The sequence below is a fragment of the Novipirellula caenicola genome, from assembly GCF_039545035.1.
GTDB lineage: Bacteria > Planctomycetota > Planctomycetia > Pirellulales > Pirellulaceae > Novipirellula > Novipirellula caenicola.
In genome coordinates this window covers 1-115,343 of record NZ_BAABRO010000011.1, presented here as the reverse complement: position 1 = coordinate 115,343, position 115,343 = coordinate 1, and the positions used below count along the sequence as shown (strand labels likewise).

Here is a 115,343-nt window from a genome sequence, read left to right as displayed (position 1 = left end):
GAACGTGTTCCACCGCGAACGCGACGGCAGCTACATCAAAATCGAAAATGCTCTAGTGGTCTGTGACAGCTAAAAATTAGAGTTGGCTGTAGTGGACGAGGCAACGAGTCCCGTGCTGCAGGACTCGTAGCCTCGTCCACTACCCCAAAAGTAAGCTGCGACGCAGCACTAGACCAAGTTTTTTCCATCGCAAGCTTCTCAAAATGGGAAGGACTAAATTCAATGGCGTCCTCGATTCGCGTCTTCGCGTTGATCTGCGGTGTAATTGCCGTTGTGATCGCAACGAATTCGATCGCGATGGCGCAGCCCACGCCACCGTCAACCGACGATCAGGTGAACCTGTTTCATCTGCCCGACGGGTTTGAAATTCAACTCGTTGTAAGTGATCCCGACATCGGGCAGCCGATGAACTTGAATTTCGATGCGCGAGGACGACTGTGGTTGACGCATTCGATCGAATATCCCTATCCCGCGCAAAGCGAAGGAGTCGAGGCGGACCGCGGGAAATTTGCTGGCGGCGGCGACAACCCGCCACGTGATCGCTTGACGGTCGTTGAGATTGGACCTCGAGGATCCGCCCAGCAGATCACTCATTTTGCCAGTGGGTTAAACATTCCAATCGGAAATGTCCCGTTCGGCGATGGCAGCGAGGCACTGGTCTACGCGATCCCTTCGATCTTTCACGTCGTCGACCATGATCACGACGGACAATCCGATGCGATCACGACTCGTTACACGCGATTTGGAAACATCGATGTCCATGGCAATGCAAGCTCCTTCACCCGAGGCGTTGACGGTTGGATTTATGGTTGCCATGGATTTTCAAACCACAGTGAAATCAGCGACGCCAGCGGAAATGTGGTGAAGCTGCATTCAGGAAACACGTACCGGTTTCGCGAGGATGGATCGCGTTTTGAACGGTGGACCGCAGGCCAAGTCAATCCGTTTGGAATGACGTTTGATCCACGGGGCAACCTGTTCAATTCGGACTGCCATTCCAAGCCGGTTTATCAACTGCTGCGTGGTGCCACCTATCCGCAATTTGGTGGCAATCCCCCGCCGATCGGATATGGCCCCACGATGATTGATCACCAACATGGGTCCACCGGAATTTGCGGCCCCGCGTACTACGCAGCCGAGCATTTCCCCGAGGAATATCGCGACAATCTGTTTATCTGTAACCCCGTCACCGGACGGGTTCATCGCGATCAATTAACGCGGGTAGGATCGACACTGCAGTGTCAAACGCAGCCTGATTTCATTACCAGTGACGATCCCTGGTTTCGTCCCGTCGATGCGATTGTGGGACCCGACGGAGCACTTTACATCGCTGACTTTTGCAACTTGGTGATTGGACATTATGAAGCTCCGCTGGATCATCCCGATCGCGACCGGACGCACGGACGCGTTTGGCGAGTCGTCTATCAAGGCGATGCGAAGTCGCCGATCGAATTGAGGCCGACGGATCTGACGCAACTGCCTGCAAAAGAACTTGTCGATCGACTGTCCGACCCGAACTTGCAAGTACGAACGCTGGCGACAAATTTCTTGGTCGATCGGGCCAACGAAGAATCGCTCTGCTTGGTCCGGGCCGCGGTCGAGTCGAGCAACACGGCCACCGCTCGGGCTCATAGTTTGTGGGTACTCGAGCGAACCAAAACCCTTGACGACGAAACGCTCGAACGGCTTGCTCATGATCCCGATGCGATCGTTCGGACTCACTTGATAAAAATGCTGGCCGAGCGAATCGACTGGACCGCCACCGAGTCGTCGCTGGCTCGAAACGCATTGCACGACAGCGACGCGTTTGTGCAACGCGCGGCGGCCGATGCATTGGGACGACATCCCGCTAGCGACAACGTCGAACCGATGCTGCAGACGTGGGCAACCACGCCGGTCGACGACACGCACTTGATCCACACGCTTCGGTTGTCGCTTCGTGATCACCTTCTCAGCGACCAGGTCATCATGGGGTTACCGCTGGAAGCGATCGAGGGTGATCTTCGCGAACGATTGATCGAGGTGTCATCGGTAACCGACCGGGATCACGCCGCAGGTCTGAGTCTAACGTTGTTAGAAACGTCGACGAATCCCGCAGCGTGGGCCGATCGTATCGCCACCCAAATCGGCAACCATGGAACCGACGACCAGGTTGCCAAATTGATCTCGATCACAAAGCAGCGAATCGCCAGCGAGCCGCGCTCCCAATTTCAAATTTTGGGGGCGGTTGCCAATGGAATGCAGCAACGCGGCAAGTCACTCGATCAATCCGAACCGCTCCGCGGTTGGTGGTCCGAGATCGCTGCCGAATTGCTTGGTCAAATCGCATCGAGTCCCGCGCACTGGGCCAATCATCAAGTTCCTGAGATCACAGCGTCGGAATCGCCGTGGGGAATTCGTCAGCGGAATTCGGCCGACGGAGATTCGCATGCGTTGTTTTGGGACAGCATCGCTGGTGGCGAAAGCTTGACTGGGATTTTGCGAAGTCCAGCGTTCACTGTTCCGACGCAAATTCAGTTTTGGATGTGTGGGCACAACGGTTTCCCTGGTTCGCCCGACGCCCAAAAGAACTTGGTCCGGCTAGTTGATCTCGAATCGGGCCAGACGATTGCGAAACAATCGCCACCGCGAAGTGATGTTGCGATGCAGTACACGTGGGACTTGACGGAACACGCCGGCCGCACCGCTGTCATTGAAATTGTCGACGCAGACCAAGCGGATGCTTACGCCTGGGTCGCCGTCGGACGAATCGAACCCGCGGTCGTGACCATCAGCGAAGACAGATTCGGTGACCGGATCGTTGAACTGGCGGGTCAGTTTGGATTGACCGAACATGCTGCCGTGGTCGCGTCGCTGGTGTACGACGCAAATCAATCGCCAAAGATTCGCAAACAAGCCATGACAAGTTCGCTGCGTTTGAGCGAGGAAGCCTCGATCGTTCCGATCTTGGATGGCGTTTTGTCGGATAGTGACGAAACGAACGAACTTCGCGTTGCTGCGGCCGATGCTCTCGCGAATCTTGGCAGCGAGACAGCACAACACGCACTGGCGCGGCGTCTGGAAACGTCTTCGTATGGCCTTCAGCAGGCGATCTCTGCGGGACTCGCTCGAAAATCGTTCGGCATTGAGTTGTTGCTTTCCCATATTTCGCTGGGCCACGCGTCGCCTCAATTACTGACGGAGAATCGCATTGCCGAATTGATCCAGCGGAATGCAACTTCCGAGCAAAAAACGCAGATCGCCGAGCTCGCTGGTGACTTGCCGCCCAAGGATGAAAAATCGAATCAGCGGATGATCCAGCTGCGAGAAAACATGCGGCATGATTTTTCGACCGCCCGAGCCGCCGAAGGCGAAGTCCTCTTCAAACAGCATTGTGCCACGTGTCATCAGATCGCAGGGCAGGGGGGTGTCGTCGGTCCGCAGCTCGATGGCGTCGGCAATCGAGGAGTCGAGCGATTGCTCGAAGACGTCGTCGATCCCAATCGGAACGTTGATGTGTCGTTCCGAATGACGCAAATCCTGACAATTGATGGCAACATCGTGACCGGATTGCTGCGGCGAGAAGAGGGCGGTCGGGTGGTGTTGGCGGACCAAACCGGCAAGGAGTTTTCGCTGGCGATCGACGAGATCGAACAGCGTCAAGCCTCGACGGAGTCGCTGATGCCTGGCAATTTTGCCGAAACGATGACCGCTCAGCAGATCCAGGATGTCGTGGCCTACTTGCTGACTCAGCAATCCGCGGTCGCAGCCGCGAGTGAATGAGCAAAACGGGCGAATGAGCGAAACGGGCAAAAGTGCCGATATTTGGGGCAAAACGAGGCCTGCGTTGGTGGGGTGCGGTTGCCAATTGGTGCCGGGACAATAGGCTAGGCCGTAGTTTTCGTCGGTCCGCTCAATTGACCGAAAGTCTTGGCGACATTTGCTACGAAATCAGCCCATGTCGCTCTGTCACCCAACCGCACTTGATCCCCATGTCTCATTCGCTTGATCCGCTCGTCCGTTTGATGCAAACGCTCCAAGAACGTGCCGAAAATCGGCCCGCAGGCTCGTACACCACGAAACTGCTCGATGGGGGGCCGGAGAAGATTGGCAAAAAAATTCGCGAAGAAGCCGAGGAAATGATCGAAGCGGCCAGCGAAGAGGGCGATGCCGGACGCGAGCATTTTGTCTACGAAGCAGGCGATTTGATCTACCACGCAATGGTGTTGCTGGCCTGGAAAGGGGTCGATTTGAGCGAAGTGGCCAACGAATTGGGCCGTCGCGAAGGAACATCGGGGCTTGTCGAAAAAGCCAGCCGCGGCAAAAACAGTGGCTCAAACGCCGAGTAATTAGTAACAAGATTGCACAAGAAAGCAGAATCTTTTGGACACCGAAAACAATCTCCGAATCGGATTGCCTAGCAAGGGACGGCTCAGCGAAATCGCAGGCGATCTGCTCAATCAAGCCGGGCTGCGATTTCGTCGCCAATCCCGCGGGCTGTTTGCTCGCGTCGGCGGTTTGCCGATCGATTTGATCTTCCTGCGGACCGATGATATCCCGACGCTGTGCGCCGAAGGTGCCATCGACATGGGAATCACCGGCAGCGACCTAGTCGAAGAAGCGGGTGCGGATGTCCAATTGCGAATGAAATTGGGGGTGGGCCGTTGTCGCTTGGCCGTTTGCGTCCCCGAAGACGCACCGATCACCTCCGCCGCCGAACTCAATGGCAAGCGGATTGCCACCAGCTTTCCTGCGGTCACCCAGCGTTACTTGGCCGGCTTTGACGCCAAAGCGCACCTCGTCTCGCTGACCGGCAGCGTCGAAGTGATGATCCAGCTCGGTGTCGCCGACGCCATCGTCGATCTCGTCGAAACCGGCAGCACGCTGGCGGCCAACCGGCTTCGCATCCTTGATGAAATCGACTCGTACGAAACGGTCCTGATCCAAAACGATCAATGCCGCGACAAAGCGACTGCCGACCGCGTCGTCCGACGACTCGAAGGGGTCGTGATCGCAAGAGACTATTCGCTGCTGGAATACAACATTCTGCGAGCAAAGTTAGCCGACGCAGAACAAATCACTCCAGGATTCAACTCGCCCACCGTCAATGCACTCGAAGACAAAGATTGGTGCAGCGTCCGCGTGATGGTACAGCGAAAACAAGTAATCGACGCGATGGAACAGCTCGAAAAACTCGGAGCGTCGGCCATCTTTGAAACCACGCTGTCGAATTGCCGGCTGTAGTGGCCAATCGCCACCGCTTCCTTGCAAACTCCTCACTTTTCACTCCTCATTCTGCGGTCCCCACTCCTGATGTCCCAATCCAGCGAACTGCCGATCCAAATCGACGTCCAAACCGTTTCCGAAATGTTGAAACAAGGCGACGACTTTCTGTTGCTGGATGTCCGTGAACCCAACGAGTACGCGATCGCCAAGATCACCGGCAGCACGCTACTGCCGCTCAGCGAGATCGGAGCCCGCGTGCATGAACTCGAAGAACACAAGGATCGCCGGATTGTTGTTCATTGCCATCATGGCGGACGCAGCCTGCAAGTGACCGAAGCGCTGCGTAGTCGCGGTTTTGACAAAGTCCAGAACATGGACGGCGGCATCGATGTTTGGAGCCAAAAAATCGATCCCTCGGTCAATCGCTACTAAAGGCTTGTCGGCGAGGCGACGATTCTCACGAAACTCGCATGTCAGTTTCGATTTGCAATTGCTATCAATTCCAAGCGACGCAGTCAGCACTCTTCCTATTCCGCCCTGTTTACCAGGCCCCTCAAATACCGCGTGAATTGCCCACTAAATGTCTCTTTACCGACAAGGGCTCAGGGGGTTATCATCGCCAGCATTAGTCGCGCAAAAGTGGCCTTGACCAAGATGATTTGAACCTTCTTTGAATCGTTGACGGTGTAAACGCAAGGCTCTTGGCGGTCGTTTTTTTGCACTTGTTCAAGGATTGAAGCAATGGGCGGAGTCCCCGTGCTACTGCTATTCGCCGCGATCGGAGTCACCTATGGTTGGCAACCCGATGGTGGTGGAGGTGTCGAGTACATCATCCAAGTCCCAGCCGATCAGATCGATCGACTGCAGGAATCGGGTGAAGTGACCAGCGTCATCGACCCTCAGGTTCAAGGGCATGTCAGTCGCGTCGTGATTCGCGTGGGCAACCAGCGTTTGCCGCGAGAAACTCCGGCAGCAATCTCACAACTCCGCCACGAAGTTCCGGTGCCCAACAGCGGGGGGACCAATTCTGCGATCGTGGAAACCCAGACGCGGCGTGATCGCAACGTCAACGCCTTTGACGCCAACGACGAACAACCGATTCCGATTCCGCAAATGACAGCGGATTCACCGGTGCAGCCGATTCCTGGTTTCCACGGTGCGCAAAACAAATTGGCTGGGATCCCGGCCGGCAGCACCGCTCAAGCGGAAGCGATGATGAAGCCCGACGCCAGCTCGCCCGGCGCAGGTTCGGGATTCTCTTTCCCTGCCTCCGCGATCCCCCAATCACTACAAGAGGCAGCCGGAAACACCGCTGCCAATGTCCGTGATGGCTTAAGCGACGCCGCCCAAGACCTTGGAAATCGCACCCGCGGAGAACTTGATGCTGCGATGAACCGTGCCGCGCAAAAGGCCGAAGAAACCGCGGCGGGGATGGCTGACCGTGCCGCCAACGCGCTTCGCAATGGCTTTGATTTCACCGCCACCAATGGATCAAACAACGCCGCTGCGAACGCGTCGGGAACGCCCGACGCGAATCGATCAGAGATTCCTTCGTTCACCGGATCCGATCCATCGACCGCTAACAATCGTTCGTTGGCGTCCGGCCCTTCGACGGATCCGACGAACACTCGTGAAATGGTGCGTGATCGCGACAAAGATTGGCAAGACTTGAACCAGATGAACTTGCGTTCCCAAACGAACATGGCAGGTGGTCCGTCAACAGACCCAGTCGGCAGTCCAGCAAGCGACAACCGAACGGGCAACTCGCCACTGACCCCAATGCCGACGACCAACACATCCACCTCAGGACTAGGCACGACGGCGACGTTTGGGCGAGTCCCCGACGCGCTGAACACCACACGGCGTACCGCCGACGACACCGCCGCTCAGCAGCGGGCCGCTCAAGAACGTGCCGCGCAGGAAAGGGCCGCACAGGAAAAACTGGCTCAAGAGCAGCAAGCTGCCTATCAGCGACAGCTTTACGAACGCGAGCAGTACGAACGAGCACAGGCGGCCCGAGCACAATCCAATCCGCCCCCGTCCTCGAACACGCAAACACCCCCTGCCTATCCCTACGGTCAATCGACGCCATTGTCGGCGCCAGGGCAGAGCAGCAATTTTGCCAATACCGGTGCCGGTGACCCGAGCGGCCGCACGTATGGGCAATCGTTTTCAAATGATGGCACCGCCGCTTCGGCGATCGGCAATACCTATACCGACCCTCGTCTATCGAGTAGCGACGCAGCCAAGCTGCCACCGAACGGATGGAGCTATGACGCGTATGGACGCCCCATCGACCGCGACGGCAATCTGCTGGACAGCTATGGCCGCATCATTCCCAACCAATACACCAACACGACTCGGCTAGCCGACCAATCCGCTGGCAACCCAGCGCCGCCTCCGCGCGGGCCCGCTGGTTACGACACGAATGCAAATACTGCGGGTGGAAACGCTGCACCGCGAAACTCGAGTGCCCCTGGTGGATCCACATCGGGTCAAACGTACACGTCACAAGATCGCAATAACGCCGAAAACGTCCGTTCGCCATCGGACCTCGAGCGCCGCTACAGCGAAGCGGACGCTCGTGAGGCCGCGTTGGCAGCCGAGCGAGACGCGTACTCACGCGGCCCGGCGCCCGCCAAAACAGTCGCGGCTCAACCTCTGTTCAACGGCTTGCTACTGATTTCGATTGTTGGCAACGTGTACCTTGCTTTCTGGTTGAAAAACCTGCGTCATCAGTTTCACGACTTGGTGGCGGCGAAGCGAATGAGTCAAAACTCGGGTGCTCCGGTGGCGTAATCCTCCGCGTTTTTTCGGTTTTGCTCTTCCGCTAGCCTTCATAAATTTGCTAACGATAGGTTAGAGGCCAAAAGATTTGGCTAGTTTTCTCGCGAAGGATTGCGACCCATGAAACCATTTGGCGTACGACTTGCCGCTGGTGCGATTACGATTTTGCTCGGAGCTCTAGCAGCAGCGCAAGCCCAAAAAGACCGTAGCGATCGCCACGAATCCGACTGGAACTTGGCCGCCGCAGCAGCCCCCGGCCAATTGCCCGCTCCGATCGTGGGTGTCGATGCCGAAACCAGCGTCGACAGCGAAACGACCGACCCCGCCGCCGGCCCCACCCCGCTACTCGCAGGCATGCCCGAAGGCCCTCTAGGCAAAGTCGATGGCTCCTTCGACGAAGCCGCTCCCATCCGCCAACCCGCAGCGTCCGATATCGCTGCGAACTACGGCGGGGTGGCGCAAGTCCAATACACCGAACCGACCAACGGCCCCGCCAACTCGATGCCACTGCCTGATTCGCTAGGTGCGAGTGCTGACGCTGGCCCCGCTTTCGATGCTCCCGCGTTTGATGCGTCATCGCTTGACGCCCCTTCGTTCGATGCTGCGGCACTGCAGACACCGGAAGCTGGTGCGGCGGACGAGCCGATGGCCACGCCGAACAACCAAGGCTGGGGATTGCCCGCTGCGGTGATGGGGATCAACGAATCGGCTCCCGCAGACACCGCCATGCCCAACGACGCCGTGATGTCGATGGATGTCCCAACCCCTGACGCTGACACTCGCGGTCCCGAAGCAAGTGGCGACGCAGCCGCAACGATGGGGTTGCCGACTTCCGCATCGATGATGGCATCTGCCGAGGAATCACCAAGCTTTGCCAATCCATCCTCAGCCTCCGAAGAACCAAGCAACATGCTCCGCGGTGACAATTCGCTACGCGGCGACGCATCGGCAATGGCCTACGACGGCGGCGCAGCGATGCCAGCCCAATCGGGTGCCGAAGACAAACAAGCTGCGAGTGCTGAGCTCGGCCCACAAGACGATTACGGGCAGCCTGGTTTTGCTGCACAAACGATGTCACCCGCTGCAGCCTCGACCCCGCAGCCGTCTGGTTCGTTTGACGCTGCCGCTCAAGCCAACGCAGGCCCCGCTGGTTCGCTTACCGGCAATGAACCCTCGGTCGCCAGTGCCCCATCCGCCTCTAACGGTGCGGCTGCCCCCTACGGTGCGGCCGGATCGTACGGACCGACCGACACGTATGGTGCCGCGGACAACTACGGCTCCTCGATGAACAACGTTCCTGCGGGGAACAACGAGCCTGCGGGGAATTACGAACCTGCTGCCAACGATGGTCCCGCTGCCAATTACGGGCCTGCGGATAACTACGGACCTGCCCCCAACGATACTGCGGCTGGCAATTACGGGCCGGCTGGCAACAGTGCTGCGGCCGACGCGATGCCGGCTCCGCAATCGTATCCCTCTGCAACGCCCTCCTACAACAACGACGGCAACCTCGGCAACGAGCGAATCGCCTCGCGAACGCTGCAGCCAGGGATGGTGAACCAAGCGGCTCCCGCACCGGCCCCTCAACAATTTGACGCCCCGATCGCGGCCCAACCCGTCCGTGTCAATCCAGCGGAAACGCTTGCCTCGCCCGGCGACCGTCGACTCGAAGGCATTCAGTCCCCGAGCATCGTGATCCAAAAACGAGCTCCGAGTGAAGTCAAAGTCGGCAAGCCGGCATCGTTTGTCATTCACGTCCAGAACGTCGGCTCGGTCGAAGCACTCGACGTTCAAGTTCATGATCGCGTCCCGCAAGGCATGCGAATGATTGATGCATCGCCCGCTCCGCAGCAACAAGGCGAAATCCTCGTCTGGGAACTCGGTGCGATGCCAGCTGGCGACGAACGCACCGTAACGATGCAATTGGTCCCCGAACAAGAAGGCGAACTCGGCAGTGTCGCTCGCGTCACGTTCGAAGCGGCTGCTTCGGTGCGAACGATGAGCACTCGCCCCGAACTAAAAGTCGTCCAACATGCCCCTGAGCAGGTGCTGATCGGCCAACAACTTGAAATCGAAGTCGAAGTATCCAACCCGGGAACCGGAGCGGCCACCGGCGTCGTCGTTCAAGAAGACGTTCCCGATGGATTGGAACACCCCAAAGGCAAACAACTCGACAACTTACTGGGCGAATTGGCGCCGGGCGAAACGCGTCACCAAGTGTTGCGAATGCGAGCGGTTGCCCCTGGGATGATCCAAAACACGATTCGCTTGGTTGCCGATGACGGCTTGACCACCGAACACACTGTGGATGTTGAGGTCATTGCTCCGGAGATTCAAGTCGCGCTTGCCGGTCCGGCTCGCCGTTTCTTGGAACGCCCCGCGACCTATCAACTCGAAATCGTCAACAACGGCACGGCCGATGCGACTCACGTCGAAATCAAAGCTCAGCTTGATCGTGGGTTCACGTTCGTCAGCACCGACTTCGAAGGCCAATACGATCCTTCACAACACGCGGTGTCTTGGTACTTGGAAAGTTTGCCCAAGGGCGGACGAGGCAAGGTTCCATTGACGTTGTTACCCGTCGAAGAGGGCAATCGCAAAATCGTTCTGGATGCCCGAGCCGATCTGGGCGTGATCGCCAAGAGCGAAAGCTCGGTGGTCGTCGAATCGCTTGCTGAGATGACATTCCAGATCACGGATTCAGCGGACCCAATCGAAGTGGGCGGTGAATCGATTTACGAAATTCGAGTTAAAAACAGTGGCTCACGTGACGACAGCAACGTCCGAGTCCAGCTGCAACTGCCTCCTGGCATCGAACGAATCGCGTCGGACGGCGAAGCCCAAGAGGATGGCCGTGGCGGAATCTTCTTTGCTCCCAAACCGCTGCTCGCCGCCAACAGCGAATTGGTTTATCGCGTCCGCGTCCGCGGTGCCGCCGAAGGCACTCACATCGTCAAAGCGATCGTGACCAGCGACCAATCCGCGGTGCCTGTGACCAAGGAAGAGAGCACGATGGTCTACTCGGACCGCTAACGCCGGCACCTCTCCCTAAACTGCATTTTGGCAGAGGCAACACGCAGCAAGTCACCTCTCCTGAGCGAAGCTAGGGAGAGGCCGGACGGGAATTCAAGGCCTCGTCCGGGTGAGGGCCGGCCGAGCAAGCGATGCCGCAAGTGAATGACCAGCAAGATAGCAACGTGCGAGTGAGCCCGAGACAAGCCCTCACCCGAGCATCGCTGAAGGCTCTGCTCGACCTCTCCCAAACTGCGTTCGGGAGAGGTAACACGCAGCAAACCACCTCTCCCGAGCGAAGCTAGGGAGAGGCCGGACGGGCCACAAAAGGCCTCGTCCGGGTGAGGGCCGACCGAGCAAGCGATGCTGCAACCGAATGTCCAGCGAGATAGCAACGTGCGAGTGAGCCTGAGACAAGCCCTCACCCGAGCATCGCTGAAGGCTCTGCTCGACCTCTCCCAAACTGCGTTTGGGAGAGGTAACACGCAGCAAGCCACCTCTCCCGAGCGAAGCTGGGGAGAGGTCGGGCGGGCCTCAAAAGGCCTCGTCCGGGTGAGGGCCGACCAAGCAAGCGATGCCGCAAGTGAATGACCAGCAAGATAGCAACGTGCGAGTGAGCCCGAGACAAGCCCTCCCCTGAGCGTCGCTGAAGGCTCGGCTCGACCTCTCCCAAACTGCGTTTTGGGAGAAGTGGCAGCGGACGCGAGTGACCTCGCCGCTAGACTTGCAGGCAGTGGCGATTGGCCATGCTGATGCCGCTGACGATCGCGCCGACGATGCCGACAAAGCCTTGATCGGTGCCGCACAAAAAGACGTTGGGTAGATGAGTCGTGCCGTCAAGTTGCTTGTCGGGAGCGCCGTAAACAGCGCCGTTGTCGTGCCACGTGAAGCGGCGAATCGTCTTGGGGGTGAAGACGTCGGTATCGACAACGTGACGACGGAAATCAGGCATGAAACGGACCGCCGATTCGATCGCGGCATCATACTGAATCACCTTCTCGGCTCGGTACTTCGCCTCGGGCAATGCACACCAATGATCATGGTTGGCCAGTGTCGTGATGCGAATCACCCCTTCAGGCAGTTCGCCTTCCTCCGCATCGTAGACGTAATTATTCGGCGAACAAATCACGCCGGTGCGAACGTCACACAAACGATCTTCGGGGCGTTCCCAGTGGAATCGATCGCTGTCGTTGTAGAACACGATCGTGCGATCAAAACCAATCTCTTTGGGAAGTTTGTCCAATACTGAAATCGATTCGATGAACGATAATTTACCAGCACGTGCGACATCGACTTCGCTGATATCATCGCACATCCGCAACGTTTCAATGTTGCCTGCGGATGACAAAATTCGCTTGCCTTCGATGACCGTGCCGTCATCGAGTACAACGCCGACCGCGCGACCGTTGTCGACGTGAATTTTCGACACACCGCTGCGCAGTTTTAGTTCCCCGCCAAGTCCGCGAAACTTGCGGACCAGATTCTTCAGGATCAAACGCACCCCTTTGTAGGGACGCCCAAAGCCTTCCAAATAGCAGGCCCTGAACATGATACAGAACTGACCAAAATCCATATCGTTTTCGCGAGCGTTGCCGTACCACATCAACGGACAGAGCAACATTTCGATCAGCAGGGGATCGGACAAATGGGTTGCCATCACCTCGCGAGCGGACCGCATGAAACTAGGGTCGTCGCCGTCCATGTCGCTGTAATCCAACAACGCGGCACAGAGCGATCGGAAGCCATCGATTTGGCCTGGGAATTTTTCGGCAATCTCGTTTTCGAGCTGAGCGATGTCGTTATCAAAATCAAGCGACATGTCGGGGAAGCGGATCGAGGATCCGTTCTGCTCGGCCAGCTTGAAATCTTCCCAACGAAATCGAAGCTGGCGGATCAACTTAGCCAGCGGCCCTTTTTTGTCGCCTTTGCGTGCGAAATTGGTCATCGCATGCAAGCCGACATCGTAATCGCGACCGCCCATGCGGTAGAACGAATTGAGTCCACCGATGGTGTAATGCCGCTCGAGAATGCAGACGCGTTGATCGAAGTGGGCCAAGCGGATGCCGGCGGCAAGCCCACTCATTCCCGCGCCGATGATGATCGTATCGTACAAAGGGTGAACTTAACTGCTGGCGAATAACGTTGGCGTAAGAGTGCGATACAAAACGCACCGCGTGAAATACCGCGATCGACCGCGAAGCCCTAACGAACTAAGACTTGACGATGTCTTTCATCTTCGGTTCGAGATAGCTGACGGTCGAATTCATGCTGGCGAGGTTCCCGTAGTCTTCCTCAGGAATCTGGACGCGATGACGCTTACGAAGCTCCATCACAATGTCCAAGAAATCCATGCTGTCCAATTCCAACTGCTCGCGGAATGGTTTTGCATCATCAAGATTTTCCAAATCATCATCGGGCGAGATGTCTTCAAGAATATCGAGGATCTCGTCACGGATTTCAGCAGGGGTCATTTGTTTTTGGAATTGGAGGAATAGGAAACAGAGTTTTTTGCAAAGAAGCTACGCGAACTAAACTCGACCGATGATCACGACCGAGTTGATCCCCAGCATGCCAAAGGAATTGTTCAGCACGTAGTCGACCTGAGGCACCTCTTGAGGCTCGTTGATCACGAGGCCATTGAGATCACAGTCCGGGTCCAGTTTATCGACATTGATCGTGGGATGAACCACGCGATCACGGAAGGATGATAAGTTGCCGGCAAGTTCCAGGGCACCGGCAGCTCCCATCGCATGCCCAATATAACTTTTTGTGTTGTTGAATCGAACCGTGCTGCAATTCCCGAAAATGCTGCGAAGCGCTTTGCATTCTTGGGCATCGCCACTGCTCGTTCCGGTGGCATGGGTGCTGACGATATCGATCTGCTCGGCGTCCAACCCGGCTCGTTTCAGCGCCATCTCGACGCATTGAGCTTGTCGCTCGGGGTTGGGCAAGACAAAGTCGGTCGCGTCGGTGTTGATCGCGTACCCCACCAACTCGCCATAAATCTCGGCTCCGCGGGCCTTGGCATCACTGAGCCGCTCAAGCGTGTACAAACAGCCGCCTTCGGCAACCACGATTCCGTTGCGATCCATGTCGAACGGGCGAGATGCCTTGGTGGGGTCCTCGTGGGTAGCCAATGCATTTTGGCTATTGAAGCTGGCGAAGATGCCAAATGTATGGATGCTTTCGCTGGTCCCGCCCGCAATCGCCACGTCGCACTCATTGAGCCGCAACATCTGAGCGCCTTGGATCAGACCCGCATTTCCTGCGGCACAGGCGGCCCCGATGGTGTAATGGGGTCCCGTCACCCCAAGATTCAGCGAGATCTCGCCCGCCGGGTTATTGGCGACCGTTCGAGGGTTGTGGTGGTGCGACCAGCAACTGGTGTCGTAATCAAAGCCTTTGATGACGTAGATTTCGTTTTCGGTTTCGACGTTGCCGTGTTCCGTCACGCCGACGTAGATCCCGACTCGCGACTTGTCGACGTTTTCCCAATCCAAACCGCTATGGGCGATCGCCTCGTTGGCGACATAGACCCCAACGCTGCCGGCGCGGGTACCGCGGCGAACGTCCTTCTTCGATTGGTACCGCTTGGTGTCGAAATCGCAAATTCCGGCAAGCGTTTTGCCAAAATAGCGAATTTCATAGGGCTGAACGCCGCTGCGTTTTTCCAGCAGCGATTGGCGGAACGACGTCCAATCGTTCCCATTGGGAGCGGTTAGACCGATACCGGTAATGACGATGCGCTGGTCGTCAGGAAGCTGAGATGCACGATTCGGGGCAATCACGTAGGCAGCTGCCGAAGGGGGTGACTGAAATGGGGGAAGCTGAACTGCTTCTGAAAACCGTACGAAAACAGGCAACGTAACAGCGGAATTGGTTGGTTCAGCAAGTGTCGCAGGCTAACAATTCCAATAAAAATTGGCAACGCCCTCTCTGACGCTTGCGACTCGGAATCGCCGCCAGACGGCAAATTTGCGGGCAATTCCGGCGAGCTTCTTGCCGTCCGCGTTGGGGGACAATGGCGATTGCTCGAGGCGTTGATCTCCGAAGCCGAACTGCACAACGGTGGCTAGGCTTTCAGCGTGCCGAGGTGGAACGGGCTTTTCCTCGTAGCGAGACTCGCAAGCGTTTCGAGCGTGGACGTCATCGAAACGAAGGCTTTGACGACTTCCGCTTCGCGAACGTTCCGAGGAAGCACAAAAAAACCGACGCCCCCCTTTTTAGGGTGACATCGGTTTTCAAAGTCATCGGATCGTGTTGTCAAAACGGCAATCGCCGCATTTTTGACCGCATGCGGATCGCGTTAGAAACCGGAAGGCGATGCGACCGAGCCTGGGGCATCATCGTCATCCGTTGCTAGAGGGATCGCGATCGCCGCTCCAATTCCCCCGAGCAGTCCGAGGCCGCCAAGTCCTCCACCGCCGCTGCCAGCAACTCCGCCACCGCCGCCGCCGGCGAATCCGCCGCCACCGCCGCCCTGGACAGCACCGCCGTGAAATCCACCGCCGTGGTGGCCAAATCCGGTCAACTCACTGCCGTTGACCGAGGGGATCGGTTCGCTCATCACGCTGGCGCCAAACGGATCGATCACGCCGGGGATCATGGCCGGCGGAACCATCACGACGGGCAGCAGACTCGAGGTTTCGCGGTTCATCACGGAAACAAAGTGATGTCCAGGCTCGCGTTTGCTGACCAAGTCGTTCTGTCCAACGGCCTCAAAGGCAAGTGTTGCGTAACCGGAAGGTCCGGCAGCGACGATTCCGTGAGGGCCGCTGCGGACCCCTTTGAATTGGAACGCTCCGCTCGCTTCCGCGTACGTTTTTCCGACCGCCACGCCGCGGTGCATCAAGACGACTTCGGTTCCCTCGAGCGAAACTTCGCGGCCATCTTGGGTGAGTACCGAAACGAGTTGTCCGTTGAGCACTCCGCCGTCGGCAAGTTCAATGCGATTGCCGGTCGTGCTGGTCTCGGTTGGGATGTCGACCGCCACCTCCCCCAGCTGACTGGCATGTTTGTTCGAGAATTGCTTGGTGTAGCGGTCGATCCACGGCATCAGCTTGCTCGAGTTGACTTGAGCGAGCGTCATCCGCGCCGGATTCGGATTGGCGGCTGCAACGTCCTCGGGACGCACGACCATCAATGTCGAACCATACGCGTTTCCGTTGGCCGCAACGACAGCATATGGCTGTGCCGAAATACCGGTCAGCCGCACAATGCCTTGCTGGTCCGCTTGAAATTTGCGAGCTACGCCGTTGCGATCGACGACCGTCACGGTGGCATACGACAAAGATTGCCGACTTTCACCGCTGGGCACCTCGAGCTGCAGCAGCACGTCGCCACCTTGCTGCATGTGGACGGAATTGTTGGCTGGCAAGCGCACCGACGATTCCGCGTTTGCGGCTTGAACCCCGACCGATGTCGCAATGGCTGCCAGTGCGATCAGCATTTTTGATTTGATTTTAGTCACTTTATTTGGCTCCCCGTAATGGACGCGGCCTAGGGGGCCGCATCTTGGATTTTTTTGATTTGCTCATCCCTGAACGAGATAAGTCGCCAGGAAAACCTACGACATGGCCTAAAACAAGCAAGAAAAAACCAAGCAAACCCGGGGGGACTACTGACACCCAAGCATGAAAACCGCGCTAGGCTGGGAATCGTTCGGCGGAGCGACAAAACCGCAGTTTTTAGCCGTGTTTGACTCAAGTTCTGTGGGTCGCCACGGAAACCGCAAGGACGAGGGTTTCGGTAGCAGTGCGGGGCCCAACGCCATCTGCTTTCGCCCCAACCGGGTGATATTTATAGCGGAGCGTTACCCAAGGGAGATGTCATCGGCCCACCGCATCCTCAATCGACTTTCCGGAGTGATTTCCAAAAGGGGGTGTCGATTGCAGTGGCGTCAAAGTCTCCCCAACTTGTACTTTCGGCTTAAGTGGCAGGATGGTTACTGCCGATACCAACTCCAGCTGAGCGCATTTTGCTCCGCCTTTTATACCCACGCTTTCACGACGGCAGGACAGGTTTGATGCGTACGGTAACCCTCTCAATGCTTTTTTCCGCAGTCATTGCGGTGACCGCATCTTCATTTGCGACCGCCGACATTGCTTGGAATGAAAATCTTCGCTCGGCACACGCAAAAGCGCAGACAGAAAACAAACTGCTGTTGCTGCACTTCTACAGCGACAACTGCGTTTGGTGCGATCGACTCGAAGCAGGTGCGTTCAAAGCGCCCATTGTCGACGCCGCGGTAAGCGAAAACTACATCCCCGTCAAAATTCATGCGGGCAAGAACCCACAGCTGGTGGAGATGTTCAAAGTCAAAGCATTTCCGACCGACGTGATCGTGACCACCAACGGCAAGACAATTTCGCATACGGTCAGCCCGCAAGCGGCAGATCGCTATGTGGCAATGTTGCAATCCGCCGTGCCACTGGGAATTCAAGCGAGTGCTTCGCCATCGGAGCAACACGTTGCCGCAGAATCGCCCGCAGCCCCACCCGCTCCAACAACTCCGCACGCTTCCACGACTCCACACGCTCCTGCACCTCAGGTCACCGCCGCTCCGGCGTCGGCTAACATGTCGGGTGAATTCGCAGGCGGTGCGAAAGGGATCTTGGCGGGTTCTCGCACCGACGCCATGACGTTGGGCATGCCAAGCCAAGTGAACGAAGAATCGCTGCCGGAAGCGGAAGTCGAACCGCTGGCCGCTGCCGAGCCCGCCGCCAAGACGACCGGCAAACCGGATCAACCAGGACTTGCGATGGAAGGCTTCTGTGCCGTGACCGTCATCAAAGAAGACCGCTGGGTGGAAGGACGGCCTGACTTTGGTGTGATTCACCTCGGCAAGCTGTACTTGTTTGCCAGTGCCGAAGCGATGGAAACGTTCCTAGCCGATCCTGTGACCTACACGCCCGTGCTGAACGAAATCGACGTCGTGCGATTCTTTGAAGAACGTCGTATCGTGCCAGGCAAACGGGAATGGGGTCTGAAAGACCCAACTCACAACCGCATGTTCTTCTTTGCCGACGAAGCTGCGATGAACCATTTCTGGAACGAACACCATCGCTACACCGACGCAGCGATCAAAGTGATGGACAAAGCTGTCAAAGACGCCAACCCCGGAACCTAGGGTCGGCTGAGGTCCGCAGGTCGTGGATGAGTCGACGAATCCGTGCGGATGAATGAAAGCTGTGGACTTGGGACTCGTTGCCTCGTCCACGACGTGAAGAGGGGCGGCTAATGCTCGATCGCGTGCACGCCGCCGGGTTCGGCGTACGAAGGTCGAGTTCCGCTGAGGATCGCCATGCCTGCGGCAAACGCTGCAATCGCAACGGCCAACCAGACGCAGCGGGCTGCGGGTTTACCGAACCGACCTCGCACCGCTGCGATGCTTCGCAACTGATAGGGGCTACTCCAAGGACCGACGGCAATCACGCTGGAGACCACCGCGAACGCAATGGCAAGCGATCCGACAAGTGGCTCGTCGTAACTCATCTCGTTTCCTCTATCTGCTAAATCACTGCGGAGTTGGCGTTGCAAACGCGTGCCGGCTACAGGGTGTGCGGTTTCTAATTGCTAGGCAAGCTAGGATCGGGCAACACGCTCAACCGATCACTCTCCCTCGACCATGATACCCTGCATCAAAGGGTCAGGCATCGGTTTGACGCAACCGCCGCTCCAACACCCGAATCTGCACGCGAGCATTTTCGATGTCGGGACAGATCTCGACACAGCGACGAAGCGCCGCGATCGCGCCTTCATAATCGCGAGCAAGCATCCGGCAACGAGCCAGCCCTTGCCACGCGGGGTAGTGATAGCGGCAGTGCCACAAACAAGTCCGAAACGCGGTCTCGGCTTGCGGAGAATTGTCCAGCCCTTGCCAACAGATTGCCAACTGATGAAACGCTTCGCTGTAGCGTGGAGCTTGATCGACGAGGATCATTGTCGGCGCAAGCGCCGCAGCGTACTCGGCTCCGTCATTCAGATGCATCACTTGCAACAGTTGTTGGTGATGACGCGGCGCGGCATCGCGCACCAGCAGCGCTCGAAACGAATCATCCGCCGCCAAACGCACTCCGCGATCTGGATCCGATAGTGCTTGGCCGAGCGATTCAATCGAACGATGATCCCCTAGCATGCCCAATGCAAGGGCCGACGCCCGTCGCATCTCGACGTCACTGCGACGCAGCAGACTGGTCAACGTCGAAGCGGAGTAGTACTCATCGACTTCCGCCGCAAATTGAGGCGAATTGGCTGACGTGAGGTACCGCCGATAGGCGATCGTCAATCGAGTCGTCCGCACGAGGGGAGTTGTCACAAGGAAGTCCATCAGGATGAGGAAAATAACGAATGTCAGTCGCGTGCATGTTACGCAATCGACTTGGAGCGGCAAGCGATCCCGTCATGGGCCTCGGCCTTAGCGACCTTGATCATTTGGCGACCACTGCTCGGTCAACCCTCCCTGATCTTCCGCACAATCGAATCGCGAAACATCGTAATTTCGCGTACAATCATGTTAAGTTCGTGCGAGTCTAGTTGCCGCCAACGTCCTCGGCAACCAACCAAACGCCAACTTATCACACTGATTTGCTTTTCGGGCGGACACTCGTGATTGACCCTGCGGCGTGATCGACCACGATGGGATCTCCGCCCTGACATCCGCGCAGCCACCTTGATTCCCAGCCCTTGTCCGACGCCGCTGCGATGGACTCGGCGGCACGCTTTTTACCTATCCCCACCGTCATGAAAATCTTCGCCATCTTAACACTGTCGATCCTGTGGGGATCGCTTGTACATTGCGACTTTGCTGTGGGTCAGGATCCTTCCATCGCGGCGGAATCCGTTTCGCTAGCCAACCCATTTTTCGCTCGACTCACTGCGACAAGCCGAGCCATTGTCGACGGCAAACCGTTTCGCAGCGTCATCTCGGAGCTCGCCGATCGCGTGGAAATCCCGATCGTATTGGATCGGCACGTCGACCCTTCGGTGAACGTCCATGTAGGTCAAATTGGCCCGACCGTTTTTGCTGGAATTCAGCAGGTAGCCGAGTCCCGTGGCTGTGTTGTGATGCCCGTCGGGGGCGTTCTGCTCGTTGGGCGTCCCGAGTGGGTGGACGGTACAAGCGAATCGATCCTGTCGCTTTCGACAGCCCCTGGCAAAGCGGCGTCCACAAAAATTGACGTCCAATGGCCCGTAGCAACGACACCTAGCGAAGCGATCCGACGAATCGCCACCGCCAGCGGCCAGGCAACACCGCTGCGCGAGCTGCCTCATGATTTGTGGCCCGCAGCCAATTGGAAATCGATTGATTCGGACGTGGCAACGACACTGGTCACCGCCCAGTTCGATCATCCACCGTTGCCGAACGGATCGCCATCGCAGGCTGGAGCGGTGTCAAAAACGGCAGCTTCGGCTGCGAAACGCTTTACGATTCCCTATCGGTTAGACGCCAACCGAACGGCCGTGATTGCGGCGATTCGCGGCGTCGACCGGCAGAGCAAACTGAGTCACTCCGGCAACGAAATCGAGATCACCGCAACGGCCGCCGCTCATCGTGCCGGGATCCAAGCGTTCTTGGCCAGCCAAGCGGCAAGGCAAGCAGCAAGCGTTAGCCTGGATAAAGAGAACTTGACGCTGACACTGCAGAACACATCCGCGCGAGAGGTGCTAGAGAAACTTGCCGCCGCAGCGGGTCGAGCCTGCCGCATCGATCCGGCGGCAGAGGGTTCGTGTAGCCAATTGATCACGATGAGCATGCAGAACGCATCGCTACGTCAATTGGTCCAAGAGATCGCTAAACAAGCGGGCGTCGATGTCACATGGACCGACGACACGCTAGTGGTTTCACCGCGGCAATGATCGGCTTAGATGTCGGCCGGATCGAAGAACCGGCATCGTAGCGGTTACGATGCTTTGGTTTTGATTTCGGCTTGTCGCAGTGCTTCGACCAAACGCTGGATCTCGGCCACCGGCAATTCTTCGGTGCGTGCATTCTCGCTATAACCGAGCGAACCGAGCACCTCGTCGACTTGACGTTTGTCCAGACGACCTTTCATGCCGCTCACCACGACGCTGCGCAAGAACTTGCGTCGGTGAAAGAAGAGTGCCCGAACGGTTTCGTGAAAGTAGCGCAGATCCGGAATCTTTTCTCGCCATTCGGGCCGTGCATCCAAACGCACGATGGCCGAATCGACATTGGGTCGCGGCCAGAAGACTTTGGGCGACAACACTCGCACAATGCTGCACTCGCACAACGATTGTAGCCACACGCTCAGTGCGCCGTAATCCTTGCTGCCGGGCTGGGCAACGATGCGATCGCCGACTTCCTTTTGGATCGTCGCGACGACCACATCGGGCGAAGGCGTTTCGAGCATCAAGTTGCTGATAATCGGCGTGGCCACATTGTAGGGCAAGTTTGCGACCAGCAAGAAACGTGCGTTCTCACCAATTCGGTTCATCGCATCACGAATCTGTTCCATCATATCAGGACGCAGCGTGTTTTTATTATGAAGTGCATCGCCTTGTAACAATCGCACGTTCGGTCGCCACCCCAATTCTTCTTTTGCCAAGCGATGTAAGTTTTCGTCGATTTCAATCGACAACACCGCCCCGGCGGCGTCGGACAATCGTGACGTCAACGAACCGACGCCGGTGCCCACTTCCAAGACGACATCGTCTTTGCGCATCCCTGCGGAATTGGCGATCAGGTCAACGAGGTTCAGATCGATAAGAAAGTTTTGGCCGTATCGCGATACCGGTTGCAGTCCCGCGGCAGCAAGTCGTTTGGAAAGATACGATGCGGTTTGTCGTGGTTGGTTCACGGGGATTTCATTCTTTGAGGTTCTAGACATCGAACAAGTTAGCAAGACAGGCTTCCTCGAAAAATCGGGGAACTCTGCGGCCAGTTTGACCGATCATTGATTTTGTTGCGTTCGTGAAAAGTAGCTGGTCAATTCGTCGCTTCGGGTGGTAACGATTCGGGACGCAAAGATTCCATCGAACGTTGGACGTACTTTGCCAGCACATCAGTTTCCAAATTCACGTGGTCTCCGACAGCCAAGTTTCCCAGCGTCGTTTGATCCAAGGTATGCGGAATCAACGCGACGCTGAAAAAATCCTTACCTGCATCGACCACCGTTAAGCTTACCCCGTCAACCGCGACGCTGCCTTTGGAAGCGATTTGCGAGGCCAAATTCTCGGGCACGGAAAAAAATAAATGAGCCCAAGGCGGATCCTCACGACGCTCTCTTAACGTCGCTAGCGAGTCGACATGTCCGGTCACATAGTGCCCGCCCAATCGATCGCCGACCGCGAGCGAGCGTTCGAGATTGACCGGGCTGTCTTGCTTCAGTTGGCCCAAATTGGTGCGAGAGAGCGTTTCGGATCCCGCTTCGAAGCCCAAGATGCTGCCGTCAATCTCAATAACGGTCAAGCAACAGCCATTAATCGCGATGCTGTCGCCGATCTGAACACCTTCGCAGATCGAGGAGGCTTCGATCTGAAAGCGTCGTCCGGGAGGTTCGTTTCGGATCTCGGCAATTCGGCCGACCGTTTCGACAAGTCCAGTGAACATCGTTTCGGTTCGTTGTAAGGGGTTTCGGTTAGTTATAAGGGTCAGGAAAGTTTAGAAGCGGAGTGAAAGATTGCCGCTGCGGGTCGCATCGCTGTAATCGAATTCGTTTTTGAGAATCAGTGACGGGTAGCCACAGCGTGCCGCATTGGACAAAATGCCGGCAGTTTGCACAACGCAGTTGGCGTCGCACGCCCCCCATTTACCCAACTAACTTACAAAACTTTTCGCAACAATCCTTCTTTAGCAATATCTTACGAGGCCCTCTGATGACTCTGATCGAAGCAATTCACGCGCGCCAAATCCTGGATAGCCGCGGAAACCCCACGGTGGAATGTGAAGTCCTGCTCAGCGACGGCGCCCATGGTCGTGCGGCGGTTCCTAGCGGAGCGAGCACCGGTGCTCACGAAGCATGGGAACTTCGCGATGGCGACAAATCGGTGTTTATGGGCAAAGGGGTCCAAACCGCCGTCGATAACGTCAACAACGTGATCTGCGAAGCACTCGAAGGTCTCGATGCGACCGACCAAGCCGCAGTCGACGCCACCATGTTGGAACTTGACGGTACCCCCAACAAGAAAAAACTTGGTGCCAATGCGATCCTTGGCGTTTCGTTGGCGGTTGCCCACGCTGCGGCCTCGTCCACAGGCCAACCGCTGTACCGCTACCTCGGCGGTGCGGGTGCGCGTCTATTGCCAGCCCCGATGATGAACATCATCAACGGGGGCGAGCACGCCGACAATGGCGTCGATATCCAAGAATTCATGGTCATGCCACTTGGTTTCGAGCGATTCAGCGACGCACTTCGCTGCGGTACCGAAGTCTTCCACAACCTGAAGAAAGTGTTGTCCGACAAGGGCTACAGCACCGCAGTGGGTGACGAAGGTGGTTTTGCACCGGACTTGAAGAGCAATCAAGAAGCACTCGACGTGATCATGACCGCGATCGACAAAGCGGGCTACAAAGCGGGCGAGCAAGTCTTCATCGCGTTGGACGCGGCGTCGACCGAGTTCTACGACAGCTCGACCAAGAAGTACACGATCGACAAACAAGAATTGTCGGGCGACGAAATGGTCGACTTCTTGGCCGATTGGTGCAGCAAGTACCCGATCTGCAGCATCGAAGATGGCTGCGACGAAGACGATTGGGAAACTTGGAAGAAGCTGACGCTGAAATTGGGCGACAAAGTCCAACTCGTTGGCGACGACTTGTTCGTCACCAATGTCGAACGTTTGCAACGCGGTATCGACGAAGGCATTGGCAACAGCATCCTGATCAAGGTCAACCAAATTGGAACGCTGACCGAAACGATCGACGCGATCCAATTGGCCAATCGCAATGGCTACACCGCCATTGCAAGTCACCGCAGCGGTGAAACCGAAGACTCGACGATCGCGGATCTCGCAGTGGCACTGTCGACCGGACAAATCAAGACGGGTTCAGCAAGCCGTAGCGACCGAATGGCCAAGTACAACCAATTGCTCCGCATCGAAGAAATGCTGGGCGATGCGGCTCAATACGGCGGACCGTTGTTCCCCAAACGAGCTTAATCCTGGTTAGCGGGCCTCCGCAAACGATGGTACCCTGAAAGCGGCACACGCTTTGTCAAAGGGCGGTGTTTGAAAGAACACCGCCCTTTTTTCATGGCTACACCGCTTCCAACTTGCCGCCCCTACTGCTTGCTCCTCTACTGCGAAAAGGCTCGATCCCGATGCAAGTCCTTGCTGAACAACCGCTGTTGATTTCGTTGATGTTGGGTCTGATCGGAGGATCGCTACTTTATGGTTGGACCCAAACGGGCAAACGAGCGGCGGCAGTCGTGGGAATCGTCTTTCTACTGCTGATCCCTGCGGTGTGGATCGCTTCATCCATGATGGTCACCGATCGCGAACAAATCGAAGCGATCATCTACGAAGCAGCGGCTGCGGTCGAAGCCAATGACCACGACGCGGCGCTGAATTACATCGGCGATCCAGAGACCAAGGCCAAGGCAGCACTCGAGCTACCGAACTACATTTTCAGTTTGGCACAAGTCAACCGGATTCGCAGCATCGTGATGATCGAAGGCAGCTATCCGCCGCAAGCCGATGTCGACATGAGCGTGAAGGTGGACGTCAGCAGTAAACGAGGCGGGATCCGAGATGTGCGAGTACCGCGTCGGCTGCTGCTGCATTTCGAAAAAGACTCGGCCGGCCAATGGAAAATCGTCAAGTACGACCACATGCCAATCGCAGGCGGCCCGGATCAATTCAGCCCCGGGATGTAGGCGTGTTTGACGCTGTGCCCAAGGTAGGCTGGACCGCGGAGGCGGCGTTGTGAGGAGTGAGGAGTGAGGAGTGAGGAGTTGGGAGCTGGCACGAAAGCAAATTCACCCTCCCTTCAGGGAGGGTCGGCCGCAGGAAGCGGCCGGGGAGGGCTGGTGAACCTGCCCTTGCACCGCCTACTTCAAACCCATAAAGGCCCCACACGACGATCGAGCCGAGCAGGGAAAAACACCGCAAAAACGCGGTGTTTTTTCCCTGCTTTTTTTTCTTTTGAGTTTCTGCGGTGGCTTTGACCAGACGTGTCCGGCCGCCCGCGATGATAGACGTGTCACCCAAACGTTCGATGTGAAAAACATCACCTCCCACGCTATCACGGAAGAAAATCAAATGGCAAAGTTCTACGTTCAATGTGGCTCGATCGAAACCATCCTTGTCGCTGAATCGCCAGAATCGGCGGCGATGAACGCACTGGACCAAATGCTGCAATCCCATTTGTGGATCTACGATGACAACGGCTTAAGCGAACAAGATTGCCGAGACCACTTGATGATCGAAGCACTACTGCACCTCGCTCCCACGGTCCGCGTCAGCGAACAAGGATTCAGCCGCGAGGACGCGATCGAAATTGGCACCCCGGAAACGATTGAGATGTGGCACCGATTGATGATCGGGATGAAACGCTTGTTTGCCTCGGCCGGCATGCCGACTCGGTCCATGACCTCGATCGGCTGCGTCCCCACCGTCACCTTTACCGCACCACGAGTGCCTCGCTAAGGCCGCGATGCCCCATGGCCATCGAATTCGGTGCAGCGGCGCGAGCAATAAAACCACCTGCTTCGCATCAATGCAGATGGCCGTTAGGAGATTCGCGTTTTAAGATCGATCCGCTGCCCGTTTCGACAGCTTTCTCGGGCAGCTGCCAGAATACTGCCGGCACAATACACGTCATTCAGGTCGCTCATGTTTCGCACCAGACTGGTGACGCTGCGATAGAACTGGGTTAGCAATTGCTGGCCCACAGGCAGTTCGGTTTCGAGTGATTCGAGATGTCGACCGGCATCGTCAAACCATACCAACGTGGATGGCAAATCGATAAAGGCGACGCCGCGTTCGCAGCAGATCTGCATCGCCGAAGGGGGACGGAAACTGACCGCTTCGTGCCAAGCCGAGCGAATGTAGCTGCCGCAGCTGATCTGCGCCGTCACGGGCGGCTTGGGGTCGGCGCCGGCGAACTGCAAACTCATGCATTCGTAATCGGCGGGTGTGGTATGGCTAAGCCCTGTCGAAACCACGCTCTGAGGCTCACGACCGACGACGTATCGGCACCAATCAATCAACTCGATCAATTCTTGCTGCAGCGGGTTCGCCACCACGGTGTTGGGCTTGGGGGCCGCAGGATCGACTTGCACGCGTCGATGGCAAAACACCAAACGCGGAGGCCCGAGGTGGGTTGCGATCAATTCTTTGAGCCGCAGCGTGGCGGGAGCAAACCGCTTTGGAAACTCGGTCATAAATGCCACGCCGCTGCGGTCAATGACCTCGCGAATCCGGCCCGCTTCGACAGGGTCGAAATCGAGATCCCCAGCCCAATAGATTGCTTTGCCTGCGTCGCACGCCGCCAACATCGGCAACCAACCGAGCCAGCTACGCTGAAGCACTAAGACGGCATCAATGTCACAGCGTGAGACAAGGGCTTGGTAGCCGTCGACGGGATCCGCTTGAAATTCGGCGGCAGCATTTTCCGCCAATTTTGAAACCGTGCTGAAGATCGCACGCACATCAAATCGTTCCTGCAGCATTTGCAACGCAGGCCGATGACGGGTTTGCCATGCATCCCCTAGACCGATCAAACCGATGCGAAGCTTCATACATAACCAATCGAACGAAAGACGTGTTAAACCGATGAATTGATTGCAAAGCAGTCAGGTTGGCCGCAAAAGCGACAATCCGAACTCAAAACCGTATTAAAAATCCGTATTCCCGAAAAATTTCCTGTCGCTGAGCACCCCACCTTCAGCCGGGTGCGGCAACTTGGCACACCTTTTTGGCACGCCCGAAACCGTTTGCGAACAATAGTTTAGCGTTGAGCATACCAAAATATAGAGTTGTACCAATCAAAAACGCCGATCTCGCCCAAGGTCCATTTCGAAAAAATGGCAACGTTGACCCTTGTGGCCATCCGACTCATCCATAGAATCCTCCCAACTCGCCAAAAACACCTAACCGGCAAGCCCTTGAGACTTGCGGATTAGGGGTGATTGCGAGCAGGCTTTCCGCGGGAAGAATGCCCCTCATTGACGTTAAATTGAGGGTCGCAATTCTCCCTAGAAAAGCTCCTCCTTAGCAATCAATCGTTTTTCAACGCAGGAATGCGGAACTTTCTCGTCACGCCATCAACGCGAGGCAGTGAAAGATCAGCAAAAACGGTTGACTTCATGGAAGTCGCTAAGGCGTTTCGGATAGGAATCTTGTCTCAACATCCTTGTGGTCTCCAAATATTTCGTTTGATCAAGCTTTCATTGCGATGAGGGCTCGATCGGTTGGCAGAGTGCCGCCGCCCACATTGATGTACCCCGAAAACCTAGGGAGTCTGGAATGGTTTCGTTGCTTTTAGCTTTGGTCTTGTCGAGTGTGACAAGCGAACAACAGATGCAGCAGAACTACGCTTCGGTTTACAAGCAATCGATTGAAGAAAACAAGCCTTTGATGGTCGTCGTTGGCGCCGAGTGGTGCCCCGCATGTCACGTCCTGAAAGATTCGACCATCAAGCAAATGGCAGAAACGGGCGAATTGGACGAAGTTTGTGTCGCAGTTATTGATAAAGATCGGGACCCTGAGTTGGCCAAACAACTCACCCAAGGCGAAAACATGTTGCCTCAGATCATTATGTTCACGAAGACCGAATCCGGTCAGTGGAATCGTCGTCGTTTGATGGGTTTTCAACCTAAGCAACCGGTCCGCACGCTCATCCGAAGAGCCATCTTGGATCGACAGGGCTAAACCGAACCTCCGGTTTGGCCGATAGGAAAACAGTAAGATCGAAGCGTCAGTTGTGCCCCCTGAATCACAGCTGACGCTTTTTTTTGGGATATCGGTTATTCTGTGTGTTCATTGACCCAAAATGGAACTGGAAAGGCAGACACAAAGCATGAGCTTCTCTGAGGATTTGGACCATCTGATTCGCACCGACGAACCTCTTTCACCATTGGTATGGCTTGGAATTGGTGGCCCCGCTCGTTTTTTCGCTGAACCGGTCGACGAAGCCGAATTGCAACGCGTTTACCGTGAAGCCACCGAAGCCGGGTTAGCGATCCGCATCCTGGGCGGCGGCAGCAACGTGTTGGTACGAGAATCGGGCTTTGACGGCTTGGTCATCTCGCTCGCCGCGGCGGCCACCAGCGAACTCAAAATCCAAGACAACCGGCTCATCGCCGGGGCCGGGGCAAAACTGTCTCACGCGGTGATCAAGTCGGTCGGCGCCGGTTTGGGCGGACTCGAACATCTCGTCGGTATCCCCGGTTCGGTCGGCGGAGCCGTGGTGGGCAACGTTTCCAACGGAGGCCGAGACATTGGATCGGTCGTCGAAACGATCACGGTGATCGAAAACGATGGCACGACGCGGGAATTGAATCAGCACGAAGCGGGTTTTTCGCACCGTAAAACGGCGCTGAACGGGCTCGGCGTGCTGAAGGTCACCTTTGCACTCGAACCACGCGATGTTTCTGCATTGACCAAACGGATGCAGAAGTTGTGGATCAGCCGAAATGCGGATCGCCCAAGTGAACAGCGGCGAATCGCGACGCCCTTTGTCGATCCCGATGGAATGCCAGCAAACACGCTGATCCAAAACTGCGGGCTGGCAGGGGTGCGTGAGGGAGATGTTTCACTTGATGCCAACCATCCTCAATACTTGATCGCGCACACGGGCGCCACCAGCGAACAATGCTTGCGTTTGATCGAGCGAGTACGTGAACAGGTGTTGCTGCAAACCGGGATCGACTTGCAATTGAATCTGCAGATTTGGTAGAGACCCAGCTTAGCGGGTCGCGTCGTGATGGACATGACCGCGTCCGCACGGTGACGACGCTGGCGACCGCCAGGCATTCCGTAACGAATCACAATGGATTGTAAGAGGCAAGCACGGTGGCGATGAAATCAGATCGCGACGACCGCCCCCGCCCGATTCGCGATATGATTCGGCGGCTGATCGTCGCTCCCGCATCGCTGTCCTTTATTTGGCCTGTCATGCTAATCGTAGGCGGCTATGTTACCTGGGATCGCTGGGGGGCTGAACACGTTGCCAGCAAATTCTACGGGGTGCAGCTCGATCACATCCAAGTCACCGAGCCGCCGGGGTACATCCGCACCGATATCCCGGCAACGGTCTTTCGCGACACCGCACTTGACCAGCTGTCTCTGCTGGATGTCCAAGCCACGGCGAAGATTGCCTCGGCATTTGCCACCCATCCATGGGTCAGCCGGGTGATCAGCGTTCGCAAATTGCCGGGTGGCACGGTCGATGTGCACTTGGAATACCGACGCCCAGTGGCGATGGTGCATGTCTTTAAACCCAACGAAGCCGATTCAAAGAGCTACTTTTTCCCGATCGATGGCACCGGCACCTTGTTGCCGACCACCGAGTTCGCTCAATCTGAAACGCTTGACTACATCCATATCGAAGTCCCCGACGTCTACCCGACCGGCGTGGTGGGTGGTCCCTTTGGCGATCTTCGGGTCGAAGCCGCAGCTCGCTTGGCAGGCGTTTTGTCGCCCGTGCGAGAACAGACCAAGGTGCGAGCGATCGGGGTGTACGGCGATGCTCGGCAAAACGCGGTGCCACAGCTAGAGATCACCACCACCGACAACCGTCGTCTGCTGTGGGGCAGCCCTCCAGGACTCGAAGAGGGCGGCGAACGCACCGTCGAGATGAAACTGCACGCGTTGATGAGCGGCCAAGAGATTACCAATGGCGACCTAAGGTTGGCCAAGCGAGCGCGGTTGGAATAAACCAGACGTGCGACCGCCCCAGACGATGCGACCACGAACGAGGCCGCCATCACGGGTCGATTTTATTACTGCCGCCTGGATGACCTCACGTAGCCTAGGCTACGTTGAATTCAAATTCGCTTCGTCCCCGTTGTCGCCGAAAATCTTGACGGCTTTCGTGACGACCTCGGTGTTTAGCGTTAGCGTGGCGCCACACTCGTGACCGATGCATCATGCGGTCGCGATTTTGCCACCCCCATTTGCTGCAGATGTTGACTGACCAAGATCCACTCGTTTGGGGTCAGCTGCGGCTTGGTCAACGACCAAAACTCGAGATCGTTGATCATCAACATTGCCAACGAACGAGGCGTATCCTCGACTCGCGGACGCAGCATCCGAATCGTTTCGCTCAGACACGCACGCTGTTCGAGTTCGAGATCGGTGGCCAATTGCTGCTGCAGCATCGGAATGATGGGTGTCCCCCAGCGAAGCAGTTCTTGTTGCGCCGAGATCCGCACACTTTGGCGTGGCGAACGCAGTTGCTCGACACAGCGAACGACTTCGGGCAACGGAATCGCGGGAAGCCTGTCATAGTGCCCAAGCACCGCCACGTGAATCTGGTCCGACAACTCGGCAATCGATTTGCCACGCAACACACGCGAGGTCAGGTCGGCGTAATGCAGATCAAAGACTTCGGGATTTTGCAGACGGACATGAAACAGGGTCGATCCGGTGTAGGTATCGACCTGATCGCCCCGCTGGATCACCCAGCGGATCGGCCCGAACTCGGGCTGATTCAATACACTCCGCTCACCGGTGTGCATCAGTTCGGATTCAATCTCGACATCCGTTGCATCATCAACACTTAGCGTGATGTGCTGAAACGGCGACCTTGATAAGTGCGATTCGGATAAGTGCGAATCAGGCAGGTCGGCATGAGACAAAGAGGACTGCGACGATAGCGAATAAGAACGCAGGTGCCGAACCATCGGCTGCTGAAGCACATAGTGCAGTGAAGGAATTCCGCGTTGAGCGGTGACGGTAATACTTTCGAAAACCTCGTCGTCCTGACGCTGCTGGGCCCCGTTGCGATGCAACATGGGATTGAGCCCGAGCCGTCCCTGAATCAGCTGAAAGCGGACCACGCCGCTGGAAGAAAAGAATACGTCGCGTTCTGGCGACGCTCGACTCGTAGAAAGACGCTCAGCGTCGAGCGGCCTTTGAGCAAAAGTCGCAACGTGAGAAACGGACAGGCCGAGTACAACGGCTAGCAGCGATCGCCACTTCATCCCTGAACCCTCAACTTTCCTCGGGGTCTTTCCCGAGACTCGTGGTGTTAGCCACAAGTGGTGCAGGTAAGTCGAGTTGATTTGCACAGCCAGCCACGATGCCAGCTGCGAAATCCAACCTAACCTGACCCGCTCTATGGGTGCATTTGGTATCAGTGAACGCGCATGGGCCGAACCTGGTCGGGCGCGGCCCGACGAGTCCATCAGCTATTATCGTCATAAATTCATTTTTAGTTAAAGAGATCTTTTTTTAAGCGAGGATACGACACCGTAATTCCGCGATAATGGAAAAATGGGTCGATACCCCCCTTAGAAAAATCTCGCTATTAGCCTCGTCCCCCCACAAAACAAGCGAATAGCAAAAGGTTCAACCGGAGACGAAAAAGTTCGTTGCCTGCGAACTGGACAACGTCTATCTTTCTCGTGGAAGCCACGACGACATGTTGGTCGTCTCTTGTGCAGTGGAGGCACAGCGGTAGGAAACAGGCGTGAAACACGCTTGTGCGGTCATACTCTCTGAAAAGTTGACCGGAAGTATCGGAACATTTGCATCGACCCATTCGCCACTTTTCCATTTGGTGGGGTTGTCACGAATTACCCGATTTTCCACCGCACCGTTTTTTTGACCGGGCACCCTTTGTGTCCTATATTCCCGTAGCTGTGTGGTCTGAGCGTCTTTGCACAGCTTCATCTAAACATCACCTCCCTTGATGTTTAGGGGACCCTCCCGAACGATGCTCCACTGGATTTTGCTCGTATGAATCGGATCCCACAGGTCTATCGTCGCCAATCCGCTGGAACTTTTTTCAGCCTGTTTGCTGCGGCATTGCTGCTCGGCTACGTCGCTCCCGTATCAGCCCAAGTTGTCACCGAAGCGGAACAGTTTTCTGTAACGCCGGAACAACAAGCGGTTCAGCAGGGGCTTGAACTCGAGCAAGCTCGATTGTGGGCCGATGCCGTTCGTCATTACGAGACCGCTTCGAAGAAGCACCCTACCAGCAAGTCGCTGTATCAACGATTGACCATCGCAAAGCTGCATTACGATGTCAATCGTCGCTACCAAGACACCAGCTACCTGCAGTCGGTCGACCGATTGTCGCAAGAGCAAGCTCTTGATTTGTATGCTGAGATCTTGGCAAATCTACAAACCCATTACGTCGAACAGATCGATTGGGCTCGCGTGATGCTGCATGGCACCGCGGCTCTAGAAGTCGCGTTGACTGAAGAAAAGTTTGTCAGCCGCATGTTGGCCACGGCCGATCCCGCGGCAGTCGAGCACTTTCGCCAAAATGTACATCATCAATTGGCCAATCGTAGCACGGCGACTCGCTTTGATTTGCGAGCGAACGTTGCTTACGTTGCGTCATTGGCAAAATCGGAAATCGGATTGTCACCGACCGCGACCGCGCTTGAATTCATGAGCGGTGCCGTTTCGACGCTCGACCCGTACACACGATTGTTGTCGGGAAACCAACTCGATGAGATGTTCTCGAACATCGAAGGCAACTTTGTCGGTTTGGGTATCGAGCTGAAAGCAGAAAGCAATGCACTGCACATCTTATCGGTCATTCCGGGCGGCCCAGCCGAAGAGGCGGGTTTGATCGGCGGCGACCGAATCATCCGTGTTGAAAACACCGAAACCAAAACGTCCGACCCAGGCTACGCTGCCGACCTGCTTCGCGGCCCCGAAAAGTCGTACGTTTCGATCGGAGTATTGGGAGCCGATGGCAACGTCCGTGATTTGAAAGTGCAACGTCGCCGTGTCGAAGTGCCTTGTGTGGAAAACGTGCATATCGTCGACGCCGCCAACCACGTCGGTTACCTGCGTCTGACGAACTTTCAAAAAACAACCACGCGTGACGTCGAGCAGGCTTTGTGGGATTTGCATCGCCAAGGAATGAAATCGTTAATCCTTGACGTGCGTGGCAACCCCGGTGGACTGCTTTCGGCTGCAGTCGAAGTGGCCGACCGTTTTCTCGGCGATGGCCGCATTGTCACCACTCGAGGTCGCAACGCTCGTGAAAATTACGACTACACCGCGCATCGTCCCAACACATGGAACATTCCTTTGGCGGTGCTGATTGACCGTGACAGTGCGAGTGCAAGTGAAATTTTTGCCGGAGCGATCGCCGACAGCGGACGTGGCGACGTGATTGGAGAAACCAGTTACGGCAAAGGCAGTGTACAAGGAATCTTTCGGATGCAATCGGCCAAGTTCGGGCTCTGTCTGACCACCGCCAAGTTCTACTCGCCAAGCGGCCGAGCGATCAGCCAAAACGGGGTCACCCCGAGCGTGCCCGTCGAACCGACCTACATCGCGGCTCGTCCGAATTCCGACGGTGAAATGACGACCGACCGCGAAGACGCTGTCTTGCAACGAGCGATCTCGCGGTTGTCCGAAAACAACTGGATCAGCCGCCGACCGCAATAACCAGATTCGTTCGCAAACGATCACAACCTGAGACGAAAAAAAATCCCGCTCCATTGGAGCGGGATTTTTTTTATTGCAGGAGAGGCTCTTCAGGATCTTTAGCAAGATCCACTCCCTCCGCTTTTACTTTACGACTGAGTCTTCACGCCAACGGTTCGCAGGTGCAGCTCGGTGAGCTGGCCTGAATCGACCTCGCCCGGCGCTTCGGTCATCAAGTCGGCTGCTTTTTGCGTCTTCGGAAACGCGATCACTTCGCGAATGTTCTCGAGCCCTGCCAATAACATCACCCAGCGATCCACGCCTAGTGCGATCCCGCCATGCGGCGGGGCACCGAAACGCAGTGCGTTCAGCAGGAATCCGAAACGATCTTCGGCGGTTGCCTCGTCGATCCCCAACAAGTCAAAGACCTTGCTTTGCGTTTTGGAATCGTGGATCCGGATCGTTCCACCCCCGGCTTCGCTGCCGTTGATGACAAGGTCATACGCCTGAGCCCGACATGCCTTGGGGTCGCTGTCAAGTTTCTCGAGATCGCGGGCAAGCGGTGCGGTAAACGGATGATGCATCGCCGTCCAATTGCCGCTTTCTTCGTCACGCTCGAACATCGGGAACTCGGTGATCCAACTGCAATTGAGTTGATCGGGGCTGTATAGCTTCAGCTCGGCGCCCAAACGCTTGCGAAGTGCGTACAACCCTTTGCAAGTGACTTCCCAAGTATCGGCCAAGAACATCAACAAATCGCCGGGCTCGCCCTTCATCAATTCCTTGATCTCGGCAAGATGAGCTTCATCGAGGTTCTTGCTGATCGGGCTCCACAACGTGCCATCGTCTTCGACGCGGAACCAAGCCAGACCTTTCGCGCCAAACTCTTTGACGTACTCGGTCATCTCATCGATATTGCGACGCGAAAATTTCGTCGCCGCCTCTTTGACGTTCATCCCACGGACAAAGTTGCCGGCATCGGCGGTGCCGCGGAAAACACGAAATTCGGTTTTCTTGGCGACCGAGGTGACATCCACAATTTCCATATCGAAACGCAAATCGGGAGCGTCATGACCGTAGCGCCGCATCGCTTCGTCATAGGTCATTCGTGGCAGCGGAGTTTTGACTTCTTTGCCAAGCACCTCTTTGGCCGTCCGCGCGACCAAGCCGTCGATCAACGCCATGATGTCGTCGGCATCGACGAACGACATCTCGAGGTCCAATTGGGTGAATTCAGGTTGACGGTCGGCACGCAAATCTTCGTCGCGGAAACACTTTGCCACTTGGACATAGCGGTCGAAACCGGCCACCATCAAAATTTGCTTGTACAGCTGGGGTGACTGCGGCAACGCGTAAAATTTTCCAGCGTGCACGCGGCTGGGGACCAAATAATCGCGAGCGCCTTCGGGCGTGCTGCGACCAAGGATCGGCGTTTCCACGTCGATGAAGTCATGCTCGGCAAAGTAGTCACGCATCACCTTGATGATGCGGCTGCGTTGGACGAGCGCGTTTTGCATTTCTTTGCGACGCAGGTCCAAGAAACGGTACTTCAGCCGCAGGTCCTCACCCGGCAAATCGCTTTGCCCGGGGGTGAAGGGAGGGTTGGCACAAACGTTGAGGATTTCAACGTGGTCGCAACGAACTTCGATCGCTCCGGTCGGCAATTTGTCGTTGGTCTTGCCTTCCAATCGATCGGCGACTTTGCCTTTGATCAGAATCACGCTCTCGGCCGGAATTCGGCCCGCTTCGTCGATCAATTTCGCGTCGGCCTCGGGAGGCCCAATCACGACTTGGGTCAATCCGTAGCGATCGCGAAGGTCGATAAAGACGGCGCCGCCATGGTCACGTTTGCTGTCGACCCATCCGCATAGGGTCACTTCGGTTCCAATATCGGTCTTGCGGAGTTGTCCGCAGGTATGGGTGCGTAGCACAGAATCGGTCGGGGGCTAGGGAAACGGAATGGGTCAACGAGCAGGATTCTAGCTGCCCAAGTTGCTTTTGCTGAGTGGGGGCAACGGCCAGTTATGGCAAAAGTAAAACGGTTCAGGCAAAAGAAAAGCCGGCATCGGAAAAGATGCCGGCTTTTGCTAGTTTTGAATCCGAGCAAAGTGGCGAAGCAACCAACGCAAATCGGTTCTTTCGCCACCCTCAGAGGCTGGCAGATTACAGCTCAGTCCCCGGAGCTTCTTCGGCCAACGAGGCATCGCCCTTCTGCTTGGGGGCTTTGAAGGCGAAAATCAAAATCAGATACAAAATTGCCATCGTCGCCGGAACCAACGCGGTGGCTCGAATTGCCATCCGGCTGCCGTAAAGAGCCGCTTCGCTGGTCGGAGCCGCATCGACCGAAGCGTACTCTTTGTTGGTTTGCCACCAATTGTATTGATTGCGAAGTCCCTCGAATTTCTCGCTGCTCCACTCATCGCCGGCGATTGTCTTTTCGTTTTCGATCGTCTCGCCGTTATCCGAAAGCATCCCCGCCTTCGCTCCGTCGATACCGACAATCGGAGGGAAGAACAGGAATTGGTTCTCGTTAGGTGCCTTCACACGCTCGAACGTGTCCGGAGCATTTGCTTGGATGTACTGCGACGAGAAATAGTCCTGTTTGTATCCAATCCCAGGACCGCCCAACAATCCAGCCGACGTCATTCCGGCAAATCCCATCAAAGCCATCGCCACGGTGGCACTTTGGGGATAACGTTCGCCGACCACACCCAACATCGTTGGCCACAAGAACGTTTTCCCTAACGCGTAGACGGTCGCAGCAAAGAACATGAAGTAGACGTTCGTTCCAATGCTGATCAAATACAGCCCGGTGGCACCGATACAAGCACTGAAGAACAGCAGCCCCAGCGACGAAATTTTATGCACGATCGGGCCGGCAAAAAATCGCAGTGCGGTCATCAATAGCGAAGTGTAAATGAACAACGCGGTTCCCAACGTCGCACTCTTGAGAATGCTGCTGGTGATCTTGTTGATCCAGCTGTCCGTTCCCAGTTCGACGTAACCTACCAAGGCGTGGGTCAGCAACAGGATGACAAAGAAGGGCGCGATCAGCTTGGCAATCATTCCGCCATACGAAACCGTACCGGATTGAGCGTGGGTTTGCGGAAATCGTTCTTTAACCGCGATAAAGCCATACATCGCGGTCGGAACCAGGTAGGTCGCCAGCAATAATTCCCAACCGATGCTGCCTTTCAAAAATACGATCAAACCACCAATCACCAATCCGGCGGGCCAGCCCGCGTGCAGGATATTTAGATAGTGAGTCTTTTGTTCCGGATAAATCGCGGCGGTCAACGGGTTGATCACCCCTTCGCAAATCCCGTTTCCGACCGCGAAAATGAACGCGGACCAAAACAAAATCATATAAACCGCATCCTTACCCGCGGCGTTGAAGACCGGCGTGGCCGAGAACAACAGCACTGCGGAAATCACGTGGCATACCAGGGCCGCCAACATCAGTGGCTTGTACCCGATCCAGTCGGTCAGAAACCCTGCCAACAAAATGACGATCCCGAAACCGAGCAATCCACCACCCGTGATCTGGCCCAACTCGGTCATGGTGAACCCGTACTGGGTTGACCAAACATCCAGAAGTCCTGCACGGACGGCGAAACCGATACCGGCAGCGATCAAGGCTAGAAAGCCTGCAGAAAGAAGAAGTTTACGGTTTTCCATAGTATGCCGGTTCGGTCCGTTGGAGGGGGAGAATTGCTGATTGACCACAAAATGCTGGCAATCGAAAGTGGTTTCGTCAAGTAAGTCTGCCGTTATTTCGCCAGCAATGAGAGATTAATTCACCTCCACGCTCGTTGCTACTTACTCGCTCGCTATACTCTGCCTAAACAATCAAATTTGCTGCTCATCGCAGCTTCCCCCCTGCTATCGGAGTCCTCTCGATGCGTTTTCTGCTTGCCACCGCCCTTGTTCTCGGAGCTTTTACGACCATGGCGACCGCTCACGACGATCACGAATGTGCACTCGACTTCAAAGTCAAAAACATTGATGGCGAAACCGTGGACCTCGAAGATTACGAGGGCAAAGTGGTGTTAATCGTCAACACGGCCAGCAAGTGTGGGCTGACGCCTCAGTACGCCGGACTGCAATCGCTGTACAAAAAGTACGAAGACAAAGGCTTTGTCGTGCTCGGTTTTCCCTGCAACCAATTCAATTCGCAGGAACCAGGTAGCGAGGCAGACATCAAATCGTTCTGCTCGACGAAGTACAACGTCAGCTTCCCGATGTTCAGCAAAGTCGATGTCAACGGTGACGACGCAACGCCGCTGTACAAGTACTTGACCAGCAAGGACGTCAAACCGGCTGGCAAAGGCAAGGTCAGCTGGAACTTTGAAAAATTCCTGATCGACCGCGATGGCACCTTGGTGCACCGATTCGCGCCGCGGACCACTCCCGATGACGCCGAATTGGTCAAAGCCATCGAAGCGGAACTGTAAAATACCGTCGGTATTGCGAAAACCAACCTCCCCGTAATCCACCGGGTAACGCGTTTGATCCGGCCGCTCGCTCGACCCCATCGCTGGCAACCGAAAGCAACTAAACGCTTTCTGCGTCAAGAGTTACAATGCATGCGGACCGTGGCCGGGGGTGGTTAAGGGTTGGTGGCACTTGCCATACCGCCCAAAAATCTTGCGCCGTTTTGCTAGCCTATCAATTAAGCTGCGGCGCAGCATCCGCGACATCGAATGATCGCCCAAGACCGGCTTGGGCGTTTTTCTGTGTTAGCATCTTTCTGCGTTTGCATCACGTAACTAACCACCGACACACCCTCGCATCCCTTTCTTGATATGCGTTCACTCTCTTGCTTTGCCACAATCGTCACCGGCATTTCGCTTGCTTTTGCCAGTATGCTTCCTCAATGGGCGTCGGCGGAAACCGCAACCCCGTTGCTAAAGCCTCATGATCGGTTGGCGATTGTCGGGGGAACGTTTGTCGAGCGGATGCAGAGCAGCGGTCAACTCGAGGGCCAATTGCAATCCCGACGACCGGATTGGAAATTGACCGTCCGAAATTTGGGTTGGTCGGGCGATGACGTGCACGGTTACGCCCGAAAACGTTTTGACTCGCCTCACCAAGGCTATTCGCGGTTGCTTGCCGATATCGAGGTAGCCAAGCCAACGGTCGTTCTGTTGGCCTACGGTTTTGCCGAAGCGAGCGATGGCGACCAGGCGATTGGAAGGTTTACGGATGGGTTGCAGCGACTGATTCATGACATCAAGCAATCAAATCGCCGCGTGATCCTGATGACGCCGTTTCCATTGCCCGGCTACAAAACCGAAAACTACCAAGCCTCGATTGCTCAAACACGAAAAATCGTGCAAACGGTCGGCAACAAAACCGATTCAGCGGTCGTTTCGATCACTTGGCAACCCAATCAGGACGAAACCACATCCGATGGCTTGGTTCCCAATGACCGCGGCTACGCACGTTTGGCCAACGAATTGGCAGATGCCTTGGTGGGGGGGCAACCCCAACAGGTCGAAGAGCAGCTTTCGCAGCAAATCGTACGCAAGAATGAGCTTTTCTTTCACCAATACCGTCCTCAGAACGAAACCTACCTGCTGCTGTTTCGTAAACACGAACAAGGAAACAATGCGGTGGAAATTGGTGAGTTCCCGCCGCTGATCGAAGCCGCGGACAAAAAAATCTGGGCCGCCGCCGCTCGATAGGTTCGTGATCGATTGGGAAGTTTTGTCCCACGTTACTCTCCGCCTGCTTGCCAGCATCCGCGCTGGGGTTTAGGCTTTTCCGTTTGCGCCGTGGGGATTTCCCCCCCGGGAATTTCCCCCCCCAAAGTTCTTGGGAGTTCGTTTGGTGTCGGGTACTTGTGTCATTGGTCTGCAGTGGGGCGACGAGGCAAAAGGCAAGCTGGTCGATCTGCTTGCACCTCAGTTCGATATCGTGGTTCGTTACCAAGGAGGTGCCAACGCTGGGCACACCGTGGTTGCGGGCGATCAAACCTACAAATTGCATCACATTCCTAGCGGGATTTTGCATCCCCAGGTTCAAAACCTCATTACGCCCGGGGTGGTAATCAATCCGTCGACGATGCTCGACGAAATTGATGCATTGGCGCCGCGTGGAGTGGACTGTGCCAAGAACCTGATGATTAGCGAGCGGGCTCACTTGGTGATGCCTTGGCATATCGCCGAAGATCGTCAGATCAACGCGACCGAAGTTCGCGGTGAATCCATCGGCACGACCAACCGAGGCATCGGACCGTGTTATCGCGACAAAGTGGGACGCACCCATGCGATTCGCATGACCGATTTGATCCAACCGCAACGTGACGAACGCATTCGCACGGTTGCTGAGCAGAAAATCCAACTGCTGAAAAACCTTGGCGCGTCCGAAGAAGAACTGCAAAAAGTTGCACCCGAAGTGGTTGTACCGATGGCAGCCAGCTGGGCAGAACGTCTGAAAGACATGATCGGTGACACGACCGACCTGCTGCTCGATGCGACCGAAGCGGACAAACGCATCTTGTTCGAAGGCGCACAAGGCGCGTTGTTGGACATCGACCACGGCACGTATCCGTTCGTCACCAGCAGCAACAGCAGCGGCGTCGGCGTTTGTGCCGGTGCTGGAGTGCCGCCGAAGTGGATCAACACGGTCCTAGGTGTTTGCAAGGCCTACAGCACTCGTGTCGGCGGCGGTCCCTTCGTTACCGAATTGGACGACGCGACTGGCGATCGCATCCGTGATTTGGGCAACGAATATGGAACCACCACGGGGCGTCCGCGCCGCTGCGGTTGGTTCGATGCAGTCGCTGTTCGCTACACGGCACGGCTGAGTGGAGTGACACGTTTGGCACTGATGATGATGGACGTGTTGGCTCACCTTGACGAATTGAAGGTTTGTGTTGCCTACGAATTGGATGGCAAACGAATCGAGCGATTCCCGAGTCACGCGGACGAATTGCGTCGCTGCAAACCGATCTACGAAACGATCCCTGGTTGGAAAGAACCGGTGGACGACGTTCGCCGCATGGACCAGTTCCCCGCCGGTGCAATGGACTATGTTCGCCGTATCGAAGAATTGGTCGGTGTTCCCGTGGGCGTTCTTTCGGTCGGACCGGATCGAGCCCAAACGATCTTTACCGATGCCGCATCGGAACTTGCACTGCAACCGCTAAGCTAGTCAGGAAGCATCGCAAGTAAGGCGAACTGCACGATGAAGGATCCAGCAAACGCGTGTGACGATCAAGCCAGCGATGATGCCGAGCGCAAACGCCCTCGGCACATCGCGATCATCATGGATGGCAACGGTCGATGGGCCCAGGCACGTGATTTACCGCGAATCGAAGGGCATCGCCGTGGCGTTGAAACGGTTCGCATGGTCAGCGAAACCGCGACCGAGCTGAAGATTGACGCAATCACCCTGTATTGTCTTTCCAGCGAAAATTGGAAGCGTCCCAAGGCCGAGCTCGATTTCCTGATGCACTTGCTCGAGCAATACCTGGTCGAGGAACGACGCACCATCATGGACCAGGGTTTGCGATTGAAGGTGATCGGTCGACGCGATCGATTGCCCGAAAACGTGATCAAAGAAATGGACAAAACGCTGACGATGTCCAAAACCAATCCCGGCACCGAATTGGTGTTGGCGATTGATTACGGCGGACGTGACGAGATCACCAAAGTCGCTCGGGAATTGGCTCGCGAAGTCGCCTCAGGAAGCTTGCGTGAAGACGAGATTAGCGAAGAACTGATCACCGCGAGACTTTATACCGCGGGATTACCCGATGTTGATTTGATGATTCGCACCGGTGGTGACATGCGAGTGAGCAACTTTTTGCTATGGCAACTGAGTTACTCTGAGCTGTGGATCACCGACACCTGTTGGCCCGAATTCACACGTGAAAACTTTCTCACTGCGATTGACGACTTTGCGCTACGTCAACGACGTTTCGGCGGGCTGAACGTGAATGAGTGACCGCACGCATTGCAGTTCCAAATCAACGCATCGTCCCGCGAATCCGCCATCGTCTCGGCTCCCAACGCTTTAGGAAAAACGCGTGCTTATTGACCGTCTAAAAACTTCGGCCGTCTTGATATCCATCGTCGTTTTGCTGATCTACCTGGATGCAAATCACGCGATCGTCGGCGCCGAAGGACTTTGGTTGATTCCGCTACTGTTGTTCTTTGCACTGGGAACGGCATCGGATCTATCGCAGTTGTTGTCGGCGAGTGGCCGAAACGTTTCACGATCCATTGCCTTGTTCAATACATCGATGGTTACCTTGTCGGCATGCGTGCCGATGCTGTGGCCGCTGTTCCATTCGACCTATCCGCTCGATTGCCCGCTTGGACGATTGGGCTGGATCGTGGTCGCCGCGGTCGCCGCGGTCATGGTCACATTGGCTGCGGAGATGTGGACGTACGGCCGGCCCGAAATTCAACGTGAAAAAGGTTACGCAATTGACCGCACCTTGTCCGGTGTTTTTGTGTCGATGTACGTCGGGTTGCCAATGGCACTGCTGGTTTCACTGCGTTCACTCGGCTCGATCGATCCCGATCAACCGAGCAGCGGAAATTGGGGGCTGGCGGCACTGATCACGATGATTGCGGTGACGAAATCGACCGACGCGGGCGCGTACTTCGTTGGCCGTGCGATCGGCCGACACAAATTGATCCCACGGTTAAGCCCCGGCAAGACGTGGGAGGGGGCTGTGGGGGGAATGCTAACCAGCACGATCGTTGCATTCGCTTGCCTGCATTGGCTTTTTCCGGCAATGTCGCCAACCACAAATGCCATCACTTTGATACAGTGCATTGTTGGAGCCATCGTGTTGGGCCCCGTGTTGGCGATCGCAGGCATGATGGGCGACTTAGCCGAATCCCTGGTAAAACGCGATGCGGGCGTCAAAGACAGTGGCTCCTGGCTGCCTGGTTTGGGCGGCGTTTGGGACGTGACGGATTCGCTGATCGCAGCGGTGATGCCAGCATTTCTATGTTTTGCTGCCGGAGTGGCAGGCCCACCTGGGTGAGGATAACGCTTGTACACCCAGAGATTTTCATTGTGATACAAGCACTCGCTCACGCTAGAATCGAGCGAAGTAGGAGACTAAACCTTTCAGGCACTTGAATGACCGAAGCGACATTATCGATTGCGAATCCTGCGGAAATCCTGACGCTATTTGGGCCGCGTGACCAGCATTTGCGAAAACTGCGTCGAGCGTTTGACGTCAGCATCACGCTGCGAGACGGACGCATCCGAATTGCCGGCGAAGAAGACAACGTCAATCGTGCCACCCGCACGCTTGAAAAAATGCGTCATATCTCTCGTAAAAAGGGAGACTTGGCGAGCGAGGATGTCGACGCTGCGGCGACCGAAGAGGGCGCCACGATCGAAGGTGCCGTGCCGACGATTTCAGGCGACGACATCGACATCCAACATGCCGGCCGCCGTGTGAAACCACGAACACCGGGTCAAGGACGCTATGTCGAAGCGATTCGCCGCTTCGATTTGGCCTTTGCCACTGGGCCTGCGGGCTGCGGAAAAACATACTTGGCCGTCGCGACGGCGGTCGAAGCCCTACGCGCCGGTCAGGTGCGAAAGATCGTTTTGGTCCGCCCTGCGGTCGAAGCGGGGGAAAGTTTGGGGTTCCTACCGGGGGATTTACGGGCCAAACTGAACCCGTACTTGCGTCCGTTGATGGATGCCCTTGGTGAAATGATCGATTTCGATCAAGCTCGGACGTTGATGGAACAAGATGTGATCGAGATCATTCCGCTCGCTTACATGCGTGGACGGACCCTCAACGATGCCTTTATCATATTGGACGAAGCACAAAACACGACCGTCGCACAAATGAAGATGTTTCTGACGCGGATGGGCGAACGCAGCAAAATGGTGGTCAGCGGCGATATCTCTCAGCAGGATTTGCCGCGTGGGATCACCAGCGGATTGCGGGATGCCATTCAGCGGCTCAGCGACATCGAAGGCATTGGCATCGTGCGATTGCGACGAAGCGATATCGTGCGACACCGCTTGGTGCAAAAAATTGTAGAAGCTTATGACGACGATCAACATCATGAGAGCGAAAGCTTGCATGATGAATCCCATCACCCGCGTCATCCTAGCGAGGGCCCTAAAAACCGCGAGTAGTTCCGACGCAACGTGACCGATACCGATCGGGCCACGTGCGATCAGACATTCCCCGCCTAATTCGCGGGGCTCTAGGTTTATTGTGATGAGTGGCACAAGCAAACAACGGACACGCCAAGAACGGATCGATTCGCTCGGGATTCCCAAGCCTCGATTGATCCAGTGGTGGCAGCGTAGCGACAAAGCCGACTTTTCGATCCGCGTCGGCATGGCGATCCTTGCCGCAGTATTGATGTTGGTCCTGTGTCACGCTTGGCGACCTTCGTTTGCCTACCGCAAAAACGCGATTCCCGCCCGCGACATCATCACCCGCGTCACGTTCCAGGTCAAAGACGAATTGGAAACCGACGCCGTTCGTCGGCAGAAACGTCGTGAAGCCCCGGTGCTGTATCGAAATCGCACCAAACCGCTCGATCAATTACGAGCGGTGCTGAAGGACCAATTGTTTTTGGCCTTGGGGGCTCAGTCGTTTGACCAAATGAACGAAGACGAACGCAAGGCGTTCGCACAGTTCTATGAAGGCGACGAGACTGCGGAACCCGGCGACACCTCGGCCGAACGCTTTGCGACGCTAAAATCGGTGTTAGCCGACGACCCCGAATTGATCAAAGTCGATGCGGCCGTCGGCACGGCGATGGAGCCGATGTACAAACTAGGGCTGCTCAAAGCGATGCAGCATACGCCCGACCAGGGCAACCAGCGGATGATCATGGTCTATCCGGCAGGCCAACCCGACGAAGCCGTTCCGGTCGAAGTCAGCCAAGTGCGAATCGCGCAGGCGAGCAGCAATCTGCAATCGCTGCTGCAAGAGTACTTTCGCCCCAGCTTTGGCAGCGAACGCGGCCAAGTGGTCGCGGGAATGATCAGCGATTGGATCGTCCAGCGGTTGCCTCAATACGAGACCCTGCAATACGACGACGAATTGAGCGAACGCGCACGACTGGAGGCCGCTCAGAACGTGGAACCGGTCATGACGTCGTACTACTCGGGCGATTCGAAGTTGGCCGAAGCGGGTAAACCGCTTGGGTTAAAAGAACTCGCGTTGCTGCGTGTCGAATGGAAAGAGTTCGTCAGCCGCATGGGTTGGCGAGACAAGATAGCCCGTTTCGCCGCGTTTTCCGGAATGATCGCAGCACTGTATTTACTGTGCGGCGCCTACATTTTCTTTGTCGAAGACCGCAGACTGCTACAAGACCAAAAGAAGTTAGCCAAGTTGTTGGCGTTGATTGTGACCGCCGTCGCGCTTAGTTTTTACGCATCACGCGACGAGTGGCGGAGCGAATTGATCCCGCTGGTCCTGGCGTCGATCATCGCAGCGGTGGTCTATGGACGCGAACTCGCATTGTTGTTGATGGCGGCCGCGTGCCTAAGCGTGACATTGTTCCTCAGTGCCGAGTTGTCGGAATTGGTGATGATGTTGGCGGCGTGCACCAGCTGCACACTGCTGCTCGGACGCATTCGCAGCCGTACTCACTTGTTGTATGTCGGTACGATCTCGGCCGTGATTACCGCCGCGACCGTGATCGGCGTTGGCATCGTTACTTCGCAAACGCTATCGGTGGTCGATGCGACCGGCGACATCGTTGGCGAGGTGGAATCACTCTACCGCGGCCCTCAATTTGATGTGGTGCTGTGGGGACTCGGTCGCGAAGCGATGTGGGCCGGTTTTTGCATCGTGGTTTCCTCGGCTGCAATGACAGGACTTTTACCGCTCGTCGAAAAAGCGTTCCGAGTCCAAACGGACCTCAGTCTGTTGGAACTTGGCGACGCCAGCCATCCGCTGCTGCGTCGACTCGCTCAACGCGCACCGGGGACGTACAACCACAGCATCAACGTGGCGTCGATTGCGGAATCAGCCGCCGATGCGATCGGTGCCAATGGGTTGCTGGTCCGCGTGGGTGCGTACTTCCATGACATCGGCAAGATGTTCAAACCCGAGTACTTTATCGAAAACCAAATCGCTGGGGTGAACCAACACGATTCACTGCAACCGGCGATGAGCACCCTGGTGATCATTGCGCATGTCAAAGACGGCGCCGATTTAGCACGCAGCCATCACTTACCTGAATCGATTATCGACTTCATTTTGCAGCATCACGGCACGACGTTGGTCGAGTATTTCTACCGCGAAGCGGCTCGTCGCAGCGAGGAAGATCCCAACGGCGAATCGGTCAGCGACAAAGATTTCCGCTATCCCGGGCCGAAACCACAAACGCTCGAAGCCGCCGTGATGATGCTGGCCGATACGGTTGAAAGCGCAAGCCGTACTCTGGTCGATCCAACGCCATCGCGAATTCAAGGACTTGTCGACGCCATTGCACAGAAGAAAATGGCAGATGGGCAGTTCGATGAATGCGGATTGACGTTCCGCCAACTCGATCGCATTCGCACCAGTCTTGTCAAATCATTAACCGCCATTTATCACGCACGTGTCAAATATCCTGGACAACAATCAGCCTAACGAGAGCGGCGGCCAATCGGCCCCGACACTCTCGATCGAAATCGTGACGGACGACCCGCTGCCTGACCCCACTTGGTACGACCGCATTCGTTCCGCCGTCACCGAAGCATCCACGCTACGTGGCTATTCCTGCGGCGAGATCGGGGTCCGCGTGACCAACGACGCCGAAATCCGCCAAATCAACGCGCGGCATCTCGACCACGATTATGAAACCGATGTCATCAGTTTCGCTTACAGCGACGAACCGCCGACGCTCGAAGGCGAACTTGTCGTCAGCCTGGAAACCGCCCGCCGCGTTGCCGATCGCGTGGGCTGGTCGGTGGAAAACGAATTGCTGCTGTATGTGGTCCACGGCACGTTGCATATCGCCGGCATGGACGATCTCGAAGACGATGTGCGGCAAGCCATGCGGGACGCGGAATGCCAAGTCATGCAGTCGCTAGGGATCGACGATATCGTTCATTACGGTCCCGACCGTGTGGAAGTCAACCTACAGCCGGACCCATCGCGGTCGGAGGCGAGTTCATGACCGATTCGGTAGCGTGGGGTCTTCTATCGAGCCTGGGTTTTGTGCTCAGCAGCATCGGCGGTCTCGGCGGTGAATTGCTGGACCGATTCGCCGGTCGTCCCTTGGAAGCCTATTGCCGGTTAAACAAAAACCGAGAGCGTTTTGGCGCTGTCATCGATCATCAGGACGCAGCGATTCGCGGCAGCGAGTACTTGCGGATGATCGGCACCGTGCTGTTTTTGATCTCCGGCACGACGGCCCTATTCGTTGCCGAAGAGAATCCAATTGGCCGCGACCTGCTGATTTGGTTTTTCGCCGCCGGTTTATCAATCATGTTGGTTCACGCTTGGGTGCCCGCCGCGGTGACGCGTTTTGCATCAACCCAAGTGCTGTATCACACGTGGCCGTTTTGGCGGTCGTTGTCGATTTTGATGCACCCGTTATCAGCACCGGGAGAATTGGTCGAAGTCATCACCCGCCGCTTGGCCGGCAAACAAGAGCATGAGGATGAAGACGAAGAGCAACTCGAAGACGAAATCCGAACGATCGTCACCGCGGGTGAACGCGAAGGCTACTTTGGGCCAGGCGTTCGCGAGATGATCCATGGCGTGATGACGCTGCACGAAGACCCGGTCGGTCACATCATGACGCCACGAAGCGATGTTGATGCGATTGACGTGACTTGGGAATGGGATCAAATCCTGAGGACAATCGTCGAGGCGGGCCGCACCCGTTTGCCCGTTTACAACGGCACACTCGATAATGTCGTCGGCGTGCTGTATGTGAAAGACTTGCTGCCGTTTCTCGAAGCCCACCATCAACCCCAAGAACCGGTGACCGAGATCATGCGACGCCCGTGGTTCGTCCCGGTCGATCGATCCGTCGAGTTCTTGCTGCGTGAATTTCTTCACAGCCGAAGCCACATGGCTATCGTGCTGGATGAATTTCAACAAACCGCCGGAGTGGTCACGATCGAAGATGCGTTGGAAGAGATTGTTGGCGAAATTGTCGACGAATCTGATGAAGACGAAGAAATCGGATTGCAGATCATTGACGATGACACGGTCGAAGTGGACGGCCGCTTGATGATTGATGATTTGAACGAGCTGCTCGGTTGGGATTTGCCCGAAAGTGACGACTACGAAACCGTGGCTGGGTTTGTGCTGTCGCATGTCGGATCGATCCCCGAGACCGGAACACGTTTAACGCTGGGCGATTCAGAGATCGAAATTTTAAAGGCGAGTAATCGCAAGATTGACTCGATGCGAATCCGGCGACAAAACGTCACCGACCAGAAAGTGGGGTAACTATCCCACTCAAATTCGATGGTAAGGGCGAGTACGATGACGTTTGACCAGCGAATCTTAGGCAAACGCGACTCGCATGCAGTTCGGATCGACATTTTTGCTCGTCATTGCCCTGCGTTGCGACGACACTGAAAGCCGATTGACACCGTTCCCGTGATTGTGGTTCGCTTCTCACAGGACTACACTATCCCGAGATCAAGTACATGCAATTAGCCCTCTCTCTACGCGGATTCGCAGATGAGCACCCCTCCCAAATTGGATACTAAAGAAGCCGGAGTCGCTAAGCTGTCGATCGAAGGCAGTGAAATCGATTTCCCCATCGTCGAAGGCTCTGAAGGGGAACGTGGAATCGACATCAGTCAGCTGCGAGCCAAAACCGGACTGATCACGCTCGACGACGGTTTTGTGAACACCGGCAGCACCAAAAGTGCGATCACGTTCCTGGACGGGGAAAAAGGAATCTTACGGTATCGCGGTTACCCAATCGAAGAACTTGCCAAACACTGCGACTTTGTCGAAACCGCGTTTTTGCTGATTTACGGCGAATTGCCCAACGCATCGCAAGCCGAAATATTCCGTGCCGGCATCCGCGACCATACTATGATCCACGAGGACATGCGGTCGTTCTACAACGGGTTCCCACGTGACGCGCACCCGATGGCGATCCTCAGCAGTGTCGTCGGCGCCCTTGCCACCTTCTATCAAGATTCGCTCAACCCGAACGATCCCGGCCAAGTCGAGATCTCGCTCTATAGACTGCTTGCTAAACTGCCAACGATCGCAGCTTACAGCTACAAGAAGTCGATGGGTCAACCGTTCATGTATCCGAACAACGACCTCAACTATTGCGAGAACTTTTTGCATATGATGTTCGCGACGCCGGCTCGCGAATACATGGTCGATCCCGATTTCGCCGAAGCGTTGAATTTGCTGTTCATCGTCCACGCGGACCACGAACAAAACTGCAGCACCTCGACCGTCCGCATGGTCGGCAGCAGCAACGCGAACCTGTTCGCTTCGATCTCTGCTGGCATCGGAGCGTTGTGGGGACCGCTGCACGGTGGAGCCAACGAAGCGTGTGTGAACATGCTCGAAACGATCGCCAAAGATGGCGGCAACGTGCAAAAGTATGTCGACATGGCCAAGGACAAAGAGAACGGTTTCCGATTGATGGGATTCGGTCACCGCGTCTACAAGAACTTTGACCCACGGGCAAAAATCATCCGTGCCAGCTGCGATAAATTGCTCGCCAAATTGCAATTGGATGACCCGTTGTTTGAAGTGGCGCAAAAATTGGAAGAAGTGGCGCTGCGAGATGAATACTTCATCGAGCGAAAGCTGTATCCGAACGTCGACTTCTACTCGGGCGTGATCTACCGTGCTCTGGGAATTCCAATCCAAATGTTCACGGTGTTGTTCGCGATTGGCCGCTTGCCAGGTTGGATTGCTCACTGGGAAGAAATGCACAACAACCCATCGACGCGGATCAATCGGCCTCGCCAGATCTACACCGGTGCCACCGAACGTAGCTTTGTCCCGATCGAGCAACGCTAGGCACCGATCGAGCAACGCTAGGCCCGTTTTACCGCCGATCAATCCGCAGTAGCGAAAGTCGCGAAGACTTTCGGCTGATGTGACTTCACCTCCCTAAAAGCTTTGCTTTTGGGAGCAGGTCAGAACGAGCGGAGCAAGTTCCGGGTGGGAACACTTCTCAAACGTCACTAATGGCCGGTACTCAGCCAAATCGCTAACCCGAGATAACTGAGCGCGACCCAATCGCGAACCGTCCAGTGGTCACTGCGAGCGTTGAATCGCAAGTAGTCAAGCAAGCGTCCGGTGGGGCATCCGAATCGGCAGTAGGCCATCGGAATGAACAGCGACGCGACAACGCCGACCACGAAAACCGCAATCGTGGCCCAGCCTGCGATGCGAAACACGTAGGCATCAAACGGCTCGATGTCGACCAAACTCATTGGCAACGCAGCCATGCTGACCACCAGACACCACAACAGCAGCAACCCCGGCAGCAGCATCAATAGCTTTGATACCGAATGCCCCAATTTGATTTGGTATCGGATCCGGCCTTTAATCAACTGCTGAACCGCGCCGTGCGGACACAGGTGCGAACAGTAGATATTACGCTTGCTCAATAGCGGACACGCAAACGCGGCGATCGCCAGCATCGTCAATCCCGGTGCCATCTGCAGCGGCACCCCGTGCTTGGCCCAACCTGCGATCATCGCTTGCGATAGCAAATTTCCAGCGATCAGTCCGAGATAGACAATCAAGGTCAGCTGAAACGCAATCCGAATTCGCTTGTTGGCTCGCAGCGATGTCGATCCAATCACGATGGCCGCAATGATCACGATTCCGGTACCAATATCATGCACCGAAATTTGGAATTCCGAGCGACGCTTTGGGCGTGATGCTTCTCGTTCGATCTGCGCAAGATGCTTCTCGGCGGCTGCGACCACACCATCGGCTACAGCCATGCTAGTCATCGTTGCCCCGGACACCCCTTCGACTCGCATTTCGTAAAGATCCGCTTTGGCGATTTCCGGCAGCTTCATCTCATCAAAGGTCGAGCGAAAATATGAGTCCTCGCGAACGTATCCGACATAGGGCTCGTTGTCGTACGATTTGCCGATCGCGATTCCCACCACAGCACCGTCACGGTCCAAGCCAATCAAAACATCGGTCGGACCTTGATAACCGACGATGTTGTCGGCAGCCGGCGAACTGCGAAGCACTTGTCCTACGGGATCGCCGGCGGATTGGACCGACCACAGCGACGCGTGTACCGGATCGGGCTCGATGTGGTCCGCATTGGGAAACAACCGCTTCACATCGTCGAGGGTTAGCGGTGCCGGAAAACGCAGCGAACCAACCTCGCCGCCCAACCGGTGAATGATCGACTCCTGGATCGCCAAACTTGTTAGTGTTGCCCCCGAGACCGCGTCGACCACGGCACCGTGACCGATTTCGTCTCTCGATTTTCCATCAAGCGATGACATGAAACGCTCGCTCTGCTGGACCTCTAACAAATGGTCCCGCGTGTCTTCGCTCGAAAGGATCGTGAATCCAACCACGCGATCCTGATCGTCAAATCCGATCAACACATTGGTCGGCCCCGAGAATCCGATGATGTGATCGCTTTGGGGCGAGGTCTGGACGACGTAGCCGAGCGATTGGCCATCCGCGTCACGAACGGCCATCCGTCCATCGTCACTGGCAACACCCACCAGCGTTGCCGCGGCGGGAAACAACGCGTCAACCTGATCGACCGAAAGATCGGCGATCGGGGTAACGCGAGCCGAGGACTTGGCGTATTGAAGATGAATCAGAACGATGATCGAAACAAACACCGCCAAGCGTGCAAGGTGCACGACGAGGCGGCGAATTTGAAATCGATCCGCATTGACGGTCCCCAACGCCATTACTTGGCTGGAACCACACGAATCGCGTCGGCGTGAACATTGCCGCTGCCGTCGGCCGAAAGCGTTACGGCGCAATCTTCACCACGTTTCAGATCAAACGTGCCAAGCGAAATGAACAAGTCATCGACCGGAGGTGCCACTTTCATGTTGACGGACTTGGTAATCACGTCGTCGCCCGTTTTGACTTCGACGCTGACCTTGTCGCTACGGTTTTCGTGCGACTGATAGGCAATCATGATCTGATGTTTCCCATGGGCCGGCGCGGCGAACTCGAAGCGAATCGATGCATTCTTTCCGCTTCCGTACAGGTAGTGCGAGCCAACAAATTTTGGCAATCCCGCGCCTTCGCTCCAACTTCCCGTCTTTTTCGCCTGAGTGTCATCGATCACCAAGCCGCTAATTTTTGCAGGATCGATACTTTTCCCCGACCCTTTACCGCTTGTCGGCAATCCTGTGGGTGGTGCGAGTGGCAACGCGTCGTCGGGTACAACAATCTCGGCATTGACGGTATCGCGACGAGCCTTGCCCGGCAGTTTCAACAGTTCATCCATCTCTGACCAATACTTGCCGTAGACATCGCGAGGCGTGCAGTCGTGGCGTACACAAACGCTGGCCGCTTTGCCCACAACTTCGCCCATCATTCCGCAAGTCCGCATCACTCGCACGGTCCCCAAGGCTTCGTGCGTCACACTGATGCAGCGTCCCGCCATAAACAGATTCGAGATATTTCGCGAATAGAACGTACGATAGGGAACCGGATAACCATAGTTGCGATCGATCCGTCGATCGTGAACCGCGACCGAAATGAACGGGTTGTCAGGGAATTTTTCAGCGTATTGCTGTTTCGGATAGTGCAGGTCGATCGACCATGTACTTGGCACGCAGCCGTCGGGATAGGCGACTTTGTTGACGACATCGTCTTGGGTCAACACGATGTCGCCGAGCAAACGACGTGACTCACGCGGGCCACCGATGTAGGCGACCCAAGTCAGATAAGCGTTTTTGTGCTTGTCCGCCCCATCGCCATTTTTCATCGCGTTAAACGCCCCGTAGACCGCTCGCAAATTCCAGTCGCGAATCGCTTCAGCGTGTTTGATCGGATCCTTATCAAATCCACTTTCCCAAAACCATTGGCCGTGGTGGTCACGAGGATAGGGGAAATCGTCCATGCTCAGTTGCAATGCCCAGGGCGTTTCCGGAAATTCGGTAGGGCTGTCGGCTTCGTCCCAAGCCCACATGTTGCTCATGCCCATGCGTCCCTCGGGTGTCATTTCGCTGTCCGCACCGGCCAGGTATCCGATCGTGGCGTGCCCGGTACAATCGGCAAACAGCGTTCCCGCGAAGCGAATTTGATCGCCCGTGCGAGTATCAAACGCCATCACGCTTTCGATTTGGTTGTCCTTGGTTTCGACGTCATACGCGTGATGATTCAAGAACAAATCGATATTGGGCTCAGCCCGCACGATCGCTTCTTTTTTGGCGTCCTCGAATTCTTCGTAGGTTCCCGGTGATTTCGTGGCGTTATCGGAAAACTCGGTGACGATTTCGCCCACACGCGGATAATTTCCACGGCGCACGTGTCCCATAGCCCAAACACGAATCTCACTCGAACCGTTTCCGCCCAACACGCCACGGTTCTGTACCAACGCCACTTTGCATCCCATCCGGGCCGCCGAAATCGCGGTCCCCATGCCTGAGTAGCCACCACCGATGACAACGATGTCATAGCCGGTCTTTTCGGTGGGCGTGTCGCCCAAACCAAGTTGCTTGCGTCGCCATGGGCCAAGCACCGTCGATTTATTTGGCGGCTCGGCGCCCGATTTCGAAAAATAAATCGCGTCGCAGCGACCGTCGAATCCAGTTAAATCCTGCAATGCCACGGTCGCTTTGGTGTCGTCGATTTCAATCGTCCCACCGGCCTCCCAAAACCATTCCGCGTTTTTGGTTCCAAACGTGTGGTCAAGCGTTTTACCGTTCACCGCAATTTGAAATTTACCAGGAGCACCAGGGGCGTCCCAACGAGCAACCCAATCCTTGGTGCGAGCGAATACGTGGTACGTCCCCGTACTTGGGAACTCGACGGTCGTCGTCGCATCCTCGACCGGTTTCCCCAGCCCATGGGCGATCATGTAGGGCGATCCCATCGTCATGATCGATTGGGTATCGAGCTTCCAACCACCGGGCTGAGCGAAGCTTTCCGCTTCGACGAACACCGAATCTTCAGCACAAATCGGCTGAAGCGTGAACGCGGTGAGGGTGAGGGTGAGAGCCGTAAAGAATTGTCGCGCAAGCGTCATTATTGGCCTTGAGAATTTCGGGGGGACGACGGGTGGGGAGATAACATCCTCATTGTAGTTATCCGCGGGAGAAGTCACCACCATTGACCACGAATAAGTCCCGCAAGCTTCCCGATCGCAGATACTAGCCAAGCAGAATGCGGCCGACATTGATGTAGATCACGATCCCCATGATGTCGACGATTCCCGCGACAAACGGATTGCTCATCAACGCCGGGTCCAACCCGGCTCGTTTGAAAACAATCGGCAGCGTCGCGCCACACAAACAGCCACAAACGATGACCGCCAACAAGGTGATCGGAATGACCAGTGCATCGTGAAACGAAGGAGCCACAAAGATTGCGACCGCAAAACCGATCAGTGCCAAGAAACTTCCCAGCAACAGCGACACGACGCTTTCGCGAATCAAGACGCGGTGCCAATCACGGAATTTGACTTGGCCGCTTGTCATCGCGGTGATGACCAAGGTCGCAGATTGGCTGCCCGAATTACCACCTGCACTGATGATCAGCGGGATGAACCAAACCAACCAAACGAATTGCTGCAACTCTTCCTCGTAGTGACGCAGCGCAAACGCGGTCAACAACGCCGCGAAAAACAGAATCGTCAACCAGATTCCTCGCTTCCACGACAACGTCAGCAAGCCGATGCGAAGAAAGTCGTCCTCTAATGGGGCGACGGCGGCAATTCGCTGGGCGTCCTCGGTCAATTCCTCACGAACCACATCGATCACATCATCATGCGTGATGATTCCGAGCAATCGGCGATTGGCATCGACCACGGGAATGGCCAGTAAATTGAACCGCTCGACCTTGTGAGCGACCGACTCTTGATCCTCGGTCACGTTGGCGACAACGACGTCGGTTTCCATCATGTCACCAAGCGTGATTTCAGGATGGGCCAACGACGAAACCAATTGCCGTGTCGAGACGATCCCGCGAAGCAGATCATCGTCATCGACCACATACAAGTAGTAAATCGTTTCGAGTTGGCTGGCCTGACGTCCTAGCTCATCGAGCGCCTCGCGGACATTCAATTTTTCGCCAAGCTTGGCCACCTCGGTCGTCATCAAACCGCCCGCCGTCTCGCCTTGGTACGAGCGAAGACGCTGGATATTGCGGCGATCTTGGACCGGCAGCAGCGGCAGAATTTCTTGGACGCGTTCGTCCGACAATTCTTGGATCAAGTCAACGCGATCGTCCGCCGGGATTTCTTCGACCAGCGCGGCGACTTGCGACGGATCATGATCGCGAAGCATCTCCAATTGGCGTTCTTCGCTGAAGTAGCCAAAGATCTCTGAGCGACGAGAGGGCTCGGCAAATTGCAGAACTTCCCACGCCTCTTCGTTGGAAAGCCCCTCCATGAACTCTGCCGTTCGCCCCGGGTTCAGCGTCGTGCAGAACTCTTCGAGTTCCGCCCGATTTTGCTCGGCCAACATTTCTCGTAATTCAGGAAGGAAGAGCGTGTTGACCATGGCAGTTATCCGAAAAAACGCAGCGATGCGTTCAATTCATAGGCAATAAAATGGAGAGTTTTTTAAGCGGGAGCGACCCAAAGAAAGGACCAGCAAGAGTCGCGGCGGCAATCCCTCGGGGCACCACCGCAATCCCTCCACTGAAATAAGCTCGATCGACGAGCTATTGAAGGCAAAATCGACAGGATCGAGGCACGCCGCGACCGCTGCCGAAAGTCTTGGCGACTTTCGCTACACCACGATCGTGAACTTCAAGCCGAATGGCAAACTTAGTTGCTGACTCGTTCGATATATTCGCCCGAGCGTGTATCGATCTTGATCACGTTGCCTTCTTTGATAAACCCAGGCACGTTGAACTCGGCCCCGGTTTCCACCTTGGCGGGCTTGGTCACGTTGGTAGCGGTGTCGCCTTTAGCCCCCGGGACACACTCGATCACCGACAATTCAACGTGATTCGGCGGTTCGACGATGATGGCGTTGCCGTTGTACAGCGTCATTGTGCAAGTCATGCCGTCTTTCAAGTACTTCCAAATGTCACCGGCAACATCGCTGGTCACTTCGAACTGCTCGAACGACTCGTTATGCATGAAAACGTAGTCTTCGCCGCTACGATACAGGAACTGTACCTCGGTCGTTTCCACGTCGGCCGACTCGAGCGAATCGCCCCCCTTGTAGGTGCGATCAAGCGAGGTTCCGCGGATCAGATTTTTCAGTTTGCATTTGTAAAGTGCATTGCCTTTGCCTGGTTTGACAAACATCATTTCCGTCATGATGTAAGGTTCACCATCAATTTGGACCTTAAGTCCTTTGCGGAAGTCACTTGTGTTATAAGTAGCCATAGACGATGGTCCCGTCTTTACGAGTCAATGTTTTCGAGGGATGGGGATTTTGATTATTTGATTGGTTGCAGCCACTAGAAACTGAATGATCCAGGACACTTCCCCCGGCAAATCGGACAAGTTCAATCCCGTGCCGGCTGAACCGCAGCACGGCTCAGCCCCCCAGTCTCAGGAGCAACCGGACCAGATTCTAACGCGATCTCGGGTTCTTGTCCCGCCCCGTCCTGAGCAGCTTTTCGCCGCCTCGGTCTCGCCCCCCGATCACGCGGCAGTCGATTGGCAAACCGCGATTCGCAACGCGATTCGCAGCGGAAAACAGCTGCTTGAGCGACTTGAGCTGCCCGCCGACACCTTTGCTGAGCATCTCGAGACGTTTCCGACCTTCGTCCCGCTGGAATTTTTGAGCCGAATGGCCGTCGGCGACCCCGCCGACCCGCTGCTTCGGCAGGTGCTGCCACGCGGCGACGAATTGGTTGCGGATCCCCATTTCGTCTCTGATCCGGTCGGAGACCTCGACTCACTAGCCGCCGGAGGGGTGATTCACAAGTATGACGGCCGTGTCCTGCTGATCGCTTCGGGCGTCTGTGCGGTTCACTGCCGTTACTGTTTTCGCCGCGAATTTCCCTACCAACAAGCGGGCTCGCGGCGCGAAAATTGGGCTCCGGCGATTCAATACATCCAAGCTCACTCGGATGTCGAAGAGGTCATCCTCAGCGGTGGCGACCCGTTGACGTTAACCGACGCAAAACTGTTTGATCTGATCGACCGCATCGATGCGATCCCGCATGTTCGTCGCATTCGGATTCACACGCGATTGCCGATCGTGATCCCACAACGCGTCACCGCCGCGCTATGCAGCAAACTGAAGAAAACTCGCTCGGCGGTTTGGTTCGTCGTGCACTGTAACCATGCCAATGAGTTAGACTCGTCGGTGATCGCTCGGATGGAAATGCTTGTCGACGCGGGAATCCCGGTGTTGAATCAAGCGGTCCTGCTGCGTGGCGTGAACGATGACGAACAATCGCTGGTGGATCTGTGTATGAAATTGGTCAATCACCGTGTCCAGCCCTATTACTTGCACCAACTCGATCGCGTACGGGGAACCAAGCACTTTGAAGTACCGGTTGAGCAGGGATTGGAACTCATCAACCGTATCCGCAGCCGTTTGCCGGGCTACGCAGTTCCAACCTATGTCCGCGAACAAGCAGGCGAACCGTCCAAGACGCCACTGTAATTCCATATCGCTCGAATCAACCGACCATGTACGTTTTTGAAAATCCGGTTCTGCAACGTGAATTGCTGGGAAACCTGCGTACCAATCGTGCATTCTTGCTGCTCGGACTCTACCAGCTGCTACTCGCGGCGGTTGTGTTGATGGCATGGCCGAGTGAACAACGGTTGGATCTGACAATTAGCCCGCCATCGGCCACGAAGCTGGTCAATCTGTTTTTTCTCGGTCAATACGTGATCGCATCACTGATGGCGCCAAGCTTTGCAGCCGGAACCATCACGGGCGAAAAAGAACGCCATACCTACGAGATGCTGTTGGCCAGCCCACTGCGTCCCGGCGCGATCGTGTTTGGCAAGATGGTGGCGAGTTTGACGCACCTAGGCATGCTGATCCTAGCCTCGCTGCCGATCATCGTGCTCTGCCTTCCGCTGGGCGGCGTCAGTGTTTACGAAGTCTTGGCGGCCTATTTGGGGCTGATCGTTTCGGTGATTCTGTTCGGCGCGATCGGGGTCTTTTGCAGCAGCTATTTCTCGCGTACCAGCAGCTCGTTGGTCGTCAGCTACCTGTTCATTTTGCCGTTGGTGATCGGAGCGATTCTGTTTTGGGCGTCGCTCGAAGGACAAGGCGAATTGCGGTTAAAACTTGCGCTGCTGGTGATCCCCGCGTTCGCGTTGTCCGCGGTGATTTTGATGTGCGCGGCTGCCGCTGGACGAATGCTTTACCCACCGGACGTGGGTAGCGAAGGCAAGGAAGTGATCGATTTAGAGCGTGAGGCCGAAGAAGCAGTGGGGCTAGTGATCCAGCCCGACCAGTTTCCCGATCGACTGTTCGCGCCCCCCAAGAAATCCGAGCTGATGGCCGATGGAGCGAATCCGGTCTACGACAAAGAAATCCATAGCGAAATCTTTGCCCAAGGAACCTTGATGCTGCGGCTGGTGATCCAAATCAGCATGCTGTTGGCGATCCCGATGATGGGGGTGTTCCTGTTCTACATGGACGAAAAGATTGCATGGTTTTCGGTGTATGTGATCGTTTTCAACATGCTGGTCGGCCCCGTCTTTTTAGCAGGCTCGATGACCAGTGAACGAGAACGGCAAACACTCGATTTGCTGTTAACGACCACCTTGACTCCCAGTCAAATCTTGTGGGGCAAATTTATCGTTGGCTTCCGCATCTCCGCTGTCCTAACCTGTTTTCTGCTTTGGCCACTGCTGCTTGGCGGCGTGCTGAATTACAGTTATTGGACCAATTGGGCGAGCGTGTTAGGCATGTTTGCGATTGTCTTGATGGTTTGCCTGGTCAACGCCACCATCGCGCAATTGTGTTCGCTGTTCCAGCGAAAAACGTCGATCGCACTGATGTCGACTTACATTGTGCTGCTATCGCTGTATGTCGGTCCGCCCGCAATTGTCTCGCTGATGACGATCCTGGAATTCCCCGTCGAATTGGTCGCACGGGCCCAGTGGCTTGGCGTGACCAGTCCCTTCTCGGCAGCCTTTTCGCTGCCGCTTGACGGCAACCTGATCGACAATGATGAGGAGGTCGCCAACGCCGGAAACCTATTGGTCGTGATTGGGTACTTTGTCTTTAGCACGCTCTTGCTTGCAGCGTCCGCCATCGCGATGATCGCCCGGCTTCGCTCTCGCCAAGGCTTGTCCGAATAGCGTTCGCGCAAACAAACTGACGCGAAAAACTGGCGTTACAAATTAAAGGCACCGACGCGTTCCGGCTGAAACGTGATCTTTTCGATCCGTTTTCGATTGACGCGTCCCGGCACACGACATGTCACATCTTCGCCTACACGACATCCGAAAATCATTGTCCCCAAGGGAGAAAGAATCGAGAGTTTCCCTTCAGAGATACAGGCTTCTTCGGGATAAACAAGCGTGTAAGTTTCGGACTCGTTCAGATCCAAGTCCAGCATCCGCACGGTCGAATTCATCGTGATCACGTCCGACATGATGTCTTGCGATTCCAGCACCATGGCTCGTTCTAGCCGGTCCTTAAATTCGCTCAGATGCGTGCGTTCGCCCCCAATTGCGATCACAAATTCGCTATTGAGCAGCGTTTTCAACCTCAGTGCATCGGAACGAGTCACAGCAAGAGTCGGAGGGTTCATCATCGTTTAGTAGGGCTTGGTTTCAGTGAAATGTGCGATTCGCGTGTGAATCGCATTCGCGGTCGCGAAGAGCGATTTGCAAGTCGGGTGATAGTCCTATTCATCACCCACCGCAAACACCAAAGCAAGCGATGTGCCACATCAATCTTTCGATCAACTTTGTAGCCGCAATAACTTTAAATGGACGTATTTACGGCCTCATGTTCAACTCCACTGAACATTTCGCTCCCTGGAGTGATTCGCTCACGACTCGTGTGATCTCGCTGTTTGGTGTCGCTGTTTGGTGTCGAAGGCAACCGGCGTTGACGCGCCGAGGCTCGTATCATTCGCGATGCCAAACGCCCACTTGATCCACATCCATTCGCACTGGAACCTTTTTTCGAGTACCCATACAATGGCAGGGGTAGAATCCCTCGATTCAAACAGATGCTCGCAGCATGAGTCTCTATTTTTCCATACGTCGTGGAAGTAGTTGATGTCAGCAAAAGAACAAGAACGTTACGTCCCTCTGTCAGAACGTCTTAATCAAGACGTGTGGCACGATAATTTTGTTCCAAAATACAGCGCGTTGGCATCCGCGAAACCTTCGCTGCTGATCTTGACGGGCGTATGGCTGATCTTTGCCCCCATGGCACTGATGTCCGCAGCGACATTGATCGGCACCGTGTTTGCTTTCCTTAGTGGCGAAGCAGCGAATCAAGCTGCCCCGGGGTTGGTGTTGCTTGGATCGTTGCTGTGGCTGTTGTTGGTGATTGCAGTTTTGACAAAGCAAACACGTCGGTATTGGTTGGCAAAACGGCCGCTCGAAACCGAGACGACCGAGACCGAATGAAATCGGCAACTTTCAATGGGCTGTAGTCCCGCATGAACCGTTTTATCCATATCCGCTCGAACAAATTTCCGATCCTTCCGGGTGAACAAGAAGAACTCGCTAACGAAGGGATGTATGGCAAAGCGTTAGCGGAATACTTACAACACAAATTGGCCGATCGCGATTACCAGACCCCCTTTGTGTGCTGCGAAGATTGGGGGTGGTGGGTCGAAATCAAATCGGGGCCCAACCAACCCGTCCCTTTCAAATTTGGCGTCTGCATCTATTCAGCGAATCTCGCAGAAAACGAAAGCAAAGATCATCAGCCTACCGATTTTGCTTGTACCGAAGGAACCAGCGGGCTGCGTAATTGGAGTTGGAAGAAGATGCGTTTTATCGACACCGCGCCGTGGACTCATCAACTGCACGAAGATTTGCTCGAAATCTTCGTGGCCGACAAGGATATCGAAATCGTTGGGACCTCGGAAGAGTTTCCACTTTGATCTAGGCAAAGCTTCCCACCTATTCCGAATCAATGGGGCGATTACGGTTCGCAGGGAAATCGACTTTGGCCAACGTCCCATCGTTTGACATTCTAACGTTTTGCCCGTCGTTCTTGGCTGCGGCCGAGCCGCCATGCAATCATCAACCACACCGCGGTCAACGGCACAGCATACCAATTCATCGCCACTAGACTGGCTCCGAGCTTTTGCAGCGATCCAAACAATTGACTCGACAATGCGTCACCGCCACGCAGCACGACCGTATCAATAAAACTTTTTGATTTGTACTTCTGTTCGCGGCTCACCACGGTAAACAAAACCTCTCGAGACGGTACGGTGATGCCATAGGCTCCGGCGCGTGTGCAAACCATGACCACCATCAGCACCCCAAGCGTTGGCATGCTTGCCAAAGCAGCAAAACCGCACATGTAGATCAGTGGCAGCACCGACAGCGCCACGCTGATACCGAGACGCCTGAGAATCGCTCCGGCCACGGTAGTTTGCAACAACAACGTCAATAGCTGAGTCCCCAAGTCGATTTTGGCAAAGAAGGCGGTTCGCGCCTCGCGTGATTCGATCGCGTGATTCACGATATCGGCCTGCTGCAGATACAACTGCGTTGCAAACGCTTGGATCAAAAACAGAAACAAGCAGATCGACGCCAAGTAGCCGGAACTCAACACCTCGGTGATTCCGGTCCACAGTCCGCCACCGGTTGGATTCATGGCTGTCGTTCGAGTCGTCTGTGACGTCCCCACTTCGTCGGTGTCCACCAATCGATACGAGCTCAGCTCGAGACGCCACGCACACGCCAATCCCAGCTCGAGCAGCACCGCGGGGATCAGCAACAGCGAATCGGTCGAAAGCCGGGTTGCCAACATCGAAGTTAAAAACGATCCCGTGATCGCCCCCAACGTGCCTCCGGCGGCAATAAGTCCAAACAACCGCTTCGCTTGGTCGCTGCGAAACAGATCGGCCAACACACTCCAAAATACGCTTGTCGCAAATAATGCGAAGACGTTGATATAGATAAAGATGACACGTGCTGTCCAAATGCGAACGATTTCGGATTCGACTTGCAACAGGCTCCAAAACAGCAACAGACAGCCCGCAAAGAAGTGATACACCACGCGCACTAACCAGCGTCGAGGCAAGCGGGCGACCACGGCGGAGTAGACCGGAACGGCAACCAGCATGGCCAGAAACGTGATCAGAAACAGATGGGGCAGTTTTCCGGTTCCCCCTTCGATTCCCATCGTCTCGCGTATGGGACGAATCGTGAAATAGCTAAGCAGAATAAAAAAGAACCACGTAAACGCCCACACGACACATTTGATTTCATGTGCTTCCACGCGTGTCCACCATCGTCCGATCGAATCAGCTTTCTCGTGCGAGGTGTTCGAGGGACGATTCACAGATCGATAGGGTCCGAGGCGAAAGGATTCTCAGCGGACATCTCGGACGTCCGTTGTTTCAACCAGGCTAATTACCGACGCTTGCAGCATCAGGCGACGTCACGTCCATCGCTGGGGGTTCAAGCGACTTGATCAACCAACTCACTCGTGCATCCTGCTGCGTTTGGATTAGATAGTCCAACAGTGCGTTGGCGGCATCACGTCGCACCGGTGCGACATCACTTAAATCGCTGAATTTGATTGGTTTTTCCTCGAATTGGTGCACCAACACGACATGCATCCCCAAGGGACTGAGCACCGGATCACTGACCTCGTTCGGTTTCGTCGACCGCACCGCCTGCATGACCTTGGTCGGCAAATCACCATCCTTTTCCACCCACCCCATCGATCCGCCATCGCCCGCGGAAACCGAATCGCTGTGGTCACGTGCGGCTGCGGCGAACGCTTGGTTGACGTCGTCAGCAGCACGAATTTCGCTAACGAGTTCACTCAGGCTGTTGTGGACGCTTTGCACCGCCTCGGAATCCGCGGGGTCGACCGAAACGAAAATTTGCGATACTTCCCAACGTCCACCACCGTAAGTTGCTTTGCGACTTTCAAAGAAGCGTTCCAAGTTGGCCTCGGTCAAGCGGCTTTTTAGATATTGGCGCCACGAGATATTGAAATCTAAATCATCACGCACTGCTTTCTCCGTAGATAGTCGTTCCTTTGCATACTGCGAAAGATCGCTGCCGCGTCGCTTCAATTCATTCTCTAACGCGTCCATTTGGCGATCCACGATTGCCGCTAGCGCCTCGCCACCTTGTTGATGCAGTGCACGAAGCGCGAGATGACGACGCACCAATAACGCGGCAGCCGCTTGTTTGACACGCATGTCCAACCGATTGAACTTATCCACGCCGACCCGCTGGACGAGCACCAAATTGAGCTCGCCAAGAAAAATCGGTTCTCCATTGATCGCGGCGAATGGATCCTCCGGCTTCCATGGGTCTTCGGCAAACGTCGCGGGGCAAACCACGACGAGTGCAACGAGAAACGGGTAAGCAATTTTGGGAAAACTGATCATGGCAGCATGATGTCCTGCAAAACAAATGAAACTTCGTTAGACACCACCGCGGTGGGCGATTCGTAAATGAGCAACGATTCGCCTACCGAATCGCCAAGATCAAACAGGTATCCGATCCCGACTCCGTTGGCGGTTTGCCGGTAGACCTCGTAACCAAGATGGTCGGCCCGAGAACCGTCGGCGCGTTTGACATAAGCGCTGTTTTCAAAGATCCATTGCCGATGACTTTCCAGTGAGCGTCCGGCATCGTCCAGCGTGACGCCGACTCGGACTTCATGAATCGGTCCATTCTTTCGCACCTGTTCGAGCGTCACCTGCATGGCATCAAGCTTGACGTCCTTGCCCGGTTCAGCCAAAGGCAACTCGAACGTTTGACGTTTACCAGGCAGGATGGCTTTGATGACGCCCGAGAGAGATTCAATTTTCTGTGGCTGGCCCGCAGGCAACTGCATCGGCAAATAGAATTCGCTGAAGGCAATTTCACTATTGGTGGCAACGTCGATGGTCTCGCCGGACTCTTGAGGTTTCAGCATTGCACCGTCATCGAGTTTGCCTCGCAATTGAGCGATCGGGATGGTCAATCCGATCGGTGTCGTTTTGGGTTCCCAGCTAATTTCCATACTGATATTCAGTGCGCTGAGCTTAGGACGATTCAACACGCGACGAGAATTCACCGAGGTCGGTTCGATCCGATAAACGCCAGCGTAGGCGGCCGAATCGACGCGTGAAGGCCGCTCAGGCTCACGCCGGACGATTTGCAGTGTCTCGCGGTCTCCGCCGTAGAAATTAATGTCCAAATCAGCTTGATCAAGAACCAAGTCGACGGCATGCCAAAAGGGAAGGGGGGTGGCGACCGCTTGGATCGGCGTCGATTCATCCCCGTCGAATTCAAACTCAATTCCGCTGTCGCGGCTGATCGCTTCAAACGCTTCGCCAACGGTTTCAGCATCCCCTAGGCGGATGGAAACTCCCAGTGATTTCACCTCGCTTTGCGTACGCAGCGAAAACAACGCCTTGCGAACTCGCGTCAACCGCTCGGACGCTTCGATCGACATCCCTACCTTGTTCTCAGGCAGATACTGCAGCACGTCGGGTCCCGCTTTGATCAACGCATTCTCAGCGGCTTTGCGTTTGGCCAAACTCGAAGCATCGAGCTCGTCGACCCACTGCAGAACATCCGACTTCAGATCGTTAGTCGTGTCTTGGCACTGCCCCTGCAACGAGATCGACAAGGCCAAAACGATCCCCAGACCGCCACGCTGAAGAACCATCACGATTGTTTTGATCATCATTATCGTTACCGTTGAATGAACGAAGCTCCTGCATCCCCCAAGACGATTGTGGGCATCGTCTCGATTCTAACCTACCTTTGCACTGCTCGCTTACCCTCAGTGTACTGACAGGATCGAATTGATGGCTTGCTCGCCAACACGCGTTGTAACCCTTGCGTTTCTCTCGCTGATGCCGGCGTTTGTCTGTGATTCGGCAACCGCCCAAGTCAGTGGATTGATCGAATTTTCGGAATCGGGACGGCTGCAGCGAGGCATTCCGCTTGTTTCACTCGCAAGCGAAATTGTCGTCATGGGCCGCGACGGATGGCTGCATTCGATCGACCCGCTGCAACCCGAGACAAAATTCAAATCGCTCGAAGGGCAATACGAACCGCTTTCCGCACCCGAGCTACGCAATCAACTCCGCGCCGAATTTGGCAAGGATTTTGAAGTCGTTGCGACCCAGAATTTCTTAGTGGTCCAGCCACTCGGGCGAGGCGACCGCTGGGCAAAATTATTCGAGCAATCGCACCGCGGTTTTGTTTCCTACATGAGCAAACGGGGGGTCAATGTTCGCCAAGGCCGATTCCCGATGGTCGCCATCGTGTTTCCTGATCGCGGCGCAATGTACGACGAATTCAAAAAACAGAAGATTGATGTCTCTCGAGTTGCCGGCATCTATTCCAACAACAGCAACCGCGTGATGACGCATGACGGTGGGCATCTGACCTCGATCATCGCTACGGTGCGTCACGAAGCGGCCCATCAATCGGCGTTCAACACCGGGGTGCACAGTCGTTTGAACGACACTCCGAAATGGATCACCGAAGGGATTGGACAACTGTTCGAACCAGCGGCGGTAACCACATCAACAACCGCGTCGCTGCGTCGCCAGCGAGCCAACGAAGACAGTTTGCAAGTCTTGAAAAAATCGTATCCGGGCAAGAACAACCCCGAATTCGCTCAAGCCGTCATGAATCTCGTCAGCGGCGACGAAATGTTCGCCGACGAAGACCACGTCATGGATGCCTACTCAGTCGCGTGGGCGATGATGTTCTATCTAGCCGAACGACAACCACGCGAATTCGCCGCCATCTTGAAGCACACCGCGATGCGGCGTCCCTTTGTCACCTATCAACGCGACGAACGGCGAGCCGATTTCGAAGAGGTAATTGGCATGAATCCCTACGAATTCAGCAGACGCGTCAGTTGGTTCTTGGAATCGCTGTAGTTCAAACTCGGTCGTGCCATTTTCTTTGGTAGCGCCCGCGGCGCGAGCCGTCCGGTTGCGGCGAGTAAAATCGTTCGATCTCAACCGGGCGGCTTGCGCCGCACCGTTCTAAAGAACACCCGATTAGGGCGACTGTAGATGGCATCGCGCGGTGGCAACCGGCAGTTAGCTACCGATTTATCGCCGCAACCATCCGCGTCGATAGAACACCCACAACATCCCCATCGCCATCCCAACCATAAGCGTCAGCGCCATCGGATAGCCCCATTCCCAACGTGTTTCGGGCATGTTCCAGCGTGACCGACTGCTGTCAAAATTCATCCCGTAAACCCCGGCGACAAACGACATCGGAATGAAGATCGTCGAGATCAACGTCAACAAACGCATCACGTCGTTGGTGCGTTGGCTGAGACTGGTGAAATACAGATCTCGCAGATCGGTGACGACTTCGCGAAACGATTCGGTCACGTCCAACAAGTGGTTGGCGTGATCCAAACAATCGCGTAGAAACAACCGCGTGTCCTCGCTGAAATTCCCGCCCGATTCCTGGATCAAACGCTGCAACGTCTCGCGATGACCATACGCCGTTTTTCGCAAGAAGGCGAGTTCGCGTTTTGCATCACGAATCTGCATCTGCTCGTGCGGTCCTGGAGAATCGGTCACATCATCTTCCAATTTTTCCAACATCCGCCCGTATTGTTCGAGCAGCGGGAAATAGGCGTCTAACAGCGCATCGATCAAGCAATACATCAAATAGTCAGCTGGTTGACCGCGAACCCGCCCGAGTGATTGTCGAATCCGTCTTCGCACCGGTTCAAACGAATCGCCCGGACGTTCTTGGAATGAGATCAACGTGTTACCGCTGAGCACCAGCGAGACCTGTTCCAAGTACAGTGGAATCTCCTGGTCGGTCATCCTTAATATGACCACAAGGCGGTTATTGATCGTATCGACCTTGGGTCGCTGGTGCGTGTGAATGATGTCTTCGAGCAGCAGCGAGTGAATCCCAAAGCACTCGCCAATCGCTTCGATGGCCTTGTGATCCGCCAACCCGACCACATTGATCCACTGAGTCCCGGTGGTGACGTCGCCAAGCGATGAAGCCTCGACGGACTCATCCTCTTGCACCGTGGTTTGATCAAAAAAGATCCGCTCCACATTGGTCGGTGCCGCGTTCTTGCTCGATCGCAGTTTGCCTGGTACCGAGCCAACCTTGGTCCGCCGCTGAAACGGATGAAAGAACCGCTTGCGAAAATGGACTCGCCGCGGGGCGGGTTGCTGAATTTCATCCACAGAAAAGGTCTCCGACGCGCCGCACGGTTTTCACCTATCGTATCCGTTTCACCGACACGATGCGAACTAACGTTGTTTCTTGACCAGTTGGCTAATCGCCTTGAACTGTGGATGCAGCGAGGTTCCGACCCATTCAAACAGCACCGATTCGACGGTGGTGATCGTCGCACCGGCCATCTGCATTCGCTCGATCGCGATTTCATGATCGCGACCATGGCGTGCGGCTACCGCCTCGGCCACCACATACGGACGGAACCCTTCGGCGATCAAATCCAACACGGTTTGCAACACGCACACGTGCGTCTCGATCCCCGTGATCACTATTTGATCGCGAGACTGCTTCGCCCACGCGTCGAGTGCGTCACGGCAAACCGTAGCGCTAAAGGCTCGTTTGGATTCGGGCGAAGCAAACACTTTGTCCAGTGGAGGAACCAAACCGCCGAGCCGCTCGGGGTACTGAACCGTGGCGGCGTGCGGCACGTCCAACAACTTCGCCGCTTCGACCAATCGCATCGTTTGCTCGACCACGGCGTCTCCGGAGGGGACGACGGGCACGAGTTTTTCTTGCAGATCAATGACCCACAATGCGCTGCGGTCCGCAGACAATCGTAGCGGCGAATGGACGTGCGGCATCGTTAGGAATCGCTCTTGGGCTTCGCGGGCTTGCTCGCCTTGGACTCGCTTTTCGAAGCTTTCGATTCGCTTTTGCTCGAACTGCTTGTCGACGATTTATCCGCTTTGGCGGCCTTTTTGTATCCTTCGCTGCGGTAATCGGTTTGGTAGAACCCGCTGCCTTTGAACACAATGGCTGCCCCCGCACCGAACAAACGCTTTAGCTTGTTCTTTTTGCACTCAGGACATTTCTTTTCAACCGGATCATTGATCCCTTGAAAGAGCTCCATGGTGTGGCCGCAGGCGTCGCACTCATAATCGTAAGTTGGCATAGAAAGTTGCCTTGAAAGATGGACCAGGTTAGGAACGTTCAAACGCAAGGGAGCGAAAATCGTTTCCGCGATTCTTAGTTCGCGGGCGTATCACTCGCAGGTCCCGTGCTGACAATGACTTGGCTAGGGCGAATCACGCGATCGTGCATTTGGAATCCCGTGACGGCAACATGAGCCACCGTCCCTGCGGGGTGTTCATCACTCGGGATCTGCGAGATGGCTTCGTGGTAGTTCGGATCGAACAATTCACCTGCAGCAGGGATTTCGCGAATCTGGTATTTCGCGAGCGTATCGTCGAGCTGCTTGGCGACCATCGCGACCCCTTCACGCAACCCATCGGATTCGCTTGTGCTTCCGGATGCTTCGATCGCTCGATGCAAATTGTCGCGAACCTGTAGCAAATCGTTTACAAGCGGGACTGCGGCGTAACGCAATTGGTCCTCGAAATCGCGACGCATTCGTTTGCGAAAGTTCTCGGCTTCGGCTTGCGCCTGCAGGACTCGTTTTTCGGCCGATTCCGACGACGCTCGCAATCGCTCGATTTCGGCATCGCGACTTTCGACGCCGGCGTTATCCTCCTGCATCGCTTCGTCTTGCGACCCTTCGTCTTCGTGCACGGCGTCCATTGCGTCCATCTCTTCCTGGGATTTGTTTTCTTCTTGTTTCATATTTCGACTCAAGTTTCTTGAGGTTGTGCATCGGGGTCAAAAAACGTTCGGAGCTTTTCCAAAAACGATTTGCGATGAGGCAAAACCGTTTCATGTTCAAGTTCCGCTAGTTCGCGAAGCAATCGTTCTTGCTCGCTCGAGAGTTTTTTCGGTACTTCGATCATCACTTGGATCAATAGGTCACCGGCACGGCCGCCACGAGGATCCAAGATCCCTTTGCCGCGAAGCGTAAAGACGTCACCGTTTTGCGTGCCTGCATCCACGCGAAGCGACTCTGGACCATCCAGCGTGGGAACTTCGATCTCGGCGCCTAAAGCGGCTTGCGTGTACGAGATCGGCAACTGCAGGATCAGGTGAACCCCATCGCGTTTGAACAACGCATGAGGCAACACGGAAATAAAACAGTAGCAGTCACCCGGAGGTCCGCCATCGGGACTCGCTTCGCCTTCGCCTTGCAAGCGAACACGCATGCCATCGTCGACTCCCGCAGGAATTTCGACCGTCAATTCAGCTTTTTCGTTCTGCAGTCCAGCACCGCGGCAATCAGCACAAGGTTGGCTGATCTGTTGTCCCGTACCATGACAATGCGGACACGCGGTTTGCACTCGCAAGATGCCCGCGGATTGAATCACTTGGCCGCGACCACCACACGTCGCACAGGCTTCGGGTTTGCTGCCGGGCGCGGCTCCGCTGCCCTCGCAAGTCACACAGCGAACGCGTCGCCGAAACGAGATATCTTTGCTAACGCCGCGAGCGGCCTCTTCGAGCGTCAGGGTTACGTTACAGCGAATATCGGCACCGCGACGCGATCGCCGCCGACCTCCGCCGCCACCACGCGACCCGAACAAATCGCCAAACATCCCGCCGCCAAACAGGTCACCGAACGCTTCGAAGATGTCTTCGACGTCGTGCGATTGATGGGCCATGCCGTCCACGCCGGCGTGCCCATAACGATCGTAGCGTTCGCGTTTGGTTTGATCGCTTAGAATTTCGTAAGCCTCGGATGCCTCTTTGAACATCTCGACGGCATTCTCGTCGTTTTTATTGCTGTCGGGATGGTATTTGATCGCCAACTTTCGATAGGCACGATCAAGTTCCTGTTTGGTCGCAGTGCGAGCCACCCCGAGGACGGCGTAATAATCGCGTTTTTCAGCCATAACAACGGCAACATTATCCAGAGCAAAAAATCAGACGAGCCAACACAGCGACTCCCGCTGCATCCGGGACCAGATTCCATCCGGTCCTGATATCAAATCAGGCCGCCCGCCCATTGGCGACGACCCGATTCGATTCTTATCTATCCTTGTGCATCGACAACCCGTGCGGTGACCTCATTGGCCTAAGGCCTGCCGCACATCGCAATCGAATCACACATTAGTCGCAATTCGAGGGAATCCCCCTCGCGTTACGACACGACGCCTTCGACTTGACGCTTGTCCTTGTCTTCGGCTTCGAAATTGGTGACCAAGGCTTCGGTCGTCAACATCAAACCTGCGATGCTGCCGGCGTTTGCCAATGCGGTGCGAGCAACCTTGACGGGGTCGATCACGCCAGCCTTGAGCATGTCGCAGTACTGGCCGGTGTTGGCGTCGTAACCAATCGTGTCACCCTTTTGGCGAACTTCGTCAACGACAACGCTGCCGTCGATTCCGCCGTTGTCAGCGATTTGACGCATTGGAGCGTCCAACGCGTTCAAGACGATACCGACACCGATCTTTTCATCGCCTCGGGCTTTTTTCTGAGCCGCTTCGACAGCTTCGTAGCAACGCACCAGCGCCACACCACCGCCGGGCAGGATGCCTTCTTCGACCGCTGCACGGGTCGCATGCAGGGCGTCTTCCAAGCGGGCCTTGGTTTGCTTCATTTCCGCTTCGGTTTCGGCACCAACGCTGATCACGGCAACGCCACCAGCCAACTTCGCCAAACGCTCTTGGAATTTTTCTTTGTCGTACTCGCTATCGGTTTGTTCGATTTGAGCACGGATTTGAGAAACGCGTTTGTCGATGTCTTCGCGGTTTCCGCTGCCTTCGACAATGGTCGTGTTGCTCTTGTCGACGGTGACCTTCTTGGCACGACCGAGTTGCTCGAGCGTGACGTTTTCGAGTTGGATACCCAAGTCTTCGCTGATCAGCGTACCGCCGGTCAAGGTTGCGATATCGCCAAGCATCGCTTTACGACGATCGCCAAAACCAGGCGCCTTGACCGCACACACGTTCAGCGTGCCACGCAGCTTGTTGACCACCAACAACGTCAAAGCTTCCGCGTCGACGTCTTCGGCGATGATCAACAACGGTTGACCGGTTTGAGCCGCTTTTTCCAACAACGGAACAAGATCGCGAATGTTGCTGATCTTCTTCTCGTAAAGCAGGATCAAAGCGTTCTCGAGGCTCGCTTCCATCGTGCTTGGGTCGTTGATGAAGTAAGGCGAGATGTAGCCCTTGTCGAACTGCATTCCGTCGACGTAGTTCACTTCGGTCGCTCGGCTCTTGCCTTCTTCGACCGTGATCACGCCGTCCTTACCAACACGCTCCAACGCATCGGCCAACAAGTTTCCGATAACCTTGTCATTGTTCGCACTGATCGCACCAACGTTCGCGATTTGCTCTTTGTTCTTGACGGGTTGTCCCATCTCGATCAATTGCTCGGTTGCCGCTTGAACCGCTTTGTCGATCCCACGGCGAATCGCCGCTGGGTTGCTGCCGGCGACAATGTTACGCAAGCCTTCTTTGAAAATGGCGCGAGCCAAGACGGTTGCGGTGGTGGTACCATCGCCCGCCAGATCGCTGGTCTTTTGCGCGACCTCGATCACCAATTTGGCGCCCATGTTCTCGAAGCGATCTTCGAGTTCGATTTCTTTAGCGACGGTGACACCGTCCTTCGTTACGGTCGGTCCGCCAAAGGACTTTTCGATCATCACGTTGCGACCGGTAGGGCCCATTGTCACGGCGACCGCATTGGCCAACTTGTCGACGCCCGCCAACATGCGAGCTCGCGCGTGGTCGTCAAATAGCAGTTGTTTTGCCACGAGTGAATTCCTGTAATAAAATTGCTGTTGTTCGTTTTGTTGCAATCAGCGGCAGTGACACACACACCGCTGAGACGTTTCGTCCATCGCAGCAGAGCCGACGTGGCCGGCTCACTGCGAAAAACCAAAAGTGCCGTTCACTACAGAACTTTTGCCAAGATGTCGCTTTCGCGAAGGATCTTCATTTCGCGGCCATCGACTTCGATGTTGCTTCCGCCGTACTTGCCGTAGATCACGACGTCGCCAACGGTGACGCTTAGCTCGCCACGGTTTCCGCTGTCCAACATCTTGCCTGGGCCAACGGCGACAACCGTGCCACGCTGTGGTTTTTCACGAGCCGAATCGGGAAGCACGATACCGCCAGCGGTGGTTTCTTCGGCCTCGACAGGCTCAACAACAATGCGGTCATCCAACGGACGTAGGTTCATTTTTGCCATAGTATTTTCGTGTCTGTTTTGAAGGTTGTGTTTAAAAGGTTTTGTTCAAACGGAGGACCATGTCCCGCGGGTTTGAGCCGACAAAAAGCGTGCCTCGCCGAAGGGATCGCTGCCCAATGCAATGCATCCGGTCGCGATCCCAATCTCGACGCGAGGCGAATGCATTACATCATTCCGCCCATGCCGCCCATGCCACCCATTCCGCCCATGCCTGGCATACCGCCACCCATTCCGCCCATGCCACCCATACCGTGGTCATGGCCGTGATCGCCGCCGGCTTCTTCCTCTTCGACCGGGATTTCGGTGACCAACGATTCGGTGGTCAACAACAGCGACGCCACGCTTGCCGCGTTGGTCAGCGAGGTGCGAACCACTTTGGCAGGGTCAACGATTCCAGCGGCGACGAGATCGCAATAGTTCTCGGCGTTCGCATCGTATCCGTCATGCTTACCCTTCATCTGCAACACGCGATTGACCACCACGGCGCCATCGAGCCCGGCGTTGTTCGCGATCGCACGCAAAGGCTGATCGAGGACGTTGCGAATGATTCGCACGCCCAGCTTTTGATCGCCTTCGGTTTCCTTTTCCAATTTTTCGACGACGCTACGGCAACGAAGCAGAGCGGTTCCACCACCGGGAACGATGCCCTCTTCGAGTGCAGCTTGCGTTGCCGCACGAGCGTCATCCAGAAGTGCTTTTCGCTCTTTCATTTCAGTTTCGGTCGCAGCACCGACGCTGATCTGAGCCACACCACCGGCGAGCTTCGCCAAACGCTCTTGCAACTTCTCGCGATCGTAATCGCTGTCGGTGTTGCTGATTTCGCGGCGGATCTGCTCGACGCGACCGTCGATGTCCGCTTTCTTGCCAGCACCGCCAACCATGGTGGTCGCTTCGCTGGTGATGCGAATCTTCTTGGCACGACCGAGGTCGCTTAGCTTGACGCTTTCCAAGTCGATACCAAGGTCCTTGAAGATGGCCTTTCCGCCGGTCAACACGGCGATGTCGCCGAGGATCGCTTTGCGGCGATCGCCATAACCAGGTGCCTTGACCGCACACACGTTCAAAATGCCGCGCATCTTGTTGACAACCAAAGTCGCCAGCGCTTCACCTTCGACGTCTTCGGCGATGATCAACAAAGGCTTCTTCGATTTGCTGACCGCTTCCAACAATGGAATCATCTTCTTGTTGGCACTGATCTTCTCTTCGAAAAGCAGGACGTAGCAATCCTCGAGTTCCACCGAAACTTCGTCTTGGTTGGTGACGAAATGAGGCGACAGGAATCCACGATCAAACTGCATCCCTTCAACAACGTCGACCGTGGTTTCGTTGGTTCGGCCTTCCTCGACCGTGATCACGCCGTTCTTACCGACTTTGGTGAACGCATCGGCCAACACGTTGCCGATCTCGGGATCGTTGTTACCAGCGATGGTGGCAACTTGCTTGATGTCGCTCTTGCTCTTTTCGTCGATTGGCTTGGCCAATTTTCCAACGTGCTCGACAACGGCGTCGACGCCTTTAGCAATCCCGCGAGAAAGGGCCATCGGGTCGGCTCCCATGGCGACCATCTTCAGGCCTTCACGGAAGATGGCTTCGGCCAAAACGGTTGCCGTGGTCGTACCGTCGCCAGCGACGTCATTGGTCTTGCTAGCGGCTTCTTTGACGAGTTGAGCCCCAAGGTTCTCAAACGGATCGTCTAGTTCGATGTCTTCAGCAACCGTCACACCGTCTTTGGTGACTTTGGGTGAGCCCCAGCCTTTGTCCAACACGGCATTGCGACCGCGAGGTCCCAAGGTGCTGCGGACGGCTCGCGCCAATTTGCTGACACCGGCCAACAATGGCCCGCGTGCATCGTCGTCGAAAACGATTTGCTTTGCCACGACGTTTTTCTCCTGTGGTTTCGTCTAATGAATGCTGCTGCTCAGGATCGCCCCCAAAAATGGGGCACGAGAGCCAAACAACAACAAAGTAAAGGGATGGGATCGAAAATGAGATTCTGCCGCACAGGAAGGCGGTCGCTCTTTCCCCCCTGGGGATCGACGACCCGCAAACCTTGCGGATGAACGTAAGTCTGCAACGGTGGCAGCAGCCAGCCGGTTGGGTCCTCTGGAGAGCAACCCGTGTGCCACGGCCAAAAAAATGCACACAAACCATTACTACAAAAGGACTTATGACATGACGATGCGATTTAGTAAGAGTTCCCGCTCGGTTCGTCGTGTCAGCTTGGCAGAGCCCGAGCGGACGACTCGACGTTCTGCGTTTCCGCGTGCTTGGGTTGGCCGAATTCGCTGGTGGGCTGCCCGAAGTCGACGGGTGAAACACCCCCGCGTGCCAGGCCCGCAACGATTTGCCCGCAACGATCTGGCTGTGAAGGCTTGGCTGTCACGATCTGGCCGTGGCACGTTCGAAATAGACTAGCGAAGACAATGGTGGCTTCGCAGGGGTCGGTCTTCCCCCCAGGACCGTCCACCAAATCGGTCGTGAACCGCAACCAGTCTTTTACATTCGTCGTCCGTACCGACAGATGAGCCCAAGGAGGCACGAATCGCTAGGTGTCGGCAATCGGATCGACGGCGGCAATAAATTCACCGCGATCGTTTTAATCGTTATCAGCTGACCGGAAACGTTTACCAATCAAAAGAAGTTTATTTAAGAAACGTTGACCCAACCCCGCTTCGGACGTCCACTTGCTCATGTAGTCTCGCGCAAACTCGGGTTGGTGCGAGCGAACACGTTTCTCACGCACGGGTAATCTGGATGTCGAAACGACGACGCCTAGCCGCTTTAATCACATTTGCTGCTGTTAGCTTTGCGACAGCGGATGCATCTGCTTGCTGCCTAACCGATTGGCTTTTTGGACGGCCCACGGCATATGCCGCCGGCTATGCGCCGTACACAGCCGCGTACCCGTACAGTGCGAATTATGGCGCCGTGCCGGTGGGCTACTCGGCAGGCTACGCACCCGCGTCGCCCTACACCGCAGCCTACCCAAGCAGCGCCCTTTACAGTTCCGCGTACGCATCGAATCCGCTCGTCCAACCGACGACCCCGCGTTACCAAATCAGCGGTGTGTATCAAGCTCAGCGTCCTGCTTACCCGTTAAACAATCCATCGGTTTACACCGGTATGCCGGTCACCGGTCAAGCGACCGCGCAGACATCGTACAGTTTGCCGATGAACGGAACCTCGGCACCGATTGCGACCGCCTACCCACCAGCGACGTCGATTCCGATTCCTGCCGGCAGCGTTCCGCTTGCGCAATCGCTCCGCGGCAACGCGCCGACGTCATCGTTTTTCGGTGGCAACAATGCGTACCCAATGCAATCGACACCTTCGCCTTCGTACTCGGCAGCCTACGCGACTCCATCGACCGCGATTCCGGCGACTCCGGTTGCGCCACCGTTTGTCGTCCCCGAGCAACCACGTGTGGGAGGTCTAGGACGCTTCTTTGGCGCGTTGTTTGGCACAAACTATCGATCGTCCTACTACCGTGCCCCGGTCACCTACTATCGCCCGGTAACCACAGTGGACCCGGTTTCGGGGACGACGGTCACTACCCAGCAAGGTTGCACGTCCTACCTAGACCAGCTGCAACGGTCTCCTTACAGCAGTTTGGGTGCGAACCAATCCAGCGTTTATCAGGCGACTCCAATCGGACAACCGGTTCCGATTGGTCAACCGGTTCCTGTCGGTTCGGCATCGGGAATGAGCAATTCGCTGGGGGCACCGAGCGATACCGCACCGATGACGCCACCAAGTTTAAACGGCGTCCCGGCCCCTCCGAGTTTTAGCCAAAGTTCGGCCTATGGCTCCACCTCGTCGTCATTGCCCGGGTCGTACACACCAAGCCCGTTCAGCAGCGTCAATCAAACGGGTGCGATCGCGGCACCAAGCAACTCGATGACCATTCCGATTCCATCGACTGCTCCCCGCAGTTCGTACGCCCCCAACACCGAACCTCTTTCGGGTGCACCGTCTTCGACCAACGGGGACCGTGCTCCGCTAGACCAACCTCGGCTCGAATCGGCACGCCCAAGCGAGACGACCGACCGAGACGGCCGCAGCGACATCGACCGCTATTTGGACGAATATCGCAACAATAACGGCAACGGCAGTAATAACGGCAACGGCTCGAGTTCAGAATCCGCTCCTCAAACGAGAACCGAGTGGCAACTGCAAAATCCGGCCGATTCGTCGGTGTTCGGATCCAACGCAAAACGCGGCTCTGACCGTATGATCACAGCGGCAAACGAAGAGGCCAGCCAACTGGGTTACTCAAGCGTTCATCCCATCCAAGCACCGCCAGAGTACGTTTCGCCGTTCCAACGCCGAACGCTCGATGTGCAGTCGCAGTCCAATGACCAAGATCGCCCGCTCACCGCGCCGCCGTTGCCGCCTAGCAACGAGCAGCCGATCAATGCATCCAACCGCGAGCGTGCCCCTTATTCGATTCCCGTTCGAGAAGCGGCACTTGTGCGACAGCAATCGTTCGAAACGGAAACGCGTCACCAAGTCAGCCGAGCATACCAAAGCGATGTTCGCCAGACGCAGTTTCAACAGCCAGAGCCGCGAACCGCCCCTAAACGGAAACGGCAAGAATCCGGCTGGAGCGTCATTCGCCCTTAAGACGCTGGACGAGAACTGACGCACCTTGATGGATCAGAGATTTTCGACTCTTGCAGGTTCAAGAATTCGTAGATCAGGCAAAGCATCTGGGGACGTGCTTGTTTCACTTGGCGCAGCGACGCCCCGTCGGTTCACAGAGTCGAACGCCCCGAATCATTCATGCAACGTGGATGCCGAGGACTAGGCGTGCTCGATCCCGAATCTCAATTCGACGATCTCGGGGCACCGCAAAATAGTTGGTGGATCGACGTGGATAGAGATGACTCTCGATGAACCCCTCTTCGCTAAGTCCGCTGCCGTCGTGAGCGAGGCGATTGGGGACGACGATTTCATAGCCGCGCTGATCAAAAAATTGATAGATGTCTCTCGGTTCGTAGCTTGAGCTTGAACGAGTCGGAGCACTTTCAAACATCACCACAGGCCTGCATCGGGACAGCATGTTGGTGGCTCCGCGAAGAGCCCCAAGCTCGGCTCCTTCGATATCGATTTTCATCACATCAACGAAGGCATCCTCTGGGATCAACGTGTCCAATCGCTTGATCGCGACCCGGATTTCATGGACGTGCGACGTGTTGTCATCGGGTGCAATGAGCGAACTGTAGCCGGTTTGCTGCGTGTCGATAAAAAACGTCGCCTCGCCTTCGTTTTCTCCCACCGCACAAGCATGCAAGATGACGTGCGGAAACTTTTCGCGAAGCCTAGCCGCTTTGTCGGGCATGGCTTCGACCGCGATGATCTCCACCGCGGGGTCCCGTTTGCGTACCGCCGAGATGACGCTGCCAATATGGGCACCGACATCGAGGAACGTCTTATCGGTTTGACAAATGGATGCCACCAGGACGCCGGCGAGTTGGTCATTGGCAAGGGTCCCCACTGCCTCGGGCTGGGTGAGCGCCGTACGCAAGATGTCGATCTTCTCTCTCGAGAACATCGCAATGTCACCGATCCGCGTGCCCAGAATAAGCTGCTTGATATTCATCGATTTCTTGCAAACAGGGATCCGCCAACGTCGTCCATCGGCACCGCGCCGCGATGACAGTGAGCTAAGTATAGACGGAGTGATTTCGCGAATATATGGACACCGCAACGACCACGGGATCGAAACCGCGAAATGCTCTCCTTGAAGCGAAAAGGTGATAACGGAGCTTGATAACGCTCAGTAACCCGCTCCCCTGATCGCCAAGCCGCTAAAACAGCGTGTAGATAAACGGGGCGGCGGCACTGCTAGCGAGCGCCGCGACGACACCGATCGACAGCAAAGAACCGATCAGCGGCACCAACCACCACTTTTTGTTCTCTCGTAAAAACAAGACAAACTCTTCAACGAAACCAAGCTCATCGTCTTCGGCTCGGTTTTCAAATTCGTTTTCGCGAGAACGCTGTGGCTCGTCCATGGGGTCGCTCTCAAAACTGTTTGAAGTAACGGGAAATCTCTGGGGCGTCGCCGCGAGCCATCCAATTGGATTTGGAATTGCGTTTCTTCAGTCGCAGTGGATCATACCCCAACAACCGCAGCACGATACCCGTCGGCAAGACGATCCCGAAAAAGACGGTCCCCAACAACAGGTGACTGATCACCCAGGCAACGGGATACGTCGCATATTGCCAAGCTCGAATGAGACGCACGCGTGTTCCCGGCACCGCATAGTACACCACAGCCACCATCACCCCGGCGATTGCGAGAATCATGGACACGTTGGCGGCACGGTACTGCACAAGATAGGCAACGATCAACAGCAACGTCGACAACGACGCCCCAAACCATCGCTTGGTCGAACTCGATGGATCCGTATTGAGATCAAACAAAGCCATCAACCGGGCTCCCATTCACAGAGATCCTGTTGGCTCGATTGACAAGCCGACTCGGGTTGCTCAGTTTTCAACAGGAGCTCGTTTCCGATCACCAAAGCATCCATCTGCGTCGTCATGAAGCAGCGGTACGCATCGGCCGCCGTTGCAACAATCGGTTCGCCTCGCACATTAAAGCTGGTGTTGACGAGCGCCGGACAACCGGTTTGTTGATAAAACGTTCGCAGCAGCTGATAAAAACGCGGATAACGATTCTGGCTGACCGTTTGCACGCGGGCGGAATAGTCTAAATGGGTGACCGCCGGCAGCTCGCTTCGTGGCTGCGTTCTCTGTTCGCCCCCAGAGGAAATCAACACATCGATTGGTCGTCGTCGCGTTTCCTGCACATCAAACGTGAATATCATGTACGGGCTCGAATCGCCATCGGGCATTTTGAAATATTCGTGACTATGTTCTTCTAGAATACTCGGGGCGAATGGCCGGAAGGACTCTCGACGCTTGATCTTGGCGTTCATCAGCGATTGCATCTCAGGGTTGCGGGGGTCACCGAGGATACTGCGGCCGCCAAGTGCCCGCGGCCCAAACTCCATTTTACCTTGGACCCATCCCACCACTTTCCCGTCGGCTAGAAGCTTCGCCACCGCTGCATCGAGTTCATCGTCCTGCGGCACGTGTCGCATCACGGCACCGTTATCTCGGAGCGTCTGCAGATCGCTTGCGTGATCCGCAGGGGGCCCAAGCATCGACGTTGGCTGGGCACTGATCGCGTGGGCCACACGCGGCTTGCCCAACAATTGATTCCAAATCAGCCAGGCCACTCCGAGAGCTCCTCCGGCATCACCGGCAGCCGGCTGAACCCAAATCCGTTTAAAGGGTCCTTCGCGTAACAGCCGTCCGTTGGCAACACAATTCAGTGCCACCCCGCCCGCCATGCACAACGAATCGAGTTTGGTTTGGTCAAAGACATGGTTGGCCATTCGCAGCACGACGTCCTCGGTGACTCGCTGGATGCTTGCGGCAAGATCCCTATCCACATTGCGGATCGGATCGTTTGGTTTGCGGCGTTTGACTCCCAGCAATCGCTCCATTTTTCGATCGGTCATCTGCAACGAATGACCGTACGAAAAATAGTCCATGTTTAGCTGGTAGCTGCCGTCGTCGTGAACCTTGATCAAGTGCTTCAAAATCAATTCGACAAACTTGGGTTCACCGTACGGAGCCAACCCCATCAACTTGTACTCGCCCGAATTGACGCGAAAGCCACAGAAATAGGTGAATGCCGAATAGAGCAGTCCTAACGAATGAGGAAATCGAATTTCGCTTTTCAGCGAGATGCGGTTTCCGCGGCCGACGCCCCAAGTGGTCGTCGCCCATTCGCCCACCCCATCAACCGTCAAGATCGCCGCTTCGTCAAACGGACTCGGAAAGAACGCGCTGCTGGCGTGCGATTCATGGTGTTCGCAAAACACAATCCGGCGTTTGTACTGTGTCCCTAAATGTTTGCGGATTTCACGAGGCAGGTGCAACTTTGTTTTCAGCCAGCTTGGCATCGCACGAAAGAAGCTGCCGTAACCGGCCGGTGCGTAGGCCAAGTAGGTTTCCAGCAGCCGATCGAACTTCAAAAACGGCTTTTCATAAAACCCGACGTAATCAAGATCGCCAACGTCGGCGTCGGCCATTCGCAAACATTCACGCAGAGCGTTTTGTGGAAACGACGCGTCATGCTTTTTTCGAGTGAAACGTTCTTCGCTCGCTGCAGCGACGATCTCACCATCGCGAAGAATCGCGACGGCCGAATCATGGTAGAACGCCGAAATGCCAAGAATCAATGTCATGTTTGCCAGAGTCAATTCGATCAGAACAAAGTGCTAACGATGTCGGTTTCGATTTAAGGCCAGCGGCAATACAAGCACGCTTGGCAACGGCAACACAAGCACGGCAAAGGTCAAACAGATCGACAACGTGAATCGCGAGTCGGGAATCAAACCAAACAACAGCAGCCCCATCGCCAACGTGATCAACGTCCAAATCGCAATCACTTGCAACAGCGACGCCCACGAAGCCACATGACTTCGCGACACCACGATAGCGGTCCCGACGATCATAACCAGTTTCACCAGTACCGCGGCGTAGCTGATCGTTTTTAATCGCTCGAGAAACAACAACAATGACGCGGTCAACGTCGGCCAGTCTGGCTGCACAATGATCCAGCGCACCCCTGCAAAGAGCAACGCAAACACCACAGTCGCACTCACGACGACCACCCCAACATCAACCCAGCGGTGCCCGTACATTGGCACCCACACATAACTACACGATACACCCCAAAGCAACAGACTGGTAAAAAACAGGATCGCAAGCGTGACTCGCAGCCCCACCACGGTCGCGGTGCCCGTGACGGTGTCTTGCGATGCCAACCACGTCGCCCAACGCGACCAGTTCTCGCGGTTTTCGGCCCCTATCATGCAGACGCCGTAAAAAACGATCGACAGCGACAAAAACAGCGACAAATAGCCCGCGATCATAGCGAATCGCGTCCATGCGATCGTGGCGTCCGAGAGGGGACTGATCGAGAGATAGGTCGGCAGTGTCGACATCGATGGCTGCGTCTCGGGTTCGAGCGACCGAGCTGCCGAGATCATGCCGACAAAGAACATGCACATCACACTCATGATCGCCAATGCCACCGGCGCCCAAGAAAACAAGGCAGCGACCATCATGGCCGGGCATGCCATAAATAAAAACGAATTGACTCGGTACGCTCGCGAACGATGTAGATCGTGCCACACCAAGGCTCGCACCGGACTGCGATGAGATGCCGTCTGCTCTGCGATGCGATCCCAGCTCAATTGACTCCAAAGCCATGCCACCCATCCCGATGCGTCTGCGGGAATCATTCCCGCGACATGATGCCGGGCAACCGTGACGGCGCGATAAGCGATTCCCACCGACAACAGAAAATAGACCGCCACGGCGATTGTCACTCCGTGCTCGGCGGTTGATGACAAGCCAGCTTCACTTTTCCCGCTGATCGCCATTAGACACAATCCGTATGAGACCGGCGCCAAAATGAAAAGCATCCAGATCCGCAGCAATCCCGATCGAAACGGACGCCAGGCGAGTGCGGAAATCAGGGCTCCGGTTGCTGCCACCAAAAACCCCGGAATCAAAACCCATGTGGATGCTCCGAACCAGACTAGGGTTTTTGAGACAACGAACCAGACCGCGAATACCCACGCGGTTTTCATTGCAATCGGAATCAACGCGAGCTTCCAATTCGCAATTGGCATCCGCAACAACCAGTGCGAATATCCGCTTTCACATGAATCCAGCTTTCCGAATGGAGAGACGTCCAACGCGAAAATGCCCCACGACATCGCAGGTAGAAACGCAACACAAAGGATGACCGACGCGAATGAATCGAACCGAGCCTGTTGTCGCGAGATCGCAAACAACAATACTTCGGCAATCCCAATGATGCCGACGAAGAACATCAGTAGGAAGCGGTTTTTTAACCAAGTCAATCGGATGACCGCGAGGCTATCTGACATCGGAGGCCACCTCATGAAGCGTGTCATCGCCAAGTTCAGACGCAGTGGATTGCTCGGTTCCCGCACGGGCTGCGAACCAGCGATGCAGCGTGATGTCGCGGCGTGAGATCAACTTCACCTCCGCTGGCACCACAATCTCCGTTGCCGGAACCACTTCGTGGTCGATGACACCAGACCACTCCGAATCGTCTCCCTGCCAAGCGAAAACGCCGCGAATCGGCGGAGGCGACTGCGTATCGCTGCGGCAGACGATTTCTTCGTAACGGGTTTGCAATCGATCGACCGTCGTGGTTTCGACGATCCGGCTCGCTCGCATCAGCGCGATCGAATCACACACGCGATCGACTTCGTCCAACAGATGACTCGAAAACAAAACCGTTCGCCCCTCGTCGCTGATCGTGCGGATGATCGCTTCGAGGATGTCGCGGCGAGCCAATGGGTCCAAACCGCTACTTGGTTCATCCAGGATCAATAGTTCGGGCCGATAGGCGATCGCGACCAACAATCCTGCTCGGGCCCGCACCCCCTTCGATAGCGAACTCAGCTTGTCCATCCGCGACAATCCGAACAGGTCCATCAGTTTTGTGGCGTAGCTGTCGTCCCAAGTGTCGTAGATCGCTCGAGAAAAATCGACAAGTTCCCCCACTCGCATCCAACTCGGCAACGAGTCTTCTTCGGTCAGATAGCCGACACGCCGTAGCACCGATTGCGAATCGGCCACGGGATCCATTCCCAGCACACGGACGCTGCCACGCTGAGCGACAAAGGCGCCGATCAAATGTCGAATCAGCGTGGTTTTGCCCGCTCCATTGAGCCCCACCAAACCGAACACGCGACCAACCGGAATTTGCAAGTCGACATCCTCGAGTGCCGGACGCCCACGGAAAGAGCGACACAATCCGGTGACGTCCACGGCCAGCGGGACATTTGAATCGGAACAGCTCATGACGGCTCCTCGGGTCCAACGGAAGGGGGGCGATCGAATTGGGCGTCACGTTTCTGCAGCAACGCGACCAATTCATCCAACTCGAACCCGAGCTGGCGAGAAAGTGTCAACAGTTTGTCGATGTGCGGGTTGATCATGCGACGACGCTGGCTTGCCGTATGCCGCTGAGCCAATTCGCAGACAAACGTTCCGGTGGTTCGTCGTTTTTCGACGAGCCGTTCGTGTTCGAGTTCGCGATAGGCCCGGGCGACGGTGTTCGGATTGACTCGCAAATTTTCAGCCAGCCCGCGAATCGTGGGCAATTCGTCGCCGGGACGCAGCACCCCGGAAACGATACGAAAACGGATCTGATCAACAATCTGTTGATAGATCGGCGCCCCGTCACTAGAAATGTGGATCTGCATCACGAACCTTTGTATTAATACATTGATACAAAGGTACGACGGCCAAGTCAACGAAAAAAATCTGCGCTGCGAACCCGCAAACCTCGGTTTCGTCGGCGGTTGGGGTTTGGTAGAGTCTATGCCAACACAGGATGGGTGGCCGAGTGGTCGAAGGCAGCAGTCTTGAAAACTGCCGTAGGGGTAACTCTACCGTGGGTTCGAATCCCACTCCATCCGCTTCGGAGATTGACCCGCGATCTGCGAATTTCGCAACCAATCGCAGCCAAACTCTGCGGACGTCCAGGCTGCTCTAGGCCGGACCAACCGCTTGCTGACGGATCCACTGCTGGCGGATCAACAACGAGGACGACATCGCCGTGAGCCTGCTGACCAAAATCGACCATCCGTTGGTAGAGCATCATCTTTGCACGGTGCGAGACAAGTCGACGTCGTGCAGCGAGTTCCGAACCGCGATTGAACGATTGGCGGTACTGGTTGGCGTCTATGCGACTGAGGACTTGGTCACGCGGCCAACGACGATCCAAACCCCGATCGCCGCGGCGGATTGCCACAAACTGTCGATGCCCATCGGCCTTGTCCCGATTTTGCGAGCCGGATTGGGGATGGTTCATCCGCTGCAAAACCTGCTTCCGGATGCTTCGGTTTGGCACTTGGGACTGTATCGCAATGAAGAGACGGCCGAACCGGTCGGCTACTACGACAAACTGCCCAGCCGCGGTGCGCCAAGTGTCGCACTGGTTCTTGACCCCATGCTTGCCACCGGCGGTTCGGTCGAAATGGTCATTGGTCGACTGAAGAGCTGGGGTGTCAACGAAATTCGCGTGCTCAGCATCATTGCGGCTCAGCCCGGTATCGATCGTGTTGAGCGTGACTTTCCCGACGTCAAGCTTTATGTTGCGGCGATCGACCCCGAACTGAATGAGCAGTCGTTTATCGTTCCGGGGCTCGGTGACGCGGGCGACCGTATTTTCGACACGCCACAAAACGAGTGACTCTCACTCCGCTTCACCCACGACGCTAGCGGGCGGGTAAAACGACCACGCAAACACCAATGCCGCCGAAGCGAAATAGCCCGCGACAAACTCGACGACCAAGCGGCGATTGGCCGGGTCAAGCGTGATCCCGTCTCCCCAGGCATCCCAGCCAAATGTCTCGGGGCCAAAGGGCAAGAACAATCGATTGCCCGAAAGTGGCGAGTGAATGATGCCAAACATGGTCAGCACGCCAGCCACTACCAAAACGGCTGCCGCGGTACGCAGCTTGCGATCGATCAACGCGGCAAGACACCAAGCCCACAACAGACTGGTCACGATGAAGCCATTGCTCAGCATTGACAGCGTCTGCAGATCGTGTTTCAACCCATCGCCACTGAGCGACTCGAGATGGATCCCCGCTTCCAGTAACGCCTCGTCGCCGAACATCCGTCCCGGCAAACTCATTGCAAGGAACGCCAGCGCCGGAAGGCACGCCATCGCAACGGCCGCATAGTGACGCCGCGGGGTGGCTAGAAAACTTTGGGCGGTGATTTCGAGTCCGATGAAGACCAAAATCGGATAGACCGCCGGTTTGGGCATCCACGCATTCAGCCAGCCAAAATAGCCAACCAAACCTGCGGACCCGACCAACAGCGCGGTCGCTAGCGTGTAGGCGGCGCGGCCTCCCATCGCCTTGTAGGCGGGATGGCCGATATAGGGCGTGGTCTGCACCACACCGCCAAACAGACCCGCGATCAACGTGGCCACTCCCTCGACGCCGATCACCGTTCGTGTGTCGTATTCATCCCCCGCCGCCGCAGCGCTCTCGGTACAGTCGATCCCGCCTACGATCGTGGCAATGGCAAACGGAAACGCAATTGGCAAATAAGGCAACGCGTCGGGAAACGCCGCAAGCCAATCGAATTGCCAAGTTTCAAGCCAACCCGCTGGAAACCACTCATACGATGCGGTTTCCGGAAACGCATAACCGCTGGCCCCCATCGAGCACAGTCCGTAGTAGACCACCCCGGCCACCACCAACGCCCCAAGCGTGCCCGGGGTGCGTCCAGGCAACGGAATCTTGGCGACCAACGCACTGAGCACGATGACCATGGCCAGCATGCCCGGCAACGGATGCCCCAAGATCTCGATCAGCGGAAAGAAACTAATCAACACCAAGGCGATAGCCGCCAGCGATCCGAGCAACCCAGCGCGAGGCACCGCCCGCTGGACCCAGCGGGTGAGGGGCGACAGGCCAATTTTCAGAAGCCCGCTGAGCACAATGCACCAAATCCCGATGTACCACGTCCGGTAGGCAGCATCCAAGGACCCCAACCCTGATTCGAGCCCCTGCAAGTAAGACGGGCCCAAAATGAAAAGCGTGATACCGTAGGTCGACGGCGTGTCGAGCCCGAGCGGCATTGCTGTCACCGCATCGTGCCCCGACTTTTTGGCGAGCCGGAATGCGAGAAAGAAAAAAGCAAGGTCGCCCACCAACACGCCAAGCGCGGTCCCCGGAACCATGTACGAAACAGCGAACTCCGAAGGAAATCCGAAGCCCACCAGCAACGCCACCATCAGCAAGAGCCCAACGACATTGTCGAGCATCAACCCAAAAAACGCATTCACATCACCAGGCTTCGCCCAATGATAGCGAGGAGAGATGTCAGTAGATTTCTGGCTCAATGCACCGCTTTTCAATCGGGAATGGGACGTTCTACATGGGGGCGGCCCCTATCCTAGCAATTCATCCCTAAAAAAATGCCTGCGTTAAAAATTTTAAAATGCAGGCACTTTTGAATAGCTTGCCGCACATTTTGCAGTAATTCCCCAACCCCATCGCAGTGGCGCTGCGACAGCAGACGACACTGGCCCCGCGCCGCTCTGCTATAAAAGCCGCCTTAGCCCCCCAATCGAGCGAACGCCAGCTGTTTCAGGACACCGAAATCGCCACAACGGAGGTTCGATACGCTATACCAATGCTGCAGTGAACATCTGAACAGACACGATTCGCCGGAAGGTCCGTTTTTTAAGATCCGGTGAAAATCGTTTTGACTGCATCCAATATTCTGAGATACTGAATGGAAGGGAAACGAGACCCTGACTATGGATGTCGGCCTTTCCGCCCTCAAAAAGCAACAAGGGCGTGCAGCTTTCCAGTACAATAGACGCGTCTATGATTATCGAGACGTTTTACTTAGTTTTTATCGCGGTTCTTTTTTGCCTCCTTATTTCATCACTGGAAGGCTTATCCAATGAGCACCAAGACCTTGAACCCGACAATCGCCAGCGAAAACACGCACAGCGATCTGTCGGATGAGGGACTGATCACTCAGTACCGAAACACGGGCGACCGAAGTCTGTTTGAAACGCTGATTCAGCGTTACGAACGAGAGATTTTCAGCTACTTGCGACGTTACGTCGGCAATTCCGAAATCGCAGAGGATGCCTTTCAGGGTACCTTTCTTCAGGTCCACTTGAAATGCCAGCAATTTGATTCGTCGCGGCGTTTTCGTCCTTGGTTGTACGCGATTGCCACCAACCAAGCGATTGATGCGCAGCGTCGCAACAAACGCCACCGAATGGTCAGCCTGGATCGCAACAATGCGAACGAAAAGGATGACCGAGCGGGAAGCTGGTCCGAAAAACTGGTTGGTGACACCTTGGATCCTCATGTCGCCGCCGCCCAAGAAGAAAACAGTCGCTGGGTAAACCACTCGGTGCAAAGCTTGGGCGAATCGATGCAGCAGGTCATCAACCTGGTTTACTATCAGGGGCTTAAGTACCGCGAAGCTGCAGAGATCTTGGGAATTCCCGTCGGCACGGTGAAAAGCCGTCTGCATGCAGCGGTCCAGCGTTTAGGCATCTTGTGGGAAGAATCTCACGAAGAACGCAGCGAGTAGACTCTCGATCTCGGCGATGTCTCGGTCGGCCAATTCGCCGAACCACTTCGCCGACTCGCGCGTAGAACACGAATTACCATCGAGTCATTTGCGGCTCGATGGGGTCCGTGACGCTCATATCAGTGTTGGAAGTTGATGCACGAAGACTTGCTCGGATACTTGCTAGGCGCCCTTGAGCCGCACGAGATGGATCGTGTCGCTCAATGGCTCCGGGAAAGCCCCGAAGCGCGTCGCGAGCTCGAACAGATCGAGCGCGCTCTGCGTCCATTGGAAGAGCACTATCAACCGGCCGAAAGCCCACCGCCGGATCTGGTTTCACGAACGCTCGCCAATTTGCCGCCGCTGCCAAAACCGGGGGAAAGTTTCACCACACCGGTCCACTCGCCGGATGACGATCTTGTTTCGCTGCCCGCGATGAACAACGGAGTCGATCCGTCTCGCGAATCGCAATTCACGTGGCTTGATTGGCTGGGCGGTGCACTGGCCACCGCGATTTTGCTGGCGCTGCTGCTGCCCTCGATCGCCGAGGGACGCTTCGAAGCTCGCAAAGCGGCCTGCCAAGATCAACTTCGGCAATTCGGCACCGCGCTGACACAGTACGTATCACGCGATCATCAAAACCGCTTGCCGGCGGTCGCCAAAGAAGGCCCCGAAGCCTTTGCCGGGGTGTACGCGATTCGTTTGAACGATGCTGGGTTGCTATCGGACATTTCGGGACGATGGTGTGCGTCGCTTGGCCGCCCCGAAGCCGTCGCGGCGGCCCCGACGCGGTTGGACGAATTGGCTTCGGTCGATGATTTGCATCGAGCGTCGGTCGATGAACTGCGTGAAATCCAGCAATTTGCGGGCGGGCATTATTCGTACACGCTGGGCATCGTCGACGGACAACAATTCAAATCGCCCAAGTTTGAATCACGTTCTTCGTTTGCTGTCATGTCCGACGCCCCGACGGGGCGGTTCAGCGGCATCGACATTCAACCGCAGAACGTGGGGCATAGTGGTTTGGGGATCAACGTCCTTTACGAAGATGGGCGAGTGCAATTTCTATCGCTTTCGTCGCTCAACCAAATCCCCGATCACCCCTGGTTGAATCATCGTGACGAAATCGAAGCGGGCGTTAACATTGATGACGCGTCGTTGGCGCCAAGCTATCGTCCACCCTTTGCCGATGTTCGCCAACGTTAATCCGATTCGACCACCGCCAATCGGGTGGCGGTCGTCGAACGCCGCTGCAACGATGGCAACACCGGTGTATCAAGCGAGGCTCCGTTGGGCCGCACACTGAGAATCCGCACTCGAACGCGGGACATCAGTCGACGTCCAGGTTGAATCCCAATGAGCAGCCCGAGCGCCAGGAAACGCCCCAGCGACGAGATCCCAAATAAGATCCAATACGCCTGCTCACTGGCTCCGAAATAGGCCAAGATCGCTCCGCCGATTGCGGCCCCGATGCACCACGAGGTGCAGTTGGCGAAATTGTACAGCGTCAACATCTTGGTCCGCCGGCTGGCAGGCACGGCATCAAAGATCAGCAGGAAAAACCCCAGTTCGTACGCAGCCCAAATCGTTCCGCTGATGATCTGGATCATTGCAATCCACCAAAAATTGCTGGAGAAAATCCACAGCGACGCGATTGGGACGATCCCGATTCCGCCGATCCACAACAAGCGTTTGGCTCCGTAACGACGCCCAAAATTTCCCCAGTACGATAGGGCGATAATCTTTGACACGAACGCCAACGCCAACAACGAGACAAAATCACGATAGGACAGCGATAACTTCTCGAGCATGTAGGGCGAGAAATAGGGACCGCTTAGCTGGACCATCCCTTGGACAAACACCAAATAGCCGAGCAGACGGATCGCTGAAATTCCAATCGATGACTCAGCATCGCTGGAGGGCAGCACCTTAGCAGTCGCCAAACTCGCCGACCGGCTGCGGCCCGCGTTGGCCTGAGGTTGATAGGCGACATGCGGAACGATCGGCTCGGAAACGTCGCCCGACACTGCGTTTGCCGCTGCGTCCTTGGTTTTCGTTTCACGTGCGGTTGCCGCAGGGGCGGTCCGGTGAATCGATAGCATTACAACCGACAGCAAACGAAACGAACTGGCTCCGAAAAAGGCAATTGCGAACCCGGTCGTCACCCAATCGCCTTGCTCGGCCCATTGCAGCAACAATCCGCCGCTAACCAACCCCAACAGCGTGGTGACCTGCGCCCACTTGGTTCGCCGGGCGAAATAGATCGTTCGCACACGAGCCGGCACGATGCGTTCAATCCAGGTGTTCCATGCCGGTCCGGTCGCCAACCCGGCGGCCCAATAAATCGATGCGAACACCAACAACGACGTCAACGAAATCGATCCCAGCATCGCTGCGACTGCAATCGCGATCAGAGCAGCGGCTTGCAAGCATCCGCAAAAAACAACCCAACGTTGTTCAAATCCGAACCATCGCACCGCCGCAGGGGAGATCAATTGCGCAACCCCGCCAAAGAACAAAGGAACGCTGCCGACCAATCCCGCCGACACTTCGCCCAATCCAACCGCCAAGGCAAAGGCCGCAAAGTAAGATTCGCCAAGTCCGACCATCACCCCATAGCTCGCTCCGTCAACGAGGCTAACGCGGAGATTGGATCTCGTCGTGGACGAAGAATTGGAACCAAGAAACATGGAGGTCCAGGCTATAAAAAACGAAGGGTAGAGCAGGGGGAGGGGCGTTGGCGAAAGCGGATACCACGTCCTGCAGCGTCGGTTTGAACCGTTACGTTTTGACGAACCATGCGTTGATTAACAAGCTGGTCGTCCGCTGCGCAACTTGTAATGCGAAGTCGACTCTAAAATCGAGAGGGAAAATCTTTTCTAAAGTTCGCGATTCACCACTCGTCCAAATTTCACACTTGGATATGATTCGCCAGAGCTGGCAATTTTTTTTAAAAACGCCACGATTCCCATCTTCTTGATCCCAAACGCAACGCCCCCGAGAAAGACGTGACCGACGACGCCAGCGGAGAATCCCCTCAACGCCCTCATGACTCGGGTTCACGAGAGGTCTCGGACGAGATCGACCTAACCAAGTTCGAATGGAACCTTGTCGTTCGATCAACCACCCCGGACGATTTCGAACCACTGATGGAGATCCAGCGCAAATGTTTTCCGGGGATGCCAATGTGGACGGCCGAGCAATTGGCAAGCCAGTTGGAACGTTTTCCCGAAGGCCAAATCGTGATCGAGTGTGATGGCAAAATTATCGCCTCTTGCAGCGCGTTGCTGGTCAATTACGACGACAACTTGGAATGGCACAATTGGCAAAAGATGGCCGATGGCGGGTTCATTCGCAACCATGTGCCTGGCGGTGACACGCTGTACGGGATCGAAATCATGGTCGATCCCGAATATCGCGGGATGCGTTTGTCGCACCGTCTGTACCAGGCACGAAAAGACCTTTGTCGCCGTATGAACGTGGCACGGATCATCGTCGGCGGTCGGATTCCGGGTTACCACAAACATGCCGACCGTTTGACCGCACGTGAGTATGTCGAGAAGGTTGTCGAGAAAGCGATTTACGATCCGGTCTTGTCTCCGCAGATCGCCAACGGTTTCGCGCTGCAGGGACTGATTCCAAACTACTTGCCATCGGATCATCAAAGCGCCGGTTACGCCACCTTTTTGGAATGGAAAAACCTCGAGTTCAATCGAGCGCCAACTCGCCGTTATCGGCACAGCGTTGAACCGGTTCGCATCGGTGCCGTTCAATATCAAATGCGCGCGGTCAAGGATTTCGAAGAATTTGCCCACCAAGCTCGCTACTTCGTCGACGTCGCCGGCGATTACAAATGCGATTTCCTGCTGTTCCCGGAACTGTTCACGCTGCAATTGTTGTCCTGTTTGCCGCCGCAGCGACCGGGCAGTGCGGCGCGGGCGTTATCGGAGTTCACACCGCAGTATTTGGAACTGTTTACCGAGATGGCGATCTCGTTTAACACCAACATCATCGGCGGATCGCACTTTGTGGTCGAAGACGAAACGCTCTACAACATTTCGTACCTGTTCCGTCGCGACGGCAGCATCGAAAAACAATACAAATTGCATATCACGCCGAGCGAACGTCAATGGTGGGGAGTCACCGGCGGCGACAAGGTCGAAGTGTTTGATACCGATTGCGGTCCGATTTCGATCCAAGTCTGCTACGACTGCGAATTCCCCGAAGTCTCGCGGATCGCTGCGGAACGCGGCGCGAACATCGTGTTCGTGCCCTTCAACACCGACACGAAACTCGGTTACCTGCGAGTCCGGTTGTGTGCCCAAGCCCGCTGTATCGAAAATCATATGTATGTCGCGATCGCCGGCTGCACCGGCAATTTGCCATTCGTCGAGAACGCCGACATTCACTATGCCCAATCGGCGATCTTCACGCCGGCAGATGTCACATTTGCGCGTGATGCCATCGGAGCCGAGGCGAATGCCAATGTGGAAATGGTGATCATTCATGATGTCGATCTTGAATTGCTTCGCCGTCACCGCGAAAAGGGTAATGTCACCAATTGGCGAGACCGCCGCACCGACATGTACCACGTCAACTACAAAAACGGCAACGAGGCTCGCCAAATTTGATCCCTCCTCCCATACACCACTTACCGCTCAGCATTCTTGCGCAGCCGAGTGATTCCGATTGCGGGCCGACCTGTCTACACGCGGTCTACAATTACTGGAAAGACGAAATTCCGTTGGAGCAGGTGATCCGCGAGATCGGCCAATTCCGACGCGGTGGTACGCTAGCCGTTCAATTGGCTTGTCATGCGCTCGCACGCGGTTATGACGCCACGATCGTGACGTACAACCTGCAATTTTTTGACCCCACCTGGTTTCCGCCAGGCCGTGTCAACTTGGCCGAAAAGCTAAAAGCTCAATGTGAAGCCAAAATGGCCAAGGACGAACGATTTGAGATTGCAACGGAGTCCTACCTGCGATTCTTGGAACTCGGCGGCAAAGTACAAATGGAACCGCTCGAAGAAAACCTGATCGTACGAACGCTGATTGCCGGCGTGCCGTTATTGAGTGGGCTTAGTGCCACGTTTTTGTATCAAGAATCACGCGAGCGATACCAAGTCCGTGACGAGTCCGGCCGCACCGGGGTCGCCGATGATGTCGCTGGTGAACCGGTCGGGCACTTCGTCGTGCTGTATGGCTACGACGGACAAACCGGACAGGTCATGTTGGCTGACCCGTTGCAGAATAACCCGATCGCCGAAACGCATCTTTACACCGCTCCGTTGTCCCAGGTCGCTGCCGCAGTTTTGCTGGGCATCGCGACCTACGACGCAAACCTATTGATGATTCGCCCACGGAACCACCATCCGGCTGGAAAGGCTGCAGTCAATGTCTGACGTGATTGTCACTGAATCGCAGGCCGGATGGATCGAAGCGATTGATGGTGCCGAGGTTGTCGATCCGCGAGAATATTTGACCGACCCACGTTGGAACCGCCGGCGGGGAATCAAAGTCTATAACCTAGCGAATTCGTATCGCTACCAGAGCTTCGGATACTACGTTTCGCTGTTGGCCGAAGCTCGCGGTCATCGACCGATGCCCAATGTCATGGCAATCCAAGATTTGGCTGGCAAGGCCAATGTGCGGTTGCTATCGCCCGAATTGGATGAATTGATCCAGCATGCGCTTTCGCCGCTGACAAAAGACGAATTTGAACTCAGCGTCTATTTCGGCCGCAACCTGGCGAAACGCTACGACCGTTTGTCACGCGAGCTGTTCAATACGTTCCCATGCCCACTGCTGCGTTTCGAATTCACTCGGCGAAAAGAAAAATGGCGATTGCGACGAGCCGAAGTGATTGGGATCAAATCGGTCCCCCAAGCGCACTGGCCGTTTGTCGCGCAGCAGGCAGAACTGCATTTCGCAGGCCGCGGTGCGGCACGCAGCAAAAAGAATTCGCTGCGATACGACTTGGCCATCCTGCATGATCCCAAAGAAAAAGACCTTGCTCCGTCGGACCCCAAGGCGCTGCAAAAAATGATCAAAGCAGCTGCTTCGGTTGGGATCCGTGCGGAATTATTGACACGCGAAGATGCGGGACGCCTGCTCGAGTTCGACGCGTTGTTCATCCGCGAAACCACGTCGGTCAATCACCACACTTACCGACTCGCCCGCTGGGCCGAACGCGAAGGGTTGGTCGTCATGGATGACCCCCAATCGATCATCCGCTGCACCAACAAAGTCTATCTGGCGGAAATTTTGGAAAAAGCCAAGATCGATGTTCCCAAAACCATCGTGGTGCACCGCCGTAACGCCGACCAAATTGTGCCCACGATTGGATTGCCCTGTGTTTTAAAACGCCCCGACAGCGCGTTTTCCAAAGGGGTGACCAAGGCAGAAACCGAAGCGGATCTGGCCCAAAAACTCGAAGAGATGTTCGAGCATTCCGAATTGGTGATCGCTCAACAGTTCATGCGAACCGACTTCGATTGGCGGATCGGCGTGCTCGATGGACGAGCGTTTTTTGCCAGCAAGTATCACATGGCACGCGGCCATTGGCAGATCGCCAAATACGAAGACGAAGGCAAGCAAACGTTTGGTAAAGCCGAAACGCTGCCCGTCGAATTGGCACCGCGTCGCGCTGTCAACATTGCGGTCAAAGCCGCCAACATCATCGGCGATGGACTGTATGGCGTGGACGTCAAAGAGAGTGATGGAAAGTTCTACATCATCGAAGTCAACGACAATCCCAATCTCGATTCAGGGGTCGAAGACGCGATTCTTCGTGAAGATTTGTATCGCCGAATCATGGAATCGTTTTTGCGACGCATCGAACGTCGTAAAGCGGGAGACAACACACAATGAACGAAGCTGTCAAACGCGGACTCTTTGAAGCGTACGGCATCGAGCTTGAATATGTCATCGTTGACCGCGACGAACTTTCCGTCCGCAGTCAAGCGGATCGCGTCTTGCAAGCGCTCAACTGGGCCGATGGGGATGAGGTTCCCACGGATGATTTCCCATCGGATAGCAGCTCGGGACTTTGCACGTGGTCCAACGAGTTGGCGCTGCATGTGATCGAACTGAAGATCACCGATCCAATCACCAATCTGGTCCGGCTTCCAAGCCAATTCGAAAACGCGGTTCGGGCAATCGATCCGGTGCTTGAGAAAATGGGATTGCGTCTGCTTCCCACGTCGATGCATCCGTGGATGAAACCTGCCACCGAAGCGAAACTGTGGCCGCATGAATGTCATGAGATTTACGAACAGTATCACAAGATTTTCAACTGCCATTCCCACGGCTGGGCAAATGTGCAAAGTGTCCACTTGAATCTGCCCTTTGACGGGGATGAACAGTTTGCCAAATTGCATGCTGCCGTTCGCTTGGTGCTGCCGCTGCTGCCTGCGTTGGCCGCCAGCTCGCCGATCGTCGATTCGCAAATCAGTGGCTGGCATTCGACCCGAATGAAAATGTACATGTCGCATTGCGATCGTGTACCGGAATTGATGGGACCGGTGATTCCCGAACCGCTGTACGACGAAGCCAGCTATCGCCGCGAAATTTTCGGACCAATCGCTAAGGCGATCGCGCCGCTTGATCCCCAGCAGACCATGGAGTGCGATTTTTTAAATGCACGCGGTGCGATCGCTCGCTTCGATCGCGGGTCGATTGAAATCCGCGTGATGGATGTGCAAGAGTACCCGGCGGCCGATGTGTCGATCTGTGCAGCGGTGGTGGCGGTGCTTCGCGCATTGACGCAGCAAAAGTGGTCGGATCTGGAATCGCAAAAACAGATACCAAGCGAGCGTCTGAGAATGCTGCTCACCGCGTGCTCCAAAACAGCCGAACATACTGTCATCCGTGACCAAGAATTTTTGCGTCACTTTGGCATTACCGCCGGCTCGATTCGCTGCGGCGACCTTTGGCAACACTTGGTCCAGACGCTGCGGAGTGAGGATTCTGCGCTGGACAGTTTGATGGCACCGCTGAAAATCATCCTCGATCACGGCACATTGTCGACACGCATTTTGAAACGGCTCGGCGAATCCTTTTCGCACGATGAACTGCAGGACGCCTACGATCAAGTCGCAGATTGCATGCAGCAGTGGCAACCGCTGATCCCATGACAACGACACGCTTTGTGGTGACGTCGGAACATGGCGGGAACGAAGTGCCTGACCGCTATGCGAGCCTGTTTTCATCGCCAGGTGCCAAACGAGATCTCCATAGCCACCGTGGGCACGACCCCGGTTCGCTGCATGCGGCGACGCAGTTGAGCTTGATGCTCGAGTCGCCGTTGATCTTTTCAACCACGACACGGTTGCTTGTCGATCTGAATCGTTCGCTCGATCATCCGCATTTGTTTTCGAAATACACGCGGTCGCAGCCCGAAGCGGAAAAGAGGGCCATTCTAGATGAGTACTTTCACCCGTATCGCAAACGCGTTGAAGACAAAATCCACACGTTGTTGCAAACCTGCGATCGCGTGGTTCATTTATCGATGCACACCTTCACGCCCCGCTTTCGCGGTTCACGCCGGGCCATTGATCTGGGGATCTTGTACGATCCCGAGCGAAGCGAAGAGAATCGATTTTGCCACGAAACGGTAAACCACATGACGTTGCTGGCCCCGCGTCGACGTATTCGTCACAATGAACCCTATCTAGGAATCGATGACGGGCTGACCACCTATCTGAGAACACAGCATCCCGCCCATCGATACGTGGGGATCGAGATTGAAATCAATAATCGTTATGCTCGCTGGCAAGAAAAGCAAAAACAAACTTTGATCACGCAGCTTGCCAGGACATTACAGAATGACTCGTGCGATTTACAAAATTCTTTCTGTCGACCAGTGGACACTCGCGCAAAGTGAAGGTGAGATCCGCGGTGCTCCGATTGATATCGAAGATGGCTTCATTCACCTTTCGGCGCGTGAGCAAGTCGAAGAGACCGCCGCCAAGCACTTTGCCGGACAAGACGACCTTGTTTTGATCGAAGTCGACGAAGCCAAACTTGGCGAGACGCTGCGTTGGGAAGTGTCGCGCGGCGGCGCGTTGTTTCCTCATGTCTATGCAGCGATCCCTTGCTCGGCGATCATTCACGTGTGGCCGCTGCGGTTAAGCGAGAACGGGCAACACCGGTTTCCCTGGACCGCCACTTAATTACCGGCTGCCAACTAAATACCGGCCGCCGCTTAAACAGCGGCAGCTACGGAAACAGCGACTATTTCTTGAACATTGGCAAGATCATGGGGTGACCGTTGTCGACCGCGACATCGCCCGATTGATCGTTTTGACGCGTCGCGTCCGCTACGATTGCCTCGTTGCATGCGACCACCCAATCGCTGATTTGTTGAATGCGTTTACGTTCTTGCTTGGCACCCGATTGCCGAATGCCACCGATCCACAGAATCGTATCGCGAGAGGAAGCTTCACGGATTGCCCACTGAATCGCGCGGCGATCACTTGCAACGAGACGCAGTAGTGCACAATCATTGACGCCATCGAGCACAGCGTGTGACCCAGCCAAAAAATGATCCTTGGATTCCGCAGCACACGTGACAATTGGCTTGTCAGCAAAGCGTTCCAAATGCCGGCCTGCCAAAGCGAGTTCGGCCGGATCGCTGTTTGGATCGATCGCCATCACGCAATACAATCGTCCGCCCGGCTGTTTCATCGAGCGAGCCGCTCGCAGTGCCGAACCAACTTGCTCAGCAGAATTCGCCGAGTCGATGATCACATCGGCACATTCAAACGAACTGAGAACTTGCATCCGCCCTGGAATCTCGCGAAGTTTTCCGAGGTGCTCGACAACTTCATGCAGCGGTTGATTCAGCAGGATGCCAATCGCGGCGGCCGCCGCATGGTTTGACGCCATCGCCGCACCACAGAGCGGAGTTTCCATCACGGCGGTAACCGATTCATTGCTCACCAGCAATGTCGACATGCCACATTCTTGTTCGATCAATTTTGCAGTGACATCGGCTGCGTGACGAACGCCATAGGTAAACGCGTTGGCACCGTGATCGCGAACAGCACGCAACACGCCGGGCGAATCGGCCGAAACCACCACCACGCCGCTGTTGCTCATGCGATCCAGTACGCACTGCAGCCCCGAAGGTCCAAAATCATCGTCGTCTCGAGGCGTGCCGGTAATCACCAACAAATCAAATTCAATCGAATCGTATCGTCCGTGCTTGGCATCTCGTTCGGACAATTCCATCACGGCCGTCTTGGCTCCGGCATCACAACAATCGCCGAGCCACTGGACCAACGCTCCGCCGGCCGGAACCGATTCCGATGCAGTCGATTGCACGACGCCGTCACAGTCGCCCAAGTCGGTTTGGTAGGACGTGCGAAGCCCCAAGTTGCGAAGCAACTGAGAAACCATCAACGACGTGGTTGTCTTTCCCGCTGATCCGTAAACTCCGATCGTCAGCAAACGACGGTCGGGGCGGTTCAAGCGTTTAGCGTTCAGCCCGGCGATCGCCAAATCGACATCCCCCACCACACATTGTGGAAGCGGGCACGGCAGGATCTGTTCGGTCAAAATCCCCGCAGCCCCTCGCGCCAAGGCGGTCGCGATGAATGCCGTTGGTTCTTCGTCCCCGATCGGATAAACCACCAATTCGCCTGGCTCGGCGGTATAGACGTCATCGGCAATCTCGCTGAAGACGACATCCGTTGCCGCAAAGAATTTCGCGTTGGGAATCAGCGCCGCCAACGACCAACGTGCATCGGTGGTCGGTTCGGAGTGGGGTCCAGCATGGGACTCGGCTTGAGCTCCCGCCGCTGTAGCGGATTGAGAAGACTTCGCAGTGGTTACGAACGAAGATTTGACCGCATGACGCATGATGGCCTCCCTGCACATTGCGATGATGATGGTTTCATGGCAAATCCTTTGCCACTCGGAAAAGCGGTCCTCCGCTTCACCGTTGTGCCCGAATTGTTCCCATCACATCGGATCGGTCAATAGGAAAAATATCGTCGTAAATGCTAGCAAATAAAGCAGTTAGGGCTCTTTCACGCGAATGAGCGGAATCGCGATCGAAAAAAGTGCCAAGAATTTTTGCGGACTAGATCAATCCGGCGTCGCGAAGCATCATCTGCAAATCTTCCCAGGCCGCTTTCTTGGCAGCGGGATTTCGCAGCAGGTAGGCAGGATGATAGGTCACAATGACTTTGCTATCAAAATAGGGATGAAACTGACCACGAAGCCGACCGACCGACAATTTGCTGTCCAACAGCGATTGTCCACTGACCGCGCCGAGACAGACGATGTACTCGGGTCGAATCAGCTCAATTTGCCTCTCGAAGTAGGGACGGCAATTCGCGATCTCTTCGGGTTCTGGGTTGCGGTTTCCTGGCGGACGGCATTTGACGGTGTTGAGGATGTAGACCTCTTCGCGAGCAAACTTGCACGCCTGGATCATTTTGGTGAGCAGTTGTCCCGCCTTGCCCACGAACGGACGGCCGCTGCGATCCTCGTCCGCACCGGGGCCTTCGCCAAAAAAGACGACTCGCGCGGCTGCGTTTCCTTCGCCAAACACCGTCTTGGTTCGGCAGCGAACCAGCTGGGGACATCGTTGGCAGCCAGCAACCTCGGTTGCCAACGTCGCCAATTCGCTCTCCCGCTCCACCACTGGCAAACTGGGACCTGGGTAAGGCTTGGCGTGATCGCTTAACAGCGTCGGATTGAGTGCAGGACGACGTGGCGGTTGTTTTGCAGGCCCAACACTCCCCCCCGACGGAGCACCACTCGACGCGGCCACCGGTGCTGGGGCAGTCTTAGCGACAGGGGCTGCGGCACGCGAGGCGGCCGAACCGGCAGCGGCGACCGTTTGAAATCGCGACTTGAGCGACTCAACCGCATCGGCGTTCGGCCGTGGCATCCACTGGACGCCGGCTCGCGCCAAATGATCGGCAAGCGCAGCGGCCTGCATGATCAGTTGATCACGATCGAGCGGGGGTGAAATCTTGTCAGACATAGCGGAGATTCTAACGAATCTAGCTTTGAGCGTCTTCTGGGGCTTTGTGATTTGGGTCGCCGAGAATAGGATTCAGTGCTTAAGCGCATTGTCACATTGTTGTTCCCGTGCCCACGTTAGTTGTTCCCGCACCCCTGTAATCACGAATGCCCGTCCCTCGAGTCGCTATTGTCGGTCGTCCCAATGTAGGCAAAAGCAGCCTATTTAACTGGCTTGCGCGTCGTCGTCTCGCCATCGTCGACGATTACGAAGGCGTCACGCGGGACCGCATGACGACGCTGATCGAAGCGAACGATCGTTTTTTCGAATTGGTGGACACGGGAGGATTAGGCGTTGTCGACGCCGATAATCTGACCGACGACGTTCGCAATCAGATTGAAATTGCGATCAACACCGCCGACGTGATCATGTTGGTGGTCGACGTTCAAACCGGGGTGATGCCGCTGGACGAAGAGGTATCCGAGCGACTCCGCGCGGTCCAGCGTCCGGTGATCTTGGTGGCCAACAAAGCGGATCAATCGCACCAGGACGTTTTGGCCGAAGATTTTCAGCGACTCGGACGTGGGCACCTGATTCGGGTCAGCACGACTCAGAATCGCAACCGCCAAGATTTGCTGGACTTGATTGTCGATCGGTTACCCGAACCGAATGACGAATTGGTCCAAGAACCCCAGATGAAGGTCACGATCGTCGGACGACGAAATGTCGGCAAAAGCACCTTCGTCAACACCTTGGCCGAAGACGATCGCATGATCGTCAGCGAGGTCGCTGGGACCACGCGTGACAGTGTCGATGTGATTTTCGAGATGGACGGCCAGTCCTTTATGGCGATCGATACTCCGGGGCTTCGCAAACGCAAAAGCCAGCGAACCGACCTCGAGTATTACGGGATGCACCGCGCTCAGCGAAGCGTCCGCCGGGCCGACGTCGTTTTAATGTTTTTCGATGCAGGCGAAACGGTCAGCAAAGTCGACAAGCAATTGATGGGTTATGTGATGGAAAATCACAAACCGTGCATCTTTGTGATCAACAAGTGGGACAAGTATCACGGCCAAGTGCCGACCGATCGCTGGGTTCGCTACATCCATGCCCAATTCCCCACGCTGACCTATGCCCCGATTGCATTCATCACCGGACAGACGGGGAAGAATGTCAAAACGTTGCTCAACCACGCGACGATGTTGTTCAAACAGGCGCGGGAACGAGTGACCACGGGACAGTTAAACCGGTTGATTCGTGCGGCCATCGACGCTCATCCACCTGCGATGTACCAAAACCGTCGTCCCAAGATTTACTTTGCCACGCAAGTCGCCACTGAACCGCCGACCGTGGTGTTGATGTGTAGTGAACCCAAGGCATTCAGCGCCGATTACAAGCGTTACTTGCTCGGCGTTTTGCGCGACCATCTGCCGTTTGGCGAAGTGCCGATCAAGATGTATCTGCACCGCCGTCATCGCGAGGGCGACGACGAAGGCGAAGAGGAACCAACGCCGAAACGAGGAAAACGGGGCTAGCCCCATTGGCGATGGGTCAATCCATCAGCGGTTCGAGTCCAAGCGTGTCCATCAGATTGTCCACCGCAAACGGCTTCGCTGCGGCAAACGATTCGCCTGCGGTGACGCTGGCGGCAGCCCCAGTCACGGTGGCCGCCGCGCGGACGCGAGTGACGATGTTCGGTTTGTGTTCGAATTGGGTCTTGTAACACAGGATCGATTCGATCTTCGTTTCGATCGTGTCGCTGATGTCGACAATTTGGTGATACGGATTTCCTGCCAACGTATCCGGTTCCACCGCCAATCGGTAATAAAGTTGCCGCTGGATCGAGTGGACCGGCAAACCGGGAAAGTATTCGTCCCATTTCGTCAGCCGGCTGTAAAACACGGCGGCGTCGGTAATCTGCATCGCTTGCCAATGATCCGGAGACGCCATTGGGGTTTTCTCGCCGAAGCCGATCACGAGCTGCGGCCGATAACGACGAAATTCTCTTGCCAGCGCAACTCGGTGCTCGAAACAGTCGAACAGTCGTCGATTTGGCAGATCCAACTGAATTCGCTTTTTGATACCCAACACCTTCGCGGCGGCCTGGGATTCGAGCAGACGGACTTCCGGACTAGGCGAATTGGGAGTCGGCTCGCCATCGGTCAGATCGATGATGCCAACGCGATAACCCTTGTTCGCGAGTTTGGCCAATGTTCCTCCACAGGCGATTTCGACATCGTCCGGATGGGCGCCGACCGCGATCAGGTCAAGCCGCTCAGGCAAATCGATTGTTTGATCCTGCAACGCTAGATCTCCCTTGCAAGGTGCATGAATTGCGATTGGACTGCTCGACCGCTGCGAGCCGTCCCGACGCAGTGTGCGGATTAGTCGCCGCAGTGACAACCTGGGTTTTGCCTATCGGCAAACCGTTTCAATGCCCCCACAGTAAAAACTGCGGCCGGCCCGTCCGCCCATGCCATCGAGTTTGGGTAGCGGTGCGGGGCCCGCCCGGTTGCGGCAAACAAGGCTACGCCGAGTAAAACGACGACTAAAACGCCTTGAAATCCCTGGTTCCGAAACGCTGCAGGGGCATCTCTACGGATATCAGCACAAATCCTGCTGCTACAACCGGATCGATCGACACAAACTGCCTAGCGAGATAGGCGGATTGCTAAATTCAATCGAGAACCGATCAAGAAAGACGTCTCGGATCTCAGAGTCGAACTAGTCTTTGTTGTGTCAGCGGGACGCAGCACGACACGCGAACAACGCCACCAAAATATTAAGCGTCCCCCCGTGCGAGGCGGGGTCGGTCTTTCGGGATCGGCCTCGCCTTTTTTCGTGGATACACCGTTTCAAACGCATCACCGCAAAACCAGCTGGAAACATTTTTTAAAGTTTTTCCAGCGTGACCGGACGCCTAACTTTGGCACGGTGCTAGCTTTGATGAAGGTAGGGTGACGCCGATTGGGTCAAACGAACCGGTATGCTGAATCAGATTGCAACACCTGTAGCAAAATGCAACACATACAACCGTAAGATTCGACACCCCAACGCGGCGAAACCCCGGTTTTTTCGTAGCAAAACGGAAACCTGGGAAATAGACTCTCTAGTGGGAGAGTGCTTTTCTGCCCTACTTTCCGCTATTCAGAACCAGAACACAGCAAAACGCGTTTTCTGTCACTCGCGAAAGAGATAATCAGATGGAATTGCGACAAGTCGCACTATTCGTTCAACAATCCAGCCCCCGAAAGCTGGCGACCGGTCTGCTGCTAACCGCAGCCATGTGGATTCCGACGGTATCCGCCGACGAACCCTCTAGCGATGGAGGACAAGTTCGCGTGGCGAGCTACAAGATGCCATCGGGCGACGCCTATTTCGCGGCTTCGCTGCAACCGTCCGCGAGCGATTCGCTGCTGGATGCGGTTCGCAAAGCGGATGCCGACGTTGTGGTCGTGGTCGATACCTCGGCGAGCCAGGTTGGCGAATACCGCCGCGATTCGATCGCCGCAATTCGCAGCGTGATCGAACAATTCAGCGCCAGTGACCGCGTTCGATTGTTCGCCGCAGACATTAAAACAGCGGACTTAAGCGGTGACTTCGAATCGCCAAGTTCTTCGCTGACTCAAAACGCCATTGCCAAGTTGGGACAGCGATTGCCTCTGGGCAACACCAACTTGATCACCGTAATCGACTCGCTCCGTGCGACTTTGGTCGGCGAACCCGCCAACCGGACTCGCAGTATCGTCTATATCGGTGATGGATCTTCGCTCGAAGCCAACGCCGACAAGAAGCGATTCGAGGCATTGGTGGATGCATTGCGATCCGATCGCATCTCGGTTCACAGTGTCGTGATCGGTCCTACTGCAAACATCGAAGTGATGGGCATTTTGGCGAATCAAACCGGGGGAGTCCTTGGGGTGGTTGGTGACGCCGAAGAGGCCAGCTCGGTTGCGATTGCACGCCAAGTCGGCGAGTCGGCATCGATGTCACCGATTTGGATTCGCGACGCCAAATTGACCGAGGGCATGAAAACGGTTCAACAAGACCGCTTGCCGCCACTTCGGCTCGACCGCGATTCGATCTTGTTGGGACACATGAAAATGGCCTCGGGGAAGGTTGCCTTCCAATTGATGGGCGAAACGACTGCAGCAAACGTTGCGATCCAAATTGACGGCGAGATCGAAGCGAGTCATCCCGACTTTGCCTTCTTGCCCGGTTTGGTTGACGATTCGGCTGACAACCAAGGCTTGATGTTGGCGACTGCTGGTTCCCCGATGCTGCGTCAAGTTGCGCACGCCTTGGCCGCTCAAGCCGAAGACCTTGTTCGTGCCGGAAACATTGCCGTCAAACAGGGCAACATGCGAGGCGCCAAAGCAATTGCCGAAAAAGCACTCAAAGCCGACCCCAACAATCCCGAAGCCAAAGCGATCGAGACGGTTACCGAAGAAGCAAACACGCTGATCATTCAGAATCCCGCCGATTCGCCGTTTGATGATATCTTCGGTGGCGGTGATGCTCCGATGGATGACGGCGGCGACGTCTTTGGTGGTGATCCGGCTCCCGCAGCCGCCGATGATGTGTTCGGCACCGATGCCGCCGATACGGCAATCGAAAACGATCCAATGGATATTCAAGACGCGCCTGCCGCAGCGGCACCAGCCGAGGTACCGCCTGCTGTAGCACCACGTCAACCCGCACCTCGCGCTGCTCAACCGCGAAACGCGGCGCCGATGCAAGACAACAATTTCTTTGGGCCTGCCGCAGGCGATGACGAACTGCTCGAAACGGGCGGTGCACTGCTGGACCAAGTCGAAGCCGAACAATCGCTTGCCGAAGGGCGTCTGCGTGCTTTGGTCAACTCGCAGCTTCGTGCGGCTCGTCGCCAATTGGTGGTGGATCCGCAAGGTGTTTCCGGATCGCTGAAATCACTGCTTGGCCAGATCGAAGTGACAGCGAACGTCAGCCCTGATGTCCGCAAAGAATTAATGGGCCAAGTTCGCTCGGCAATCCAGCTGGCCAGCAGCAAAGAAGCTCGCTTCATGGATGCTCAAGCCAACCTCGAACAACTGGCCAAAGGCGCCAACGCAACGACCCGTTTGCTTGAGGAAACGTTCCGGAACGAACAATCGCTCAAGACATTGTCCGAGCAAATGAATGCGTTGATCGGCGAAGGCCGTTACGAGGAAGCGGACGGCGAAGTTTCGATTCCGTTTGCTCGTCTAGCCGGAGATACGATCACTCGTGACTCGACCGCCGGACGTCAATTCATTGACTATCCACTGTGGCTGCAAACCTATGCACGCGACCGTCGTTACACCGAGATGCGTGAGCGAAACTTTGTTGATGCCTTCTCGCTAGTGCTCAAAGCGGCGATTCCGTTCGTCGATGAGCCACCGGTTGTTTGGCCCGAAGCCGATGCATGGCAAAAACTCAGTCGACGCCGTATCGAACGCTATGGTGCGATTGAATTGGTCGGCGACAACGATACCGAACGTCGTATCCAAGCCACGCTCAGTGACGAAACAAGCCAGATTTTCGTGGAAACACCGCTGGAAGAAGCGATCCAAAAAATCGCGACCGATCATGACATTCCAATCGTCGTGGATCGACGTGCCTTGGAAGAAATTGGTCTAACTACTGACAGCCCGATCACGATTGAATTGAAAAACGTTTCGCTTCGTTCGTTCATGCGGCTGATGCTTCGCGAACTCGACTTGACCTACATGATCAAGGACGAGGTGATGCAGATCACCACGCAAGAAGCGGCCGAAGAAAACTTGGTGACCAAGGTTTACCCCGTCGGTGACCTTGTCGTTCCTGTGATGCAACTCGGTGGCGGCGGCATGGGCGGCGGCATGGGTGGTGGCATGGGCGGCGGCATGGGCGGCGGCATGGGTGGCGGCATGGGCGGCGGCATGGGCGGCGGCATGGGTGGTATGGGCGGCGGCATGGGAGGCGGCGGTATGTTCGCGGTTCCCGATGACGTTTCGCTGCAGAACAAAACCACCGCATCCGCTTCGGCAAATCCCACGGAAAACGCGGCTTCGGCGACGAAACCGGCTCCCAAAGCCCTGACCCGTTTCGACATCAAGCCGATCCGAATCCAGGTCGCCAAAGGTCAATCCAAAGCAGAAGCGTGGGACCAATTTTTCTCGACGGTCGAAATCGATTCGGCCGAAGACCTCGCGCGTTTGGATCAACGCGTTCGCGAAACCGTGGGCGAGTGGTCGACCAAAGCGTTGAAGTTTCAAGAAAGCGGCAAGACCGAACAAACGGTGGCCTGTTTCACCGAGATGCGTGAGGTCATTGCTGCGGCCATGCGGGCGGGACATGTCCAAACTTGGATGTATCAAGCCTATGCAATTGCCCTGAAAGCCACCAACGCTCCGAAAGAGGAGATCGAACGCACGCTGCTTTCGGCAGTCGATTTCGCTGAGACCCCTGAAGAGGTCTTGCACGTTGCCGCGCGACTCGAAGAGGTCGGCTCTGGTGCGGCGGCACTGGAATTGTGCAAAAAGATTTCCGCACTCGATCCCTATCGACGCGAACCTTATTTGATGGGCCTTCGCATTGCCCAACAACTCGATGACATCGACGCACTGTCGTGGGCCTGCAGCGGTGTGCTAAGCCAAGCATGGCCCGAGAAATTCCAACCGATCGTCGAACAAGCTCGCCTGGTCGCCCGAGCGACTCATAGCGAATTGATTGCCGAAGGCCGTACCGACGAGGCAGAAAAGTTCAGCGAAGCGTTGCGATTGGCCGCTTCGCATGACGCCATCGTTCGTGTTTCGTGGACGGGCGATGCCGATCTAGACCTCGCGGTCGAAGAACCCTCGGGAACGATTTGCGCCATCGACAGCCCCTCTTCGGCAGGCGGTGGGACGTTGCTGGGTGATTCGTTCCCCGGACGTGGCGACGATGAACTTGGAACCGTTTCGGAAACCTACCTCTGTCCCAAAGGCTTTACTGGGAAATACCGTCTGCTGATTCGCAAGGTTTGGGGTGACGTTTCCACCGGCAATGCAACCGTTGAAATCATCACCGACGTCGGACGTCCGAGCCAACGCTACATTCGCGAAGACATTCCGATTGGGACTCAAGACGCCATGGTTGTTTTCGAAGTCAAAGAGGGACAACGCAAAGAGGATGTCGCTGCAGCTCAGCTCGCACACCTGCGTGACGTGCAACGCGATATGAATCACGACGCACTCGCTCAGTTTGCGGGTGATGGTTCCGACGCCGCACAAGTCTTGCAGAACTTGTTCAATGACATCCAATCCTTGACTGGCGGCAGCGTTGGAGGCGGAGTCGTAGGTGGTGGCAACTTAGGGGGCCTAGGTCGCTTCAACCGCGGTGCTGTGGGTTTCCAACCCGAAATCACCCAGCTCCCCGAAGGTGCCTCGGTTTCCACCCTGGCGATCATCTCGGCAGACCGCCGTTACGTGCGGATCAGCCCGGTCCCGACGTTCTCGCAAATCGGTGACGTGCGAACGTTCAACTTTGTCGAAGGCGAAGGCGGGACGGACGCGGGTGGTGGCGTCGGTGGCGGCATCGGTGGCGGCGGTTTCCAATAGGAAACAAGCTAAGGTTGACAGCGAATGCCCAACGTTTCTAACGTTGGGCAAAATAACCTCGAATGTCTCTAACTTAGCGGTCTTGCCACGTCAGGACGATGGATCGGAATGCCGCAATTGCTCGCAACGGAATGCGTGACCGATGATCTTTGCACTCATCAGGGTGCAAAATCGGTCGTCGCGCGCTTTGACTGCGATGGCCGTGACATCTGTACTTCGACATCGGATACGTTGTTGTTCGATGTCTCGAATCATCGATCGGCTGCCAACGGAGGTTGGCTTCTTTGCTTGCTGGTTCTGCTTGGATTCGCGACCGGGTGCACGTCCACTCGATACGTTTCGAGCCGTTCGATCCGCGAAAATCCGCTCGCCTCCAATCTAAACTTGGTGGCCTTCCGCGGCCCCGAGATCAGCGAGCGAACATGGCACACGCTGGATCGGTTTGGATTAAAAGACCAATACGCAGCCGATCACAACAAATGCTTTTCCAAGATCCGCCAAACGATCAACGAGTCGCCTGACTCCGAATTGGTCTACGCATTAAGCGAGCTTTCGTACGTCGAAGGCAAAAAGGCGGAACGCAGCGGTGATCTGATGCATGCGCTGAATCACTATGGAATTGCCCTAACCAATTCCTACGATTACCTGTTTAGCGACGATCTAGAGATCACTCGCAACGCATTTGACCCGCAATTTCGCGCGGCATGCGACCTGTACAACGAATCGCTCGAAGACACGCTGCGAATCCTGTGCAGCGAACACCGCATCGAACCTGGCAGCACTTACACGATCTCGACGCCAGACCGCGAATTTATCGTCCGCACCGAAATGCGGGGCAAATGGAAACCCGAAGAGTTTGACCGATACGAATTTGTCAGCGACTTTGATATCGAAACGCTCAACAATCGCCACACCACCTATGGTCTAGGCGTCCCGCTGATTGCGGTTCGAAAACCGGCGGACAACGACGATCCGCGAGAACGCTACTACCCATCGGGGTTGAGCTATGCCGTTTCGGCAATGATGCGTTGCCCGACCAGCAATTCGGGCGATGGCGAATCCGCAACACGAGCGGGCGAATCCGCAACTTGCGTGCTGGAATTCTTTGATCCACTCGAAGCCAACCAAATTGAAATCGCTAACCAGTGGGTCCCGCTGGAAACCGATCTCACCACCCCGTTGGCCTACTTTCTTGACAGTCCCGAATTTCGCAAACGCAATCATGCGACCGAAGGATTGTTGGATCCCGACGGGTCTCAAGAACGGCGAGGCATTTACATGCTCGAACCATACGACCCCAATCGCATTCCGGTGTTGATGGTACACGGGCTGTGGTCGAGTCCGTTGACGTGGATGGACATGTTCAATGACCTTCGCAGCTTCCCTGAGATCCGCGAACGATACCAATTCTGGTTCTACCTCTATCCATCAGGCCAACCATTTTGGATCAGCGCACAGCAGCTTCGCACTGACTTAGCATCCATGCGGAACTCATTTGACCCCGGCCATCGCGACCAAGCGGTCGACAACATGGTATTGGTCGGCCACAGTATGGGCGGACTCGTCAGTCGTTTGCAAACGATGGACAGTGGCGACGATTTTTGGAAGATCGTTAGCGACCAGCCCGCGGATAAGCTGAAAGGCGCCCAAGAGGACCGCGTCAAACTGGTAAGCACACTGTATTTCAAACCCAATCAATCGGTCAGTCGCGTGATCACGATTGGGACCCCGCACCGCGGAAGTGATTTTTCGAACGATTACACGCAGTGGTTGGCCCGGAAATTTATCAAGCTGCCTCAGATGTTTGTCTCGACCGGCCAGCGTTTGACACGTGAAAATCCAGACTTCTTTCGTGATACAAAGTTGTTGACTGCGGTCAACGCCGTCGATTCGCTGTCGTCGAGATCACCGATCTTCCCGGTCATGTTGCGAGCGAAGAAGTCGCCGAACGTCAAATTCCACAACATCATCGGTGTCTTGGAAAAACCGCCGCTGTTGGGTCCAAAGTCTCGCCAAAACGATGGAGTCGTCGAGTACGCGAGCGCTCACATGGACGATGTGGAAAGTGAAATCATCGTGGATGCCGAGCACACTCGCATTCACATGACGGGGAAAGCGATTTTCGAAGTTCGCCGTATCTTGCTCGAACATCTTCGTGAGGTCGACTCGCGTGACCGCATTGCCACCGGTCCCGCTGCCACCGGCCCCACCGAACGACCGGTCCATGCTGCGGACGCCTACCGACGCTAATGCGGGCAAGCCGATTTCGGCAGGCGTTCTCTCGATCCGCAGACCGGCTCATTGAGCAATCCCCACATTCACATCGGTTGGCAAGAATGCTGCCAAGGGGGCCGCGTTTTTACGCACCGATTTGCTGCTGACGGGAACTCGCGTCATATAGACTTGGCCGGACAACGCGTTCACCCGATTGGTGGTCTCGGTGGACGTTTTTGTCGCAGTGGGATTAGAAGTCGACTGACCTCGTCGTTTGGCAGCGTGCTTTTTCGAGCGACCGGTGACCATGGTTGGATGGGCAAAGGCTTCTTCACGTTCGCTCAGCGGATTCTCGTCCACCGAGTCATCAGCGGCGAGCGTTTCGTCCAATGCTTCGAGTTCTGCACGAATCACACGAATGTCGCGGGGCGCTTCGATGCCAATTCGCACCGTGTTTCCTTGCACTCGAATCAGCGTGATGGTGATGTCGTTGCCGATTTGAATCTTTTCGTCAAGTTTGCGAGTTAAAACCAACATGGCAGTATCCTTTGCGTTTGTATTCGTCGTCGAAAAAAGGTGAATTGCTACCGTTTCGAGTCCTTGTCAGATCCGTCTTGGCAACGGAAAAGGGTTAATGCACTAGCCGTGCCAAAGCCACAAACAAAAACCAAAAGACTGCCGTAACCCCTTTGCCACAAACAACATAAACAACAACCGGACTACTCTGATTTTCTTGCCGCCGGCCAGGTTTGGGAAGGATTTACAAATCGTTTGAACTTCGTTTCCATTGCCGCGTGACGAGTCGGAACCACGCCGTCGGCAACAAAACTTTCAGTCTTGAGTCGAAATAGGAATTTTTCCTATGTTCGCACTCGAAGGCACTATCGCTTGAGAATTGCAGTTGTGTGCTGCTGTTGTTTACTTCTCGGCGATGTCAACGATCACAGTCGGTTCAAAGGAGTGACCGCCATGCCTCTAACATCCCAACAACTCAAGCAGTGGATGAGTTCGCTGCTTCGCGTCGGCCTCTACCTGACTCTATTGCTGAGCATTTCAACGACATTCAATGGCCAACGGGCGTCGGCTCAAGATACGGCGAACGATGTCGTTGCGGTCGTCAATGCGGATCCGATCACTCGCAAAACGCTGAACGAGGAATCTTTGCGTCGCTACGGCAAGGATGTTCTCGAGAACATGATCAACCGCCACTTGATTCTTCAGGCGTGCAAGACACACGGAATTGAGGTCACGTCGACCGAAGTCCGCGAGGAAATCAATCGCATCGCGTCCAAGTTTGGGCTCTCGATGCAGGCCTATCTGCAATTGCTGCAAGAAGAACGCGACATTCAACCCGATCAATACAGCCGTGAAATCGTTTGGCCGATGTTGGCGCTGCGTCGGCTGGTCGCGGATCGCGTGCAGGTCACCGACGAAGAATTCAACAAGGCATTCATTTCGCAATTTGGCGAAGCGGTCAAATGTCGTTTGATCATGATGGCAAGCAAGTCGGACGCAGAATCGCTGCGTCAGCAAGCGGTTGCCCATCCCGATCAATTTGCGGCGTTGGCCAAACAGCACAGCGAAGACGAAGCGAGTGCAAGCGTGGGCGGATTGATTCCGCCGATCCGCCGCTATACCGGTGACACTCGCTTGGAAGAAGCCGCATTTGCCTTGCAAGACAACCAAATTTCGCCCGTACTGCAGCTCGGCGATCAATGGATTTTTCTGCAAGCGGTCCGTCGTTTACCGGCGACCACGCCATCGCCTCAAGCGATGCCAAGCATTCGTGCTCAAATCAATGACCGTATTCGTGATGAAAAAATGCGAGGGGCCGCGACGGAACTCTTTGCTCAGCTTCAAGCCGAATCCCAAGTGGTCAACGTGTTAGGTGACGCTGAAAAATCCAAGCACTATCCTGGGGTGGCGGCAATCATCAACGGGCAACAAGTCAGTTTGGCCGCCGTTGCAGCGGAGTGCACAAAACGTCATGGCGGCGAAGTGCTTGAAGGTGAAATCAATCGCAAACTGCTCACGCAAGCGTTGAAACAAGCGAACAAAAAGGTCGAAGACGTCGATCTTCAACAAGAAATTCAACGGGCTGCGGCAAGCTTTGGCTTCGTCACTGCCGACGGTCAACCCGACGTCCAAGCGTGGATCCAATCGGTGACCTCGGATGGAACAACGACCCAAGATCTATATATTCGCGATGCGGTTTGGCCAAGCGTCGCGCTGAAAAAGCTTGTCGAAGACTCCGTTTCACTGAACGAACAAGACATCCAGCAAGGATTCGAATCAGCCTACGGGCCTCGCGTCGAAGTCTTGGCGATCGTGTTAGCCGATCAACGAAGTGCCCAGAAAGTTTGGGAGATGGCGCGTGATAACCCCACCGACACCTTCTTTGGAAAATTGGCCGAGCAGTACAGCATTGAACCGGTTTCGGCCAGCAACATGGGCAAGGTGCCTCCGATTCGCAAGCACGGCGGTCAACCCGCAATCGAACGCGAAGCCTTCGCGATGAAACCGGGTGATCTAAGCGGGATCGTCGTCACCGGCGACAAATACATCATCCTGCGATGCCAAGGTTACACCGAACCGGTCGTCAAGCAGCTTGAAGATGTTCGCTCGGAATTGGTTCGCGACTTGTCCGAGAAAAAACTGAACTTGGCGATGAACGTTCGCTTCGACGAGTTGAAATCGGCCGCCGAGATCGACAATTTCTTTGCCGCGGCCAAAGAATTGCCCAAGATGGCAAAGGCGCCACAGGCCGAAAAGAAATAGTGCACATCGGAATCCAACCTGCCTTTGAACGGGCAAATTAAGGTTTCATTTCAAGCCCAGCCGCGATGGCTGGGCTTTTTTTATCGACTGAGCGAGACGGTGGGCCCGCTGAAAAGGCCCGCATGCCGTCGTTTTGACGCGTCCCCCGCCTCATTTCTTGTTGCCACGAACCGATAACCCCTGGGCGATTGTCGGTGTCTGGTCGACAATACCTCTAAACCTGCAGCGAAGTCCCTCGGCGGCCTTCCACTGGGTTTTGATTTTTCCGATCCGATCATACCTTTTGGCTTGAATGACATGAGTCAACCTTTTGACGCTGACACCCCCAACATTGACGCACCCGCCATCGCACCGTTGACGACCGATCCGGTTCCCGAGCCGTTTGAGGTAAAATTTGCCTCGCGCGTCGACCGGCTTCCGCCCTACATGTTCGGGCGAATCAACAATTCGCTGTACCAAAAACGACGTGCCGGGGACGACGTGATCGATCTTGGAATGGGCAACCCGTCCGATCCGCCAGACCCGACCGTGATCCAAAAACTGCACGACGCCGCCTCGGATCCCGGCAACCATGGCTACAGCAAGTCCAATGGGATTGCGAATTTACGCAAAGAAGTCGCAAGCAAGTACAACCGTCAATACGGTGTACGGCTTGACCCCGATTCGGAAATCATCGCCTGTCTGGGCAGCAAAGAGGGGTTCTCGCACATGTGTTTGGCGCTGATGGGGCCTGGCGATACTGCCATGATCCCTTCGCCCTATTTCCCTGTGCACATGTACGGCGTCATTTTGGCCAGCGGTAATGTGGTCGCGCTGGATGTGGCTGATCCCGATCGTTTTTTACGCAACGTTGCGTACACCTGCGAACACATGGCTCCCAAGCCCAAAATCTTGATCGTCAATTACCCGCACAACCCCTCCTCTGCGGTGATCGAACCGGACTTCTTTGTCGAAGTCGTGCGGCTGGCCAAGAAATACAAGTTCATGGTCATTCATGACTTTGCCTATGCCGACGTCGCGTTTGACGGTTATCAACCGCCGAGCTTCTTAAGTGCTCCGGGAGCCAAGGATGTGGGCGTTGAGTTCACCACCATGAGCAAGGGGTACAACATGGCAGGATGGCGAGTCGGTTTTTGTGCTGGAAATTCCGAGATGATTCGGGGCCTTGGCACGATCAAGGGCTACTACGACTACGGAATGTTCCAAGCCATTCAAATCGCGGCAATCGTCGCGCTGCGAGAAACCGAGGCGAGCGTCGAGAAACAATCGATGATCTATCAAGGCCGACGCGACGTGTTGGTCAGCGGACTGCGGCGTCTGGGATGGAATCTAACACCGCCCAAAGCCGGCATGTTCGTCTGGGCCGAGGTCCCCGAACCTTGGAAAAGCAAGATGAGCACGATGGACTTTGCCATGAAATTGCTCGAAGAGGGCAATGTCGCAGTCAGCCCTGGCAGCGGATTTGGTAACGCCGGCGAAGGCTACCTGCGAATGTCGTTGGTCGAAAACGAGCAGCGACTCCGTCAAGCGGTCCGCCAGATTGCGAAGTGTTTATCCACCTCGGGGGCCCCCACCTCCAACGCGACGACCTAGGTCTGCGGCGGTAGCAAAAACGCAAATTTGAGTTCGGGTGCGGGTGCCGATTCCCGCACATCGAACATTGTTCGGGTATCCTGGTTTGGTTGTTTCCCACCAAACGTTTCCTACCAAACCAGGATTCCCGCGATGCCATTTCGATTCGTTGCCTCTTTGGCAACCCTCGTCTTTCTTGCGGCGACCTTAGCGGTCGTCACCCCATCAGTGTTCGGCGCGGACACTTCGATCCAACATCGTGTGCTGATTCAAGGCAACGGCAAACTCGCCGTGGTCGAACCGGATGGCCAAATCAGCTGGGAAATGCCCTGGGGCGGCATTCACGATTTGCACGTCTTGCCCAACGGCAACTACTTGACGCTCAAAGGCAGCGACAAAGTGGTCGAGATCAATCCCCAAACCAAGCAAGTGGTTTGGCAATATGACGCCGGCGTGCGCAATGGCAACGAGGGCAAACGCATCGAAATCCACGCGGCAGCGATGATTGATCACGATCGATTCATGGTGGCCGAGTCTGGTGCCGCTCGCATCATCGAGATCGATCGGGAGGGAAACCTGTTGAAGGAAATTCCGTTGGTCGTCGACCATCCCAATCCGCACACCGACACTCGGCTTGTTCGCCGTCTCGAAAACGGAAACTACTTGGTAGCTCACGAGGCTGACGGCACCGCCCGCGAATACGATCGAGAATCCGGCAAGGTCATTTGGGAATACAAGGTTCCGATGTTTGGCAAGCAGGCCAAGCGCGGGCATGGTCCCGAAGCGTTTGGCAATCGCTTGTTTGCAGCGATCCGTCGCCCCAATGGGAATACTTTGATCGCGACCGGCAATGGACACAGTGTGATCGAGGTGACGCCGCAGAAAAAGATCGTTTGGCAGATCCACCAAAACGACTTGCCCTCGATTCGATTGGCGTGGGTCACCACGTTGGACGTCTTAGACAATGGCAACATCGTCATAGGAAATTGCCACGCCGGGCCCAACCAACCGCAGATCATCGAGCTCGATCCTGCAACCAACCAAGTGGTTTGGACCTTCGAACGTTTCGACGAATTTGGCAACGACGTCTCCAACACGCTGCTTTTGGACCAGCGGTCGACGACGACTCGGTAAGCGGAAAGCGATGATTTAGCCGACCGACTGCGGATTGCTGTGGACCGTAGCAGACAAAGTGAGCTCCGAGTGAGCTCCGGAAACTCAAATCTGCGATGCGAAAAGAGAAAGCTGGGCCCCAACTAGCGAAAATCCGCAACGCTAAACGATGCGTATTTTAGCGAAAATACCGCGGTAAAACGACAGTCTGATGATGACAGCATGAAGAAGACGAAAAGAAATCTACGGAAAACGGTAAAAGGCTATTGCCATCAACAGCGATGCCCTATATCTTCCCGCCTCACTTGAAACGTGACACGCAGCAACGCGAGTCACACGGGCAAAATAGCCTCTTGGCGAACCGCTCAAATTCAAGTGAAAATCAAGAGAAGTCTTAAACAACTTTTTTTGAAAACAGCGGTTGACTGGCCGCTTCGAGACTCTAAGATACCGAGCCTTGAACGAAAGCAAACCTCGCACGGCAAACACTTTAAGTGCTCCTTGCGAACGACACTTTCACTCAGTAAGTTTTGTGAAAACAAAATTAAAAAACGCTCTTGCGAGCCACGCGGTCAAACGCTAAGCTTCGCCGGAGACGAGCCCGGGAAAGCCGGGCCTATAGATCTTTGACAATTTGGTGATGAAACTTCTGTTGAGTTCAGATGCGAGGCCATTCCTCGGCACTGCTTGCTGTTGATGCGAGACGGTGTCGAAAAAATTGGCGAATCGCTGAGGGTCTTTACCGAGGCCCTCAGAGCAGAATCAACTTTCGGTTTTAACTTTGCTTTCTCCCGGTCAGCTTGCTGGCTGGTGAATCAATACAAAATTGAAGGGTTTGATCCTGGCTCAGAATGAACGTTGGCGGCGTGGATTAGGCATGCAAGTCGTACGAGAACTCCAATTAGCTTGCTAAGAGGAGGGACAGTGGCGAAAG

At 55.7% G+C, this 115,343-nt stretch carries 87 protein-coding genes, 1 tRNA gene and 1 rRNA gene; 48 read left to right on the top strand and 41 right to left on the bottom strand.

Going from position 1 to position 115,343, the window contains the following annotated elements; translation table 11 throughout:
- Positions 1–222 precede the first annotated feature (222 nt).
- From ABEA92_RS19765 to ABEA92_RS19740, 6 genes are all read left to right on the top strand, one after another.
- On the top strand, positions 223–3,762 hold the full coding sequence (locus tag ABEA92_RS19765) for a DUF7133 domain-containing protein (RefSeq protein ID WP_345685576.1): 3,540 nt from the start codon (positions 223–225) through the stop codon (positions 3,760–3,762).
- Positions 3,763–3,971: 209 nt separating this feature from the next.
- Positions 3,972–4,328: a phosphoribosyl-ATP diphosphatase gene (locus ABEA92_RS19760; RefSeq protein ID WP_008700278.1), complete on the top strand. Its 357-nt coding sequence runs from the start codon at positions 3,972–3,974 to the stop codon at positions 4,326–4,328.
- A gap of 34 nt (positions 4,329–4,362) precedes the next feature.
- Positions 4,363–5,223 (top strand): ATP phosphoribosyltransferase, encoded by an 861-nt coding sequence (hisG, locus tag ABEA92_RS19755; RefSeq protein WP_345685575.1) that lies wholly within the window; start codon positions 4,363–4,365, stop codon positions 5,221–5,223.
- 69 nt (positions 5,224–5,292) lie between these two features.
- The gene (locus tag ABEA92_RS19750; RefSeq protein ID WP_345685574.1) at positions 5,293–5,637 is read left to right on the top strand and encodes a rhodanese-like domain-containing protein; all 345 of its coding nucleotides are present in this window, start codon (positions 5,293–5,295) and stop codon (positions 5,635–5,637) included.
- A gap of 309 nt (positions 5,638–5,946) precedes the next feature.
- Positions 5,947–8,004, top strand: coding sequence for a hypothetical protein (locus tag ABEA92_RS19745; protein ID WP_345685573.1), 2,058 nt, complete (start codon positions 5,947–5,949; stop codon positions 8,002–8,004).
- 108 nt (positions 8,005–8,112) lie between these two features.
- Positions 8,113–11,025, top strand: a complete 2,913-nt coding sequence (locus tag ABEA92_RS19740; protein WP_345685572.1) for a hypothetical protein — start codon at positions 8,113–8,115, stop codon at positions 11,023–11,025.
- A gap of 697 nt (positions 11,026–11,722) precedes the next feature.
- On the opposite strand, the gene ABEA92_RS19735 is transcribed toward ABEA92_RS19740, so the two are convergent.
- From ABEA92_RS19735 to ABEA92_RS19720, 4 genes are all read right to left on the bottom strand, one after another.
- Positions 11,723–13,117 carry a phytoene desaturase family protein gene (locus tag ABEA92_RS19735; RefSeq protein ID WP_345685571.1) on the bottom strand — a complete coding sequence of 465 codons (1,395 nt, stop codon included), beginning with the start codon at positions 13,115–13,117 and terminating at the stop codon, positions 11,723–11,725.
- A 97-nt stretch (positions 13,118–13,214) separates the two neighbouring features.
- A complete protein-coding gene (locus tag ABEA92_RS19730; protein WP_345685570.1) occupies positions 13,215–13,475 on the bottom strand; it encodes an acyl carrier protein in 261 nt (86 codons plus the stop codon).
- A gap of 57 nt (positions 13,476–13,532) precedes the next feature.
- Positions 13,533–14,792 (bottom strand): beta-ketoacyl-[acyl-carrier-protein] synthase family protein, encoded by a 1,260-nt coding sequence (locus ABEA92_RS19725; RefSeq protein ID WP_345685569.1) that lies wholly within the window; start codon positions 14,790–14,792, stop codon positions 13,533–13,535.
- Positions 14,793–15,310: 518 nt separating this feature from the next.
- Positions 15,311–16,474, bottom strand: a complete 1,164-nt coding sequence (locus ABEA92_RS19720; RefSeq protein WP_345685568.1) for a hypothetical protein — start codon at positions 16,472–16,474, stop codon at positions 15,311–15,313.
- Between the two features lie 576 nt (positions 16,475–17,050).
- Here ABEA92_RS19720 and ABEA92_RS19715 point away from each other — a divergent pair.
- Positions 17,051–18,133 carry a DUF255 domain-containing protein gene (locus ABEA92_RS19715; protein ID WP_345685567.1) on the top strand — a complete coding sequence of 361 codons (1,083 nt, stop codon included), beginning with the start codon at positions 17,051–17,053 and terminating at the stop codon, positions 18,131–18,133.
- 107 nt (positions 18,134–18,240) lie between these two features.
- Here the strand turns inward: ABEA92_RS19715 and ABEA92_RS19710 are convergent, their stop codons facing one another.
- Both ABEA92_RS19710 and ABEA92_RS19705 read right to left on the bottom strand, forming a co-directional pair.
- Positions 18,241–18,498: a hypothetical protein gene (locus tag ABEA92_RS19710; RefSeq protein ID WP_345685566.1), complete on the bottom strand. Its 258-nt coding sequence runs from the start codon at positions 18,496–18,498 to the stop codon at positions 18,241–18,243.
- Positions 18,499–18,652: 154 nt separating this feature from the next.
- Entirely contained in the window at positions 18,653–19,321 is a 669-nt protein-coding gene (locus ABEA92_RS19705; RefSeq protein WP_345685565.1) for a HEAT repeat domain-containing protein, read from the bottom strand.
- Positions 19,322–19,746: 425 nt separating this feature from the next.
- Between ABEA92_RS19705 and ABEA92_RS19700 the strand changes: the two genes are divergently transcribed.
- The gene (locus ABEA92_RS19700) at positions 19,747–20,862 is read left to right on the top strand and encodes a hypothetical protein (RefSeq protein WP_345685564.1); all 1,116 of its coding nucleotides are present in this window, start codon (positions 19,747–19,749) and stop codon (positions 20,860–20,862) included.
- 44 nt (positions 20,863–20,906) lie between these two features.
- Here ABEA92_RS19700 and rsmA read toward each other — a convergent pair whose 3' ends face one another.
- Positions 20,907–21,824, bottom strand: coding sequence for a 16S rRNA (adenine(1518)-N(6)/adenine(1519)-N(6))-dimethyltransferase RsmA (gene rsmA / locus ABEA92_RS19695; RefSeq protein WP_345685563.1), 918 nt, complete (start codon positions 21,822–21,824; stop codon positions 20,907–20,909).
- A gap of 128 nt (positions 21,825–21,952) precedes the next feature.
- Positions 21,953–22,576: a riboflavin synthase gene (locus ABEA92_RS19690; protein ID WP_345685562.1), complete on the bottom strand. Its 624-nt coding sequence runs from the start codon at positions 22,574–22,576 to the stop codon at positions 21,953–21,955.
- Positions 22,577–22,842: 266 nt separating this feature from the next.
- Between ABEA92_RS19690 and eno the strand changes: the two genes are divergently transcribed.
- From eno to ABEA92_RS19675, 3 genes are all read left to right on the top strand, one after another.
- Positions 22,843–24,123 (top strand): phosphopyruvate hydratase, encoded by a 1,281-nt coding sequence (eno, locus tag ABEA92_RS19685; protein WP_345685561.1) that lies wholly within the window; start codon positions 22,843–22,845, stop codon positions 24,121–24,123.
- A 161-nt stretch (positions 24,124–24,284) separates the two neighbouring features.
- Positions 24,285–24,839 (top strand): hypothetical protein, encoded by a 555-nt coding sequence (locus tag ABEA92_RS19680; protein ID WP_345685560.1) that lies wholly within the window; start codon positions 24,285–24,287, stop codon positions 24,837–24,839.
- A gap of 385 nt (positions 24,840–25,224) precedes the next feature.
- Complete coding sequence (locus tag ABEA92_RS19675; RefSeq protein ID WP_345685559.1) at positions 25,225–25,611, top strand: hypothetical protein; 387 nt, start codon at positions 25,225–25,227, stop codon at positions 25,609–25,611.
- A gap of 83 nt (positions 25,612–25,694) precedes the next feature.
- On the opposite strand, the gene ABEA92_RS19670 is transcribed toward ABEA92_RS19675, so the two are convergent.
- Entirely contained in the window at positions 25,695–26,705 is a 1,011-nt protein-coding gene (locus ABEA92_RS19670; protein WP_345685558.1) for a Gfo/Idh/MocA family protein, read from the bottom strand.
- A 727-nt stretch (positions 26,706–27,432) separates the two neighbouring features.
- Here ABEA92_RS19670 and ABEA92_RS19665 point away from each other — a divergent pair.
- The 3 genes from ABEA92_RS19665 (at position 27,433) to ABEA92_RS19655 (ending at position 29,844) form a co-directional block, all read left to right on the top strand.
- Positions 27,433–27,837, top strand: coding sequence for a thioredoxin family protein (locus ABEA92_RS19665; protein ID WP_345685557.1), 405 nt, complete (start codon positions 27,433–27,435; stop codon positions 27,835–27,837).
- A 148-nt stretch (positions 27,838–27,985) separates the two neighbouring features.
- Positions 27,986–28,864: a UDP-N-acetylmuramate dehydrogenase gene (locus ABEA92_RS19660; protein WP_345685556.1), complete on the top strand. Its 879-nt coding sequence runs from the start codon at positions 27,986–27,988 to the stop codon at positions 28,862–28,864.
- 122 nt (positions 28,865–28,986) lie between these two features.
- A complete protein-coding gene (locus ABEA92_RS19655) occupies positions 28,987–29,844 on the top strand; it encodes a cell division protein FtsQ/DivIB (RefSeq protein WP_345685715.1) in 858 nt (285 codons plus the stop codon).
- 179 nt (positions 29,845–30,023) lie between these two features.
- Here ABEA92_RS19655 and ABEA92_RS19650 read toward each other — a convergent pair whose 3' ends face one another.
- The gene (locus ABEA92_RS19650) at positions 30,024–30,923 is read right to left on the bottom strand and encodes a hypothetical protein (RefSeq protein WP_345685555.1); all 900 of its coding nucleotides are present in this window, start codon (positions 30,921–30,923) and stop codon (positions 30,024–30,026) included.
- 946 nt (positions 30,924–31,869) lie between these two features.
- Here ABEA92_RS19650 and ABEA92_RS19645 point away from each other — a divergent pair.
- Entirely contained in the window at positions 31,870–33,543 is a 1,674-nt protein-coding gene (locus ABEA92_RS19645) for a S41 family peptidase (RefSeq protein ID WP_345685554.1), read from the top strand.
- A gap of 128 nt (positions 33,544–33,671) precedes the next feature.
- On the opposite strand, the gene aspS is transcribed toward ABEA92_RS19645, so the two are convergent.
- Both aspS and ABEA92_RS19635 read right to left on the bottom strand, forming a co-directional pair.
- A complete protein-coding gene (gene aspS / locus ABEA92_RS19640) occupies positions 33,672–35,453 on the bottom strand; it encodes an aspartate--tRNA ligase (RefSeq protein ID WP_345685553.1) in 1,782 nt (593 codons plus the stop codon).
- 232 nt (positions 35,454–35,685) lie between these two features.
- Positions 35,686–37,200 (bottom strand): MFS transporter, encoded by a 1,515-nt coding sequence (locus ABEA92_RS19635; protein WP_345685552.1) that lies wholly within the window; start codon positions 37,198–37,200, stop codon positions 35,686–35,688.
- 221 nt (positions 37,201–37,421) lie between these two features.
- Here ABEA92_RS19635 and ABEA92_RS19630 point away from each other — a divergent pair, with 221 nt between their 5' ends.
- The 10 genes from ABEA92_RS19630 to ABEA92_RS19585 all read left to right on the top strand — a co-directional run bounded on the left by ABEA92_RS19630 (position 37,422) and on the right by ABEA92_RS19585 (position 49,480).
- Entirely contained in the window at positions 37,422–37,976 is a 555-nt protein-coding gene (locus tag ABEA92_RS19630; RefSeq protein ID WP_425572466.1) for a glutathione peroxidase, read from the top strand.
- A 351-nt stretch (positions 37,977–38,327) separates the two neighbouring features.
- Positions 38,328–39,209 (top strand): GDSL-type esterase/lipase family protein, encoded by an 882-nt coding sequence (locus ABEA92_RS19625; protein WP_345685551.1) that lies wholly within the window; start codon positions 38,328–38,330, stop codon positions 39,207–39,209.
- A 145-nt stretch (positions 39,210–39,354) separates the two neighbouring features.
- Entirely contained in the window at positions 39,355–40,680 is a 1,326-nt protein-coding gene (locus ABEA92_RS19620; RefSeq protein WP_345685550.1) for an adenylosuccinate synthase, read from the top strand.
- A gap of 33 nt (positions 40,681–40,713) precedes the next feature.
- The gene (uppS, locus tag ABEA92_RS19615; RefSeq protein ID WP_345685549.1) at positions 40,714–41,475 is read left to right on the top strand and encodes a polyprenyl diphosphate synthase; all 762 of its coding nucleotides are present in this window, start codon (positions 40,714–40,716) and stop codon (positions 41,473–41,475) included.
- 82 nt (positions 41,476–41,557) lie between these two features.
- Positions 41,558–42,529, top strand: a complete 972-nt coding sequence (locus ABEA92_RS19610; RefSeq protein ID WP_345685548.1) for a phosphatidate cytidylyltransferase — start codon at positions 41,558–41,560, stop codon at positions 42,527–42,529.
- 98 nt (positions 42,530–42,627) lie between these two features.
- A complete protein-coding gene (locus tag ABEA92_RS19605; protein WP_345685547.1) occupies positions 42,628–43,650 on the top strand; it encodes a PhoH family protein in 1,023 nt (340 codons plus the stop codon).
- 85 nt (positions 43,651–43,735) lie between these two features.
- Positions 43,736–46,111: an HD family phosphohydrolase gene (locus ABEA92_RS19600; protein WP_345685546.1), complete on the top strand. Its 2,376-nt coding sequence runs from the start codon at positions 43,736–43,738 to the stop codon at positions 46,109–46,111.
- Positions 46,080–46,640 (top strand): rRNA maturation RNase YbeY, encoded by a 561-nt coding sequence (gene ybeY, locus ABEA92_RS19595; protein WP_345685545.1) that lies wholly within the window; start codon positions 46,080–46,082, stop codon positions 46,638–46,640. The genes ABEA92_RS19600 and ybeY overlap by 32 nt, the downstream gene beginning before the upstream one ends.
- On the top strand, positions 46,637–47,926 hold the full coding sequence (locus ABEA92_RS19590; protein WP_345685544.1) for a hemolysin family protein: 1,290 nt from the start codon (positions 46,637–46,639) through the stop codon (positions 47,924–47,926). Before ybeY ends, ABEA92_RS19590 begins: the two co-directional genes overlap by 4 nt.
- 237 nt (positions 47,927–48,163) lie before the next feature.
- Positions 48,164–49,480, top strand: coding sequence for a citrate synthase (locus tag ABEA92_RS19585; protein WP_345685543.1), 1,317 nt, complete (start codon positions 48,164–48,166; stop codon positions 49,478–49,480).
- 167 nt (positions 49,481–49,647) lie between these two features.
- Here the strand turns inward: ABEA92_RS19585 and ABEA92_RS19580 are convergent, their stop codons facing one another.
- From ABEA92_RS19580 to efp, 4 genes are all read right to left on the bottom strand, one after another.
- Entirely contained in the window at positions 49,648–51,363 is a 1,716-nt protein-coding gene (locus tag ABEA92_RS19580) for an FMN-binding protein (protein ID WP_345685542.1), read from the bottom strand.
- Positions 51,363–53,660, bottom strand: a complete 2,298-nt coding sequence (locus tag ABEA92_RS19575) for an FAD-dependent oxidoreductase (RefSeq protein WP_345685541.1) — start codon at positions 53,658–53,660, stop codon at positions 51,363–51,365. Before ABEA92_RS19575 ends, ABEA92_RS19580 begins: the two co-directional genes overlap by 1 nt.
- A gap of 124 nt (positions 53,661–53,784) precedes the next feature.
- The gene (mgtE, locus tag ABEA92_RS19570; protein ID WP_345685540.1) at positions 53,785–55,134 is read right to left on the bottom strand and encodes a magnesium transporter; all 1,350 of its coding nucleotides are present in this window, start codon (positions 55,132–55,134) and stop codon (positions 53,785–53,787) included.
- A gap of 269 nt (positions 55,135–55,403) precedes the next feature.
- A complete protein-coding gene (efp, locus tag ABEA92_RS19565; protein WP_345685539.1) occupies positions 55,404–55,973 on the bottom strand; it encodes an elongation factor P in 570 nt (189 codons plus the stop codon).
- 85 nt (positions 55,974–56,058) lie between these two features.
- On the opposite strand from efp, the gene epmB reads away from it, so the two are divergent.
- Together epmB and ABEA92_RS19555 are read left to right on the top strand one after the other, a co-directional pair.
- Positions 56,059–57,207 (top strand): EF-P beta-lysylation protein EpmB, encoded by a 1,149-nt coding sequence (gene epmB, locus ABEA92_RS19560; protein ID WP_345685538.1) that lies wholly within the window; start codon positions 56,059–56,061, stop codon positions 57,205–57,207.
- A 26-nt stretch (positions 57,208–57,233) separates the two neighbouring features.
- Complete coding sequence (locus ABEA92_RS19555; RefSeq protein WP_345685537.1) at positions 57,234–58,868, top strand: ABC transporter permease subunit; 1,635 nt, start codon at positions 57,234–57,236, stop codon at positions 58,866–58,868.
- 35 nt (positions 58,869–58,903) lie between these two features.
- Here ABEA92_RS19555 and ABEA92_RS19550 read toward each other — a convergent pair whose 3' ends face one another.
- Positions 58,904–59,302, bottom strand: a complete 399-nt coding sequence (locus ABEA92_RS19550; protein WP_345685536.1) for a GreA/GreB family elongation factor — start codon at positions 59,300–59,302, stop codon at positions 58,904–58,906.
- 496 nt (positions 59,303–59,798) lie between these two features.
- Between ABEA92_RS19550 and ABEA92_RS19545 the strand changes: the two genes are divergently transcribed.
- Positions 59,799–60,155, top strand: a complete 357-nt coding sequence (locus tag ABEA92_RS19545) for a hypothetical protein (protein ID WP_345685535.1) — start codon at positions 59,799–59,801, stop codon at positions 60,153–60,155.
- Between the two features lie 32 nt (positions 60,156–60,187).
- Positions 60,188–60,637 (top strand): hypothetical protein, encoded by a 450-nt coding sequence (locus ABEA92_RS19540; protein ID WP_345685534.1) that lies wholly within the window; start codon positions 60,188–60,190, stop codon positions 60,635–60,637.
- A 92-nt stretch (positions 60,638–60,729) separates the two neighbouring features.
- Here the strand turns inward: ABEA92_RS19540 and ABEA92_RS19535 are convergent, their stop codons facing one another.
- The 3 genes from ABEA92_RS19535 to ABEA92_RS19525 all read right to left on the bottom strand — a co-directional run bounded on the left by ABEA92_RS19535 (position 60,730) and on the right by ABEA92_RS19525 (position 64,410).
- Entirely contained in the window at positions 60,730–62,052 is a 1,323-nt protein-coding gene (locus ABEA92_RS19535; protein WP_345685533.1) for an NTP/NDP exchange transporter, read from the bottom strand.
- A gap of 67 nt (positions 62,053–62,119) precedes the next feature.
- On the bottom strand, positions 62,120–63,118 hold the full coding sequence (locus ABEA92_RS19530; RefSeq protein WP_345685532.1) for a peptidylprolyl isomerase: 999 nt from the start codon (positions 63,116–63,118) through the stop codon (positions 62,120–62,122).
- Positions 63,115–64,410, bottom strand: coding sequence for a hypothetical protein (locus ABEA92_RS19525; RefSeq protein ID WP_345685531.1), 1,296 nt, complete (start codon positions 64,408–64,410; stop codon positions 63,115–63,117). Before ABEA92_RS19525 ends, ABEA92_RS19530 begins: the two co-directional genes overlap by 4 nt.
- Positions 64,411–64,531: 121 nt before the next feature.
- On the opposite strand from ABEA92_RS19525, the gene ABEA92_RS19520 reads away from it, so the two are divergent.
- A complete protein-coding gene (locus tag ABEA92_RS19520) occupies positions 64,532–65,620 on the top strand; it encodes a DUF1570 domain-containing protein (protein ID WP_345685530.1) in 1,089 nt (362 codons plus the stop codon).
- Between the two features lie 177 nt (positions 65,621–65,797).
- Here the strand turns inward: ABEA92_RS19520 and corA are convergent, their stop codons facing one another.
- The 8 genes from corA to groL (ABEA92_RS19480) all read right to left on the bottom strand — a co-directional run bounded on the left by corA (position 65,798) and on the right by groL (ABEA92_RS19480) (position 73,864).
- On the bottom strand, positions 65,798–66,913 hold the full coding sequence (gene corA / locus ABEA92_RS19515; RefSeq protein WP_345685529.1) for a magnesium/cobalt transporter CorA: 1,116 nt from the start codon (positions 66,911–66,913) through the stop codon (positions 65,798–65,800).
- 66 nt (positions 66,914–66,979) lie between these two features.
- Complete coding sequence (locus tag ABEA92_RS19510; protein ID WP_345685528.1) at positions 66,980–67,546, bottom strand: isochorismatase family protein; 567 nt, start codon at positions 67,544–67,546, stop codon at positions 66,980–66,982.
- A 2-nt stretch (positions 67,547–67,548) separates the two neighbouring features.
- Positions 67,549–67,857 (bottom strand): FmdB family zinc ribbon protein, encoded by a 309-nt coding sequence (locus ABEA92_RS19505; RefSeq protein WP_339938043.1) that lies wholly within the window; start codon positions 67,855–67,857, stop codon positions 67,549–67,551.
- 74 nt (positions 67,858–67,931) lie between these two features.
- A complete protein-coding gene (grpE, locus tag ABEA92_RS19500; RefSeq protein ID WP_345685527.1) occupies positions 67,932–68,525 on the bottom strand; it encodes a nucleotide exchange factor GrpE in 594 nt (197 codons plus the stop codon).
- Positions 68,526–68,533: 8 nt separating this feature from the next.
- Positions 68,534–69,682, bottom strand: coding sequence for a molecular chaperone DnaJ (dnaJ, locus tag ABEA92_RS19495; protein ID WP_345685526.1), 1,149 nt, complete (start codon positions 69,680–69,682; stop codon positions 68,534–68,536).
- Between the two features lie 248 nt (positions 69,683–69,930).
- On the bottom strand, positions 69,931–71,550 hold the full coding sequence (groL, locus tag ABEA92_RS19490) for a chaperonin GroEL (protein ID WP_345685525.1): 1,620 nt from the start codon (positions 71,548–71,550) through the stop codon (positions 69,931–69,933).
- Between the two features lie 140 nt (positions 71,551–71,690).
- On the bottom strand, positions 71,691–71,987 hold the full coding sequence (gene groES / locus ABEA92_RS19485; RefSeq protein WP_146596752.1) for a co-chaperone GroES: 297 nt from the start codon (positions 71,985–71,987) through the stop codon (positions 71,691–71,693).
- Between the two features lie 164 nt (positions 71,988–72,151).
- Complete coding sequence (groL, locus tag ABEA92_RS19480; RefSeq protein WP_345685524.1) at positions 72,152–73,864, bottom strand: chaperonin GroEL; 1,713 nt, start codon at positions 73,862–73,864, stop codon at positions 72,152–72,154.
- Between the two features lie 877 nt (positions 73,865–74,741).
- On the opposite strand from groL (ABEA92_RS19480), the gene ABEA92_RS19475 reads away from it, so the two are divergent.
- Positions 74,742–76,610 (top strand): hypothetical protein, encoded by a 1,869-nt coding sequence (locus tag ABEA92_RS19475; RefSeq protein ID WP_345685523.1) that lies wholly within the window; start codon positions 74,742–74,744, stop codon positions 76,608–76,610.
- A gap of 157 nt (positions 76,611–76,767) precedes the next feature.
- Here ABEA92_RS19475 and ABEA92_RS19470 read toward each other — a convergent pair whose 3' ends face one another.
- From ABEA92_RS19470 to ABEA92_RS19440, 7 genes are all read right to left on the bottom strand, one after another.
- A complete protein-coding gene (locus tag ABEA92_RS19470; RefSeq protein WP_345685522.1) occupies positions 76,768–77,589 on the bottom strand; it encodes an FkbM family methyltransferase in 822 nt (273 codons plus the stop codon).
- A gap of 208 nt (positions 77,590–77,797) precedes the next feature.
- Complete coding sequence (locus ABEA92_RS19465) at positions 77,798–78,004, bottom strand: DUF5989 family protein (RefSeq protein WP_345685521.1); 207 nt, start codon at positions 78,002–78,004, stop codon at positions 77,798–77,800.
- A gap of 10 nt (positions 78,005–78,014) precedes the next feature.
- Positions 78,015–78,422 carry an SxtJ family membrane protein gene (locus ABEA92_RS19460; RefSeq protein WP_345685520.1) on the bottom strand — a complete coding sequence of 136 codons (408 nt, stop codon included), beginning with the start codon at positions 78,420–78,422 and terminating at the stop codon, positions 78,015–78,017.
- Entirely contained in the window at positions 78,422–80,254 is a 1,833-nt protein-coding gene (locus ABEA92_RS19455) for a carbamoyltransferase family protein (RefSeq protein WP_345685519.1), read from the bottom strand. The genes ABEA92_RS19460 and ABEA92_RS19455 overlap by 1 nt, the downstream gene beginning before the upstream one ends.
- A 33-nt stretch (positions 80,255–80,287) precedes the next feature.
- Positions 80,288–81,970 (bottom strand): hypothetical protein, encoded by a 1,683-nt coding sequence (locus tag ABEA92_RS19450; protein ID WP_345685518.1) that lies wholly within the window; start codon positions 81,968–81,970, stop codon positions 80,288–80,290.
- A complete protein-coding gene (locus ABEA92_RS19445) occupies positions 81,960–82,916 on the bottom strand; it encodes an ABC transporter ATP-binding protein (RefSeq protein ID WP_345685517.1) in 957 nt (318 codons plus the stop codon). The genes ABEA92_RS19450 and ABEA92_RS19445 overlap by 11 nt, the downstream gene beginning before the upstream one ends.
- Positions 82,913–83,320 carry a GntR family transcriptional regulator gene (locus tag ABEA92_RS19440; RefSeq protein WP_345685516.1) on the bottom strand — a complete coding sequence of 136 codons (408 nt, stop codon included), beginning with the start codon at positions 83,318–83,320 and terminating at the stop codon, positions 82,913–82,915. Before ABEA92_RS19440 ends, ABEA92_RS19445 begins: the two co-directional genes overlap by 4 nt.
- A gap of 129 nt (positions 83,321–83,449) precedes the next feature.
- Here ABEA92_RS19440 and ABEA92_RS19435 point away from each other — a divergent pair.
- A tRNA-Ser gene (locus ABEA92_RS19435) sits at positions 83,450–83,536 on the top strand.
- A 140-nt stretch (positions 83,537–83,676) separates the two neighbouring features.
- Entirely contained in the window at positions 83,677–84,312 is a 636-nt protein-coding gene (upp, locus tag ABEA92_RS19430) for a uracil phosphoribosyltransferase (protein WP_345685515.1), read from the top strand.
- A 3-nt stretch (positions 84,313–84,315) separates the two neighbouring features.
- Here the strand turns inward: upp and ABEA92_RS19425 are convergent, their stop codons facing one another.
- The gene (locus ABEA92_RS19425) at positions 84,316–85,902 is read right to left on the bottom strand and encodes a permease (RefSeq protein ID WP_345685713.1); all 1,587 of its coding nucleotides are present in this window, start codon (positions 85,900–85,902) and stop codon (positions 84,316–84,318) included.
- A 647-nt stretch (positions 85,903–86,549) separates the two neighbouring features.
- Here ABEA92_RS19425 and ABEA92_RS19420 point away from each other — a divergent pair.
- Both ABEA92_RS19420 and ABEA92_RS19415 read left to right on the top strand, forming a co-directional pair.
- Positions 86,550–87,197: an RNA polymerase sigma factor gene (locus tag ABEA92_RS19420; protein ID WP_345685514.1), complete on the top strand. Its 648-nt coding sequence runs from the start codon at positions 86,550–86,552 to the stop codon at positions 87,195–87,197.
- 135 nt (positions 87,198–87,332) lie between these two features.
- Entirely contained in the window at positions 87,333–88,382 is a 1,050-nt protein-coding gene (locus ABEA92_RS19415; protein ID WP_345685513.1) for an anti-sigma factor family protein, read from the top strand.
- On the opposite strand, the gene ABEA92_RS19410 is transcribed toward ABEA92_RS19415, so the two are convergent.
- Positions 88,379–89,866: an MFS transporter gene (locus tag ABEA92_RS19410; protein ID WP_345685512.1), complete on the bottom strand. Its 1,488-nt coding sequence runs from the start codon at positions 89,864–89,866 to the stop codon at positions 88,379–88,381. The two genes, ABEA92_RS19415 and ABEA92_RS19410, sit on opposite strands and share 4 nt — an antisense overlap.
- Before the next feature lie 390 nt (positions 89,867–90,256).
- Between ABEA92_RS19410 and ABEA92_RS19405 the strand changes: the two genes are divergently transcribed.
- Genes ABEA92_RS19405 through ABEA92_RS19380 form a run of 6 tightly spaced genes read left to right on the top strand, consistent with a single transcriptional unit; the run spans position 90,257 to position 96,351 of the window.
- Positions 90,257–91,807, top strand: coding sequence for a GNAT family N-acetyltransferase (locus ABEA92_RS19405; RefSeq protein ID WP_345685712.1), 1,551 nt, complete (start codon positions 90,257–90,259; stop codon positions 91,805–91,807).
- Complete coding sequence (locus tag ABEA92_RS19400; protein WP_345685511.1) at positions 91,804–92,580, top strand: cysteine peptidase family C39 domain-containing protein; 777 nt, start codon at positions 91,804–91,806, stop codon at positions 92,578–92,580. The genes ABEA92_RS19405 and ABEA92_RS19400 overlap by 4 nt, the downstream gene beginning before the upstream one ends.
- Positions 92,573–94,048: a RimK family protein gene (locus ABEA92_RS19395; RefSeq protein ID WP_345685510.1), complete on the top strand. Its 1,476-nt coding sequence runs from the start codon at positions 92,573–92,575 to the stop codon at positions 94,046–94,048. The genes ABEA92_RS19400 and ABEA92_RS19395 overlap by 8 nt, the downstream gene beginning before the upstream one ends.
- Positions 94,045–95,313: a glutamate-cysteine ligase family protein gene (locus ABEA92_RS19390; RefSeq protein ID WP_345685509.1), complete on the top strand. Its 1,269-nt coding sequence runs from the start codon at positions 94,045–94,047 to the stop codon at positions 95,311–95,313. The genes ABEA92_RS19395 and ABEA92_RS19390 overlap by 4 nt, the downstream gene beginning before the upstream one ends.
- On the top strand, positions 95,310–96,062 hold the full coding sequence (locus tag ABEA92_RS19385; RefSeq protein WP_345685508.1) for an N-formylglutamate amidohydrolase: 753 nt from the start codon (positions 95,310–95,312) through the stop codon (positions 96,060–96,062). Before ABEA92_RS19390 ends, ABEA92_RS19385 begins: the two co-directional genes overlap by 4 nt.
- Positions 96,004–96,351: a DUF952 domain-containing protein gene (locus ABEA92_RS19380; protein WP_345685507.1), complete on the top strand. Its 348-nt coding sequence runs from the start codon at positions 96,004–96,006 to the stop codon at positions 96,349–96,351. The genes ABEA92_RS19385 and ABEA92_RS19380 overlap by 59 nt, the downstream gene beginning before the upstream one ends.
- A 61-nt stretch (positions 96,352–96,412) precedes the next feature.
- On the opposite strand, the gene ABEA92_RS19375 is transcribed toward ABEA92_RS19380, so the two are convergent.
- Both ABEA92_RS19375 and ABEA92_RS19370 read right to left on the bottom strand, forming a co-directional pair.
- Positions 96,413–98,041: a Mur ligase family protein gene (locus ABEA92_RS19375; RefSeq protein ID WP_345685506.1), complete on the bottom strand. Its 1,629-nt coding sequence runs from the start codon at positions 98,039–98,041 to the stop codon at positions 96,413–96,415.
- A gap of 223 nt (positions 98,042–98,264) precedes the next feature.
- Entirely contained in the window at positions 98,265–99,176 is a 912-nt protein-coding gene (locus ABEA92_RS19370; RefSeq protein ID WP_345685505.1) for a uracil-DNA glycosylase, read from the bottom strand.
- Between the two features lie 146 nt (positions 99,177–99,322).
- Between ABEA92_RS19370 and der the strand changes: the two genes are divergently transcribed.
- The gene (gene der, locus ABEA92_RS19365; protein WP_345685504.1) at positions 99,323–100,690 is read left to right on the top strand and encodes a ribosome biogenesis GTPase Der; all 1,368 of its coding nucleotides are present in this window, start codon (positions 99,323–99,325) and stop codon (positions 100,688–100,690) included.
- Between the two features lie 16 nt (positions 100,691–100,706).
- Here der and ABEA92_RS19360 read toward each other — a convergent pair whose 3' ends face one another.
- Positions 100,707–101,459 carry a PIG-L family deacetylase gene (locus ABEA92_RS19360; protein ID WP_345685503.1) on the bottom strand — a complete coding sequence of 251 codons (753 nt, stop codon included), beginning with the start codon at positions 101,457–101,459 and terminating at the stop codon, positions 100,707–100,709.
- Positions 101,460–102,358: 899 nt separating this feature from the next.
- Here ABEA92_RS19360 and ABEA92_RS19355 point away from each other — a divergent pair.
- Together ABEA92_RS19355 and ABEA92_RS19350 are read left to right on the top strand one after the other, a co-directional pair.
- Positions 102,359–106,732 carry a hypothetical protein gene (locus ABEA92_RS19355; RefSeq protein WP_345685502.1) on the top strand — a complete coding sequence of 1,458 codons (4,374 nt, stop codon included), beginning with the start codon at positions 102,359–102,361 and terminating at the stop codon, positions 106,730–106,732.
- Positions 106,733–106,840: 108 nt separating this feature from the next.
- The gene (locus tag ABEA92_RS19350) at positions 106,841–108,982 is read left to right on the top strand and encodes a hypothetical protein (protein WP_345685501.1); all 2,142 of its coding nucleotides are present in this window, start codon (positions 106,841–106,843) and stop codon (positions 108,980–108,982) included.
- Positions 108,983–109,030: 48 nt separating this feature from the next.
- On the opposite strand, the gene ABEA92_RS19345 is transcribed toward ABEA92_RS19350, so the two are convergent.
- Positions 109,031–109,483: a carbon storage regulator gene (locus ABEA92_RS19345; protein ID WP_345685500.1), complete on the bottom strand. Its 453-nt coding sequence runs from the start codon at positions 109,481–109,483 to the stop codon at positions 109,031–109,033.
- A gap of 432 nt (positions 109,484–109,915) precedes the next feature.
- On the opposite strand from ABEA92_RS19345, the gene ABEA92_RS19340 reads away from it, so the two are divergent.
- The 4 genes from ABEA92_RS19340 to ABEA92_RS19325 form a co-directional block, all read left to right on the top strand.
- The gene (locus ABEA92_RS19340; protein WP_425572463.1) at positions 109,916–111,724 is read left to right on the top strand and encodes a peptidylprolyl isomerase; all 1,809 of its coding nucleotides are present in this window, start codon (positions 109,916–109,918) and stop codon (positions 111,722–111,724) included.
- 297 nt (positions 111,725–112,021) lie between these two features.
- A complete protein-coding gene (locus ABEA92_RS19335) occupies positions 112,022–113,317 on the top strand; it encodes an aminotransferase class I/II-fold pyridoxal phosphate-dependent enzyme (RefSeq protein ID WP_345685499.1) in 1,296 nt (431 codons plus the stop codon).
- Positions 113,318–113,449: 132 nt separating this feature from the next.
- A complete protein-coding gene (locus tag ABEA92_RS19330; RefSeq protein ID WP_345685498.1) occupies positions 113,450–114,430 on the top strand; it encodes an outer membrane protein assembly factor BamB family protein in 981 nt (326 codons plus the stop codon).
- Positions 114,431–115,232: 802 nt separating this feature from the next.
- Positions 115,233–115,343, top strand: a 16S ribosomal RNA gene (locus tag ABEA92_RS19325); the annotation flags it as partial.

Coding starts and splice junctions, on each gene's coding strand:
- ABEA92_RS19330 (WP_345685498.1), top strand. CDS start 113,450: ATGCCATTTCGATTCGTTGCCTCTTTGGCAACCCTCGTCTTTCTTGCG.
- ABEA92_RS19540 (WP_345685534.1), top strand. CDS start 60,188: ATGAACCGTTTTATCCATATCCGCTCGAACAAATTTCCGATCCTTCCG.
- ABEA92_RS19455 (WP_345685519.1), bottom strand. CDS start 80,254: ATGACATTGATTCTTGGCATTTCGGCGTTCTACCATGATTCGGCCGTC.
- mgtE (WP_345685540.1), bottom strand. CDS start 55,134: ATGGTCAACACGCTCTTCCTTCCTGAATTACGAGAAATGTTGGCCGAG.
- ABEA92_RS19520 (WP_345685530.1), top strand. CDS start 64,532: ATGGCTTGCTCGCCAACACGCGTTGTAACCCTTGCGTTTCTCTCGCTG.
- ABEA92_RS19605 (WP_345685547.1), top strand. CDS start 42,628: ATGACCGAAGCGACATTATCGATTGCGAATCCTGCGGAAATCCTGACG.
- ABEA92_RS19645 (WP_345685554.1), top strand. CDS start 31,870: ATGAATCGGATCCCACAGGTCTATCGTCGCCAATCCGCTGGAACTTTT.
- ABEA92_RS19525 (WP_345685531.1), bottom strand. CDS start 64,410: ATGATGATCAAAACAATCGTGATGGTTCTTCAGCGTGGCGGTCTGGGG.
- ABEA92_RS19655 (WP_345685715.1), top strand. CDS start 28,987: ATGAAATCAGATCGCGACGACCGCCCCCGCCCGATTCGCGATATGATT.
- ABEA92_RS19660 (WP_345685556.1), top strand. CDS start 27,986: ATGAGCTTCTCTGAGGATTTGGACCATCTGATTCGCACCGACGAACCT.
- ABEA92_RS19675 (WP_345685559.1), top strand. CDS start 25,225: ATGGCAAAGTTCTACGTTCAATGTGGCTCGATCGAAACCATCCTTGTC.
- ABEA92_RS19380 (WP_345685507.1), top strand. CDS start 96,004: ATGACTCGTGCGATTTACAAAATTCTTTCTGTCGACCAGTGGACACTC.
- ABEA92_RS19760 (WP_008700278.1), top strand. CDS start 3,972: ATGTCTCATTCGCTTGATCCGCTCGTCCGTTTGATGCAAACGCTCCAA.
- ABEA92_RS19680 (WP_345685560.1), top strand. CDS start 24,285: ATGCAAGTCCTTGCTGAACAACCGCTGTTGATTTCGTTGATGTTGGGT.
- eno (WP_345685561.1), top strand. CDS start 22,843: ATGACTCTGATCGAAGCAATTCACGCGCGCCAAATCCTGGATAGCCGC.
- ABEA92_RS19460 (WP_345685520.1), bottom strand. CDS start 78,422: ATGGCTTTGTTTGATCTCAATACGGATCCATCGAGTTCGACCAAGCGA.
- ABEA92_RS19625 (WP_345685551.1), top strand. CDS start 38,328: ATGCGTTCACTCTCTTGCTTTGCCACAATCGTCACCGGCATTTCGCTT.
- ABEA92_RS19440 (WP_345685516.1), bottom strand. CDS start 83,320: ATGCAGATCCACATTTCTAGTGACGGGGCGCCGATCTATCAACAGATT.
- ABEA92_RS19445 (WP_345685517.1), bottom strand. CDS start 82,916: ATGAGCTGTTCCGATTCAAATGTCCCGCTGGCCGTGGACGTCACCGGA.
- grpE (WP_345685527.1), bottom strand. CDS start 68,525: ATGAAACAAGAAGAAAACAAATCCCAGGAAGAGATGGACGCAATGGAC.
- ABEA92_RS19575 (WP_345685541.1), bottom strand. CDS start 53,660: ATGACGCTTGCGCGACAATTCTTTACGGCTCTCACCCTCACCCTCACC.
- ABEA92_RS19730 (WP_345685570.1), bottom strand. CDS start 13,475: ATGACCCCTGCTGAAATCCGTGACGAGATCCTCGATATTCTTGAAGAC.
- ABEA92_RS19385 (WP_345685508.1), top strand. CDS start 95,310: ATGACAACGACACGCTTTGTGGTGACGTCGGAACATGGCGGGAACGAA.
- efp (WP_345685539.1), bottom strand. CDS start 55,973: ATGGCTACTTATAACACAAGTGACTTCCGCAAAGGACTTAAGGTCCAA.
- uppS (WP_345685549.1), top strand. CDS start 40,714: ATGAAGGATCCAGCAAACGCGTGTGACGATCAAGCCAGCGATGATGCC.
- ABEA92_RS19545 (WP_345685535.1), top strand. CDS start 59,799: ATGTCAGCAAAAGAACAAGAACGTTACGTCCCTCTGTCAGAACGTCTT.
- ABEA92_RS19390 (WP_345685509.1), top strand. CDS start 94,045: ATGAACGAAGCTGTCAAACGCGGACTCTTTGAAGCGTACGGCATCGAG.
- ABEA92_RS19410 (WP_345685512.1), bottom strand. CDS start 89,866: ATGTTTCTTGGTTCCAATTCTTCGTCCACGACGAGATCCAATCTCCGC.
- epmB (WP_345685538.1), top strand. CDS start 56,059: ATGATCCAGGACACTTCCCCCGGCAAATCGGACAAGTTCAATCCCGTG.
- ABEA92_RS19425 (WP_345685713.1), bottom strand. CDS start 85,902: ATGCTCGACAATGTCGTTGGGCTCTTGCTGATGGTGGCGTTGCTGGTG.
- ABEA92_RS19335 (WP_345685499.1), top strand. CDS start 112,022: ATGAGTCAACCTTTTGACGCTGACACCCCCAACATTGACGCACCCGCC.
- ABEA92_RS19740 (WP_345685572.1), top strand. CDS start 8,113: ATGAAACCATTTGGCGTACGACTTGCCGCTGGTGCGATTACGATTTTG.
- ABEA92_RS19470 (WP_345685522.1), bottom strand. CDS start 77,589: ATGAATATCAAGCAGCTTATTCTGGGCACGCGGATCGGTGACATTGCG.
- ABEA92_RS19700 (WP_345685564.1), top strand. CDS start 19,747: ATGAAAATCTTCGCCATCTTAACACTGTCGATCCTGTGGGGATCGCTT.
- ABEA92_RS19530 (WP_345685532.1), bottom strand. CDS start 63,118: ATGATCAGTTTTCCCAAAATTGCTTACCCGTTTCTCGTTGCACTCGTC.
- ABEA92_RS19345 (WP_345685500.1), bottom strand. CDS start 109,483: ATGTTGGTTTTAACTCGCAAACTTGACGAAAAGATTCAAATCGGCAAC.
- ABEA92_RS19765 (WP_345685576.1), top strand. CDS start 223: ATGGCGTCCTCGATTCGCGTCTTCGCGTTGATCTGCGGTGTAATTGCC.
- ABEA92_RS19665 (WP_345685557.1), top strand. CDS start 27,433: ATGGTTTCGTTGCTTTTAGCTTTGGTCTTGTCGAGTGTGACAAGCGAA.
- ABEA92_RS19555 (WP_345685537.1), top strand. CDS start 57,234: ATGTACGTTTTTGAAAATCCGGTTCTGCAACGTGAATTGCTGGGAAAC.
- ABEA92_RS19690 (WP_345685562.1), bottom strand. CDS start 22,576: ATGTTCACTGGACTTGTCGAAACGGTCGGCCGAATTGCCGAGATCCGA.
- ABEA92_RS19450 (WP_345685518.1), bottom strand. CDS start 81,970: ATGTCAGATAGCCTCGCGGTCATCCGATTGACTTGGTTAAAAAACCGC.
- ABEA92_RS19710 (WP_345685566.1), bottom strand. CDS start 18,498: ATGAGTTACGACGAGCCACTTGTCGGATCGCTTGCCATTGCGTTCGCG.
- ABEA92_RS19510 (WP_345685528.1), bottom strand. CDS start 67,546: ATGCCGCACGTCCATTCGCCGCTACGATTGTCTGCGGACCGCAGCGCA.
- ABEA92_RS19590 (WP_345685544.1), top strand. CDS start 46,637: ATGACCGATTCGGTAGCGTGGGGTCTTCTATCGAGCCTGGGTTTTGTG.
- ABEA92_RS19650 (WP_345685555.1), bottom strand. CDS start 30,923: ATGTTGCATCGCAACGGGGCCCAGCAGCGTCAGGACGACGAGGTTTTC.
- ABEA92_RS19420 (WP_345685514.1), top strand. CDS start 86,550: ATGAGCACCAAGACCTTGAACCCGACAATCGCCAGCGAAAACACGCAC.
- ABEA92_RS19750 (WP_345685574.1), top strand. CDS start 5,293: ATGTCCCAATCCAGCGAACTGCCGATCCAAATCGACGTCCAAACCGTT.
- groES (WP_146596752.1), bottom strand. CDS start 71,987: ATGGCAAAAATGAACCTACGTCCGTTGGATGACCGCATTGTTGTTGAG.
- ABEA92_RS19355 (WP_345685502.1), top strand. CDS start 102,359: ATGGAATTGCGACAAGTCGCACTATTCGTTCAACAATCCAGCCCCCGA.
- ABEA92_RS19670 (WP_345685558.1), bottom strand. CDS start 26,705: ATGAAGCTTCGCATCGGTTTGATCGGTCTAGGGGATGCATGGCAAACC.
- ABEA92_RS19630 (WP_425572466.1), top strand. CDS start 37,422: ATGCGTTTTCTGCTTGCCACCGCCCTTGTTCTCGGAGCTTTTACGACC.
- ABEA92_RS19635 (WP_345685552.1), bottom strand. CDS start 37,200: ATGGAAAACCGTAAACTTCTTCTTTCTGCAGGCTTTCTAGCCTTGATC.
- ABEA92_RS19375 (WP_345685506.1), bottom strand. CDS start 98,041: ATGCGTCATGCGGTCAAATCTTCGTTCGTAACCACTGCGAAGTCTTCT.
- der (WP_345685504.1), top strand. CDS start 99,323: ATGCCCGTCCCTCGAGTCGCTATTGTCGGTCGTCCCAATGTAGGCAAA.
- ABEA92_RS19505 (WP_339938043.1), bottom strand. CDS start 67,857: ATGCCAACTTACGATTATGAGTGCGACGCCTGCGGCCACACCATGGAG.
- ABEA92_RS19475 (WP_345685523.1), top strand. CDS start 74,742: ATGTCGAAACGACGACGCCTAGCCGCTTTAATCACATTTGCTGCTGTT.
- ABEA92_RS19585 (WP_345685543.1), top strand. CDS start 48,164: ATGAGCACCCCTCCCAAATTGGATACTAAAGAAGCCGGAGTCGCTAAG.
- ABEA92_RS19600 (WP_345685546.1), top strand. CDS start 43,736: ATGAGTGGCACAAGCAAACAACGGACACGCCAAGAACGGATCGATTCG.
- ABEA92_RS19370 (WP_345685505.1), bottom strand. CDS start 99,176: ATGTCTGACAAGATTTCACCCCCGCTCGATCGTGATCAACTGATCATG.
- ABEA92_RS19715 (WP_345685567.1), top strand. CDS start 17,051: ATGCTTTTTTCCGCAGTCATTGCGGTGACCGCATCTTCATTTGCGACC.
- ABEA92_RS19350 (WP_345685501.1), top strand. CDS start 106,841: ATGCCGCAATTGCTCGCAACGGAATGCGTGACCGATGATCTTTGCACT.
- ABEA92_RS19395 (WP_345685510.1), top strand. CDS start 92,573: ATGTCTGACGTGATTGTCACTGAATCGCAGGCCGGATGGATCGAAGCG.
- ABEA92_RS19745 (WP_345685573.1), top strand. CDS start 5,947: ATGGGCGGAGTCCCCGTGCTACTGCTATTCGCCGCGATCGGAGTCACC.
- ABEA92_RS19465 (WP_345685521.1), bottom strand. CDS start 78,004: ATGGACGAGCCACAGCGTTCTCGCGAAAACGAATTTGAAAACCGAGCC.
- ABEA92_RS19580 (WP_345685542.1), bottom strand. CDS start 51,363: ATGGCGTTGGGGACCGTCAATGCGGATCGATTTCAAATTCGCCGCCTC.
- ABEA92_RS19340 (WP_425572463.1), top strand. CDS start 109,916: ATGCCTCTAACATCCCAACAACTCAAGCAGTGGATGAGTTCGCTGCTT.
- ABEA92_RS19415 (WP_345685513.1), top strand. CDS start 87,333: ATGCACGAAGACTTGCTCGGATACTTGCTAGGCGCCCTTGAGCCGCAC.
- dnaJ (WP_345685526.1), bottom strand. CDS start 69,682: ATGGCTGAAAAACGCGATTATTACGCCGTCCTCGGGGTGGCTCGCACT.